Below are 111,526 nucleotides of genomic sequence, written 5' to 3' on the forward strand. Positions count from 1 at the left end.
CATCGAGATGTCGAAGCTGCCCAACGTCACCATCCAGGTCATGCCGTTCAGGTTCGGAGGCCACGCGGCCGAGGGGGGCGCCTTCACGATCCTGCGTTTTCCCGAACAGGATCTGCCGGACGTGGTTTACGTCGAGAACCTCACCGGCGCGATGTATCTGGACAAGCGCGACGACGTCGACACCTACCTCCAGGCGATGGAACGCCTGTGTGTCGACAGTGCGACCCCGGAGCGCACCGTCGAGCTTCTCGGTGATCTTCTCAGAGAGACATGATGCTCCAGACCGATTACGACAACGGGATACCGGCCGCCGAGCTCCTCGGAGCACGATGGCTGAAGTCCCGGCGAAGCAACTCCCAGGGGAACTGTGTGGAAATCGCCGAACTGCCCGGTGGGCAGGTGGCGATGCGCAACTCCCGCCATCCCGAGGGCCCGGCCCTCATCTACACCCGCCCCGAGATAGAAGCGCTCATCCTTGGAGCCAAGGACGGCGACTTCGACCATCTCATCGCCTCCCACAACTGATCCAGCAGCGGCCGGGTCGGCACCGGTGCACCCGAACGTCGACCCGACCGTCCGAACGAGACACAGGCCACCCCAGGCGCGAGGGTGGCCTTGTTCTGTGGGTCAGCCGCAGTTGCCGTAGGGGGCGGTACCGCCGTTGCCGCCGAAGCGGACGCACGCGCCGGGCGCGTTCACGTACACCGGCCCCGCGTACCAGGCGAACGAGCCGCTGTCGCTGATGGCGCCTCCGCCCTTCTTCTGGATCCAGGTGGAGACCGGCGACTTCGTGCCGACGTGCTTCGACTTGATGGTGACGGCGCAGTTGTACTTGGTCGAGTTGCTGTAGAGCAGGTAGGCGACGCCGCCGGACACGCCTATGGAGCGCAGCACGTAGTACCCGCTTCCCTTGCCGCCGCTGTTGCACGCGGACTGCGGCGTGTACTTGTTGGGCGGTTCCTTGGGAGGCGTCGAAGTGCCCCCGCCCCCGCCGGGGCCTCGCGTGGGGGTCGATCCACCGGGCTGCTGCGGCGAACCCGGCTTCGGGGACGCGCCGGGGCTCGCGGGGCTTCCGCTCTTTCCAGGCTTCGGCTGCCCGGGTCTGGTCGTCGTCGGGCTCTGGGGGCCGCCGGCCGCACCGTTCGCGGAGCCCGAGCCGCCCCCTGCGCCCTGGTTCTCGTCGGACGCCGACACAGACCGGCCCTTGTCGCCGCTCGGCCTTGTCGCGGCCCACGCGGCGCCGCCCGCGATGACCAACACGACCGCCACGGCCGCCGCCAGCGGTATGGCGAGGCGTCCGCGTCCCCTGCCGTCCGACCCGTGGTCGCTGGACGGCACCGGAGGAAGCGGTGGCGGCATCCCGGGGGCGCCGTGGACGTGGCCGCCCGGAGGCGGCGCGCCCTCGGCGAACGGACGCGGCTGCGGAGCCGTCCCATGCCCGACGCCGGAGGGGTCCGTGGCGTGCTCGGGGGGCGGCGCCGCACCGGCCATGGCGGACGGTGCGGCGTACGGGTCCGTCGAACCGCGCGGCGCCGACGCTTGCGTGGGAGCGGGGATCTCGGCGGGAAGCCCCGGGAAGGCCGGCAGAGGCGGAACGGAGGACACGGGCGAGGCCGCGCCGCTGGCCGCGCCGACCAGCCGCTCCTGGGCCTCGCGAGCGGTCGGGCGCTGCGCGGACTCCTTGGCCAGGCACGCGAGGACGAGTTCGCGCATCGGGCTCGGCAGGTCGCCCACATCAGGCTCGCCCGTCAGGATCCGCTGCATGACCGTGGCCATCTCGTCGTTGCCGAACGCGGGACGTCCCGTCGCGGCGAACGTCATGGTCGTGCCCCAGGCGAACATGTCGGCGGCCGGGCCGACCTGGTCGCCGGTGAAGTGCTCCGGGGCCATGTAAGCGGGAGTGCCGACGTTCTGCGTCTCACCGGCGGCGCCCAGCGCGCGCGCCACGCCGAAGTCGATGACGCGCGGGCCGTCCGGTCCCATCATGACGTTGCGCGGTTTGAAGTCGCGGTGCACGATCCCGGCCTGGTGGATCGCCGTGAGCGCGGTGAGGGTGCCCACCGCGAGCCGCTCCAGGGCGCCGCCCCTGCGCGGGCCTTCCGCCCGCACGAGGTGGAACAGCGACAGGCCGGGCACGTACTCGCTGACGATGTAGGGCTGGTTGCCCGCCACGTCGGCGTCCAGGACCTGCGCGGTGCAGAAGCGCGCGACGCGCTTGGCGACCTCCAGTTCGCGGACGAACCGGGCGCGGGCGGACTCGTCCCCCGCGAGCCTGCCGTGCAGCAGCTTGATCGCGACATGCTCGTCGGCGCGGACGGCTCCGGCTCCGCCTCGCGGACGCCCCAGGAAGACGGCGCCCTGCCCGCCTTCGCCGAGGCGGCCCAGGATCTCGTACCCCCCGAGCTCGTCCGGGTCCCCCGACTTCAGCGGATGGGCATCCGGCATCGTCCTGTCCGTCACGCCACTCTCTCCCCGTCGTTCCGCCTCGTCCCAGGACCGTTCCGCAAGACTATGGCCAACGAGGGTATGCGCTCGGCAAAGCGGATGATCAGGCGGTGGTGGCCGCGGCCACCTAATGGGACTATAGTCCGGTTGTATATCAGGGGAGGAGGCGACGATGGACCGTCGCCCGGCCGGTACGAGGCGCGTCGATCTGGAGTTGATGCGGACCCCGCCGCCCAAGGAGCGCGCCGACGCGGCACGCAACCGCGCGAAGGTGCTGGACGCCGCCGCCGCGCTCTTCGCCCGGCACGGGGTGGAGGCGGTCTCGATGGACGCCGTCGCCGCCGAGGCGGGCGTCGGCAAGGGCACGCTCTTCCGCCGGTTCGGCGACAAGGCGGGCCTCGCCGTGGCGCTCCTGAACGAACGCGAACGCGGGCTCCAGGACGCGATCCTGTCCGGTCCGCCTCCGCTGGGCCCGGGTGAGGACGGCGCGGTCGTGCCGCCGTCCGAGCGGCTGCACGCCTTCGCCAACGCCTACCTGAACTACGCGCTCGACCATCTGTCGCTGGTGCGCATGTCCGAGACCGCTTCGCCGGGGGCGCGGTACCGGATCGGCGCCTACGGCTTCTGGCACCGGCACCTGACGATCCTGCTCGACCAGCGCGGTGACGCCGTCCCGGACGGCGAGGCGGCCGCGCACGCGCTCCTGGCCGTCCTCGGCGCGGAGCACCTCACCGCGATGGTGGAGAGCGTGGGCCGGGAACGCACCCGCGCCACCGTCCACAAGTTCTTCGACCTCGCCCGCGCCTAGTCCGGCACGGCCCGCGCTTGGCCGGACGTGGAGCGGGCCCGGTATGGCGCAGAAAGCACGAAAGCCCCCGCGGATGCGGGGGCTTTCACATGCCTGACCGGAGGTGCGGCCGGGCTGGGAGTGTCAGGCCGGGTCGGGTGTCCGCCGACGGCGGCGGGTGTCCGCCCGGCCCGCCGCGTTGCCCGGTGGACCCTCCGGGGCATGGTTGCGTTCCAACTGCGCGGCGACCGCGAGGGCGCGGAGCGACGTGGTTCTCACCTGTTTGCGCTCACCGGTGGAACGGGTGCGGGGAATGCTGCTCGGCACGGTTCACCTCCATAGGTCACTGACATGGGTGCCACCCGGCTGGCGGGCTCTCGCACGGTAGTTGCAACCGCAAGATCCTTCCGGCTATTCCGAGTGATCGTTCCGTTTAGCGGGCGACCGGATCCGGCCCCGCACCAAGGGACTCGTGGCGGCTATCTAGGTTGTATATCTAACTAGATTGCCGTACGGTTTAGCTCGCTGGGCCAACTAGCCAGAGGGAGCGAACCATGAAGATCACGCCTGACGCCGCGGCCGGCCCCGGCCGCCCGCCGGCGCGTGGCGGGCGATGACCGCCGTGCCCGCCGACCGCCGCGCCAGCTGGCTCAAGGGCGTCCTCGACCTGCTGGTCCTCGCCAGCCTGACCGGGGGCGAGAGCTACGGCTACGAGATCGCCAAGACGCTCGCCGACGCGGGCCTCGGGCAGATCAAGGGCGGGACCCTGTATCCCGTCCTCAACCGCCTGGAAGAGGCCGGGCTGGTCTCGGCGGAGTTCCGCGCCGCCGACCGCGGCCCCGGCCGCCGCTACTACCACCTCACCGACGTGGGCCGCGTGACTCTCGCCGAGCAGAGCGGCCTGTGGCTCGACTTCGACGAGTCCGTGCGAACCATGCTCACCGAGGGAGCAGGACGATGACGAACCCCTACTTCGACGATCTGGCGGAGCGGCTGCGCGCCCGCGGCCTCCCCGAGGACGAGGTGTCCCGCACCGTCGACGACCTCGCCGCCTTCGTGGCCGAGTCCGGCACCGACCCCGTGCAGGAGTTCGGCACGCCCGAGGCGTTCGCCCCCCAGGTCGCCCCGGACGAGGCGCGGGCGGACGTCCGCACCGGCCCCGTCCCGCCGGACGAGGCCGGGACCTGGAAGTGGAGGGCCGACGCCTTCCACGAGCGCGAGGTACTCAACCGCTACGGCGAGGAGGGCTGGGAGGTGGAACGGGTCGACAACACGGGCCGCTTCGTCAGCCACCGCGACCCGGACGACCCGCAGCGCTGGGAGTACCGCCGCGAAACCGTCCTGCCGGGCCGCCGCAACGCCGTCATCGGCCGTCTCGCGCCGGACGGCTGGGAGCCCTGCGGCACCTGGGTCTGCTTCGAGTACTTCAAGCGGCCCAAGGCGGCCTCCCTCGGCCCCGAGGCGGAACTCCACGCCGTCCCCGGGACGCCGTCGGGCCGCAATTTCTGGAGCAGGCGCTTCTACACCTTCGTCGCCGGCTACGGCCTCTTCATCGCCGCCGTCTGCGGCGCCTGGATCGCCTTCGCCCCGGACGGCTCGGGCACCGGCCTCCTCATCGGCCTCCTCCTGGGCGCCCTGATCGTCATGGGCCTGATCGCGGGCCGCGTCTGGCTCGACCGCAGCCGCGCCTCCTGACGAGCCCCGCCGGGACGCACGCTCCTCGGTGGCTGAAACTTTCCTCCCTTTTCACGTCCCGCATCATCTGTCCCTTTGTTCTCGCCGGCGGGCGGGGCCGTCCGAACCGCTCAGCTGGGTAGGTATCCCAGGATCCGGTTCGCCCACGGGTTCGTCCCGCCGTGAGCGGCTCAGCGTGGAGCCCAGGAGGCCGTCGGGCGCGGCCGGACGCGCCCCGAACCACTCCTGGGAGACACACGTGATCAGTAAGCTGCTCGTCGCCAACCGTGGCGAGATCGCCGTGCGCGCCTTCCGCGCGGCGTACGAACTCGGCATCGCCAGCGTCGCCGTGTACGCGCACGAGGACCGCCTGTCCCTGCACCGGCAGAAGGCGGACGAGGCGTACGAGATCGGGGAGCACGGCCATCCCGTCCGCGCCTACCTGGACGTGGACGGGATCGTGGAGACGGCGCTGCGGGTCGGCGCCGACGCCGTCTATCCGGGCTACGGCTTCCTGTCGGAGAGCCCCGAGCTGGCGGCGGCGTGCGAGCGCGCCGGGATCAAGTTCGTCGGACCTCCGTCGCGGGTGCTGAACCTGGCGGGCAACAAGATCGAGGCGGTCGCGGCGGTCGCGGCGGCGCGGCGCGCGGGCCTGCCGGTGCTGCGCTCGACGACGCCCGAGCCGGGACGGGAGCTGGAGGCGGCCGACGAGGTCGGGTTCCCGCTGTTCGTGAAGGCCGCGGCGGGCGGCGGCGGGCGCGGGCTGCGCCGCGTCGACCACCGCGAGGAGCTGGAGGCCGCCGTGGACACGGCGCGCCGCGAGGCCGAGAGCGCGTTCGGCGACCCGACGGTGTTCCTGGAGCAGGCGGTGGACCGTCCCCGCCACATCGAGGTGCAGGTCCTCGCGGACGGCGCCGGGCACATCGTCCACCTGCGCGAGCGCGACTGCTCGGTGCAGCGCCGCCACCAGAAGGTCGTCGAGATCGCGCCCGCGCCCGGGCTGGACCCGGAGACGACCCGGCGGCTCTGCGAGGACGCGGTCAGGTTCGCCCAGGAGATCGGCTACGAGAACGCGGGAACGGTCGAGTTCCTCGTGGACGACCGCGGCGAGCACGTCTTCATCGAGATGAACCCCCGCATCCAGGTCGAGCACACCGTCACCGAGGAGGTCACGGGCGTCGACCTGGTGCAGAGCCAGCTGCGCATCGCGGGCGGCGAGACGCTCGCCGCCCTCGGCATCGCGCAGGACGAGGTCGCCGTGAGCGGGTTCGCCGTGCAGTGCCGCATCACGACCGAGGACCCGGCGAACGGCTTCCGGCCCGACACCGGGAAGATCTCGGCGTACCGGTCCCCGGGCGGCGCCGGGGTGCGGCTCGACACGGGAACGGCCTACGGCGGCGCGATCGTGTCGCCGCACTTCGACTCGCTGCTGGTGAAGCTGACGTGCCGCGGCCGGACGTTCGAGGACGCGGTGCGCAGGGCGCGCCGGGCCGTCGCCGAGTTCCGCATCAGGGGCGTCGCCTCCAACATCCCGTTCCTCCAGGCGCTGCTGGACGAGCCCGACTTCCGCGCGGGCGGCGTCACCACGTCCTACATCGCCGAACATCCCGCCCTGCTCACGGCCCGTTCCAGCGGCGACCGTGCGACGCGGCTCGTCCGGTACCTGGCGGACGTCACGGTCAACAAGCCGCACGGCGAGGCGCCCACCGACCTGGACCCGGCGACGAAGCTGCCGCCGCTCGACCTCGACGGGCCGTTCCCAGAGGGGTCGCGAGACCGGCTGCTGGCGCTCGGCGCGCGCGCGTTCGCCGAGCAACTCCGGAACCAGGACGCCCTGGCCGTCACTGACACGACGTTCCGCGACGCGCATCAGTCGCTCCTCGCTACGCGAGTACGCACCTACGACCTGCTGTCAGCCGCCCCCTACCTCGCCCGGATGACGCCGCAGCTTCTCTCTGTCGAGGCGTGGGGCGGGGCAACGTACGACGTCGCGCTCCGGTTCCTGGGCGAGTCGCCCTGGGACAGGCTGGCCGCGATCCGCGAGGCGGCGCCCAACCTGTGCATCCAGATGCTTCTGCGTGGTCGCAACACCGTGGGCTACACGCCGTACCCCGATTCGGTGGCTCGGGCCTTCGTCAAGGAGGCGGCCAGTACGGGAGTCGACATCTTCCGCGTGTTCGACGCCCTGAACGACGTGGACCGCATGCGTCCGGCCATCGACGCGGCCCTCCAGACTCACGCGCTAGTGGAGGGCACGCTCTGCTACACCGGCGACCTGTCCTCCCCGGGCGAAAGGCTCTACACGCTCGACTACTACTTGCGTCTGGCGGAGGAACTCGTCGACGCGGGAGTCCACGTCCTCTGCGTCAAGGACATGGCCGGCCTGCTCCGGGCGCCCGCGGCGCGCACCCTCGTCAGGGCCCTCCGTGAGCGGTTCGACCTGCCCGTCCACCTGCACACCCACGACACGGCCGGCGGGCAGATCGGCACCTACATCGCCGCCATCGAAGCGGGCGTCGACGCCGTCGACGGCGCCGCCGCGCCGCTCTCGGGCACCACGAGCCAGCCGCCGCTCCAGGCGATCGTGGCCGCGACCGACTTCACCGAGCACGCCACCGGGATCGACCTGGACGCGCTCACCGTCATGGAGCCGTACTGGGAGGCCGTCCGGAGGCTCTACGCACCGTTCGAGATGGGGCTCCCGTCGCCGACCGGACGCGTCTACCGGCACGAGATCCCGGGCGGGCAGCTGTCCAACCTGCGGCAGCAGGCCGTCGCCCTCGGCCTCGGCGACCGCTTCGAGGAGATCGAGCGCCTCTACGCCGCCGCGGACGCCATCCTCGGGCGGCTCGTGAAGGTCACCCCGTCCAGCAAGGTCGTGGGGGACCTGGCCCTGCACCTCGTCGCGGCGGGCGCCGACCCGGACGACTTCGCCGAGAACCCCGACCGCTATGACATCCCCGACAGCGTCATCGGGTTCCTGAGCGGCGAACTGGGCGACCCGCCCGGCGGCTGGCCCGAGCCGTTCCGCACCAAGGCCCTCGCGGGACGCCAGCACACGCCCGCCCGGGCCGAACTGGACGGCGCCGAAGAGAAGGCCCTGGCCGGTCCTGAGGTTCGCGACACGCTCGACCGCCTGCTCTTCCCGGGCCCGGCGAAGGACTACCGCGAAGCCCGCGCCGCCTACGGCGACCTCTCCGTCCTGCCGACCGGCCCGTTCCTGTACGGGCTCCGCGCGGGGCACGAGGTGGCGTTCGACCTCGAACCCGGCGTCCGCGTCCTGGCCGGTCTGGAGGCCGTCGGCGACGTCGACGAGGCGGGCGTCCGGCAGGTCATCTGCTCGGTGAACGGCCAGCTCCGCACGCTCTCCGTCCGCGACAAGTCCGTCAAGTCCGACGCGCCGCCGGTCGAGCGCGCCGACCCCGCCGAGCCCGGCCACGTCGCCGCCCCGTTCGACGGATCGGTGACGCTGCGGGCGGCCAAGGGCGACGAGGTCGCCGCGGGAGACGTGGTCGCCACCATCGAGGCCATGAAGATGGAGGCCGCGATCACGGCACCGGTCGCGGGCACCGTCGCCCGGCTGGCCGTCCCGGAGGCGACGCCCGTCCAGGCGGGCGACCTCCTCCTGGTCATCCAGGACGGCGCCTAGGGCACCTTCCGTTCCGGGGACGCCGGACGCGTCGCGTAGCCGCCCAGGGACGGTTCGAGCAGGTCGAAGGCGGTCTTCGCGGACTCCGCGAGGGCCGCCTCGATCTCTTCGTGGGTCTCGCCCCGCACGGTGCGGCACAGGGTCTCCCGGAACAGGACGCGGTGGACGCCGCCGAGCTGCGCGGCGACGAGGCGGGGGAGGACGTCGTCCGGCCCCGCGCCGGTCTCCTCGGCGAGGACGGCGGCGAGGGCGTCCTCCCGCTCCTCGTGGAACTCGCGGAGCCGCGCCACCAGCGCCGGGCTCTCGGTGATCATCCGGGCGAAGTCGGGACCGGAGAAGCCGATCACGGCGTCATGCCGCCGGAGGGCCTCCAGGAAGCCCCGGCGCAGCGCGGCCAGCGCCGACTCGCCCGGCGCCCGCTCGGCGACCGTGCGCGCCAGGAGGGCCACGAACACCTCGTGCAGGTCGAGCGCCAGGTCCTCCTTCCTGGGGAAGTAGTTGGTGACGGTCATCTTCGCCACCTGTGCCGCCGCGGCGACGTCGGCGATCGTCACCCGGTCGAAGCCGTGCCGCAGGAACAGGCGGGTCGCCTGGTGCGAAATGCTCTGGCGCGTCTGCTGCTTCTTCATCTCCCGCAGTCCCATGCCGCCATCCTTTCATAACACGACCTAAGTTCGTGCTTGACACATACTTAGGTCGGCTCCAAGTTTGGGCGGCGAGCCTGACGGGTACCGAGATCGGGTGACCGTTCCCTCCCGGCCGGACGAGCAAAGGACACAGCCCTGAACGCCAGCCACGCGCCGAGCGCAACCCCCCGCTCCACCGTGAACCTCGTCGACCCGATGAAGGACTACCTGTCCCGCATCGGGCGCACCGCGCTGCTCACCGCCGAGCAGGAGGTCGACCTGGCCAAGCGCATCGAGGCCGGCCTGTTCGCCCGAGAGCGCCTCATCACCCTGGGCGACGAACTGAGCCTCCAGGACAAGCAGGACCTGGAGTGGATCGCCGCCGACGGTGCCCGCGCCAAGGAGCACATGGTCGAGGCGAACCTGCGCCTCGTCGTGTCGCTCGCCAAGCGCTACATGGGCCACGGCCTCCAGCTCAACGACCTCGTGCAGGAGGGCAATCTCGGCCTGATCCGCGCCGTGGAGAAGTTCGAGTACCGCCGCGGCCTGAAGTTCTCCACCTACGCCGTCTGGTGGATCAAACAGGCGATCAGCCGCGCGCTGGCCGACCAGAGCCGCACCATCCGCATCCCCGTGCACGTCGTCGAGGTGCTCAACCGGATGACGCGCGTCCGGCGGCGGATGATGCAGGACCTCGGCCGCGAGCCGAACTCGCAGGAACTGGCCGTCGAGCTCGACGTCACGCCCGAGAAGGTCGAGTGGCTGCGGCGGCAGGCCCGCGAGCCGCTGTCCCTGCACACCCCGCTCGGCGAGGACGGCGACGGCGAGCTCGCCGACGTCATCGAGGACCCCGACGGCGGCGACCCCGCCGACGTCGTGGCGACGTCGATGCTGCGCGGGCGGCTCGACGCCGTCCTGGAGACGCTCACCGAGCGCGAGGCGGGCGTCATCTCGCTGCGGTTCGGACTGTCGGGCGGCGAGCCCAAGACCCTGGAGGAGGTCGGCAAGGTCTACGGGGTGACGCGCGAGCGCATCCGGCAGATCGAGTCCAAGGGCATGCACAAGCTGCGCCACCCGTCCCGCCGCGAGACCCTCGCGGACCTGCTCGGCTGACCCTGCCGGCCCGGCCGACGCCCGGCCGACGCCCGGGGAGGCCGCGGCGCTCTTCCGTATGGCCCCGCGTGCCGACCCGGGGACGTCAGGTCGTGGCGCCGGGGCCTCCGGCCAGCCGCCGGGCGAGTTCGTCGCGCTCACGGGTGAGCTCGGCCACCTCGTGCTGGAGCTCGAAGATGCGCCGGATGGCGGGCAGCGTCATGCCCTCGCCCATCATCGAGACGACCTCCTGAATGCGGCCGACCTCGTGTCGGCTGTAGCGGCGCTGACCGCCGGTCGAGCGCTGAGGGGAGACGACCCGGTGGTCGTCGATGCGGCGCAGGAACGCCTGCTGGACGTCCAGCATCTGCGCCACCTGCCCCACCGTGAACAGCGCGGCGTGCTCGTCGTCGAACGGCAGGTTCATGCGGGCCTCCTCGGCGCCGGTGCGGTCCCGGCGGACCGCCGGGCGAATGCGGGCGGCCCCGGTCGCCTCGGCTCGTCGAAGGCCGCGCCGACCGGGGCCGCCCGGACACCGCGCGTCAGCGCCTGATCGCCTTCTGGCCGCCGCCCGACTGCTGGACGGCCACCTTCCGCGGCCGCGCCCGCTCCAGCACGGGGATGCGGACGGCGAGGACGCCGTTCTCGTAGGCGGCCTCGATCGCCTCGGCGTCCAGGTGCTCCGACAGGTAGACCCGGCGGGTGAAGGAGCCCATGGTGCGCTCGCGGACGAAGACGCGCTCGTCCTCGTCGAACTCCTCCTCGCGCCGCGCGGTCACCGAGAGCACACCGCGGTCGACGGTGACCTCGATGGAGCCGGGGTCGACCCCCGGCAGGTCGAACCGAAGGACGACGTCGTCGGCGCGGCGGATGCCGTCCATCGGCATGCCGGCGCCGCCGCCCTGACCGGCGGCCTGGCGGACCGCCCGGTCGAACTGACGCTCGAACTCCTGCACGAACGGGTCGATCGACGTCAGCAACATGGACCATCACCTCCGAAGACCTCGGCGCCTGGCCGTGCGCCGGTTACCTGTTCCTCGTACAAGAGGAAACCTGTAACTCAAGTTATAAGAAACCGGAGAAGCCGGTGTCAAGCCCCGGTCGCTGTGCCCGCCCACTCGCATGTGTCGCGATCGCTCCGTTTTGGTGGCTCTGGGGCCGCTTCCACCCTCGGGATGAGAGAGTGGATGATCTAGAAACGGCTCCTTCGGGAACACGGTCGGCGCGGAGAGACGGGGATGATGGCCAGAGGGCTGGGACGGCTGACGGGGCGCGGTGTCGTCAGGGGCGCGGCCGCGGGGGCGGTGCTCGTTCTGACGTTGGCGACGGCCCAGGTCGCGGCGACGGCGGCCGGGCCGGACGTGGGCCCGTCCGCGATCGCCACGGCGCTGCCGCCGACCGTCCCGTTCGATCCCGCCAAGCTTCGGGCCACCCTGGACGCCACGCACGACGCCGGCATGTACGGGCTGTTCTCCGAGGTCCGGGACGGCCGCACGGCGTGGGACGGCGCGGCCGGGGCGGCGGACGTGCGCACGGGGCGCCCGGTCACCCCGGGCATGCGCCAGCGGGTCGGCAGCATCACCAAGTCGTTCGTCGCCACCGCGATCCTCCAGCAGGTCGAGCAGGGGCGCGTCGACCTCGACGCCCCGGTCGCCCGCTACCTGCCCGGCCTCATTCCGGGACGCTACGGCGAGCAGACGACCGTGCGGATGGTGCTCGACCACACGAGCGGCATCGGCGACTACGTCGCCGCGGCGTTCCCCTCACTGCGGGAGCTGTCGGCCGACAGCCTGGACGAGTACCGGTTCCGCGACGTCCGGCCCGCGCAGCTCGTCGCGTGGGGGGTGCGGGCGCCGCGCACCGGAGAGCCGGGCGAGCGCTGGTCGTACTCCAACACCAACTACGTCATCGCCGGGGAACTCCTGGAGAAGGTGACCGGGACCACGGCGGAGAAGTACATCACCCGGAACGTCATCCGGAAAGCCGGGCTGAAGCACACCTACTTCCCGTCCTCGCCCTGGATAGCGGGTCCGCACCCGCGGATGTACGAGTCGCTGTACCAGCATGTGACGCCGCCCCGCGACTACAGCACCTTCGACATGAGCTGGGCGTGGACGGCGGGCGCGCTGGTGTCCACCATGGACGACCTCAACCGCTTCTACCGCAGGCTCCTCACCGGCGACCTCATCGGGCCGGACGCCCTGGCGCAGATGCAGCGGACCGTCCCGGTGAAGGACGCGGACGGCAACGTCCTGATGAACTACGGCCTCGGGATCTACTCTCTCGACCTCCCGTGCGGGACGTTCTGGGGTCACGACGGCGCGGTGTTCGGCGCCGGGACCCAGTCCCTGTCGTCCGCCGGGGGCGAGCGGCAGATCTCCCTGGCCTTCAACCTGATGAAGTACCAGCAGCTCAGCGCCGGCGGCACGCCCGTCCCGCACCCGATCGACAACGCGCTGGCCGCGCACGTGGTGGAGGCCCTGTGCGGCAGCCGGCCCGCGACCGGCACGGCACGGCCCCCGGCGCAGGTGCGGTTGCTGCCGCTCCAGGCCCTCCGCGCCGCCGGATGACACGCGGCTGACCCGCGAAGGTGTCAGGCCAGGCTGGACGGGTCGGTGTTGGCGCCGCACAGGACGACCACGACACGCTCCCCGGGGGACGGGCGGTAGGCACCGCCGCGGAGCGCCGCCACGGCGGCGGCCGTGCCGTGCTCGACGACGAGGCGGTACTCCTCCCACACGAACCGGCGGGCCTCGATGATCGCCTCGTCGGTGACCAGGACGGGACGCACCCCGGTACGGGAGGCGACCGCGAACGCGATCTCGCCGGCCCGGGTCGCGCCGAGGGAGTCGGCGGCGATCCCCGACACCTCCACGTCCACGGGACGTCCGGTGTGCAGGGCGCGTTCGAGGGTCGGGATCGTCACGGGCTCGACGCCGACGACGCGCACCCGCCCTTCGAGCGCGGCGGCGACGCCCGCCATCAGCCCTCCGCCGCCGACCGCCAGCAGGACCGTGTCGGCCTCGCCGCCGGTCTGCTCCAGCAACTCCAGGCCCAGCGTGCCCTGGCCCGCGCACACCTCCGGCAGGTCGTAGGCGTGGCAGAACAGCGCGCCGGTGTCGGCGGCGCGCTTGGTCGCGGCGTCCTGCGCCTCGGCGTCCCGGGTGCCGACCTGCACGACCGCGGCGCCGAGGGCCCGCAGCCGCGCGACCTTCACCGCGGGCGCCGTCTCCGGCACGTACACCTCGGCCGGGACGCCCGCCCGCGCCGCCGCGTACGCGAAGGCCAGCCCCGCGTTCCCGCCGGACGCCGCGACGACGCCCGCCTCCGGAAGCCGCCCCTCGTCCCGTGCGGCCAGGATGTGGTTGAACGCACCGCGCGCCTTGAACGACCCCGTGTGCTGCGTCAGTTCGAGCTTCAGCCACGTCCGCCCGGCGGGCGCGAGCGGCCCCGGCTCGACCTCGACCATCGGCGTGCGGCGGACATGGCCCGCGACACGCTCCGCCGCGGCCTGGACGTCTGAGCGATCGATCACCGTTCTCCCTCCGAAGCCACCAGCACCCAACACCAGTTTGGGACATGACACCCGTTCGGGCCACCCGAACCCCCGCCCGTACCCCAACCCCCTGGTGAGGGCAGCTGACCGGCGTCCTCCGCTTCGCTCCGGACGCCGGTCAGCGGACGGTGCGGAGTTGGTCAGCGAGCACGGCGAGTCTCTTCATCGGTGCGGGAGGCACGTCCCGCCGGACTAGGGAGGTCCCCATGAAGAACGTCCTCATCTCGGGTGCGAGCATCGGCGGTCCCGCGCTGGCGTACTGGCTGCGGCGGTACGGGTTCGGTGTGACGGTCGTGGAGGTGGCGCCCGGGCCGCGGGCCGGCGGGCAGGCGATCGACGTGCGCGGGCCGGCGCTGGAGGTCGCCGAGCGGATGGGCGTCCTCGACCGGATCCGCGAGGAGCGCGTCGAGATGCGCGGCATGTCCATGGTGGACGGGGACGGCAACGAGCTGTACCGCAGCGAGGAGTACACGATCAGCGGCGGCGACCTGAGCAGCCCGGACGTGGAGATCCTGCGCGACGACCTGTCCCGGATCCTGGCGGACGCGGCCGGCGACGGCGTCGAGTACCTCTACGGCGACTCGATCGCCGGGCTGGAGCAGGGCGACGACGGCGTGCGGGTGATCTTCCACAGCGGGCTGATCCGCACGTTCGACCTGGTCGTCGGCGCGGACGGCGCGCACTCGGCCACGCGGCGGCTGGTGTTCGGGCCGGAGAAGGACTACCTGACCCACCTCGGCACCTACCTCTCGGTGTGGACGGCCCCGAACTTCCTCGGCCTGGACCGCTGGCAGGTGTTCCACCAGATGCCGGGCAGCAGCTGGGGCGGCGGCGTGATGAGCGTCCGCGGCAACGAGGAGGTCCGCGTCTACATGGGGTTCGAGTCCGAGCGGCCGATCGAGTACGACCACCGCGACACCGCCGCGCAGAAGAAGATCATGGCGGACGCGCTGGCCGGGGGCGGCTGGGTGCTGCCCGAGCTGCTGGAGACGATGTGGGCGGCGCCCGACTTCCACTTCGACTCGATGGCGCAGGTCCACATGGACTCCTGGTCGAAGGGGCGGGTCGTCCTGCTGGGGGACGCGGGGTACTGCGGATCGCCGCTTTCCGGGCAGGGCACGAGCATGGCCATCGTCGGCGCGTACGTGCTGGCCGGGGAGCTGAAGGCGGCGGCCGGCGACCACCGCGCCGCGTTCGCGAACTACGAGAAGGAGCTGCGCGGGTACGTCGCCGCCAACCAGGAGCTGGCGCTGACCAACAAGGCGCGGGTGGACGCGCAGCGCAACGCCGAGATGGGCGCCGAGACCGAGGCGATCGACTTCCAGGACTTCGGCGAGATCGTCGGCTCGTTCACGGTGCGGGACTACTGAGCGAGGCGGCGCGGTCCAGCAGGACCTTGCGTTCGGGCGCGTTGCGGGTGAGCTCCGCGGCGCGCTCGAACTGCGTCCGGGCCTCCTCCAGCCGCCCGAGGCGGGCGAGCAGGTCGCCGCGGACGCTCGGCAGCAGGTGGTAGCCGCGCAGGGCGGGCTCGTCCACCAGCGCGTCGGCGAGCTCAAGACCCTTCTCGGCGCCGTCCGCCATGCCGACCGCCACGGCCCGGTTCAGCTCCACGACGGGGGAGGGCGCGACGCGGGCGAGGACCTCGTAGAGCGACGCGATCTGCGCCCAGTCGGTGTCCTCGGCGGCGGGCGCCTGCGCGTGGCAGGCGGCGATCGCGGCCTGCAGGACGTAGGGGCCGGGCGGCTCGCCGATCTTCTTCGCGCGCAGCAGCGCCGCGAACCCGCGGTGGATGAGGAGCCTGTCCCACCGGCCGCGGTCCTGCTCCAGAAGCGGGACGGGCTCCCCGGACGGCCCGGTGCGCGCCCGGGTGCGGGACGCCTGGATCTCCATCAGCGCGGCGAGCCCGTGCACCTCGGGCTCGCCCGGGGCCAGCTCCGCGAGGATCCGGCCGAGGCGCAGCGCCTCGCGGCACAGGTCCGCCCGCACCCAGGCGTCGCCCGCGCTGGCGGCGTATCCCTCGTTGAAGATGAGGTAGACGACCTCCAGCACGGACGCCAGCCGGGCCGCGCGGCCGGGGCCCTCCGGCACCTCGAACGGGACGTTCGCCTCCGACAGCGTCCGTTTCGCCCGGACGATCCGCTGCGCCACGGTCGCCTCGGGGACGAGGAACGCGTGCGCGATCTCCTCGGTGGTGAGGCCGCCGAGCATGCGCAGCGTCAGCGCGACCCGCGCCTGCGCGGACAGCACGGGGTGGCACGCGGTGAAGACCAGCCGGAGGACGTCGTCCTCGATGCGGTCGTCGTCCGGGACGTCGAACTCCTCGGGCGGCGCCTGGGTCTCCAGGTCGCGGCCCATTTCCTCGATCTTGTCGTCGAGGCGCCGCAGCCGCCGGATCCGGTCGACGGCGCGGCGCTTGCCGACGGCCATGAGCCAGGCGCCCGGGTTGTCCGGGACGCCTGACTCCGGCCACTGTTCGAGCGCGGCGACCAGCGCGTCCTGCGCGAGTTCCTCGGCGAGCCCGATGTCGTGCACCATGCGGGCGAGACCGGCGATGATGCGCGCGGCCTCCAGCCGCCACACCGCGTCGATGCTCGCGTGCACGCCCGTGCCGCGCGCGGGCGCCCTACGCGCCCCGGGCTCGTCCGATGCCGTCACGCTGCCGATGAGAGCACCCGCACCGGCCGCCGCGCAAGCTCAGCGGACGCTCACCGGCCCGGCCGGACGCCCCCCGGCCGCGACCTCACGCGCCGGGGATGTCGTCCGGCCCGAACACCTGCTGGATGACGCCCTCGCCGTCGCCGATGATCGCCCAGAACCGCTTGGACAGCTCGATCGCCTCCTCGCGGGTGCCCACCTCGATGAGGGCGAACCCGACGACCGCCTCCTTCGCCTCGGCGAACGGGCCGTCCAGGACGGTGACCTTGCCGCCGGACGACTTGATCCGGGTGCCGCCGGGCTCCAGCCCGCCGGTCGCGAGCAGCGCCCCGCTCCGGGACATCTCCTCGATGAACTTGCCCATCTCCATCTGCAGCTTCTCGTCCGGCGGGCCGGCGGGCGCAGAACCGTCGTCCGTCGTCATCATCAGGAACCGCATGTCGTCTCCTCTGTTCACCGGCCCGGTCCTTCCCGGCCTGTCACGAACGCGTCGAAGAAGGTGTGACCGGATCGACATCCCTCGCCGAAATCTTCTGGATTTTTTTCTGCCCCGTATCGTGCCAGGTCATGGCGGTATCGGACCGGACGCTCCCGCCTATCCGCCGAGATGCCCATCGAAGAGGACATTCCGGACTAGTGGGCAAGTGAGTCTTCAACAAGTAACTTCATCCGGTGGAAAGTTTTTTCGCACGTCGAGGAGGGCGCCCCATGGGAGTTCCGGCACCGGTGACCGGCGGGCCGTCCATGCCGAGGGCGGGACGCCGGGCGCGGCACGAGCGGTGGAGCGCCGCGGGGCGCGGGGCCTCATGAGCGCCGCCGAGCCCGCGGGCGACCGCGCCCGCGTCGCCCAGGACCACCGGGCGGCGGGCCCGACGGTGCTGCGGATGCTGGTCGGCGCGCAGCTGCGCCGGTACCGGGAGGCCGCCGGCATCTCCACCGAGGCCGCCGGGTACGAGATCCGCGGCTCGCACTCCAAGATCAGCCGGATGGAGCTCGGCCGCGTCGGCTACAAGGAGCGCGACGTCGCCGACCTGCTGACCCTCTACGGCGTGACCGACCCGTCGCTGCGCGAACCGCTGCTGGAGCTGGCCGAGCACGCCAGTGCGCCCGGCTGGTGGCAGCCGTTCGGCGACGTGGTCCCGTCCTGGTTCGAGCCCTACCTGGGGCTGGAGCAGGGCGCGGTGCTCGTCCGCGTGTACGAGGTCCAGGACATCCCGGAGCTGCTCCAGACCAGGGACTACGCCCGCGCCCTCCTCGCGGCCCGCCACTCGGAGGCGGGGCCCGAGGAGATCGAGCGGCGGGTGGAGCTGCGGATGCGGCGCCGGCGCGTGTTCGAGCGCCCGGACCCGCTGCGGCTGTGGGCGGTGCTGGACGAGGCGACGCTGTGCCGGACGGTCGGCGGCCGCGCCACGATGCGCGCCCAGATCGAGCACCTGATCGAGATGGCGGAGCTGCCGAACGTCACCGTGCAGATCGTGCCCTTCAGCTCGGGCGGGCACGCGGCGGAGGGCGGCCCGATGACGCTGCTGCGGTTCGCCGAGCCCGAGCTGCCCGACGTGGTCTACCTGGAGCACCTCACCTGCGCGCTCTACCCGGACCGGGCGTCCGACATCGCCCGCTACCGCGACGCCCTGAACCGTATCGGCGTCCAGGCCGAGCCCCCGGACCGCACCCGCGCGATCCTCCAGGCCGCCCTGGCCCGGCTCGGCAGGGCGCCGCGCCGGGCCGCCGGGTGACCGCCCCTACTGCGCGGTGGGGACGTAGGTGGCGATGATGACGCCGGTCTTGAAGACCTTGGTGCCGGCCAGCTCGAACGTGGCCGAGAACTCGTCGGCGTTGAGCAGGTCGGCGGTCTCACGGGGGCCGACGAGGACCGGGTGGATCCACAGGCGCAGCTCGTCCAGCAGGCCGTGCTCGACGAGCGTCCGGGACACCGGGCCGAAGCCGTACTGCAGGATGTCCTGACCGTCCTGCTCCTTCAGCTTGGTGATCTCGGCGACGGCCTCCGCCCGCGGGATCGCCGTCGTGTCGCCCCAGCCGGGCTTGCGCAGGGAGTCGGACACGACGTAGTGGGGCAGGGTGTTCATCCGGACGCCGAAGTCGCCGGTGGCCTCCTCCATGGCCGGCCACGCCTGGGAGAAGCCGTCGAACGTCTTGCGTCCCATCAGCACGGCGTCGCAGGAGAACAGCAGCTCCCGGGCGTAGGCGGCGGCCTCGTCCTGGAAGTAGGCCGAGGTCCAGTTCTGCGGGTTCTCGATGACGCCGTCGAGCGACACGTACGTCGAGTTAATGATCTTGCGCATGGTCTCCTCCGTCAGGGTGATCGTTTCGCCTTTCCGGCGCGGTGGGACCACTGTGCGCGAGAGGGTTTACCGCATTCTTACGCTTCCTTTCCGGCGGCCGGCCCGACGCGCGGGGGCGCGAGTTCGCAATAGGGTCGAAAGATGCGTTTCGGGCTGCTCGGACCGCTCGCGGTCTGGACCGACGACGGCGGGCTCGTCCCCGTGCCGGGACTGAAGGTGCGGGCGCTCCTGGCGGACCTGCTCGTGCACGAGGGCCGTCCGGTGCCCGCCGACCGGCTGATCGACGACCTGTGGGGCGACGCGCCGCCCGGGAACCCGATGGGCGCGCTGTCGGCGAAGGTGTCGCAGCTGCGCCGCGTCCTGGAGGACGCGGAGCCGGGCGCGCGGGCGCTGGTGGAGTCGCGCCCCGCCGGATACCTGCTGGGCGCCGCCGCCGAGCGGGTGGACGCCCGGTGCTTCCAGGCGCTGGTCGAACGGGCCCGGGAGGCCGCGGAGCCGAAGGAGAGGGCGGCGCTGCTGGCGGAGGCGCTCGGGCGGTGGCGCGGCCCCGCGCTCGCCGACTTCCGGGACGAGGAGTTCACCCGGGCGGCGGTGGCGAGGCTTGAGGAACTGCGGCTGACCGCCCTGGAGGAGCAGGCCGAGGCGCGGCTGGCGCTCGGCGAGCACGGTGCCCTGGCGGGCGAACTCGGCGTCGCCGTCGAGGAGCACCCGCTGCGCGAGCGGCTGAGGGCCGCGCACATGCGGGCCCTCTACGGGGCCGGACGGCAGAACGAGGCGCTGGAGGGCTACGAGCGGTACCGGGTGCTGCTCGCCGACGAGCTGGGCCTGGACCCGGGCGCCGAGCTGGCCGCGCTCCAGCGGGCCGTCCTGCGGCAGGACCCCGGCCTCGGCGGGCCCGCCGCCCCGGAGCCGTCGCGCCCGCGGTCGAACCTGCCCGTCCCGCAGACGGGGCTGATCGGGCGGGACGGCGCCGTCCGGGAGATCCGGGCGCGGATCGGCACCGACCGGCTGGTCACGCTGACCGGCCCGGGCGGGGTGGGCAAGACCCGCCTGGCGATCGAGACGGCGGCCGGGCTCGCCGACGCGTTCGGCGACGGCGTGTGGATGGCGGAGCTGGCGGGGCTGGAGCGCTCGACCGTGCCCGACCTCGCGGAGGTCGTGACGGCGATCCTCGACATCCGGGACGCGCCGGGCGCGCCCGCCGCGGCGCTCGACCGGCTGGCGGCGGCGCTCGGCGCCCGCCGGCTGCTGCTCGTCCTGGACAACTGCGAGCACGTCGTCGAGCAGGCCGCCGAGCTGGCGGACCGGCTGCTGCGCGGGGTGCCCGGGGTGCGCGTGCTGGCGACGAGCCGGGAGCCGCTCGGCCTGCCGGGCGAGGTCGTGTGGGCCGTCCCGCCGCTGGACGTGCCGGGCCGCGACGACGACCCGGCCGCGTCGAGCGCGGTCCGGCTGTTCGCGGAGCGGGCGCGCGCGGCCTCGCGGGGCTTTCTGCTGGACGGGGACACGGCCGGGCGGGTCGGGGAGCTGTGCCGCCGGCTGGACGGCATCCCGCTCGCTCTGGAACTGGCCGCGACCAGGGTGCGGACGCTCGGGGTCGAGGGCCTCGTCGAACGGATCGACGACCGGTTCCGGCTGCTGTCGTCCGGGCACCGCGGCGGCCCGGCCCGGCAGCGCACGCTCACCGCGGTGATCGACTGGAGCTGGGACCTGCTGACCGGGCCGGAGCGCGCGGTGCTGCGCCGGCTGTCGGTGCACGCCGACGGCTGCACGGCCGACTCGGCCGAGGTCGTGTGCGCGGGCGGGGACGTCCCGGACGCGGATGTCCTCGACGTCCTGGTCCGGCTGGTCGACCGCTCGCTGGTCGTGATGACGGAGCGTCCCGGGGAGGGCCCGCGGTACCGGCTGCTGGAGTCCGTCGCCGCCTACGCGGCCGAGCGGCTGGCGGAGGCGGGGGAGACGCGGCGCGCCGAGGCAGCGCACAGCGGCCACTACCTGGCCTTGGCCGAGCGTGCGGCGGGCGGCCTCACCGGGCCCGAGCAGGCGCGCTGGCTGGCGAGGCTGGACGTCGAGTCGGCGAACCTGCGGGCCGCGCTCGACGCGGCCGGTTCGGCGGACGAGGCGTTGCGGCTGGTCAACGCGCTCGCCTGGTACTGGTTCCTGCGCGGACGGCTGACCGAGGCGCTGCGGTCGCTGGAGGCGGCCCTCGCGCGGGGCGGCTCGCCGGACGTCCGGGCCCGCGCGCTGGCGTGGCGGGCGGGGCTGGCCGTGCTCAAGGGCGCCCCCGGCGACTGGAAGGCCCGCCGCGACGAGGCCCTCGCGCTCGTGGACGCCACCGGCGACGACCGCCTGAAGGCGTGGGCGCGCTGGTTCCTGACGTTCGCCCGGGCCGAACTGGACGACACCGGCGAGGGCGCCGCGATCCTGGAGGAGGCGCTCGCGGGGTTCCGCGCGTCCGGCGACCGGTGGGGCGAGGCGGCGGCGCTCGTCCAGCGCGCCATGCACGCCCACGCGCGCGGCGAGCCCGCCGCGCTGGAGCGCGACGCCGAGCGGGCCGCCGTGCTGTTCGGCGAGGTCGGCGACCGCTGGGGACGGCTCCAGGCGGTGGAGTGGCTCGGCGGGCTGGCGGAGCTGACCGGCGACTACGACCGGGCCGAGCGGCTCCATCACGACGCGCAGCGGATGGCCGAGGAGCTCCGGATGTGGCCGGACGTCGCCATGCGGATGGCGTGGCGCGGCTGGATCGCCTACCTGCGCCGCGACCACGCGTCCGCGCGGCGGCTGTTCGGGCGGGCGCGCCGGGTCGCCGTGGAGCAGGGGTTCGCGCCCGCGGTCATGTTCGCCGACATCGGCCTCGGGCTGGCGGCGGAGCGCGAGGGACGGCTGGAGGACGCCGAGGACCGGATGCGGCCCCTGCTGGCGGCGGCCTCGCCCGAGGAGTTCCCGCCCCTGTACCTGCCGATGATCCAGAGCGGGCTGGGGCGCGTGGCGGAGGCGCGCGGCGACGCGGTGTCCGCCGTGCGGTACCAGCGGGATGCGCTGGCCGTCGCGATCAGGCTGGCGGCACCGCGCGACCTGGCGGGCGCCCTGGAGTGCCTGGCCTGCGCGCTGGCCCTCACCGGACGGCACCGGGACGCGGCGGAGGCCCTCGGGAAGGCGGCGGCGGTCCGGGAGGCCGCCGGTGTGCCGCCCGGCCCCGTCGAACAGGACGACATCGACCGGGCCGCGGCGCGGATCGGGGACGCGGCCGGGCCGGACGCGCTCGCCGCCGGCGCGGGCCGCGATCCGGTGGAGATCCTGCGGCGCGCGGAGGCCGTCCCTCCGGCAGGCGCCTCCGTCTGGGCGGACCGGTAGGGCGCCGCGGCGGTGCTCCCCTGAATAGGGAGATCTGGGGCGATTCCTCCCTATTGCAATAAGGTTGCGAAAGGTCGCGGAATCGTCACGACCCCTTGTGGCCCCCCTCACAGGCAATGATCATGACCCTCCGTGGGACGACGGGGGTTGGTGCTCAGCCGGATCATCGGCGACCGGACGCTGGTGCTGGCCGCCTGCGCGACCGCTCTGTTCGCCACGACCGTCCTCGCGGCCCTGGTCGGCTACACCGGGTCGGTGACCCGCGAGGGCCTGCGCCGCACGCTGGCCGACGCGACGTTCGAGTCGGTCGGGACGACGCTCGGCACGCACGTCCCGGCGAACGGCCTCACGGAGGTGCAGGGCCGGGTCGACGGGGTTCTCAAGCAGATCTACCGGGACGTCCCGCTGGCGGTCTCGATGAGCGTCCGCAGCGATTCCTACACGCTTCCGGGCCAGGAGAAGAGCGACCACCCCGACCTGACGGCGTTCGGGACCTACACCGGGATCGAGAAGCACGCGCGGCTCAGCGAGGGACGCTGGCCCGGCGCGGCCTCGGGCTCGGGCTCCGGAGAGGTCGAGGCGGCCCTGCCCGGCGCCGCCGCCCGCGCGATGCACGCCGGCGTGGACGACGTCCTCACGCTGCACGGCCGCGTCGACAAGAAGTCGGTTGTGAAGGTGCGCGTCGTCGGGCTGTTCGACGTCCTCGACCCGCAGGACTACTTCTGGCAGGACGACAAGCTCGTCACCACCGGCGTCGAACGGCTCGACTACACGAGCCACGGGCCGTTCGTGGTGCCGCCCCAGGTGTTCGCCGCCCGGTTCACCGGCACCGGCTCCGAGGCCCGTTTCACCGTCATGCCGGACCTGCGCGGCGTCGAGCCCGGCGAGCTCGGCCCCCTCGGCGACCGGGTGGCCGCCGGCGGCGACACCTTCGGGAAGGCCGGCGACGGGGCGCAGTTCAGCGTCGCGACCGACCTGCCCGACCTGACCGCGCAGCTGAGCACCGCGCTCCAGGTGGCGCGGTCCACGATGCTCATCCCGGTGATCCAGCTCGTGCTGCTGGCGGGCTGCGCGTGGCTGCTGGTCGCGCGGCTGCTCGCCGACCACCGGCGCGGCGAGGTCGCGCTGCTGCGCACCCGCGGCCTCGGCATGCGCCAGCTCGCCCGGCTCGGGCTCGTCGAGGGCCTGCTGATCGTGCTGCCCGCCGCGGTGCTCGGCCCGCTGCTGGCCGGCCCGCTGCTGCGCCTGGCCGGGCACGCGCCCGCGGTGCGGGACTCGGGGCTGCGGCTGGACGCCGGGCCGCTCCTGCCGTTGTGGACGGTCTCGGTGCTGACGGCGCTGGCCTGCGCCGTCGTCCTGACGGTACCGACGCTGCGGGGGGCGAACCGGACGTTCGTGGAGGCCCAGGCCGGTCTCGGGCGGCAGGGCCGCGGCGGCCTGCGCGGCTCGGGCACCGACCTCGCCCTGCTGCTCGTCGCCGGGCTCGCGATCTGGCAGCTCACCCGGTACGGGGCGGACGGCGCGGGCGGCGACGGAGCACCCGGCGGCGGGACGGACGGCATAGACCCGTTCATCGTGTCCGGCCCGGCCCTGGCCCTCCTCGCCGGCGGGGTGCTCCTGCTCCGCTTCGTGCCGGCCGTCTCCCGCGTGGCCGAGCGGGTCGCGACCCGCAGGCGCGGGCTCGTGGCCGTCCTCGGCACCCGGCAGGTCGGGCGGCGCCAGCTCCGCTACACCGGCCCGGTCCTGCTGCTGGTGATGGCGATGGCCGTCGGGGTGCTGTCGGTCACGACGATGGCGACCTGGCGGCGGTCGCAGACCGACCAGGCCGACTTCCAGAGCGGCGCCGACCTGCGGCTGTCCGCCGCGTCCCGGGAGGGCGGCCCGGGACCGCTCGGGCAGGCCGGACGCTTCGCGGCGCTGCCCGGCGTCTCGGCCGCGACCGGGGTCCTGCGCATGGACGCCGACCTCGGCACCGAACCGGCGACTCTGCTCGGCGTGGACGCCGAGGCGATCGGCCCGCTCCTGCGCGTCGGCCCCGGCCTGCGGAACGACCTGCGGCTGGACGAGCTGGCGCGGGCCCGTCCGGCCGCCCTGGCGCTGACCGTTCCCGGCGAGCCGAAACGGCTGCTGTTCGACGTGCGCCTCAGCCACTCCGGCCCGGACCCCGAGGTGCCCCCCGACTACGTGCCGCCTCTCGGCGAGGGCTACAAGTTCACGGTGACGGTCGTGGACGCGCGCGGGCTGACCCGGCAGGTGCCCCTCCCCGGCGTCGACGCGGACGGCGACGCGCACACCCTCGCCCTGGACGCCGCCCAGCTCGCCGGGACGGACGGCGTGCCGTCCTACCCCCTGTCGATCCGCGGCGTCCACTTCGGCTACGACGACAACAAGATCTCGGGCAGGCTCGAACTGGAGCTGCGGAGCATCACCGGGGAGGGCACCGGCCCGGCCGCGCGTCCCGCCGGGGCCCGCTGGGACGCCTTCGCCGGACCGCAGGACCTGGAGCACCCGCTCAAGCCGAGCGTCACCGACGGTGAGGGCGCCCTGGCGACCCTCACGATCCCGTCGTCGCCCACCCTCGACCGCAAGGGCTTCTACGGCTACGCGACCGGCACGGCCGTCCACGCGATGTTCGGCACGTCCACCCCGCGCTCGCAGGACGTCAAGAACACCGCCCTGCTGCCTCCCGTGGCGGGCGTCATCACCGAGGAGATGGCGAACCGCGCCAAGGTCGGCGTCGGCGGCACCGTCACCGTGAACACCCTCGACGGCGACCAGCCCGTCAAGGTCGCGGGCATCGCTCCCGCGCTGCCGAGCGTGCCGCCCGGCAGGCCGGGCGTCCTGGTCGACCTGCCCACCCTCACCCAGTCCCGGCTCGCCGTGGACGGCTCGGCGGGCGACCCCATCACCCCCCGGGAGTGGTGGGCGTCGGCGCGCGGCGGCCGCACCGGCCCGGCCGTCCGGGACCTGGCCCGGCATCCCGCCTGGGGCGAGGTCGCGGCCGACCGCGTCGAGACGCGCTCCCGGCTCCGCGACGCCCCGCTGGGCGCGGCGCTCCAGGGCGCCCTCGTGCTCGGCTTCGCCGCGGCGCTGGCGTTCGCCGTCATCGCGTTCGTGGTGAACGCGGCGGTGACCGCGGGCGAGCGGTACCGCGAGTTCGCGGTGCTGCGGGCGCTCGGCGTGCCGCCCCGCCAGGTCGCCGGGATGCTCGCGATCGAGCAGGCCTACCTGGTCGTGCTCGGCCTGCTCGGCGGGACGGTCCTCGGCCTTGTCGTGGCGCGGCTCGTCGTCCCGCACATCGTGCTGAGCGTGCAGGCCGCCGAGCCGTACCCGCCCGCCGACCTGGTTGTCCAATGGCCCGTGGTGCTGGCCGTCCTCGGCGGGGTGGCGGTGGTGCTCGTGCTCGTGCTCGCGCCGGTCATCCGGACTCTGCGGCGCCGGAACCTCGGCGCCGGCCTGCGCGCGGGGGAGGACCGATGAGGAGTGCCGGGATGCGGCTCGCCCGGACGCAGTGGGCGCCGCTCACCGCCCTGGCCGTGCTGATGCTGGTGTCGGCGCTGCTCGCCGTCGTCGTCCCGTCCCGGACCACCGCCGGATACGACCGCGCCGCGGCCGCGGCCGCCGGCCCCGGGGCCGTCATCCGCGTGAAGGGCACCGCGGGCGGCACCGCCGCCTTCGCCGCCGTCCCCGGTGAGGCGGCCCTGAACGGCAACGCCCTCACCTGGCGGGAGCTGATGCCCCGGTCCCTGAGCGAGGGCACCGGAGAGCCAGAGGCGTCGGTCACCTCGCCCGCCGACACCGTCGAGGGGGGCCTGCACCGTCCGAGGCTCCTGTACCTGGGCTGGGAACCGAACGCGTGGCGGCGCATCCGCCTCGTCTCCGGCGGCCTCCCCTCCAACAAGCCGGGCCAGACGAGCGGCGACATGAACGTGGTGGTGGCCAAGGCGTACGCCGACCAGTTCGGCTACAAGGTCGGCGACCGGATCGAACTCAGCGGCAGGAACGTCCGCGTCAAAGGCCTCTACCAGCCGCTGAACGCCGCCGACCCGTTCTGGGGGTCGCGCGCCCGGATCCTGCACCCGACCATCGAGTACCTCAGCCTCCCCCCGTCGACGACCCTTGAGGCCGACGCGGGCACGGCACTGATCGACCCCGCCGGGTACGCGCGCCTCACGCGCGACCCGGGCCTGAAGCTGACCTACGACTGGCGGTTCCCGGTGCGCGACGGCGCGGTCGGCGCCGACCAGGCCCGCGCCATGACCGGCGACCTCGACGCCTTCCGCTCCGCCGTCGCGGGGCGCGCCGACTTCTTCCCCTGCGAGGTCTCCACCTCCCTCGACGTCCAGCTGAAGGAGTTCGCCGGACGGCTCCACACCGCCCAGTCCGTCGTCGGCCTGGCCTTCGGCGGCCTCGTCGCCGTCGCCGCCGGGCTGCTGCTGCTCGCCGCCGGCCTGCTCGGCGAGCGGCTCCGGCCGGTCCTCGGCGTCATGCGGGCCCGCGGCGCGTCGCTGCGCCAGCTCGCGGCGCCCGCCTGCGGGCTGACCGCCCTCGCCGCCGTCCCGCCCGCCCTGCTCGGGTACGCGGCGGGACGGCTCATGGACGCCGGTCCGCCGCAGACCGCCTCGCTGTACGCGATCGGGCTGCTCGTGGCCGCCGTGCTGGGCGTCTCGGCGACCATGGTCCTGCGGGAGCGCGGCGGCGGCCTCGGCTCGGTCGCCGAACACCGCGACGACCTCGTCGCGGCGCGCCCGTCCCGGCGGCGGCTCGTCATGGACGGCCTGCTGGTGGTGCTCGCCGTGGTCGGCGTCGTGCTGCTGCGCGTGCGCGGCACCTCCGCCGGGACCGATCCGCTGGTCGCCGCCGTCCCGGCCCTGCTCGGCGCGGCGCTCGGCGTGCTCGTCCTGCGCGCCTACCCGTACCTGCTGCGGGCCGCCGGGCCGCTGCTGCGGCGGCGGACCGGGGCCGTCGCGTTCATCGGCCTCGCCCGCGCGTCCCGGCAGAACCTCGTCGGGGCGCTGCCGCTGGCCGTCCTGCTGCTGGCCGCCACCATCGCCGGCTTCACCTCCACCGTGGACACCGGGCTGCGCGCCGGGCAGGAACGCGCCTCCTGGGCCGAGACCGGCGCCGACGCGCGCATCGAGGCGGGGTCGCTGGACGAGGCGAAGCTCCGCCGCATCCGCGCGGTGCGGGGCGTCACCGGCGCCGTCCGGGTCCGGGTCATCGAGCGGGCCTCGTCCGCCACCGACCAGGCGCCGATGACCGTGGTCGGCGTGGACCTCGACGCCTACCGGAGACTCGCGCCCGAGGTGCCCGGCATACCGGACACCGACACGGGCGTGCTGGTGTCGCCCCTCGCCGCCCACACCCTCGGCTCGGGCGCCGTGACGCTCGGCCGCGCGGGCATGGACCCGGTGGCCGTCACACCGTCCACCCAGATCGTGCGCTTCCCCGGGCAGGAGAAGAACAGCGCCTTCGTGATCGTCCCCTACCGGATGGTCGCCGGCGCGACGGGCTTCCCGTCGCATGTCTTCGTCACCGGCGACGACATCGACGTCAAGGCGCTGCGCGCCGCCGCCCCGGGGGACGACGTCGTGCTGCGGCAGCAGGTGCTGCGGGACATGGCGGGACTGCCCCTGGTGCCGGTCGTCCACGACACCTTCCGGAACGGCGCCCTCGCCGGCGGCGTGTTCGGGCTGCTCGCCGTCCTGCTCATGCTCGTCGTGGGCGCCCGTGCCCGCGGCCGGACGATCGCCCACCTGCGCGCCCTCGGGCTGAGCCGCCGGCAGAGCCGCCGCCTCGCGCTCGTGGAGCTCGCGCCCGTCCTGCTGTGCGCGGTCGGCGCCGGGTGGGTGCTCGGCCTCCTGCTGCCGGAGATCACCGGGCCGGTCGTGGACCTGCGCCCCTACACCGGCGGTTTCGCCGTCACCGCGCACGTCCCGGGCCTGCCGGCGCTGCTCGGCCTGCTCGCCGCGCTCCTGCTGGCGGCCGCCGCCGCCGTCGCGGTCGACCGCGCCTTCGACACCGACCCCGGCAACGCCCTGAGAACGGGGGATTGATGACCGAAACGACCGACCTCGCCGAACTGGAGCGCCGCGCCGCCGAGCGCGGTCCCGTCTACGGCGAGGGCGCCCACATCGTCTGCGACAACCTGGTGCGCATCTACAAGACCGACGGCGTCGAGGTCGTCGCCCTCCAGGGTCTGGACCTGCTCGTCGACCCCGGCGAGCTCGTCGCCATCGTGGGCGCGTCCGGGTCGGGGAAGTCGACGCTGCTGAACATCCTGTCCGGCCTGGACGTGCCGACCGCCGGCGTCGCCCGCGTCGCCGGCTCGGACCTGCTCACCATGGCGTCCAAGGAGCGGCTGGAGTTCCGGCGCGAGAAGGTCGGGTTCATCTGGCAGCAGACGTCCCGCAACCTCCTGCCGTACCTGACCGCCGCGCAGAACGTCGAGCTGCCCATGAGGTTCGCCGGGCGGTCGCGCCGCGAGCGCGCCACCCGCGCCGCCGAGCTGCTCGGCATGCTGGACGTCGGCGACTGCGCGGACCGCCGCCCGGCGGAGCTGTCCGGCGGCCAGCAGCAGCGCATGGCGATCGCCGTGGCCGTCGCCAACGAACCCCAGGTCGTGCTGGCCGACGAACCGACCGGCGAGCTCGACACCGTCACCGCCGCCCAGGTGTTCGCCTCCCTCCGCCGCGTCAACGAGGAGCTCGGCACCACCATCGTGGTCGTCACCCACGACGCGCAGGTGTCCGAGCGCGTCGACCGGGTCATCGGCATCCGCGACGGCCGCACCAGCGTCGAGGTCCGCCGCCGCTCCGAGGACGACGGGACCCGCGTCGTCGAGGAGTACGCCCTCCTCGACCGCGTCGGCCGCGTCCAGCTGCCCAAGGGGTTCACCCAGGCCCTGGACCTGCGCGACCGCGTCCGCCTCGCCCTGGAGAGCGACCACGTCGGCGTCTGGCCCGACCGGGAGGAGACCGAATGACCGCGCCGATGGTGGCCGTGGAGGGGCTGGTCCGGACCTTCCGGACGGGCAGGATCGAGGTTCCGGCCCTGCGCGGGGCGTCCTTCGCCATCGCGCCCGGCGAGCTCGTCGCCGTCCGGGGCCGCTCGGGCTCCGGCAAGACGACGCTCCTCAACCTGATCGGCGGCCTGGACAGCCCGGACGGCGGCACGGTCCACGTCGACGGGCGCGACGTCGGCGCGCTCTCCGAGGACGACCTGCTCGCCCTGCGCCGCGACGACATCGGCTACGTGTTCCAGGCGCACGGGCTCATCCCCGTCCTGTCGGCCGCCGAGAACGTCGAGGTCCCGCTGCGCCTCGTCCGCACGCCGTCCGCCGAGCGCGACGAGCGCGTCCGCGTCCTGCTGGGCCTCGTCGGCCTGGCCGACCACGCGCTGCAACGCCCCTACGAGCTCTCCGGCGGCCAGCGCCAGCGCGTGGCGATCGCCCGCGCCCTGGCCAACCGCCCCCGCCTTCTCCTCGCCGACGAGCCCACGGGTCAGCTCGACTCCGAGACCGCCGCCGCCATCATGCCGCTGCTCCGCGCGGTCGTCTCCAGCGAGGGCGTGACCGTCCTGGTGGCGACCCACGACGAGACCCTCCTCGCGGAGGCCGATCGCGTCCTGACCCTGGAGGACGGCGCCGTCACCGAGGCGCCCGTCCCCGCCTGACCTCACCCGGCGAGGTCGTCCCTCGGGTCGTGCACACGCGGGCCCGGGCGGCCAGGACGGCGGCCGGGGGAAGCCGACGGCCGCCGTGGGGAGCCGGACGGTTGCCATGGCCCAGAAGTCCTCGTCCCGATGGTCCCGTTCCAATGATCGTGGCGGTCACCGGGGGACAGGCTTGCGAGGTGATCGGCGGGGGAATCGGTACCGGGGGATGGGAGGGCTCGATGGCGACCGTTGTGCTGGTGGGGACGCTCGACACCAAGGGCGCGGAGTACGCGTGGCTCCGCGAGCGGGTGCACGGGCTGGGCTGCGACACCGTCCTCGTGGACGTGGGGGTCGGGCCGTCCGAGGTGGGAGCCGACGTCTCCGCCGAGGAGGTCGCGGAGGCCGGGGGCACCACGCTCCAGGCCCTGCGGGACGCGGGCGACCGGGGGGCGGCCGTCACGGCGATGGGGGAGGGCGCGGCGATCGTCCTGGCCGCGCTGGACCGGGTGGACGCCGTGCTCGCGGTCGGCGGGAGCGGCGGATCGTCGATCGCGGCGCGGGCCGTCCGGGACCTGCCCATCGGGCTGCCCAAGCTGATCGTGTCGACGATGGCGTCGGGGGACGTCTCCCCCTACGTGGGCGCCAAGGACGTCACGCTCACCTACAGCGTCGTCGACATCGCGGGCGTGAACCGGCTGTCGCGCCTGATCCTCGGGAACGCCGCCGCGGCGGCGGCCGGAATGGCGAAGGCGCACGCGGTCCCGGAACCCGCCCCGGACGAGCGGCCCCTCATCGGGGCGTCCATGTTCGGGGTCACGACCCCCGCGGTGGACGCCGCCCGGGAGCGGCTGGACGAACTGGGCTACGAGGTGCTCGTCTTCCACGCGACGGGTGCCGGAGGGCGGGCGCTCGAGGGTCTCGTGGAGGGCGGCCTGCTGGCCGGGGTGCTCGACCTGACCACCACCGAGCTGGCGGACGAACTCGTGGGAGGCGTCCTGTCCGCGGGGCCCGACCGGCTCACGGCGGCCGGACGGCGCGGCGTCCCGCAGGTCGTGGCGCCCGGCGCCCTCGACATGGTCAACTTCGGGCCGCGCGGCACCGTCCCCGAGCGGTTCGCGCGGCGCCGGCTGTACGTCCACAACCCGACCGTGACGCTCATGCGGACGACGACGGAGGAGATGGGCGAACTGGGACGCGAGATGGCGTCCAAGCTGTCCGCCGCCACCGGGCCGACCGCGCTGTTCGTCCCGCTCAAAGGTGTGTCGGCGCTGGACGCCCCCGGCATGCCGTTCCACGATCCGGTGGCGGACGTGGCGTGCTTCATGGCGCTGGAGGAGGTCGCGGAGGCGGAGATGCTCGACATGCACATCAACGATCCGGAGTTCGGCCGGGCGATGGCCGACCGGCTGCACCGGCTGATCTCGGAGGGCGCCCAGTGAACCGCGAGACCGTCCTGTTCCGGCTGCGGAACGCCGTCGAGGAGGGCAGGCCCGTCATCGGCGCGGGCGCGGGCACCGGGCTGTCCGCCAAGTGCGCCGAGGAGGGCGGCGTCGACCTGATCATCATCTACAACTCGGGCCGCTACCGGATGGCCGGACGCGGGTCGCTCGCCGGCCTGCTGCCGTACGGGGACGCCAACCAGATCGTGGTGGAGATGGCGTCGGAGGTGCTGCCCGTCGTCCGGGACACGCCCGTGCTGGCCGGGGTGTGCGGCACCGACCCGTTCCGGGTGATGCCGGTCTTCCTCGACCAACTCAAGGCCATGGGCTTCGCGGGCGTGCAGAACTTTCCCACCGTCGGGCTCTACGACGGCGTCTTCCGGCAGAACCTCGAAGAGACCGGCATGGGGTACGACCTGGAGATCGAGATGGTGCGGCTCGCCCACGAGCGCGGCATGGTCACCGCTCCCTACGTCTTCGACGAGGACCAGGCGGGGGCGATGGCCGAGGCGGGCGCCGACGTTCTCGTCCCGCACGTCGGGCTCACCACCAAGGGCGGCATCGGCGCCGAGACGGCCCTGACGCTGGACGAGGCGGTCGAGCGCGTCCAGGCCATGCGGGACGCGGCGGTCGCCGCCCGTCCCGACGTCCTCGTGCTGTGCCACGGCGGCCCCATCGCCGAACCGGACGACGCGGCCTACGTCCTGTCCCGGACGGAGGGCGTCGTCGGTTTCTTCGGCGCCTCCTCCGTCGAGCGGCTCCCGACCGAGCGGGCCATCACCGCGCAGGTCGCGGCCTTCAAGAACCTGGAGATCTGATGCTGAGGAACCCCGGTGACGTGGCGACCGCGACCTTCGACTGGGGGGCGATCAAGTGGTTCGTCACGCCGTCCGCGGTGCCCGGGGCGGGCAGCACCCTGGGGGAGGTGATCGTCAACCCCGGCAAGGGCCATGCCCGCCACCACCACCCGAACGCCGAGGAGGTCATCTACGTGATCTCCGGCGAGGCCGCGCAGATGGTCGACGACGGCGAACCCTTCCTGATCCGCGAGGGCGACGCCGTCCACATCCCCAAGGGCGTCTGGCACTCCACCTACAACATGACATGGCGCCCCCTGCGCCTGATCGTCACCTACACCCCCGGCGGTGAGGAGAAGGCCCTGGAAGCCGCCCCGGATTACTGCCTGCACGAACCGGGCGCCATCCCCGAGTGGCGCCCGGTCTGACCCGAAGCCCGAGCCGGGCGCACGGCCCGCCGCTGCGAGGAGACGCCCGAACGCGGCATCCGCCGGGCCCATGACCCGCCTCCGCCGACCGAGCGCCGCGCGCCCCGGCACTCGGGCTCAGGTGCGGGACCAGGCGTCCAGGCCCTCCTCGGTGAGGAGGGTGTCGAAGGCGGCGTCGGCGGCTCCGGTCAGGGGGCCCTGCGCGCCGAGCGTCGAGGGCAGGATGGGCGGCGGCGCCGCACGGCGGTAGCGCATCAGGGCTGCGGCGTAGCCGGTTTCGAGGGCCGCGGGGGCCGTCGCGGCCAGGTCGGTGGCCAGGCCGGACAGCGTGACGACGCCGGGGTCGAGGGCGTTGGCGAGGGCGCCGATGCCGCGTCCCAGCGCGTGTGCGGCGGCCTCGACGGCCGAGCGGGCCGCCGGGTCGGACGCCGCCGCGGCGATCACGCGCCCGGCCGCCGTGCGCGGGTCGCGGGGCGCGGGGCGGCCCAGTGCGCGGGCCATGGCGCGGCCGTCGACCTCCAGGTCCCAGCAGCCATGGGCGCCGCAGGGGCAGCGGAGCGAGGGGTCGCCGAACGGCATGTGGCCGAACTCGCCGCCCGCGCCCGTGGCGCCGTCCACCGGCCGTCCGTCCACGACGAGGATGCCGCCGACCCCCACCTCGACCGTCAGGTGCAGGACGACCCGCGCCCCGGCGCCCGCCCCGCGTCTCGCCTCCGCCAGCCCGGCGAGCGAGGCGTCGTTGCCGACGAGCAGGGGGACTCCGGGCGGCCGGAGCGGGTCGAGGTCCACGTCGCGCCAGCCCATGCCCGAAGCCTGGACGACCGTGGTCGCACTGACCGTGCCCGCGACGCAAGCGGACACCGCGCGGAGCCGGTGGCCGTGGCGGGCGTGCAGGGCCGACACGTGGCGGCCGAGCGTCCCGAGGACGTCCGGGGTGCCGGGGTGGCCGCCGGCCTCCTGCGTGAGGACGCGGCCGCCCAGTTCGACGCAGGCCACCCGCCACCGCTCGTGGCTGATGTCCACGACGCACACCAGCGGGCCGTCCCGGTGGGGCACGAGCGCCGGGGAGGGGCGGCCGCGCCCGCCGGTGAGGGCGGAGGCCTCCTCGTCGACCAGCCGGGCCGCCTTCAACCGGCTCGCGATCTCGGTCGCGGACCCGCTGCTCAGGCCCAGCGCCCGCGCCGCGTCCGCGCGCTTCGCGGACGGGTGCGCGTGGACGTAGCGGAGCACGGCGAGCGCCCCCTGGCTGCGCAGGGCGCGCGCGGAGTGCGCGGTCATCGGCTCCATGGGTGACATCCTGGCGTGCCCGACTTATCCTCGCCCTACGAGTTTAATGGAGGAGGCGTGATGAAGTCTGCCGCCGCGGCCCCGGCCCGGACACCGGAGACGCTCGGGCTGTACGCCGCCTTCGGATGCCTCGGCTACCTGCTCACCGCGCTCGGCGCGATCCTGCCCCAACTGCGGGAGGAGCGCGGCCTGCCCCGCGCCGAGGCCGCCCTCTACCCGTCCGCCTTCGCCCTCGGACTGGTGATCGTCGGTCTGGTCGGGCACCGCCTGGCGGCCCGACTCGGGCGTTACGCGATCCCGGCGGCCCTGACCGCCCTCGTCGGCGGCGCCGCCCTCCTGGCCGCCTCCGGCGGACGCCTCGGAACGGCCGCCGGCGCCCTGGTCCTCGGCCTCGGCGGTGCGGGCCTCGTCCAACTCGTCCCGGCGGCCCTGCGCGCCGCGCACCACGGCGATGGAACGATCCAAATCGGTGAGGCCAACGCGGTCTCCAGCGCCGCGTCCGTCCTCTCCCCGGTCCTCATCGGCGTCGCCCTGGCCCACGGCCTCGGCTGGCGCCCCGCCTTCGCCGCCCCGCCCCTCCTGGCGGCCGCCGCGCTCCTCCTCCTCACCCGCCCACCCCGGCCCCCCGCCCCGACCACTCCGGCCGACGGGAGCGAGGGGGACGGGTCGGTTCGTTCGGAAGGGGCCGGTTCCGGCTCGCGTGATGGTGCGGCCGGGACGGGCTTGGCGGCTGGGGAAGGCGGGGTGGGGTTCTGGGGGCGGTGGGTCGATCTCGTGCTGGCGGTGGGGGTGGAGTTCTGCATGGTCTTCTGGGCGGCCGACTTCCTCGGGAGCGTCAAGGGGCTCGGCTCGGGGGGCGCGGCCACGTTGTCGGCGGGGTTCGTCCTCGGGATGGCCGTCGGGCGGGCGGTCGCCGGGCCGGCCGTGCGGCGCGGGGGGCGGCCGGACCGGCTGCTCGCCCTCGCGGCGGCCGTCGGGCTCGGCGGGTTCGCGGTGCTGTGGGCGTCGCCCGCGCCGGTCGCGGTCGCCGGGCTCGTGGTGACCGGGCTCGGGGTGGCGCTGCTGTACCCGGTGATCCTCGGGCAGGCGCTCGCCGCGCGGCCGTCCGAGCCGGTGCGGGCCGCGGCGCGCTGCGCGCTCGCGTCGGGGGTGGCGATCGGCGTCGCCCCGCTCGTGCTCGGGGCGCTCGCCGATCTCACCACCCTGCGCGCCGCCGTGTTCGTCGCGCCCGTCCTGCTGCTGGTGCTGCTGGCCCGCTGCGGACGGCGGCTCAGAACGGGATCGGCGTCGTGACCATGCCCGCGTGGGCGAGGATCGTCGCGGCGTCGTCCACTGGCGGGTGGATCTTGTCCATGAGCCAGCGCTTGACCCACTTGCCCTCCGCGCCGTGCAGCGCGACGAGCCGGTCCCAGCCGCGGGTGTAGACGGCCCCGGCCGCGCCGAGGTCGAGGTCCGTGACGTAGGGGGCCGGGGCGAAGGCGATCGGCGGGACGCCGAGAAGGTCCGCCGCGGCGTTGTGGCCGGCCGTCTTGCCCATCGGGATCGCGTGCTGGCAGCTCTGCATCGTCAGGTGCCCCTCGTCGGCGAGGGCGGCGGCGACGTCCCCGGCCGCGAAGACGGCGTCGTGGGCGCGCAGGTGCGCGTCGACCTTCAGGCGGCCCAGGGGGTCGCGCCCGCCGGGGATCTGGGACGTGAGCGTGCTCGCCTCCAGGCCCGCCGTCCACACCACGGCGTCGGCCGGGATCGTGGAACCGTCGGCCAGCATCGCGCCGCCCTGCGTGACCTCCGCGACCGTCGTGCCGAGGCGGCACTCGACGCCCAGCCTCTCCAGCGCCACCTCGATCACCGGCAGCGGTCCGGGACCGAGCTCGGGGGCGATCTCCCCGGCCTTGTCCACCAGCACGACCCGCCCGCGTCCGGCCAGCTCGGAGGCGATCTCCAGCCCGGCGAAGCCGGCGCCGACCACGACGGCCGTGTACTCGTCGCGACCGCGCAGGTGGCCGCGCAGCCGCCGGGCGCCCGCGAGGGTGTCCACGTCGAACATCCGCTCGGCGCCCGGGATCTCCGGCCGGACGAGACGGCTCCCCGCGGCGAGGACGAGCCGGTCGTACCCGACCTTCCGCCCGTCCGCGGTCACGGTCCGCCCGTCCACGTCGATGTCCTGGACGGCCGCGCGCAGGTGCTCGACGCCGACCGGCTCCAGGACCCGCTTCAGCGCGACCGTCGCCCGCTCGGGCTCCGGCTCGTACAGCCGGGGCCGCAGGACGAGGTCGTTACCTGGCGCGATCAGCGTGATCCGCAGGTCCTCCGTTCCGCGGACCCGTGCGGCCGCCGCCGCGCTCCACACTCCGGCGAAACCCCCGCCGACGATCACCACGTGCGCCATGTCCGTCTCCTCTTCTCGATACGCGCCAGGGAGACAACGCAGCGCCCGCACATGTGACCGGAGGGCCTAGAGGTGACCGAGCTTGTCCGGGTTCGCCACCCGGTGGAAGGCCGTCACGCGGCCGTCGGTGATCTCCAGCGTGTCGACCCAGACGACGCGGCCGTCGCGGTGGGTCGCCAGGGCGAGTTCGCCGCCCACCTCGATGAGGCCGATGCGGTCCGTCCGGGACCGGGCGGCGACGCCCGCCAGGAGGCGGGCGATCCGGTCCGCGCCGGTGATCGGGCGACGGGACGCGACGGCCTTGCCGCCGCCGTCCGCGACATAGACGGCGCCGGGATGCAGGAGGCGGACGAGGCGGTCGATGTCACCGCCCTCGGCGGCCGCGCGGAAGGCGGTGAGGACCCGCTCCCGTTCCGCACGGCTCGCCTTCGGCCGGGCCGCGCGGGCGTCCGCCACCCGCCCGCGGGCCCGGGACGCCAGCTTGCGCGCCGCCGCCGCCGAGTTCCCGAGCACCCCCGCGACCTGGGCGAACGGGACGTCGAACACGTCGTGCAGGACGAACGCCACCCGCTCGGGCGGCGACAGCTCCTCCATCACGAGCAGCATCGCGGTGCTGACCGAGTCGTCCACGATCACCCGGTCCGCGACGTCCGGGCCGGTCGGGAGGGGTTCGGGCAGCCACGGCCCGGTGTACTCCTCGCGGCGCACCCGCGCCGACTTCAGCACGTTGTACGCCAGCCGGGCCGCGATCGTCACGAGCCACGCGCGCGGGTCGTGGACGCCCGACCGGTCGGCCTTCGAGGCGCGGAGCCACACGTCCTGGACGACGTCCTCCGCCTCGGCCACGCTGCCGAGCAGCCGGTACGCGGCGCCGAACACCGCCGGGCGGTTGGTCTCCCAGTCCAGGTCCTCCACGGACGGGGAGCCTACTCGTCGGCGAACGAGCAGTCGGCGGGGTTGTCCGGCGGCTGGAAGTCACCGGCCGGAATCTCCAGGGGCGCGTCCTTCACCGTGTAGCCCTTCAGCCATTTCCCGAAAGGACCGGAACTGTTGGCGCTGAACGGCGCCGGTCCCTCACCCATCTGGTGGCACTGCGGGAAGACGACGCCCCAGGAGAAGCCCATCCGGTCGAACTTGTGGCCGCGCGGCGACTGGTAGAACGTCAGGTTCGCGCGCTTCTGGTTCGGCGGAATGCCGTGCTCGTCGTCCTGCCGGATTCCCGACACGACCGCGACCGGCCCCGACGCCATCACGTAGTCGACCTTGATCCAGCCCCAGTGGTGCTTCGACGGCCCGCCGGGCTCGTCCGGCGAGTAATGGTCGAACTTCACCGTTCCGCGGGCCGCGCCCATGACCATCTTGCCGCCGACGAACTTCCACGGACCGCCGTGCGCGTCCACGACGAACCGCCGGTACGGGTACTCGGGGTCGCCCGGGAACTTCACCCACGCGTCCCCGGTCACGTGGGACTCCTTCGGGAGCGGCCCCTTGTCCTGCGCCATCGCGCTGCCGGTGCCGACCGCCCCGGCCGCGCAGAGAACGGCCATTCCGGCCACCGCGGCACGCCTTTTCCGTGACATGTGGATTCCTCTTCTCCGCGGGCGTCCCTCGCCCGCCTCCACACGTTCTCAGCGCCCGCCGCGGCGTCCTTCCCCCGCACGGGCGATGCCCCTCGCCCGTGCGGCGGAAAGTCAACTCACTTTGCCGCGGACGTAGACCCACGCACCGTCGTGCCGCGCGAACCGGCTGACCTCGTGCATTTCCCCGGGCTCGGTCCCCGTCAGGTAATGGGCGCGGAACTCCACGAGGCCCCTGTCGTCGTCCGGCCCGCCGCCCTCGGTGCGGACGATCTCCAGCCGCGTCCAGCGCGTGCCGTCCTCGAACCCGATCCGCTCCGGCCGGGTCGCCGGATGCCAGGTCGCGAGCAGGTACGCCTCGTCCCCCACCGCGAACGCGCTGAACCGCGACCGCATCAACCGGACGGCCGTCGCAGCCGTTTCCTCACCCCGGTGCAACGGCCCGCAACAGTCCCGGTACCGAGAGCCGACCCCGCACGGACATCTTTTCGCCACCTTCCGATTCTGCCTTGCGGGGCGGTACCCGCGCGGCGACGATGAGCGCCATGTCCGCACAGCAGCCGCCCGAGATCGACACCTCCCGCCCGCATCCGGCCCGCATGTGGAACTACTGGATCGGCGGCAAGGACTACTACGAGATCGACCGGCAGGTCGGCGAGCAGGTCGCCGCGGCGTTCCCCAGCGTCGGCGACGTCGCCCGCCACTCCCGCGTGACACTGGGCCGCATGGTCCGCCACCTCGCCGAGAAGGAGGGCGTCCGGCAGTTCCTCGACATCGGGACCGGACTTCCCACGCACGACAACACCCACGAGGTCGCCCAGCGCGTCGCACCCGAATCGCGCGTCGTGTACGTCGACAACGACCCGCTGGTCCTCGTGCACGCGCGGGCGCTGCTGACCGGACGTGCCGAAGGCAGGACGGACTACGTCGAGTGCGACGTCCGCGACCCCGGCCGGATCCTGGCCGAGGCCGCCCGCACCCTCGACCTCGACCGGCCGGTCGGCCTCGTCATGTTCGGGATCATGGGCAACGTCGTCGACGACGGCGAGGCGTACGCCATCGTCCGGCGGCTCCTGGACGCCCTCGTGCCGGGGAGCTTCATGGCGTTCAACGACGGCACCGGCGTCGTCGACCGCGAGGGGCGCGAGGAGGCAATCCGCATCGCCGTCGAGCAGGGCTCGACACCCTATGTCGTCCGCGCGCCCGAGCAGATCGCCGACTTCTTCGCCGGCCTCGAACTGCTGGAGCCGGGCGTCGTCTCCACGTCCCAATGGCGCCCCGAGGCCACGCCCTTCGGCATGCCGGAAGCGGTGGACGCCGTCTGCGGCCTGGCCCGCAAGCCCTGATCCCGCCGACGTGTCGCATCCGGCCGCCCGCCGAGCTGGCCCGCGTGGTACGCGAGCACGCGGGCCGGCTGACGGCGTGCCTCATCCGGACCCTCGGCGACTTCGCCGCGGCCGAGGACGTCATGCAGGACGCCGTCGAGACCGCCCTGCGACGCTGGCCCGAAGAGGGTGTTCCCGACCATCCGGACGCCTGGCTCCTCACCACGACCCGGCGCCGCGGCATCGACCTGCTGCGCCGGCAGGCCAACTACCGCGACAAGCTCGCCCGGCTCCAGTGGCCGGCGCCCGGCGAACCCGACGACCGGCTCAGGCTGATCTTCATCTGCTGCCACCCCGCGCTGCCCGTGGCGGCGCAGGTCGCGCTCACCCTGCGCACGGTGTGCGGGCTGACCACCGGGCAGATCGCCGCCGCGTTCCTCGTCCCCGAGACGACCGTCGCGCAGCGCATCACCCGCGCCAAACGCAAGATCACCGACGCGCTCGCCGGCGACGCCGAGTGGCTGGCCGCGAGCCTCGCCTGGCTGATGCCGCGCGAGCCCGAGGCGCTCGGCCTGCTCGCCCTCATCCGGCTCCACCAGGCCCGCGCCGCCGCCCGCTTCGACGGCGGCGCCCACCTCGTCCCGCTGCGCGACCAGGACCGCGGCGCCTGGGACCGCGAGGCCGTCGCCGACGCCGCCGCCCTCGTCGCCCGCGCCGCTGCGCTGAAACGGCCCGGCCCATACCAGCTCCAGGCCGCGATCGTCGCCTGCCATGCCGAGGCCCCCACCTGGGACGACACCGACTGGACGCAGATCCTCGTCCTCTACGACCTGCTCCTGCGCAGGACGGACACGCCGATCGTCCGCCGTCGCCGTCCGCTACGTCCAGGGTCCGGCCGCCGCGCTGGACGCTCTCGCGCCGCTCGCCGAGGCCCTCGACGGCCACCACCTGTACCACGCCGCCCGCGCCGAACTGCTGCGCGACCTGGGCCGCCGCCGTGAGGCCCGCACCGCCGACCGCCGCGCCCTCGACCTGGCGGGCAACCCGGCCCAGCAGGCGCTCCTGGCCGAACGCCTCGCCTGGACGTGAGGCCGGGCCGGGGCCGCCCGACAAGATCGTTTTGTCAGGCTTGATCGGCTTCTCCGGCGGGCACGTTAATGATCATGTCTTGGTCGCCGCTGAGGCGATCGTCCGACCTCGACGGAGAGGGACTCGATGGCGACTCTCGGATCCGCCCACCGGCTTCCGCTGGCGATCGCGACGGCCGGCGCCGCGACGCTCGCGCTTTTCGCGCCCGCCGCGGCCGCCGACGTCCGGTACGAGCCCGGCGCCCCCGGCCTCGGCGACCCCTACTTCCCCGACCTCGGCAACGGCGGGTACGACGTCGCGCACTACTACCTCAAGACCGCCTACGACCCCGGCACCGACGAGCTCACCGGCACGACCACCATCAGGGCCACCGCCACCCAGAACCTGTCCCGGTTCAACCTCGACTTCGCCAAGATGAACGTGCGGTCGGTCCGCGTGAACGGCCGCGAAGCGTCGTTCGACCGCACCGGCGAGCGCGAGCTGGAGATCACCCCGCCCCGGGGGCTGCGCGAGCGCGGCTCGTTCACCGTGACCGTCCGCTACGACGGCGTGCCGCAGCCCCTCGGCGGCCCGATCATCTTCGACCTCCCGTACGGTTTCCTGCCGACCAGGGACGGCGCGACGGTCATGGGCGAGCCCAACGGCGCGTCGACCTGGTTCCCGGCCAACGACCATCCGCGCGACAAGGCGCCGGTGACGCTGGAGACGACCGTCCCCCACGGCCTCAAGGCGATCGGCAACGGACGCCTCGTCCGGCAGTGGACCGCCCACGGGAAGGACACCTTCGTGTGGCGGGAGGACCGGCCGATGGCGACGTACCTGGTGACCAACTCGATCGGACGGTTCAACGTCTCCACGACGACCACCCCCAAGGGCGTCCCGCAGCTCGACGCGGTCGACCCGGCCATCGCCTCCGACCCCGACGCGCTCAGCACCCCGCGCCACACCACGCGGGTGACCGACGAACTGGCCGGCTACTTCGGCGACTACCCGTTCACCAGCACCGGTTCCATCGTCGAGAACGACAACGTCCCGCCGCTCAACCTCGAGTACGCGCTGGAGACCCAGACCCGCCCCACCTACCAGAGCCCGCCCGTCGAGAGGGGCGTGGCGCACGAGATGGGCCACCAGTGGTTCGGCGACAGCGTCTCGGTTCGCGACTGGAAGGACGTCTGGCTGAACGAGGGCTTCGCGAAGTGGGTCGAGTGGTACTGGGCGGAGAGGCATGGCGGCCAGTCCGCGCAGCTGTCGTTCCAGCAGTCCTACGACGACCCGCCGCCGATCCAGCCGGACCGGCCCCCGTTCTGGGACGTCGTGATCGCCGATCCGACCCGCGACCAGCTGTTCCACCGCGCGATCTACTTCCGCGGAGCGATGACCCTGCAAGCCCTCCGCCACAGGATCGGTGACGGGCCGTTCCTGCGCCTCGTCCGCACCTGGGTTTCGGACAAGCGGTACGGCAACGGCAGCACCGGGGAGTTCGAGGCCCTGGCGGAAGGGATTTCCGGCCAGAACCTGGACGCGTTCTTCAAGGCCTGGCTCCACAGCCCCGCAAAGCCCACCACCTGGTGATCCCGTTCCGGGGCCGGTGACCGAACACCGGCCCCGGGCCGCGGGCGGCGATTTCGCCTCAGTCCAACAGCAGCCCCATGTAGTACTGGTCGATCCGATGCCCCTGGACCTCCAGGGCGGCCCGCCGTAGCCCCTCCACCTGGAAACCGCATTTCAGGTAAAGCGCTAGAGCGCGGCGATTGTGCTCCATAACGGTAAGTTCCAGACGCCGCATCCCCCGCGCCTGTGCCTCCCGCACCGCCTCCCGCATCAGCGCCTCGCCGAGGCCCCGCCCCCCGTATCCGGCGCGCACGCCGGCCACCACGTGGCCGGTGCGGCGGGCCCGGGCATAGGGAAGCACCGATACCTCGACGTAGCCGACCGCCGCGGGTCCGTCCAGCGCCACGACCAGGTAGGACAGATCACGCCCCTCGACGCACGCGGCCAGGCGCACTTTCAACGGCTCAAGGTCTGACTCCCGCTCCCCGGGCTCCAGAAGCATGAACTCCGTCTCGCCGTCCAGGACATACTGCAACTCCACCAGAGCAGACGCATCCCCCGGAAGCGCCAGCCTTATCAGCGGTTCAGTAGCCGTCACACTGCACAGTGTGCCAGATGCGAATACCTTTCATTCTCGCCCAAATGCCGCAATCTAGGTCAAACAAAAAGGCGAGCCCTGACCAGTGGCGACATCGCGTCTCGGTCTTCCGTACACGCCTGTCCCCATATACACCGAAGTGAGCCGCTTCGCCCCATACGTCCGTCCCCGTGCCGGGGCACCCTCGTGGATGCGCCATGGTCGATCGATGGGAGGCCCCGCGCTCCGGGGGGCGGGAGCGCCGCGGGCTCGGAATCCGGCGGTTATTCCGAGCCCGGTTCTGCCTGGGCGCCTCCGGCGTCGGGGAGCAGGGGCGCACGCGTCCTTTCGGGAGTCCGTGGGGTGGGACCGGCGTGATCAGGTGTTCGGGTTGTTGCCGGTGGGGATCTGGATGCTGATCGGGAGGTTGCCCCCGGACAGGAAGAGCAGGGTCCCCAGTCGGATGATCTCGTCGAAGGCCCAGTAGATCTGCAGCAGGCCGGGAGGAGCGTCCGTGATCTTGAGCAGGCCCTCCTTGATGGCGACGAAGGTCGGCCAGAAGGCCTCGAAGGCCGGATCCCACACCGGTTCGCGCGGGATCTGCAGCCAGCCGCAGATCTGGTCGCCGAGCATGTAGCGGGTGAGCGCGCCGAGGATGTGCGTGGTGAGGATGCCGCCGTCGATGGTGACGCCGAGGTGGAGCAGGATGTCGGCCAGCTTGACGCCCTCGGGGGTGGCGGCGAGGACCGGGTCGAGGACCTGGGCGGCCTGGGCGTTGGCCTCGTCCCACGAGTTGGGGATGTACTCGTCCAGGATCCCCAGCATGTGCGCGGTCAGCTGCCAGGAGTGCAGGAACGCCGCCGACTCGTCGGCGGGGATCGGTACCTTCCACCTGGTGAGCTGCTTCATGACCGTGGTGGGCAGGCTGTGCCAGGTGACCATCATGTCCGCCTGGCTGATCGGGATCTGCTCGTCGGCGACCTTGTCCCAGCTCGGGGACTGGGGCAGCAGGTGGCGCACGCCCGCGTGGGCCAGCCGCGTCTTGACGCAGGTGACGATCATCTCGCCGTCGGGCTGGAACGCGTTCCTGGTCCCGATGTCGTAGCCGAGCTTGGCGGTCTTGGTGATGCGGTCCCTCATGTCCGCGCCGCCCTTGGAGTAGTAGACCGCGCGCGCCTCGTGGGGGATGACGGTGCTCATCATCCCGCTGGCGAAGCCGTAGCTGACACCAAGGTAGGTGCCCCGCTTCTGGTTGAACTTGTACGCGGTGGCGAGTTTCGTCTGATCGGCCCAGGAGGGCAGCCGGCGGGCCTTCTCGATGAACTGCTTCAGGTCGGCCGGCAGCCCCGCCGGCAGTGCCTGGCCGTTCTTGGTCCAGCCCTTGAGCAGCTTGTTGACATTGGGGACGTCGCCCCGGTCGATCAGCGAGGCGACCAGCGGGTCGGCCTCCTCGTCCCAGACCCACCGCGGGTCGACGCCCTTCCCGGCGCCCACGACCGATCCCTTGGGCGACCACGTCCACAGCGGCCTGGCCTGCGCGGGCGTCGCGACGCTCAGCGCGCCGAGCGCCCCGAGCACCCCGCCCGTCATCAGCACGTTGCGCCTGCTGGGTTGTTCCATGCCTTTCCCTCCTCGGGCCGACAGCGACGCCTGATACGATGAAACACATCATGCTTCTGTGTATCAGGGTCTGGCATCATGAGAGCACACTGTGGCGTCCGTCACAAGACCCTTCGTGACGTACATGGACGATTCGGGCAGAATCGGTGTCTCGGGAGGGATCGTGGAACCTGTGCTGTCGTTCCTCATGACGTCGTCGGACTCGGGGTCGTTGCTGGAGAGCGTGTACGTCGAGGCCGTCGAACAGGTCGACGACGTCGACGAGACCCGTTCGCGCGTCCTCGACGCGGCCTACGCGCAGTTCTGCCGGATGGGCATCCAGCGCTCCACGATGGACGACGTGGCCCGCCGGGCCGGCGTCTCGCGGATCACCGTCTACCGGCGATTCGCCACGAAGGACACCCTGGTGGAGCAGGTGGTGCGGCGGGAGTTCCGCCGCTACTTCGACCAGTTCCTCATCGACATCCAGCAGGCCGAGACGGCCGCCGACCGGGTGGTCCTCGGCTTCGTGAGCTCCCTGCGCGCCATCCGGCGCAACCCCCTGATCGGCGGCCTGATCGCCACGGAACCGGACCTGCTCCTGCCCTCCCTGACCGGCGACGGGGGCCGGACCCTGGCCACCGTGCGGCGCTTCGTCGCCGACCAGCTCCGCCGCGAGCAGCGCGCCGGCAACGTGTCGGGCGACCTGGACACCGACTTCGTGGCCGAGATGATGGTCCGCATATCCGGCTCGCTCCTGGCGGTCCCCAGCCACATCATCGACCTGGACGACGACACCCAACTAGCCGCCCTGGCCCACCGCTTCCTGGTCCCCATGCTGGAACCCCAACCCCCCCGCCTAACCCGCTAGCAGGGCGGAGGAGGCCGGACAACGCCACCTCCAGCACCGGAGTGCCCCTACCCCCGCATCCCCGCTCCTGGACCTGAGGCCGCGCCCCCACGTCACAAATCCTCGCGGACGCCCCAGCCCCATTGCGGGATACCAATGGCCTTGCTCGACAACGGAATGCGCGGCACGGCCCGTGCGGCGCTGAAGCAGAACACTCGTGACTGGATCGCGGAAACCTGGGTGCCGTGCATCCGGGGCTTCGTGAACTGGCGGGCACGTACTGCTGGCGGACGATCCGATCGCGCATGATCGTCGAACTCGCCGATGCCATCGACGCTGTCGGACTGTCCGCCGAAACCGTGCGGACCGTCTGGACAGAGTTCGACGAAGTGCGGGATGACACGGCCAGGAAGGCGTTCATCGAGAGGGTGGCCGATCTGCCACGCGAAAGCTGAGGTACGCGTGCGGCCGGCTCACGGCTACGAGTGACCCGGGCCGGCCCGGCTTCGAGGCGGCCGGCCTGGGCAATAGCGGAGGCCGGCCGGCGTGCTCACGCGTCGGGCCGACCTTTCCTGATGGGCTATGCAAGGTGACTCACGTCTCCCTGTCGGCTCGGGTTGCCTTTCGGGTCGGGCGCCGTACGGTCTTGGTCAGGTCCTGTTCGGCAGGGCCTCTGCCTCGTGCAGTCCGTAACCAAAGCCCGAAAGGCTGTGATCTTCGTGATCTCGACCAACCGCCGCCCCGTGACCCGCCGTCCCGAGGTCCGTGTCACCGAGTTCGACCTCATCAAGTTCGACTTCACCGAGGTGGAGTCGATCGTGGTGGAGGTCACCGTGGTGCCGATCACCCTGCTGGACCTCGCGACGATGCGCGTCATCGTGGTGGCGTCCATCGAGGTGCGCGTCACCGTGGTGAAGACCGTCGTGATGCGGATCACCGTGGTGCGAGTCACCATGGTGCGGATCATCGTCGGGGGGTACGCTCTGGCGGACTACATCGTGATGGAGTACATCTCGGAGGAGTCCGCCGTGCTGATCTCCGCGATGGAGTGGTGGGTGTGATGACCGCGCTGTAGGCCCTCGGCCTGCGCGTCTCCACCATCAGGGTGAACAAGAAGAAGGCGCCGGCATGGCGACCGACTTCTTCGGCCCCGGCGTGAGCCGGAGGCCGACCGCAACACTCATCGGCTCGGCCGACTGCCGGTCAGAGCCGATTTCCAGCTGAGCGCGCCGTCCTGCATTGGTGCGCTTTTGACCAAGTGGCCCTTTCTCTCTGAGGAAGGGCCACTTTCATTTCGAAAAGACCTCACGACGCCGGATCGCTGAGGCCCCGGGAGGGCGACTGAGCGGCGTTCCCTGGGTGGGGACGTACCAGAAGGCGGGTGAACCGCACCGAGCCACGCGGCCCCAGAGTCCCGGACCGGCGTCCGCGCCGGCCAGAGACCTTGGTTGGTGGGTCAGAAGGGCGCCTCCGGCAGGATTCGAACCTGCGGCACCCGCTTTAGGAGAGCGGTGCTCTATCCCCTGAGCTACGGAGGCGTGTCGTCGCTCGCGGTAGAGCGTAGCGGACGGCACCTACAGGGTAGGGGAAGGGGTGCGGTGGGCGCTCCCTGTTATGCGCGCCGGGCTCTAGGCCGGGCGGGGGCGGTGTGGGTACGCTTCCGTCCCGTGACGGGACGGCATCGTGGGCAGCCGAAGGACCGGGACGCCGAGGACGCGGTGGGCGAGGACTCGCCGCGCGGCAGACGGATCACGGTCCTCGCAGCGGCGTTCGCGGTGCCCGTGCTGGTGGCGTCGGTGATCGCGTTCGGGCTGCGGGACGAGCCCGGCCGGGAGAGGCCGGAGTCGGCGGGCGGGTCCGCGCGGAGCGTGGCGCCGGCGGCGCCCGAGGGCGAGCCGACGTTCGGGGCGTACGTGCCGCCGGAGGCGGAGCCGCAGGTGGCGACCAAGCCGCCGAAGCGGGTGCCGCGGCCGGTGGTGAAGCCGCGGAAGGGGACGCCCACGCCGGCGCCTTCCCCGTCCGTGCGGGTGCGGCGGCCATGCCCCGCCGGCTGGGAGGACGTCTGGTGGATGCGCCGGTGGTGCGAACATCACCGAAGTCGCTGAACCGGTTACGGACAGGTCATCGTAGAACCTGTAGTAGCGTTCTGCCGCTGTTCCGCTTTTGGGCATCAGGAGGAAAACCACCGTGCCGAACCCCCGGTCGGCGGCGCTGACCGCGGTCTTCCTGGTGATGACGACGCTCTCACCGCACGGCGCCGCGAACGCGGCCGCGGGGGCCGACTCGCTCGAGTCGCTGCGCCGCGAGGCATCGAAGGCGCGCACCGAGTTGGAGAAGGCCACGAAGAAGATGGAGACCCGGAAGAAGGACCTGGCCGGGTCGCAGGTGAAGCTGCGCGCCACGCTGAAGGACCTCGCCGGGGCCGAGGCGGAGTTGAACCGGATACGCGAGCCGCTGGCCAGGCTGGCGAACACCTCCTACCAGCAGAGCGGCGCTGCCGGTTCCATGGCGATCTTCGGGGGCGGCGACCCGAGCACGGCGCTGCGGTCGACGGCGGACGTGACGCTCATGGCGAGGTCGCAGCAGGCGCTTGTGGACCGTGCCGACGAGTTGCAGGACCGGCGGCAGAAGCTCGCCTCCACGGCGCAGGAGCTGCAGTCGCGCAACGCGGTCGAGCAGACCCGCCTCCAGCAGGAGGTGGACGGGTTGAAGAACCGGTCGGCGCAGCTGACCAAGCAGCTCAACTCGATGCTCGACAAGCTGGCGGTGACGCGGCAGAAGCGGCTCGAACTCGGGTGCGACAAGGCCCTGGCGAAGGATGCGAAGAAGTTCCCGAACGGGCTCATCCCGTCGAAGTACCTGTGCCCCCTGCCGCAGAAGGGCGGGCACATGCTGCGGGCGGACGCGGCGCTCGCCTTCTACAAGCTGAACGAGGCGTACAAGCGCAGTTTCGGTCGCGACATGTGCGTGACGGACGCCTATCGGAACCTGTCCGAGCAGCATCGTGTCTACGCGCAGCGGCCCGGCTTCGCGGCCGTCCCCGGGACGAGCAACCACGGCAAGGGGCAGGCACTCGACCTGTGCGGTGGTGTGCAGAGCTCGGGGTCCGTCCAGTTCAACTGGATGGAGGCCCACGCCGGGAAGTACGGATGGATCCACCCGGCCTGGGCCTACAGCAACCCGTTCGAGCCCTGGCACTGGGAGTTCGGGACGGAGAACGGCTGAGCCGGGCCGCCCGCCGTCAGCGGGAGTGCGGCACCTCGTTGGCGGGGACGATCTCCGCGGTGCAGTAGCGGCAGCGGCGGGCCTTCACCGGAATGTCGCTGAGGCACTGCGGGCACTCGCGCTCGGTGGCCTCCTTGCCGCGGTCCATCCGCTCGATCAGCTTGGTCGTCGGAAGCACGACCAGGAAGTAGACGATCACGGCCGTGATGAAGAACGCGATCGCCGAGGTCACGAAGATCCCGTACGGGAACGTGGTGCCGTCGATGGTGACGGCCAGGCGCGTGTAGTCGGGCTTGCCGCCGATGAGCGCGATCAACGGGGTGATGAAGGAACTCGCGAAGTCCTTCACGAGCCCGGCGAACGCCGCTCCGACGACGAACGCCACCGCGAGTTCGACCAGGTTCCCGCGGAGGAGGAACTTCTTGAATCCGCTCATGCCGGCTCCAGGGGTGTCGGGGGTCGCGCCCCTGGCTGTCGGGGCGCGTGAAACGGCTACGGATCGTAATGAAGTCATCCATGATTAGCCAAGTCGGCCCACTTCAGACCCGACCTGCCCGGGGTCAGGGGGCGGTGATCGTCAGGGCCAGGGGGGCGCCGGCGCCGGCCAGGGCCACCGCTTGGGGGCGGTCGGTCGCCAGGACGACCAGGGCGCCCTCTTGGGTGCCGTTCTCGTCCGGGAGCGGGGTCGCTATGACGGGGACTTCGGAAACCACCACGCGGGCGGCGTCCCCGCGGGCGCGGGGGCCGTTCGCGGGGGCGGCCTCGGACGGGACGGTCAGGACGTCCACGCGGTCGCCGGGGTGGACGAGGCGGGCGGCGCCCGCGTCGGCCAGGCGGACCGGCGTGGCGACCGTGCCGGCGCCGTAGCCGCGCAGGAGCCCGGCGCCGACGACACGGGCGTCGGTGAGGGGTTCGCCGCGGCGCATCGGTCCGGCGAGGACGCGGCCCGCTCCGCCCGTGCGGAGCGTGCCCACCGGGACGGCGGACGGCGGCAGGTCGAGGTGGCGCAGGTCGGACGGGCCGAGGGGCGTTCCGGCGGGCAGGTCGCGGGCGGCGGCGAGGACGCGGACGGACGGCGGCGGGCCGGGACGCAGTGCCAGGAGCGCCAGGCCCGCGGCGGCCGCGGCGAACAGCGCCGCCAGCGGCCGCCGCAGGCGGGATAAGCGGGCGCTCACGGCAGTTCCAGGGGGAGCTTGATGCCGTCGAGGACGGTGGGGCAGGCGCAGGTGCGCTCGGTGGGCAGTGCCTTGACGACGTCGGCGACGACGCCGCGGAGCCGGTCGATGTTCTCGCCGAAGACGCGCAGGACCTCCTCCATCGTGACGCCCTCGCCCTCCTCGATCCCCGCGTCGAGGTCGGTGACGAGGCAGAGCGAGGTGTAGCAGAGCGCCAGCTCGCGGGCGAGGACGGCCTCGGGGTGGCCGGTCATCCCGATCAGCGTCCACCCCTGCGAGGCGAACCACCGGGACTCGGCCCGGGTCGAGAAGCGGGGGCCCTCGATGACGACGAGCGTGCCGCGGTCGACCGGGTCCCACCCGGAGGTCCGCGCGGACTCGACGGCGGCGCGGCGGCCCGTCGGGCAGTACGGGTCGGAGAAGGAGACGTGGACGGCGGCGCCATGGTCGTAGTAGGTCTGGTCGCGCCCCGACGTCCGGTCGGCGAGCTGGTCGGGGACGGCCAGCGTGCCGGGCCCGAGGTCGGGGGTGAGGGAGCCGACCGCGCATGGCGCCAGCACCTGGCGGACGCCGAGGGACCGCAGCGCCCACAGGTTGGCCCGGTAGGGGATCTTGTGCGGGGGGAAGCGGTGGTCGCGGCCGTGCCGGGGGACGAAGGCGACGCGGCGGCCCGCCAGCTCGCCGATCGCGATGGGGTCGCTGGGCGGGCCGTAGGGGGTGTCGACCCGCACCTCCTCGATGTCGTCGAGGAACGAGTAGAAGCCGGAGCCGCCGATGACCCCGATCTCGGCGACGGGCTGGGACGCGGAAGCCTGAGTGGACATGCCGCCGACCCTAGCCACCTGGGCGCCGTGCCCGGCAGACCGTCCGCAGATTGTGGATAACTCCGCCGCCGCACGAAGAAGGGCCCGGCCGGAGCCGGGCCCTTCCGCGTTCTCGGGACGTCAGCCGACCGGGTCCAGGACCTTGGGCGGCGAGACGGGCGCCTCCTTGGCGAGCCGTCCCGGCGTCCAGATCCGCCGCCCGATGTCGTAGGACAGGGCGGGCAGCAGCAGCGACCGGACGATGAGGGTGTCGAGCAGGACGCCGAACGCGACCGCGAAGCCCATCTCGACCATGAACACCAGCGGCAGCGTGACCATGGACGCGAACGTGGCCGCGAGGACGAGCCCGGCCGAGGTGATCACACCGCCGGTGACGGTGAGCCCTCGCTGGATGCCGCGCCGCGTGCCGAGGGCCTGCGACTCCTCCCGGACGCGGTGCATCAGGAAGATGTTGTAGTCGACCCCCAGGGCGACCAGGAAGATGAAGGCCAGCAACGGGAAGCCGGAGTCGGTGCCCTCGAACCCGAAGACGTGTTCGAAGATGACCGCGCAGGCGCCGAGCGAAGCGAGGAACGACAGCACCACGGTGCCCATCATCAGCAGCGGCGCGACGACGGCGCGCAGCAGCGCGATGAGGATGAGGAGCACCACGGCCAGCACGATCGGGATGATGACCTTGTTGTCGCGGGAGGAGGCGCGCTTGATGTCCAGGTACGTCGCGGTCGTGCCGCCGACCTTGGCGTCCGCCGACGGGACGGCGTGCACCGCGGTCCGCAGCCGGTCGATGGTCGCGCGCGCGGCCTGGCTGTCGGCGGCGTCCTTCAGCGTCGCCTCGTACTTGACCAGACCGCCCGCCGCGGCGGGGGCGCTGACTTCGGCGACGCCCGGCGTTCCGCGCACGGCCTGGGCGATCTGGTCGGACGCCGGGGCCTTGCCGATGACGAGGGCCGGGGAGCCCGAGCCGGCGGCGTAGTGCCGTGCGATGACCTCCGAGCCCTTCACCGAGTCGGGCTTGCCGGTGAACTGGCCGGCGTCCGACAGGCCGTCCGCCTTGAGCGAGCCCAGCCCGAGCGTGAGGACGATCAGGCCGAGCATGGTCGCGGCCCAGAGCGCGCGCGGGCGCTTGCCGACCATTCCTGCGACGCGGCTCCAGACGCCGTGCTCGGCCTCGTACGCCTCGGGCTTGAGGTACTTGGCGTCGTAGCGGGGGATCAGCGGCCAGAACAGCCAGCGGCCGCAGATGACCAGGAGGGCGGGCAGGAGAGTCGTCATGGCGGCGAGGGCGGTGAGGACGCCCGCGGCGGCCACGGGGCCCATGCCGGCGGTGGAGTTCATGTCGGCGAGCAGCAGGCACAGCAGGCCGACGGCCACGGTGGCGGCGGAGGCGATGACGGCGGGCGCGGCGCGGTGCAGCGCGTAGGCCATGGCCTCGTGCCGGTCCTCGTGCCGGTGCAGTTCCTCCCTGTAGCGGGCGACGAGCAGCAAGGCGTAGTCGGTGGCGACACCGAAGACGAGGACGGTCAGGATGCCGGCGCTCTGGCCGTTGACGGTGAGGTCCGCGTACTTGGCGAGCAGGTACACGGTCGACTGGGCGAGCCCCAGGGCGAAGACGGCGCTCAGCACGGGGACGAACCACAGGACCGGGCTGCGGTAGATGAACAGCAGCAGGACGATGACGACGAGACCGGCGGCCATGAGCAGGAAGCCGTCCAGGCTCTGGAACACCTCGAACTGGTCGGCGCCGCCGCCGGCGGGACCGGTGACGTGCGAGGCCAGTCCGGGGGGTCCGCGCTCGGCGAGGTCGCGCGCCTGGTCGACGGCGGCGGTGAGGTCCTCGTCCGTCAGGGGCACGAGGGTCTGCAGGGCCTTGCCGTCCTTGGACGGGAACGGCCCCTGAGCCTTCTGCGCTCCGGGCAGATTCTGGAACGCGGCCATGTCGGACTCGGCCTTGGCCTTGTCCGCCGCGGTGATCCCGCCGGAACGCTCGTAGACGACGACGGCGAGCATCGTCTCGTCCTTGCGGAACCTCTCCTCCAGTTCCACGACCCGGGTGGACTCCGCCCCGGCGGGCAGCCAGGACGCCGCGTCGTTCTTCTCGACGTCGCCGAGCTTGCCGGCGAGGGGGCCGAGGGCGGCCAGGAGGACGACCCACAGGGCCAGGACGGCCCATTTGGTGCGCCGTCCGGCGATCAGTCCGGCCAGGCGGTGTGTCCGCGGCCTCGGGGGAGCCGGGCTAGGTGCGCTCATAGGTCCTCTCCTGTGTGCACCGGGCGATATCGAGATATGTCGTGTTCGGCCCAAGAGTCTCTCGTTGGGCGAGAGGTGTCAAGTAATATCGCGAAATCAGGGAAACGTGGGGGTATGCGAGCTTCTCGGTATGAGAGTCTCTCGAAAACAGAGCTAAGTCAAGCCGTGCGACAGGAGAGGCCCGGCCGGGGCGGGGGGTTGCTCCCTGTCTCTTCCATGGTCGCGGAAGGTCAGCGGCCGCGCCTCCGGCGTTAGGACGGACCTGCGCTACGTCTGCCGAGGCAAACGAAAGCCGCCGCCTACCCCTGAAGATGTAGGCGACGGCTTCCGGATACGACGAAAGCCGGGGGATCCGGCTGGATCCCCCGGGTGCGGGCGGAGATGCCTAGAAGGTCAGGCGACCTTTTCGGAGGACGACGACTTGCCGGTCGACGAGGACGACGAGTCGGAGGTCGACGAGGACGAGTCCGACTTGGCGGAGTCGCCCGAGGAACCGCCCGAGTCGCCGGAGGAGCCGTTGGACGACCCGTTCGACGAGCCGTTGGACGAGGCCCCCGCGGTGGAGGCCGACTTGCCGGAGCCGCGGCTGTCGGTGCGGTAGAAGCCCGAGCCCTTGAAGATGATCCCCGCGGCGGAGAAGACCTTGCGGAGCTTGCCGCTGCACGCCGGGCACTCGGTCAGCGCGTCGTCGCTGAACTTCTGCACGACCTCTAGAGGCTCGCCGCAGTCGGTGCAAACGTACTGATACGTCGGCACGGTTCCTCCTCGCTGACTCAGCCCGGCGCGAGCCGGACTGGCACTCACTCTAGACGACTGCTAATGGTACCCATGCGTGGAACAGGATTCGCCCCCGGGATGTTCCCAGGCGGCGCGCCGCCCAGGACCCGGCCCCGCGGGACCCGAGTCGCCGAGGGACTCCGGGTCACTGCCCCTTCTCGCCGAACCAGCCCGCCAGCCTGCCCTTGCGGCTGACCGCGCGCAGCCTGCGCTCGGTGGCCTCGCGCACCTCGGCGGTGGTCACGATCAGCAGGGTGTCGCCCGCCTGCAGGGGCGTGGTGGGCTCGGGCACGAAGCTCGCCCCGTCCCGCACGACGAGGGTGATGGACGCGCCGGGCGGCAGCCGAAGTTCGAAGATCTCCACGCCGCTGATCAGCGAGTCGGCGGGGACCCGCACCTCCAGCAGGTCGGCGTGCAGCTCCTCCAGCGGCGCCGCCTCGACGTCCAGTTCGCGGGTCTGCTCGTCGCTGGTCAGCCGGCACAGCCGCGAGGCCAGCGGCAGCGTCGGCCCCTGGAGCAGGGTGAACATGACGACGATGTTGAAGACGATCGCGAAGAGCCGGTCGGCGTGCTCCACGTCCGCGACCATCGGGATGGTGGCCAGGACGATCGGGACGGCGCCCCGCAGCCCCGCCCAGGACGCGAAGACCTTCTCGCCCCACGACAGCCGGAACCCGATCGTGGACAGCACCACCGACAGGGGGCGGGCCACCAGCAGCAGGACGAAGCCGACGATGAGCGCCGGCAGGATCTGGCCGGGGAGGTCTCCGGGGTCGGCCAGCAGGCCCAGCATCACGAACAGCCCGATCTGCGCGAGCCATCCGACGCCCTCGGCGAAGCCTCGGGTGGCGGGGCGGTGCGGCAGCCGCGCGTTCCCGAGGACGAGGGCGCTGACGTAGACGGCGAGGAACCCGCTCGCGTGCATCAGGGAGGCGGCCCCGTAGGAGCCGATGGCCAGCGACAGGACGGCGATGGGGTAGAGGCCGGACGCCGGGAGCGCGACGCGGCGCAGCGCCTGCGCGCCCAGCCACCCGATGGCGACGCCGACGATGCCGCCCGCGACCAGCTCGTAGACCATGACGCCGAGCAGTTCGGCCATGTTGGGGACGGCGGTGTGGGCGCTGAGCGTGATCACGATGATCACGACGGGGGCGTCGTTGAAGCCGGACTCGGCCTCCAGCAGGCCGGTCAGCCGGGAGGGCAGGGGCAGCCGCCGCAGCACCGAGAACACCGCGGCCGCGTCGGTGGGGGCGAGCACGGCGGCGAGCAGGAACGCGGGACGCCACTCCAGGCCGACGAGCCACATGGCGGACAGCGCGACGACGACGATGCTGATCAGGGTGCCGAGGGTGGAGACGCTGAGCGCGGCCGGCACCGAGGGCCGCACGCGCCGCCAGTTGGTGGTGATGCCGCCCTCGGCGAGGATGAGCACGAGGGCCGCGAGGCCGAGCGTCTCGGCCAGTTCCGCGTTGTCGAACCGGATGTGGAGGGGGCCGGACTCGCCGATGAGAAGGCCGAGGCCCATGTACGCCAGCAGCGTGGGGAGGCCCGCCTGGTGCGACAGCCGGACCGCGATGATGGCGCTGAGTACGAGCGTGGCCCCGAGGAGTAGCCAGATGTCGAGGTGCACATCCCACCCTTCGGGGTCGTCAAAGTTGATCGTTTAGGAATCCTACAGATTCACGGGCGAATCGCATATTTACGATTGAGGGACGGCGTGTCCGTCATGGCCGCTATCGCCGTGTGACCAGTGGATTGAGCCCGTTCACCACGTTCTGTACGTCTCGTCCCTGAACGGCCGCGGTGACGTTGTCGCGCACCATCCCGAGCAGGTTCAGCTGCGACTGGACGGACGCCCCCGCCGTGTGCGGCGACAGCAGGACGTCCTCGCGGGAACGCAGCGGATGCCCCTCCGGAAGCGGCTCCTGCTCGAACACGTCCAGGGCCGCCCCGGCCAGCCGTCCCGAATCCAGTGCGGCGAGGACGGCGTCGTCAGGCGCGATGCCCCCGCGCGCCATGTTCACCAGCAGCGCCTTGTCCGGCAGCAGGGCGAGCCGCTCCGGACCTATCAACCCCCTTGTCTCCTCGGTCAGCGGCAGGGCGAGGACGAGGACGTCGGACGTCGCCACGAGCTCGTCCAGCTCCCGGTACGTCGCCGGCGCCTCGGGACGCCTCCGCCTCGTCCAGTACGAGACCGCGCAGCCCAGAGCCGCGAAGAGCCGCGCGGCCTCGGCGCCGATCGCCCCGAACCCGACGATGCCGACCCGCTGCGTGTGGATCTCGCGCGGGCCGAGCGCCGCCATCTCCATCTGCGGCCATCCGCCCGCGCGGACGGCCCGGTCGCCCCGCGCGAGGTTGCGGCACAGCGCGAACGCCGCGCCGACCGCCCACTCGGCGACCCCGCGCGCGTTGAATCCCGCCGCGTTCGCCACGGGCACGCCCGCGGACGCCCACGCGGCGACGTCGATGCTGTCGATCCCCACCGCGGGCATCTGGACGAACGACACCCGCGGCGCCGCCGCCACGGCTTCGGCGTCCAGCGCCAGCCGGCCGGTGAAGTCGCCGATCACCAGGTCGGCGCCGGCGAGCGCGGCGAGCAGGCCCGCCCGGTCCCTGGTCTGCGGGAACGCCACCTCGGCGGCGTCTCCCAGCGGCGCGAACAACCCATGGACGATCTCGTCCGCGATCGGGGGCAGGGAAAGGATCCGCCACGGCGCCGTCATCTCGTACCTCCCGTCAGGCCGTACTCGACCGCGTCCCCCAATCCGCGATCTTGGCCCCCTCACTCTACGAGCAGGCCGGGATCCGCGAGCAGGTCAGCCCAGGCGGACCAGCCCCTGCGACGGCGTCACCACCGCCCGGACGCGCTGGTCGTGCGGCTCGGCGGGCACGCTCTCCACCAGTTCCCCGTCGAACAGCAGCGCCGCGGTCAGGATCGCCGGGCCCACGCGCGCCAGCGCCCGGTCGTAGGAGCCGCCGCCGCGGCCGAGGCGCACCCCCGTCCGGTCGACCGCCACCGCGGGCACCAGCACGACGTCCGCGCTGGCCACCGCCCCGGGGCCGCGCGGCGGCTCGGACGACTCCAGGCACCCGCGGGCCCCGGGGACGAGCGAGTCGGGCCCCTCGTAGGACGCCCAGTCGAGGTCGCCGTCCGGGAGCAGGCGGGGGACCAGCACGTACGTCCCGCGCTTCCACAGCGCGAACAGCAGGCTCCGCGTGTCCGGCTCGTCGCCTATGGAGACGTACGCCGCGATGGTCCCGGCCATCTCCACCTCCGGGACGGGCAGCAGCGCGTCCCGGATCGGGCGCGCCGCGCCGGAGCGCGTCTCGGGCGGCATCGCCGCACGTCGTGCGAGCAGTTCGGCCCGGAGGCCGGTCTTCGTAGCGATGGGGTGCACGCTGTGGTCCTCGTGGATGGCTAGGGTCGTGTATATGGCCGACATTGCACCAGTGCTCAAAGCGGTCGTCCCGGCGGCCGGCCTCGGTACCCGATTCTTGCCCGCGACCAAGGCGACTCCCAAGGAAATGCTGCCGATCGTCGACAAACCGGCGATCCAGTACGTCGTGGAGGAGGCGGTCGACGCCGGGCTGACCGACGTCCTGATGGTCACCGGGCGCAGCAAGCGGTCCATCGAGGACCACTTCGACCGAGCGTACGAGCTGGAGGAGGCGCTGCGCGCCAAGGGCGACGACGAACGCCTGGAGGCCGTGCACGAGTCCAGCGATCTGGCGATCATGCACTACGTCCGGCAGGGCGAACCGCGCGGCCTCGGGCACGCGGTGCACTGCGCCCGCCAGCACGTCGGCCGCGAGCCGTTCGCGGTGCTGCTCGGCGACGACATGATCGACGCCCGCGACAAGCTGCTGCAGCGCATGATCGAGGTGCGCGGCCAGCACGGCGGCAGCGTCATCGCGCTGATGGAGGTCGAGCCCGACCAGGTGTCGGCGTACGGGTGCGCGGCCATCGAGGCGACGGACGAGGAGGACGTCGTCCGCATCTCCGACCTCGTGGAGAAGCCCGCCGCCGAGGAGGCCCCCAGCAACTGGATCATCATCGGCCGCTACGTCTGCGACCCCGCGGTGTTCGACGTCCTGGAGAAGACCCCGCCCGGCCGCGGCGGCGAGATCCAGCTGACCGACGCGCTGCGCACCCTCGCCGACATGCCCGCCGACCAGGGCGGCGGCGTCTACGGGGTCAAGTTCCGGGGCCGCCGCTACGACACCGGCAACAAGCTGGAGTACCTGCGGACGGTCGTCCAGTTCGCGGCGGAACGGCCCGACCTGGCGCCGGAGTTCCTGCCGTGGCTGCGGGAATTCGTCCGGACGCAGGACGGCGTGGGCGACACAACGGATTCGTGACGAGGCGTCAGACTGGGGCCGTGGCTATGAGAACGGTCGACGAGCATCTGACGGAGATCCTCGGCAGCGTGGCGCCGCTGCCGCCGCTCGAGCTGGCGCTGCTGGAGGCGCACGGCTCGGTGCTCGCCGAGTCCGTGTCCGCGCCGATGCCGCTGCCGCCGTTCGACAACTCCGCGATGGACGGCTACGCCGTCGTCGCGGCCGACATCGCGGCGGCCACCGAGGCCGGTCCCGTCTCGCTGCCCGTCGTCGGCGACATCGTCGCGGGCGACTCCGGCGTGTCGGCGATCCGGCCGGGCCTGACCGCCCGGATCATGACGGGCGCGCCGCTGCCGGCCGGCGCCGACGCGGTGATCCCCGTCGAGTGGACGGACGGCGGCAACGCCACCGTCCGGATCTCGCGCGCCGCCCCGCCGGGCAACTACATCCGGCGGGCGGGGGAGGACGTCCTCGCCGGGCAGGTCGTCGCCGAGGCCGGCGCCCGGATCACCGCCGCGCAGATCGGCATGCTCGCGGCGGTCGGGCGGTCCCGGGTGACCGTCCGGCCGAAACCGCGCATCGTGGTCGTCTCCACGGGCGACGAACTGCGCGAGCCGGGCACCTCCCTGGCACCCGGCCAGATCTGGGAGTCCAACAGCTTCATGCTCACCGCCGCCGTGGTCGAGGCAGGGGGAACGGGCTTCCGGCAGGCCACGGTGCAGGACGAACCCGCCAAGGTCTTGGAGATGCTCCACGACCAGCTCGTCCGGGCCGACGCCATCGTCACGACCGGGGGCGTCTCCATGGGCACCAGGGACGTCGTCAAGGAAGTGCTCACCGGCACCGGGACCGTGGCCTTCCACAAGGTGCGGATGCGGCCCGGCAAGCCGCAGGGGTTCGGCCTCCTGGAAGGCGTTCCCGTCTTCACGCTCCCGGGCAACCCCGTCAGCGCGTACGTGTCGTTCCAGGTGTTCGTCCGTCCCGCCCTGCGTGTCATGCAAGGGTTGCCGCCCGAACCGCTCCCCACGGTGAGCGCCGTTGTCGCCGAGGACATCAAGTCGCCCGCGGGGCTCCGCCACTTCCTGCGGGGGAGACTCTCGTTCACGCGGGGCTTCTACACCGTCACGGCGGCCGGCGTGCAGGGCTCGCACCAGCTCGGGTCCCTGTCGTCCGCGAACGCGCTCATCGAGATTCCGGAGGACGTCGAAGCCATGCCAGCCGGTTCGCACGTCGAGGTCATGAGGTTGCCGTCATGAGTGCCATGGGGTCCGAGTTCACCCATCTGGACGACAAGGGATCGGCCCGCATGGTCGACGTGTCGTCGAAGGACGTCTCGTCCCGGACGGCGACGGCGACGGGGTTCGTCCGCCTGTCGCCCGAATGCGTCGACCTCCTGCGCGCGGGCGACATCCCCAAGGGCGACGCGCTGTCCGTCGCCCGCATCGCCGGGATCATGGGGGCCAAGCGCGTGCCCGACCTCGTCCCGCTGTGCCACCCGATCGCGCTGCACGGCGTCACCGTCGACCTCGCCATCGACGACGACGGCGTCGCGATCACGGCCGTCACCCGCACCGCCGACCGCACCGGCGTGGAGATGGAGGCGCTCACCTCCGTCACGGTCGCCGCGCTCGCGCTGGTCGACATGGTGAAGGCCGTCGACCCCGCCGCCGTGATCACCGACGTCCGGGTCGAGGAGAAGACCGGCGGCAAGACCGGGGTGTGGCGCCGGTGATCAGGGCGATGGCGGTCACCGTCTCCAACCGCGCCGCGGCCGGCGTCTACGAGGACAGGTCCGGCCCGGTGCTGGTCGAGATGCTGGAGGACATCGGCTGCCAGGTGGACGGCCCCGTCGTCGTCCCGGACGGCGAACCGGTCACCGGCGTCCTGCGCGACGCGGTCGCCGCGGGCTACGACGTCGTCGTCACGTCCGGCGGGACCGGCCTCACCCCGACCGACCAGACCCCCGAGATGACCCGGCCGGTCCTCGAACGGGAGGTCCCGGGCATCGCCGAGGCCATCCGCCTGGAGGGCCGCGAGAAGGTGCCCGCCGCGATCCTGTCGCGCGGCCTCGCCGGCATCGCGGGCCGCACCCTCATCGTCAACCTGCCCGGCTCGACCGGCGGCGTCCGCGACGGCATGACCGTCCTGGCCCGCGTCCTGCCCCACGCGGTGGACCAGATCAACGGCGGCGACCACCCGCGGGGCTAGGCGCGGATGACGTGGACGCCGGCCTCGGTGAACGCGGCGAGTTCGGACTCGGGGGCCGTCGCGTCCGTCACCAGGACGTCGATCTCGTCGGTGCCGCAGATGCGGGCGAACGCGCGGTGCCCGATCTTGGAGCCGTCCGCCACCACGACCACCCGGTCGGCGCGCTCGGCCATCAGCCGGTTCACGACCGCCTCGCCCTCGTTGTGGCAGGTCGCGCCGTGCCGCGCGGTCAGCCCGTTCACCCCGATGACCGCCACGTCCAGCGTCACGTGGTCGAAGATGCCGGTGGCGAGCGGCCCCGTCAGCTCGTAGGACTGCGGGCGCGGCACCCCGCCCGTCAGGACGATCTTCACGTGCGGCCGGACGGCCAGCTCGTTGCCGATGTTCAGCGCGTTCGTCACGATCGTGATCGCCGGGGTCGGCCCCTCGGCGTGCAGGTCGGCGCGCGTGGCGAGGGCCCGGGCGACCTCCGAGGTCGTCGTCCCGCCGTTCAGCCCGATGATCGACCCCGGTTCGGCCAGCTCCGCGGTCGCCGCCGCGATCCGCTGCTTCTCCGACGCGTGCCGCGCCGCCTTGTACCGCAGCGGCAGGTCGTAGCTGACGCTCTGCGCGACGGCGCCGCCGCGCGTGCGGGTCAGCATCTGCTGCTGCGCGAGCTGGTCGAAGTCGCGGCGGATCGTCGCGGCCGACACCCCCACGCGCAGGGACGCCTCCTCGACGCTCAGCCGCCCGGCGTCCGCGAGCAGTTCGAGCAGCGCGTTCCAGCGCTCGTGCCGGGTCACACCGGCCCCCTTTCCTGCGGGTGGACGGGAGTCCGGGGACGTGGTCATCCGCGGAGTCTAGCCGTGCGCGCCCCTGGTCTTACCTGAGCGTTATGGCCATGGAACAATCAGGATCGATCATAGGCATGCATTGAGGGGATTCCATGGCGAAGCCGGACGATGAGGGCGCCGTTTCCTTGACCAACGCGCGGATCGTCCTCCCGGACGGCGTCCGCGACGGCGCCCTCCACATCGCCGGCGGCACGATCGCGGCCGCCCCGGGCCCCGGCTCCGGCGAAGTGATCGACCTCGCCGGACGGCACGTCGTGCCCGGCTTCGTGGACATGCACGTCCACGGCGGTGCGGGCGCCTCCTACCAGCTCGGACGCCCGGACGAGGCCCACCGGGCCGCCTCCTTCCACCTCGCGCACGGCACCACCACCACGATGGCGAGCCTCGTCACCGGCGACCCGGAGGAACTGGCCGGTGCCGTCGAGGGCCTGGCCGACCTCGCCGCCGACGGCGTGATCGCGGGCGTCCACCTGGAGGGCCCCTACCTGGCCCCCTCGCGCTGCGGCGCGCACGACCCGGCGCTCCTGCGCGACCCGGACCCCGCCGAGTTCCGCCGCATCGTCCGCCTCGGCCGCGGGCACGTCCGCATGATCACCCTCGCGCCCGAGCTGCCGGGCGCCCTCGACCTCGTCCGGGAGGCGGTGGACGCGGGCGTGATCGCGGCCGTCGGCCACACCGACGGCACCGGCCGGTCGGCCCGGGCGGCGTTCGACGCGGGCGCGCGTGTGGCGACGCACCTGTTCAACGCGATGCGCCCGCTGCACCACCGCGAGGGCGGGCCGGTCGCCGCCGCCCTGAACGACCCCCGGGTCACCGTGGAGCTGATCAACGACGGCGTCCACGTGGACCCCGCCGTGGCCCGCCTCGTGTTCGCCGCCACGCCCCGCGTCGCGCTCATCACCGACGCGATGGCCGCCGCCGGGATGGGCGACGGCGACTACCGCCTCGGCGTGATGGACGTCGAGGTCCGCGACGGCCGCGCCGCCCTCGCGGGCGGGACGTCCATCGCGGGCAGCACGATCACCATGGCGGACGCCTTCCGCCGCGCCGTCGCCGACCTCGGCCTGCCGGTCGAGCGCGCCGCCGAGGCCGCGTCCCTCACCCCGGCGCGCGCTCTCGGCATCGACGCGCGCGTCGGGTCACTGGAGCCCGGCAAGGACGCCGACCTGGTCGTCCTGGACGACGACCTGCGCGTCGACTGGGTGATGAAACGGGGCCGACGCCTGTGACGGCGGTGGTCGAACGTCCCGCGTGCCCGATTTCTCGGGGACAATATGGCGTTCAGACATCCGACCAGGGAATCATGGAACCGTGGAACGTTTGCGGGGATGGCCGGTCACCTTGACCGAGGGCCCTGTAGGGCTGCGCCCGCTGCGGCACCGCGACGCCGCCGTCTGGCGCGATCTGCGGGTCCGCAACGCCGACTGGCTCCGCCCCTGGGAGCCCACCAACCCCGAGACGCCGTTGTTCCGCAGCGGCCTCGGACCGTACGTCAGCATGGTCCACACCATGCGCCGCGAGGCCCGCCACGGCCTCGCCCTTCCGTGGGTCGTCACCCACGAGGGCGATTTCGCCGGGCAGCTCACCATCGGCGCGGTCGTCTGGGGTTCGGCTCGGTCCGCGCAGATCGGCTACTGGGTCGACAGGCGCGTCGCCGGCCGCGGCGTCATTCCCACTGCCGTCGCCCTCGCCGTCGACCACTGTTTCTTCACCGTCGGCCTGCACCGCCTCGAAGCCAATATCCGTCCGGAGAACACCGCGAGCCGCCGCGTCGTCGAAAAACTCGGATTCCGCGAAGAGGGAATTCGGCGCCGCCATCTGCACATCGACGGCGCCTGGCGCGACCACATCTGCTACGCCCTCACCGTCGAGGACGTGCCCGGTGGCCTGCGCGCCCGCTGGCTGGCAGACCGGAAACAGGCATTTCCCCGGCGCACCTGAGCGGCCCATGACTTTCCCGCCGTAAGAATCCTGCGATCGAGAAGTCCCGGCAAACGGAGAGTAACGGCGAGATCGATCTCGCGACACACCGCCCCTTATGCTCGTCAACCTCTGACAGCCCCTCGTACCGTGCGGGGCGTGGCCCTGCTCCCATTGCACGTTCGCGCGCCGAAAGTCGGCCCGCCTGGCGAGTGTGCCCTGGAACGGTGGGGCCGATGAGCAGCGCCGTCCTTTACCTCGCGATCGTCGCCGTCTGGGCCGTCGTCCTGGTACCCATGTGGCTGCGCCGCGACACCGAGACCACGGGAATCTCCCGCCTCCTCCACAAGCGCCCCGACGAGCCCGCCGCCGAGGACGACGAGGAGGAGACGCTCCGCGAGGAGGAGATCCCCGCGCCGCGGCGCCCGGTGAGCCGCGCCACCGTCATCGCCCGGCGCCGCCGCCGGACCACCGGCCTCGCCGCGCTCCTCCTCACCTCCGCGGCCGTCGCCGCCTCCGGCCTCACGCCCTGGTGGGTCACCGCGCCCCCCGTCCTGCTCCTGTCCGGCCACCTGGCGCTCCTGCGCGTCGCCGTGGGCATGGACACCGCCCGCCGCCGCGCCATGGCCCAGGCCCGCGCCGCGGCCCGCGCCCGCGCCCTGGAGGCCCGCCGCGCCGCCGAGACCGCCGAACCCGCCGAGGTCATCGAGCTCGTCACCCCCGACGAGGTCTTCGACCAGTACGCCGACGACCGCCGCGCCGTCGGCGAATAACCGGTGCGCGAGCACTCCCCGATGTTTGCTAACCTTACGGAGTCCTCGGGGCTGTGGCGCAGTCCGGTAGCGCACCTCGTTCGCATCGAGGGGGTCAGGGGTTCAAATCCCCTCAGCTCCACCGAGAACACGCAGGTCACAGGCTGGTTCAGGAGAGATCCTAGACCGGCCTTTGATCATTTGCCACCACGTCGCCACCAGACGGCGCGCTCCGGCCACCGACCCAGCCGCCGCTACGGGACGTCGCGCCGTGCACGTCTCTCGACTCTGGTAGCCCAAGCCTCACGGGCGAAAGGTGCTCCGCCAGGTAGCGCCCCTGTCCCCGGCAGTAGCCGAGGGGCTGGCATGGGGGAGGGGGCTACGCCCCCAACTGCCAGTTGGGGCCGAAGCCAGACTGGGGGATCAGTTGGTCGGACGCGTGGTCGATGAACTGGTCGAGCGCGGCCTGACAGTGTTCCCCCTGGGCATCCCGTTCCCCACGGGACTCCGCCTTTCGGATCCCTTCAGCGGAACTTCGAACCTGCTGCGCAGCAGCGATCAAGAAGTTGTCGTTGGAGAGCAGCCGGATCTGGGTGATGGCCCGGTCGACGACGGCCTGCAACCGGTCAGCCTCGGCGCGCGCGTCCAGGAAGTCCTGCCCCTCCTGGCCCTCATGCTTGCGATACCAGTGAGTCAAGGCGGAACGGTGGTAGTCGGTGGCGGCGGCGACGAATTCTGTGTAAGCCGACAGGCGTTCCTGACGTAGGCGCTGAAACATCTCCCTTGTTTCGGCTCGGCGGCTTTGCCTGACCTGGAACAGGTGGGTCAGGGCGGAGCCGAGGAGGGTTCCGGCAACCGCGAGTGCGCTGGCGAAGAAGGCGTTCACCCCGTCAGTGGACCAGAGCACGCAAGGCGTGGGAAGTATCGGAAGGCGGATGAGCCGTTCCTCTCATCCACGTCGGCGATGGACCGTCGAGCAAGACCGAGCAGCACCGCAGGCGCACGCCGGGCACCGTCCGGACCTTGGTCGCCGAAGGGTTGCCATTCCTGAAAAGCAGAAGCTCGGCCGCCTCAGGGGAAGGTGTGGTCAGCGGCTCGGGGGAGCAGGTTGCCGGTGCGGATGGCGTTGAGGCGGTGGCGGATGAAGCGGTCCTGGTGCCGGCCCCATGTGTCGATCTTTGTGGGGTGGGTGCTCTGATCTGGGTGCTTGCGGTAGAGCCAGGTCACGGAGGGTTCTTGGTAGCCGTCGAAGACTTCGCTGAGTGCTATGAAGAGGGCCACGTCTTGCGCACGAGGAAGGGCGCCCCAACCGCCGAAGGCGCGAATCAGATTCGCGGGGGCTATGAGGCCGGCGCAGGCCGCTTGGCATAGTCCCGTCTCTTCGTACAAACGGCCGATCGTTCCCGCGGGCACCATGCCGCAGGGGTAGGCCAGGGGGTAGCGCACGCGGCGTCCGTCAATCAGGTCGTCCGCCTGGCCGATCGTCCAGCCGATGCCGGGATGTTCCTCGAAGGCGGGGATGAGCGTTGCGAGGCCGTCGGGAAGAAGGACGTCGTCATAGTCGAGCACCGCGACCAGTTCGCCGCGTGCCCGGCTCAGTGCGAAGTTCCGAGTTGTTCCGGTGCCGAGTTGGGCGCCGTTCGCCTCATAAAGCGCACCCGGACATAGATCGCGGGCCGCCGGCGTGTCCCCGTCCTCTTGGACGAGCCATTCAAGGTCCCAGCCGGGTGGGAGGCGTTGAGCCGCGACGCTCGCAGCGGCCTGCCGCAGGTAGTCGGGTATCGGCTCCCGTACGGCGGTGATGATCGAGATCAGCGGCATGGCACTCCTCCTCGTGAGCGGCGGCGCCGGGCGCACGGCCTTGATCATCACATGGCCCGAGGCGGGGGCGGGGAGACGGCAGCCTTTACAGTGCTCAGATGGACGTGAGCGCGATGCTTGAGCAGTACGCCTATCCGGAGACGACACCGTGGCTGCGGGCGAACATGATCGCGTCGCTCGACGGCGGGATCCAGTACCAGGGGAGCACCAGCGCACTCGGGTATGCGGGGGACTGGGCTCTCATGCAGCGGCTCAGGACGTTGGCCGACGTTGTGATCATGGGGGCCACGACCGTCCGGGAGTACGGGACGTACCCGACGGAGGCGTCGAAGCTGGCGATCGTGTCGCGGAGCCTGCGGCTCGACTTCGACGGACCGCTGTTCACCGAGGCGCCCTCCCCGCCGGTCGTCATCACGTGCGGCGCGGCACCGGCCGAGCGTCTGCGCGAGGCCGAGAAGCGCGCTGAGGTCATCGTGTGCGGCGGTGACTCCACGGATATGGGGATGGCGTTGCAGCGGCTGGCCGACAAGGGTTACCAGCGGCAGCTCTGCGAGGGAGGCCCGGTCGTGCTCGCTCAGATCGCCGCGGCGGGTTGGCTGCACGAGCTGTGTCTGACGGTGAGTCCGGTCATCACCGCCGGCGACGCCGCCCGCGTTCTGGATGGTCCGGTCATCGACATGCAGCGCATGGAGCTGTGCCACGCGATCCAGGACGAGAACTATCTGTTCCTGCGGTACCGCATGGCCCAGGGCTAGACGAGGTTGTGACGGACGTAGGCGGGGGGACGCCAGCCGAGGATGCTCTCGACCATGTTCACCGCTTGCTTTGCCTCGGTGACGTCGTGAACCCGCACGATGCGTGCGCCGCTCAGGATCGAGACGACGAGGGTGGCGATGGTGCCCTCGATGCGGTCCTGCTGGTCTCGTTTCAGGGTCTCGCCGATGAAGTCCTTGTTGGAGACCGCGACGAGCATCGGGTAGCCGATTTGTGCGATCTCCGGGAGACGGCGAGTCAGTTCGAGTGAGTGATAGGTGTTCTTGTTCAGGTCGTGGCCGGGGTCGATGACGATCCGGTCCGCCGGCACACCGTGCTTCTCGGCCAGGGCGACCCGCTGACGCAGGAACTCGGCGACTTCGGTGACCACGTCGTCGTACTGCGGACGAGGGTAGGGAGTCCGGGGGTCGGCGAGGCTGTGGGTGATGATGAGGGTCGCGCCGGCCTCTGCGACCACATCGGCGAGGGCGGGGTCGTGCAGTCCGCTCGTGTTGTTCAGGACGTCGGCGCCGGCGGCGAAGGCGGCGCGAGCGACCTCGGGGCGGTACGTCTCGACGGAGATCACCGCGTCCGTGCGGGAGCGGGCGCCCTCGACGACGGGCACCACGCGGTCGATCTCTTCTTCGACGCTCACCGGGGGCCCCGGAGCGAAGGGGACACCGCCGATGTCCAGCCAGTCGGCTCCATGGACGAGCGCGTTCTCTACTGCGATCAAAGCCTTGTCCAGGGCGAATGTGCGGCCCTGGTCGTGGAATGAATCGGGGGTGCGGTTGATTATCGCCATCACGGCGACCTGCCGCGAGAAATCGAACGTGCGTTGCCCGATCGTCCGTTCGGGGTAAATAAGCTCAGGGTAGTAGATAGCGTTTATTTCGCTCACATTAGCCGCCTAAGTCGAACTTGGCGTCAGCATAGCAAGGCGGCGGGCGGCTACCTCTCCGCTCGTACCTGCCGCCGTCCCACCGTGGTGACGAGCCGCAGGAGAGCGAAGAAGATCAAAGCCCCGCCGACCACCAGGAGCATGGAGAGCGCCCGCTCCTGGAGGCTGTGCGATTTGATCACCACCGCCCCGGATCCGGCGATGAAACCGACGAGGGCGACGAAGAGACCGAGTATCTCCACCATCTTGAGCAGGCCGGACGAGACCATCTCCTGCGCTGCGTCGATGCGCTGGGCGAGCCTTAGCGACGCCTCGTCGAGCCGTTGTTCGAGCTCGGCCGAGGCCGCCGCGAGCCTCTCGTCCACCTGGGCGGCGATGGAGTCGGCGACGGCCTGGGCATTGCGTTCGATCTGGTTCTGCAAATCCTGGGCCAGAATGATCGAACGCCGCTCCTGCGTGAACTGCTCGTGCACCAGAACGTCGCCGGGGGCGAGGGCGTCTATCGCCCGGTCCATCTCGTGGAGCCCTTCACCGTAACGGGCCAGCTTCCGATAAGCCGTCGCGCGCCGGTAATAGACGATCGCGTTTTCCTGGCCGCGCGCCATCATCTCGTCGGACAGATCCAGCATCATCTGCGGCTGTTCCGGCAAGTGGTCGGCGAAATTGATTCCCGTCAGGAGCACCTGGTTGCTCCTGTTGTCCGCGTCGGGAGCGTCGACCGCCCGCCGGAACATGCTGAGCCCGTTCGTGGCACGCGTGCCGAGCGCGGCGAAGGCCGCGAAGCTCAGCACGAGGGCGTCATCTTCGAACTCCGCCAGCCAGTCGACACAAAGGCGGTGGAGCTGTGCGAACTTGAAGTCGAAGCGCAGGCGCTGGCCATGGACGTAGGCCAGGCACAGCCGCGCGGTACGCGTGTTGCTCGCTGCCAGGATCCGCGCCCGGTCGGCCCCGTCCAGGTAGCCCTGACCGTTCTTCCGAGCCAGCCAGGCGAGGTCTGTCGCCGCCGTCCGGATCTGCCGCACGGGGAGCCCGAACTCTTCGACCCGTGAGACGAACCCGTCCACCCACGCCGACGGGGGGCCGGCGGTGGCCTCCGCGAAGTGGTCGACAAGGATGGACGCCTTCTCCCGGTCGGGCGCCGCCTCCATGCGCTCCGCGAGCTGGTCGCTCTCCGGGCTCTGCCGTTGAGGCGGGACGCCGTTATCCATGAGACCCCTTGCCGTCCGAAGCGACCTGAACCGGCCCAGCAGTCTAGGCCGCAGGTCGGCGCGGAGGCGCCCAGGAGCGCATCATCGGAGGTCAGAGGGGAAGGTAAGCCCGCATGATCGCTGGCAGTCCCGAGCCCGACGAGGCCACCGTGAGCGCCGTGGGCAAGCTGAGCGAAGCCCTGGAGACCATCGAGCGGGCCAGAGGCCATCTCTACTCATGGCATCAGCTCACCGGCAAGGCGGACTTCGAGTTGGGCGATGCGGCCGCGCTGCTCGCCCAGGCCGGTCACCAGGACCTTGCCGACGAGTTGTCGCGCGAACTCGTGGGCCGCAACGTCCTCCCGGACCGTTGGACCTTCCAGGCGATCGAGGAGTACGAAGACACCTACTACGAGCCGCTCCGGCGTTATGAGGCGCGCGTACGAGAGTTGCTGACTGCTGGTAGACGGCACCTCCACGAGGCTCGGCTCAAGGAGGAGCGGCGCACCCACGGACACCCGCACCACACGGCCGCGCCAAGTACGCGCGGCCGTCGCCCGTAGAAGGCGACCGGGAGTGCGATCTCGCATCACCCAGATTCGCAGGGTGAGGAGGGACGCCGTGGAACGCAGTGCCCCACCCGGAAGACGGAACGTCGGCAGCAGTTGGCTCACGGACTCGTTCCGACAGGGTGGGAGTTCCCGGGGCAGGTGCGCCCCCGGGAACTCCCGATCAATCGGTTGGATCTATCCCTTGCACTTGGGATAGACGCTGCCGGCGCTGCAGTTGCGACCCGCGTCCTGGGACAGATCGATCGTGCTGCCGTCCTGGAGGAAGATCTTCCAGTGATCGGTCTGCCAGAGGCGGGAGGTCACCTGCCCCTTCCCGCTGGTTCCAGCGGGCGGAGCGGCGGGACCGTTCGAGCCGCCCGAGGTGGACCCGGACCCGGGGAGTCCGGTGCTCCCCGTGCCGCCGACTATGAGAAGGAGGATCGCTCCCGCGATCCACCCGGTTGTCTTGTTCTGCATTGTTTCTGGCTGGCTGCCGGCCCCGCCCCCGCGGGGCTCACCAGGCACCAGCCCTCCTCTCGGGGACGACCGTCCCCTGAGATTTAGGACCGGCAAGATGAGGCATTGTGGTCCGGTGCCTCGGCTCGGCCGTGTCACCGGCCTGCCGCCTCGACGTCGACGGTGTCGGGCTTCTGCGGGCGGGGCTCATCTGCTTCGGTGCGCCATGTGCTGGAGTTCGGCGGCAAGACGGTCGTCTCACATTGTGGGACGGAGGTCGGGCTTGCTGAGCGGGAGGCGGTGGGGGTGGCTAATCTATCGACTTGGTAGGATTTTCACTTCTGTACCACCCATCCCTTCCGTTTCATGAGGTCTCCCATGCCGCAAAGTCGTCCGTTCGTCAGCCTGGCGACCGACTTCGGTGCGGCGTACACGGCGATCTGCGCGGGGGTGGTGTACGGGATCGCTCCGGACGCGAACGTGCTGGTGCTCAGCGATGAGATCACGCCGTTCGACGTGCGGGAGGGGGCGATGCTGCTGCGGCAGGCGCTGCCGTACCTGCCGGTGGGCGTGCACGTCGGGATCGTGGATCCGGGGGTGGGCACGTCGCGCCGGCCCCTGGCGATCGTGACGGGCCGCGGTGACGTGCTGGTCGGGCCCGACAACGGGCTGCTGGTGCCGGCGGCGCAGGCGCTGGGCGGGATCGCCGGGGCGTATGCGCTGGAGAACCCGGCCTACCGGCTTCCGGGGGTCTCGACGTCGTTCCACGGGCGTGACGTGTTCGCTCCCGCGGCCGCGCACGTCGCGGCGGGGGTGGACGCGGCGGATCTCGGTGCGTCCGTCGAGCCGCTGCCGCTGGACGTCCCGCCCCCGGTGATCCGGCCCGGCGAGCTGACCGTTCCCGTGCTGTACACCGACCGGTTCGGAAGCCAGGTGCTGGGCGCGGAGCGCGGCGACCTGGCGGCGGCGTTCGGCACGCTGGAGCCGGGCACCCCTCTCGACGTGGAGTGGAACGTTGCAGACGCACCGTCCCGGACGATCCGCGTCCCGTTCCAGCTCACCTTCGGCAGCGTCGCGGTCGGGGAGCCGCTGCTGTGGACCGACTCGTCCGGATGGCTCGCCCTGGGCGTCAACCAGGGACGCGCCATCGAAGTCCTCGGCTTGGCCGGCGCGCGGACCCTCACTCTGCGCGCGGTGCCGCATCCATGATCCGCAACCCTCACCGCCGGAGGCATCTCCTGTGACCCGCCGTCCCCTCGTGGCAACGCTCGCCGGCGCCGCCGCGCTCGCCCTCGCCGTCAGCGCCTGCGCTCCGCAGGACGAAGAATCCAACGCCTCGGCGAGCAAGAGTCCCGCCTCCTGCGCCAAGGACAAACTGCCGCTGAAGTCCGCCGGCAAGCTCACCGTCGCGACCGACAAGCCGGCGTTCGAACCGTGGTTCAAGGACGACGACCCGTCCAACGGGCAGGGCTTCGAGGGCGCCGTCGCCTACGCGGTCGCCGGCCGCCTCGGGTTCAGCAAGGACCAGGTGGTGTGGAAGACCCAGTCCTTCGAGTCCTCGTACGCGCCGGGTCCCAAGACCTTCGACTTCGACATCAACCAGATCTCGGTCACGCCCGCACGCGAGAAGGCGGTGGCGTTCAGCGACGGCTACTACGACGTGCAGCAGGGCGTCGTGACGCTCAAGGGCGGCAAGTTCGAGAACGCGAAGACCGTCGCGGAGCTGAGCAAGGCGCGCATCGCCGTGCAGGTGGGGACGACGTCGCTGCGGGCGGTGAGCGACCAGATCAAGCCCGGGAACGAGCCGAAGATCTTCAACACGCAGATCGATGCGGTGAACGCGCTGAAGAACAAGCAGGTGGACGTGCTGGTGGTCGACCTGCCGACCGCCTTCTACGTGACCGCCGCGCAGATCGACGACTCCAAGATCGTCGGTCAGCTGCCGCAGTCGCAGGGCGGCTCCGCCGAGCACTTCGGGTTGCTCATGGAGCGGGGCAGCGGGCTCGCCGGCTGCCTCAACCAGGCGATCGGGCAGCTGAAGTCCTCCGGTGAGCTGGCGAAGATCCAGCAGCAATGGCTGACCGCGTCGGCCGGCGCGCCCGTCCTGAAGTGACCGCGCAGGCGGGCGGCCAGACCGCCTGGGTCAAGAGTGAGCGGCAGCGCGAACGGGAGCGCCGGCGCCGCCGCGCCGACGTCCGCTCCGGGTCGGTGGCCGCGGCCTCGACGGCGCTGTGCGTCGCGGTCCTGGTGGTCGTGGTCGTGGGGTCGCCGGGCTGGCCGCGCGTGCACGAGACGTTCTTCAACTGGGGCGAGCTCACCGGCGCGTTCCCGGACGTGCTGCGCGGCTTCTGGTTGAACGCGCGGATCTTCCTGATCGCCGAGGTGGCGATCCTGGTGCTGGGGCTGCTGGTGGCGCTCGCGCGGGGGCTGCGGACCCCGCTGCTGTTCCCGCTGCGGGCGCTGGCCGTCGCCTACACCGACGTGTTCCGCGGCATTCCGACGATCCTGCTGGTGTACCTGGTCGGGTTCGGGCTCCCGGCGCTGCGGTTGCAGGGCGTCCCCGAGAGCCCGGCGGTGCTGGGAGGGTTCGCGCTCGTCCTCTCCTACGGGGCCTATGTCGCGGAGGTGTTCCGGGCGGGGATCGACTCCATCCACCCCAGCCAGCGCGCCGCGGCCCGCTCGCTCGGCCTCAGCAAGGCCCAGAGCCTGCGGTACGTGGTGCTGCCGCAGGCGGTGCGCCGGGTCGTCCCGCCGCTGCTCAACGACTTCGCCTCGCTGCAGAAGGACACCGCGCTGGTCGCGGTGCTCGGCCCGCTGGAGGCGCTGCGTCAGGCGCAGATCCACTCGGCCGAGACCTTCAACTACACCCCCTACCTGGCCACGGCGGTGCTGTTCGTCGCGCTGACGGTGCCGATGGCCCGGTTCACCGACCATCTCGCGGCGCGCGCCGAACGCCGCCGCGCTCCCGGAGGCGGCCGATGAGCACACCGCTGGTGCGCATCCAGGGCGTGTGGAAGACCTACCACGCCCACCCCGTGCTGCGCGGCGTCGACCTGGACGTCGCGCCGCACGAGGTGGTCTGCCTCATCGGCGCCTCCGGATCGGGCAAGTCGACGCTGCTGCGCTGCGTGAACGTCCTGGAGACCGTCGACGACGGCGCGATCTTCCTGGAGGACGACGACATCACCGACCCCGGCGCGGACCCCGACGAGGTCCGCAAGCGGATCGGGATGGTGTTCCAGTCGTACAACCTGTTCCCGCACATGTCGGTGCTGGACAACATCACCCTCGCGCCCGTCCGCGTCCACAAGCGACCGAAGGCGGAGGCCACCGATCAGGCGCACGAGCTGCTCAAACGGTTCGGCCTGGCGAACAAGGCCGGCGAGTACCCCGACCGGCTGTCGGGCGGCCAGCAGCAGCGGGTCGCGATCATCCGGGCCATGGCCACCCGTCCGAGCCTGCTCCTGCTGGACGAGGTGACCTCCGCGCTCGACCCCGAACTCGTCACCGAGGTCATGGGCATCATCCGGGAGCTCAAGGACTCCGGAATGACGATGATCCTGGCCACGCACGAGATGGGCTTCGCCCGCGACATCGCCGACACCGTCTGCTTCCTCCATGACGGCGTCCTGCTGGAGCGCGGCCCGGCCGAGCAGATCTTCGAAGAGCCCACCGAGCCGCGCACCCGCGAGTTCCTGAGCCGCGTCCTGGAGTCCCGCCGCCTCTGAACCCCGGCGCCCGGGACGGGCGCGGCGGATCCGGGTGGCCGGCTGCCGAACTCTTTCACCGCTGTACCAGGCGGCATCCTCGCGTGAACGAGGGTGCCGCCTGTTCACGTTCATGACCCCGGTCGGCCCTGCGCCGACCGTGTGATCTGCGTCGTTTCTTCGTCCTCCGCGCTGCGCCCGCTGCTTTCCTCCGCACGGTCATCACTGTTCCGGCTCATGTGCCGGGACATGTTCGGGTTCCGCGGAACCCCGGCGTGTCCTGGCGCGGTCTGCCAGAACACGCCGTGGTCCGCGGACCACAGCCACCTCCGTCCTCAGGGCGGGGGGTGTCTCAAAGGAGAAATCGTGTACGGCGTCGTCGTACTCTTCGAATTGCTGATCCAGCAGATCGGCTGGGCTTTCAACACCGTGGCCGATCCGCTCGCCAGCGGACTGGTCACGGGCGCGGTCGGGGCCCTCGTGCTCGCGGGTTGCGTGATGGTGAAGACCCGAAGCCTGCTTCCGGTCCGATCGCTCACGGCCTACGACCGTGTGATCGTCCTGCGCCTCGCGGCCGGCATCCTGGTGCTCAACGCGGCATATCCGTACGGTGCCCAGACCCTGGGCATGGGGACGATCATCACCATGTCCGCCCTGGGACCGTTGTGCTGCAAGGGCAGCAACCTGTGGACGGTCCTGCGGCATCGCAGCGAGATGCCGAAGCGTGTTCTTCGGAACGCGGCCCTGAACATCGCGCTTCGCGTCGTCGCGTTCGCGGGAGTCATGGCCGTCAACAACCCCCTTGGCGAGTTCAGGCACTTCGACAAGGAAACCGTTTTCGGAATCGCGTGCGGCGTGCTCGGGGCGTGGTCGTTCTGGAACTATCTCAGCTGCGTCTACAACGACCGCTACTCGCTGAACGAGAGGCTCAGGATCCTGGCGGTCGCGGACCTGTTCGCGGTTCCCTTCACCGCTCTCGCGGTGTGGGGAATGAGCTTCGTCCTCGGCGGAGGGTTCTCCGAGCTGTCGGGGAAGGTGCTCATGCTGGGCTCCATCGCCGGCATCCTGTCCTTCGCGGTGCCGACGCTCATCGGCGCCTGGGTGGCCGACAAGATCTCAGAAGACGCGTCGGGCGTGTTCTATCTGTTCGACAGTCTGATGGGCACTCTCGTCGGCTTCTTCGGGGCCCTCGCCGGCGTGCTGAGCGCGGTGCAGGCTCCCGACAGCTGGGGCTGGGGCGGAATGGCCCTGGTCCTCCTCGCGGCGATCGTCGCCGCGAAGAACCCGATCATCGAAGTGTTCGAACGGGACGACTCGTTCAGCTTCAAGGAGGGGGACCGGTTCTTCTCCAAGGAGAGGGAAAGGCCCGCCTGAGGGCACACCGGCCAGGCGGGCCGCGGCACATGTGCCGCGGCCCGGAACCTGGAACAATCACCACCAGTGGGGAGGGGCCGCCGCCCCTCCCCACACTCGTTCGCGCACGGGCTCTAGGCTCACCAGGGTGAAGCTGGGCGAAGCGGTACGCATGTGGGACCCGGAGCCGGGATGGCTGAACACCGCGAGCTACGGCATACCGCCGGAACCGGCGTTCGAGGCGCTGCAGGGCGCGCTGGGGGAGTGGCGTCGCGGGGCCAACGGCTGGGACAAGTGGGACCGGTCCACCGGCCGCGCGCGCGGCGCCTTCGCGCGCCTGGTCGGCGTCGCGGCCGACGACGTGGCCGTGGGCGCCTCCGCCTCGCAGGTGCTGGCCCCGGTCGCCGCCTCGCTGCCGCCCGGCTCGCGCGTCGTAGTCCCCGACATCGAGCAGACGTCGAACCTGTTCCCCTGGCTCGTGCAGGATCTCGACGTGCGCACGGTGCCGCCGTCCGACCTGCCCGGCGCGATCGACGAGCGCACGGACGCGGTCGCCTTCAGCCTGGTCCAGTCCGCGACGGGCGAGGTCGCCGCCGTCGACGAGGTCGTCGCGGCGGCGCGGGCGCACGGCGCTCTCGTCGTCGGCGACGCCACCCAGGCGGTCGGCTGGCTCCCGGTCGACGCGACGCCTTTCGACGTCCTCGCCGTCTCGGCCTACAAGTGGCTGATGTGCCCGCGCGGTACCGCCTTCTGCTACATGAGCCCGGACGTGCGCGACCGCGTACGGCCGCTCGCCGCCAACTGGTACGCCGGTGACGGCGACGCCTCGTACGGCCCGCCGCTGCGGCTGGCGAAGGACGCCCGCCGGTTCGACATCGCCGCTCCCTGGTTCTCCTACGTCGCGGCCGCCCCCACGCTGGAACTGCTCCTGGAGGTCGGCATCGGCCCGATCCACGAGCACGACGTACGGATGGCGAACCGGTTCCGGACCGGCCTCGGCATGCCGCCCGGCGACAGCGCGATCGTCAGCGTCACCCGGCCCGGCGCGGCCGAGGGGCTCGCGGCGGCCGGCATCCGGGCATCTGTCCGCAAGGGCATGGCGCGCCTGGCCTTCCACCTCTACACGACCGAGGCCGACGTCGACGCCGCCATCGCGGCCCTGGTCTGAGCTCGGCGTGCAGACGCCGGTTGGCCGGACTTCACCGAAACCGGTGACGCGACGCTTCACGCGCTTGGGCCACGGCCCCTCATGAGCGCAGTCTCATCGATGGGGTGGGACATGCTGGTCGCGCCGGGACGCTCGGCTTCCGCCCGCTCCGGGAGGGGGACGCAGCCGGCGTGCTTCGAGTGCCAGAAAGGCGCTGAGCACGACGACGACGCCGGACTCCAGGCCGAGCGCGAGCATGACGGTGGTCCGGTAGCCGTATTCGTGGAACCCGAACAGCGTGCCCTGCTCACTGATCAGAAGACCGATGAGGGTTCCCAGCGAGAAGACGATCGCTCCGAGCGCCACGAGCGCGTGGGGTGCGCGACCGACGACCGGCACGGAGGAGAGGCCGGGCAGGGATCTCAGCGGACCGGCCAGGGCGAGCGCCAGCACCACCGCGCCGGCGAAGTTGAGCACGAACAGCACGCCGATGACCGGGATGACGCGGTAGTGGTCCGCGAAGTACTCGTAGAGATGGACCGCGCCGATGCCGAACAGCAGCAGCACGCCCAGATAGCGCAGCACATTGCTCATGGCGATCCCGCGCTCGTTCCGCTCTGGACCTGTTGGCCCTGGGGCGAGACGGCGTACCACTCGGCGCCGAACTGGGTGAGGGCCTGGCCGTGGGTGTCGCCGCGTCCGGTGTCGGCCTGGTAGTAGTACAGCGGGTGGCCCCCGTAGACGATCTGCGGGGGCCCGTCGGAGCGGCTGATCGAGGCGATCTGGGACTGCTGGGCGCTTCCGGCCGTGGTCGGGGCGCCCTGGGTGGTCGCCGGTGGCCAGATGCTCGCGCATGCCCCCGAGCAGGTCGACTGGTTCGGTGGGTCGGCGACGAAAAGGTACAGCGTTCGTCCCGTCCCGTTCACCAGGATCTGCCCGAGGTGCGGCACCTGGGCCGAACTGATCTGCGTCCGGCCGGGATTCTGCGAGTTGGTCGCGGTCGTGCAACCGGCGAGCGCCGTCGCCGCGAGCGAAGCGGCGAGAAGCCTCCCGCCGAACCGCGCCGTCCGGGGACGGCGCATCTCAGTAGCCACCACCGCCACCCGACGGCTGCTTCGTCACCGGAGCACCGGACGGGGACAGCACGTACCACTTGGCGCCGAACTGGTTGAGGCCCTGTCCCTTGGCGCTGCCGCTGCTGGTGCCGTCGGGCGCGTAATAGTAGAGAGGATGCCCGCTGTAGGTGACCTCGGTCGTGCCGTCGCTCCGCTTGGTGGTGCCCAGCTTCGCCGCGTCCGTACCTGAACCGGCCTGAGGCTTTCCGTTGGTCGTGACCGGTGGCCACACCGCCGCGCACGACCCGGAGCAGGACGACGTGGTCCCCGTGTCCTTCTGGAACAGGTACACCGTCCGGGCCTGGCCGTCGACCACGATCTGTCCCAGTTGCCCCACGTTCGCCGTCTTGGTCGTCGCACCGGGCGCGCCGCCGCCGGTGGCGGTGGCGGTGGCCGAGGGCGATGGCGGGGGCGCGGGCGACGTCTTCTGGTTGGACGAGTTGCTCGACCCGCCGCCGCATCCGGCGACCGCGACCACGGCAGCCGCGGAGACCACCAGCGGCCACGCCGGCGCCGGGACCCGCGACCGACGGCGCCGCGGGACGCCGACCGGGTCGGATGAACGGACCGTGCTGACCGGATGTACACGAAACATGCGTGCCCTCCTCCCGGAGTGCGATACCGGACGGCCGGTACCTCTCTCGGCGCCGCATACCCGCGCGGCTGGAAAGCGAACTGTCCCTTCCCAGCCATGAACCGGTCTTTTCCGATCCTGCATGCCTGTTGACGCGCCCATTGCGGCAGGGAGCCGCCGGCCGCTGTGCGCCCTGTCCGTCGGTGTCCCGTTCAGACGCTGAGGAGGGCCTTGACGGCGCGGCGCTCGTCCATCGCCCTGTAGGCCTCGGCGGCCTGGTCCAGGGGGAGGCTGAGGTCGAAGACCCTGCCCGGGTCGATCTTCCGCTGCCAGATCAGGTCGATCAGCTCGGGCAGGAAGCGGCGCACCGGGGCGGGCCCGCCGTGCAGGTGGACCTGGGAGAAGAAGAGGTCCTCTCCGCTGAGGGCGACGTCGTGGCTGACGCCCACGAAGCCGACGTGGCCGCCCGCGCGGGCGGAGCCGATGGCCTGCTGCATCGACTCCTGGGTGCCGACCGCTTCGACGACCGAGTGCGCGCCCAGCCCGCCGGTCAGCTCCTTGATCCTCGCCACGCCCTCGTCGCCGCGCTCGGTGACGATGTCGGTGGCGCCGAAGTCGGCGGCCAGCTTCTGGCGCGCCTCGTGGCGGCTCATGGCGATGATCCGCTCGGCGCCCAGCCGCCCGGCGGCCAGCACCGCCAGCAGTCCGACCGCGCCGTCGCCCACGACGGCGACCGTCCTGCCGGGGCCGGCCTCGGCGGCCACCGCGCCGAACCAGCCGGTGCCGAGGACGTCCGAAGCCGCCAGCAGGCTGGGGACCAGGTCGAGGTCGGGGAGACCGGGGGTGGCGACCAGGGTGCCGTCGGCCCACGGGATCCGGGCGCGCTCGGACTGGGTGCCGATCTGGGACATGAACACGCGGTGGACGCAGGACGAGGGATAGCCCGAGCGGCAGATCTCGCAGGTGCCGTCGGAGGCCACGAACGAGCCCACGACGAACTGGCCCGGCTTGACGGTCCTGACCTGGTCGCCGACCTCCTCGACCACGCCGACGTACTCGTGCCCCATCGGGACGGGCCCGTCCACGGATTCCACGCCGCGGTAGGGCCACAGGTCCGAGCCGCACACGCAGGTCGCCGTCAGCCGGATGACCGCGTCGGTCGGCTCGATGATCTCCGGGTCGTCGATCTCCTCCACCCGGACTTCTCCCGGAGCGTGCAGGACGGCAGCGCGCATGGTGCTCCTTCGTTCGGTGCGATATTCGGTCTGGGAACCCGGCGAAGCCGTCGGCCGGCGCGGCGGACGGGCACGGGTGAAGGGTGTGCTGAGAGGGCGTCCCTACCCGAGGAAAGGCCCTCTAGACAGGAGAAGGCGGACGACCGCGGCGGCCGACATCATGATCGCCATGATCAGGAAGGCGTTGCCGTAGGCATGCGCCAGGGACGGCGGGCCGGCGGCGTGGCCTGCGGTGGCGGCGGCGTGGGCGGTCGCGTCGTCGCGGGTCAGTCCGGGACGCCGGCGGCGAGCATCGGGGTGAGGGTGAGGTCGGGGTATTCGCGTTCGATGGCGCGTACTCGCCATTTGTCGATGAAGACCGCGATGTACGACCCGTCGAGGGTGCGGGTCAGCACCTCGATGCCGCGGCGCCCGTTGAGCGTCTCGGCGGACTCCTTGTCGGTGATGCGGGCGGTGGTGTAGTCGAGGCGTGACAGCTCGACCGGCGCGCCGAACTCGTCGGCCATCCGTGCGGTGAACACGTCGAACTGGAGCGGGCCGACCGCGGCCAGGACGGGAGCCTGGTCGCCGCGCAGGTCGCTGCGCAGCACCTGCACGACGCCCTCGCTGTCGAGCTGGTCGATGCCGCGGCGGAACTGCTTGGCCCGGCTGTTGTCCTTGACCCTCGCCACCATGAAGTGCTCCGGGGCGAACGCCGGGATCGGCGGGAACGTCACGGGCGTCCTGGTGTACAGGGTGTCGCCGACGGTCAGGCCGGAGGCGTTGGGCAGCCCGATCACGTCCCCGGGGTAGGCGGCGTCCAGGGTGGAGCGGTCGCGGCCGAAGACCGTCTGGGCGTACTTGGTCGCCAGCGGACGCCCGGTCGGGGCGTGGGTGAGGGTCGCGCCGCGCTCGAACCGGCCCGAGCAGACGCGGATGAAGGCCAGCCGGTCGCGGTGGGCCCGGTCCATGCCCGCCTGCACCTTGAACACCTGCCCGGAGAACGGCGCCGTCACCGGGCGCGCGTGGCCCTGGGCGTCGGTGCGCGCGGACGGCGCGGGCGCCAGGCGGCGCACGGTGTCCAGCAGCGCGCTCACGCCGAAGTTGGGCAGCGCGGCGCCGAACAGGACGGGGGTGGAGGCGCCGGCGGCGAAGGCCTCCATGTCGAGGACGGCGCCGATCTCCTCCAGCAGCGCCAGCTCCTCGCTCGCGGTCACCCACGCCTGGCCCTCCTCGGCGGCGGCCCGGTCGGCGGGGACGTGTTCGGCGGCCGCCCGGGTGGCGCCGCCGGGGGTGCGGCGGAACCGGGTGTAGGAGCCGTCGGCGCGGTCGATCAGGCCGCGGAAGTCCCCGGCGATCCCGACCGGCCAGTTCAGCGGCGCCGGGTGCAGGCCGATGCGCTGCTCGACCTCGTCCAGCAGTTCCAGCGGCTCGCGGCCCGGCCGGTCCCACTTGTTGACGAACGTGATGACGGGGATGCCGCGGTGGCGGCACACGTCGAACAGCTTGAGCGTCTGCGCCTCCAGGCCCTTGGCCGAGTCCAGCAGCATGATCGCCCCGTCGACGGCGGCCAGCACCCGGTAGGTGTCCTCGGAGAAGTCCGCGTGGCCCGGGGTGTCGAGCAGGTTCAGGAGGGCGTCGCCGAACTCGAACCGCAGCACCGAGGAGGTGATGGAGATGCCGCGGGAGCGCTCCATGTCCATCCAGTCCGAGCGCACGCCCCGCCGCCCGGCCTTGCCGTGCACCGCGCCCGCCTGCTCGATCGCCTGGGCGTGCAGGGCCAGGGCCTCGGTCAGCGTGGACTTGCCCGCGTCCGGGTGGCTGATCACCGCGAACGTCCGGCGCCGCGCCGCCTCCGCCGCAACGTCCTCCGCCGTGCCGATTCCGGCGCTCACCGCGCTCCCCTCTCCGACGACCTTCCCCGCATACTCTAGGGTCGATTTCACCCTCGAAGTGATGCTCGACCTGCCGACCGTCCTGGACCGGCTCTTCGCTCCGGCACACCTGACGGGCCCGCGCCCGCGCCCCTACCCGGAGGGGAGGTGGGGGGCGGTCGTGGCGTGGAGGGCGAGGGAGAGCTCGACGGCGCTGTCGACGACGGCGTCGAGGTCGTCGCCCAGGCGGCCGTCGGCCCACTGCTGGGCCAGCTCGGTCATCGCGCCGGTGAACATCGTGGCGGCGACGACGACGGGAAGCGGCGGGCTCTCGGCGCGGCTCATCGCGAGGACGCCCTCCAGCAGGGCGGTCTGCGCGGCGCGGCGGCGCTCGGCCAGCACCTCGTTGCCGCGCGCCTCGGCGAACAGGACGCGGCCCCGGCGGGGGTCTTCGCTGATGAAGCTCAGCACGCCGCGGATGCCGGCACGGGTGCGGACGTCGGGGTGGGGGCCGGCCTCGTCCAGGGCGCGGGCCAGGACCTCGCCGAGGGCGGCGGCCTCCCGGTCGTAGACGGCGGCGAGCAGGGCGCCGGTGTCGGCGAAGTTCTCGTAGAAGTAGCGCGTGTGCAGCTCGGCCTCACGGCAGACGGCGCGGACGGTGAGGGCGGCCTCGCCCTCTTCGCCGAACAGCCGGAACGCGGCCCGGACGAGCATGGCGCGCCGCTCGTCGCGGCGCCGGCTCGCGGGGACGCCGGCCCACCGCGTGACCGCGGCCGTGCGCGTGCTCGCCATGCCCGTCACCCTACCCCCGCCGGGCCGCCGGGCCCTCCAAGTCTGGACACGGGTGTACCCAGACACTTACTCTGGATACACTTGTCACCAGAATGGGCCCGGGAGTGCGGCATGTCATCGAGGACCAACATCATCGCGGCGCGGTTCGAGCGGGCCTTCGACGCCGAGATCCGCTCCCGGTTCTTCCGGGGGCTGGAGTTCGCCGGTCCGGAGGGGGACCCCGGCTGGTTCGGGCCCGGCAGCGCGGTCTGGTACGTCCACTCGCATCTGCCGACCCTGCTGCTCGGGCTGGTCGGGGCCGCCTACATCGAGGGCCTGGACCCGAGCATCAGCTGGATGGCCTACGACCACTCCCGCATCCCCGAGCGCGTCGACGGCGTCCCGACCGGCGGCATCGACCCCGAGGGCGCGGCCGTGCGGCTCGGGCACTCCCTCTCGTTCTTCGTCGGGACGGCCTACGGCTCCACCGCGACCGCCGAGCGCCTCGCCCGGACCGTCCGCGCGATGCACCACACGGTGAAGGGCACCCGCCCGGACGGCCTGGCCTACGACGCCGACGACCCCGACTGGCTGCGCTGGAACTACGCGACGGTGGTGTGGGGGCTGGCGACCGCGCACGAGCGCTACCACCGCCGCCCGCTCAAGGGCGACGACCTGGAGCGCTACTACCGCGAGTTCGTCCGCGTCGGCGAGGCCCTCGGCGGGACGGACCTGCCCGCCACCAAGGCTGAGGTCGCCGAGTGCCTGGAGTCGTACCTGCCGCGCCTCGCGATCACCCCGATCAAGGCGTTCGGGACCGGGCCCAACCTGCGCGACAGCAAGACCAAGCCGTGGGAGCCCGGCAGCCCGTTCATGGACTGGGCGGCCCGCGACATGCTGCCGGAGTGGGCGCGGAAGCTCGCCCTCTACCAGCCGCCCAACCCGGTCACGCTGCGGCTGCGCCGGACGACGCTGTGGGTCGTCCTCAACGCCCTGCACGACGCCACCGGCCCGCTGCCGGAGTTCCGGCAGGCGCGGGCCAGGGTCGCGGCGGGGGTGTCGGCGCCGGTCGCCTCCACCGCGCCGGACGCGCCCGACCCGGTGCTGTCGCGCGCGGAGGTCGAGGCCACCGCCTGACCCGCCGAATGGTGCTCGGCGAATAATCGCCTTCGGTTTCGGTTGATCTCGCCCAATGTCGCGGTTCAATTTCGTGATGGCCTCAATGGGCCAGGAGAAAGGCCGATCCGAGACCTAGGGTGGAAGGCGCTGTGTCCACCGGGGAGGAGGGGCAGGTCTTGGACGACTCGCGAGCGCCGCATCCACCCCCGGTCCCAGAGATCGACACCACGGTGTCGCATTCGGCGCGGATCTGGGATTACTGGCTGGGCGGCAAAGAGAACTACGCGGTCGATCGCGAGCTCGGCGACCAGATAGCGGCGGTGCTGCCCGACATCGTGGAGCAGGCCCGCGCCGACCGGCTCTTCCTCGGCAGGGCGGTGCGCTTTCTGGCCGGCGAGGCGGGCGTCCGGCAGTTCCTCGACATCGGGACGGGGCTGCCCACCGCCGACAACACCCACGAGGTCGCCCAGCGCGTGGCGCCGGACGCGAGGGTCGTCTACGTCGACAACGACCCGCTGGTGCTGGCGCACGCGAGGGCCCTGCTGACCAGTACTCCCGAGGGCGCCACCGACTACCTGGACGCCGACCTGCGTCAGGCGGAGGCCGTCCTGCGCGGCGCCCGGGCGACGCTCGACCTCACCGAGCCGGTCGCGATCACGATGCTCGGCGTGCTGTGGCACATCACCGACGATGCCGAGGCGCTCGACATCGTCCGCAGGCTGATGGCGGGAACGGCGCCCGGCAGTTACCTCGCCATCGCACATCCGACGATCGAGATCACCGGTGAGAGGATGGCGGCGGCGATCCGGGAGTGGAACAGGTTCGGCAAGCCGCCCGGCATTCACCGCACGCCCCGGCAGATCGAGAATCTGTTCCAGGGGCTGGAGCTCGTCGAACCCGGCGTCGTTTCCTGCACCCGATGGCGTCCGGAGGCGACGCCGTTCGGGGAGCCCGAGGAAATGGACCAGTTCTGCGGCGTCGCGCGCAAGCCCGCCGGGTCATGAGCATCGTCCCGGCGGGACGGATCGGCGCCGCGCTGGCGGCCGGGCTGGGCGCCGACGCGTCGGCGGGGCCGACGATGCCGAGGCTGGTGCTGGCGGCCCACCTGCGGAGGCTGCGCGCACGGCGCGGGCTGAGCGCGCGGGCCGCGTCGCGGGCCCTCGGCTCCGACGCCAGGCTGGCCGCCCTGGAGTCCGGCGTCACGCGCTGCGGGATCGACGACGTGCTGGCGCTGTGCGAGCTGTACGGGGTGCGGGAGCACGCGACCCGGGTCGCGCTGCTGGAGCTGGCGCGGCAGTCCCACCGTCCCGGCTGGTGGCAGCCGTACCGCAGGTTCATCCCCGACTGGTTCCTGCCCTACGTCGGGGCGGAGCAGATCGCCGCCGTCATCCGCTGCTACGCCGTCCGGTACGTCCCCGACCTGCTCCAGACCGCCGAGTACGCCCGGGCCCAGCTCGCGTCGGCCTGGGGCGCGGGCCCCGCCGAGGAGGTCGACGCGCGCGTGCGGCTGCGGCTGCGGCGGCAGGACGTCCTGCACCGGGCGTCGCCCGCCAGCGTGTGGACCGTCCTCGACGAGACGGCGCTGCGCCGCCCGGTCGGCGGGCGGGCGACGATGTTCCGGCAGATCGAGCATCTGCTGGAGCTGTGCGAGCTTCCGAACGTCACGCTCCAGATCCTGCCGCTCGCGAGTGCCGGTCATGTCGCACTGGGCGGCGCCATGACGCTGCTTCGGCTTCCCCATGATGATCTGGCGGACGTCGTCTATCTCGAACAGCTGGACAACGCCATCTATCCGGACCGGTCCTGCGAACGGGATCACCATCGGCACGCCATGAACGTGCTGGCCACGCGGGCGCCGTCGCCGGCCCGCACGCCGCTGATCCTGAAAGAAATGATCTCCGCATTGTGACGGGGCCGTGTCTTATGACGCAGACTCCCGCCGTCGCGCTGTGACATCGTGTCCCGCGATCGATGGCGAGCACCACGCGCGCCGTCCCGTCCCGGCGGTCCACTCCTGTCACCCCGGCCGGGGCCCTCCGGGCGGGCGGCGGAGAGAACGAGGACGCGATGCCCGACGAGCAGCCCGAAGCCTCCGCTCTCCGGGTGTTCAGGCACCGGATCAAGGAGCTCTACGCCCGGGCCGGATCGCCCAAGCCGACGGTCGTGAACCAGATCGTCGAAGACCTGGAGGAGTTCTATCCGCTCATGGGCGGGCGCAGCACGCTGCCGACGAGCGTCGCGCGTTCCACGCTGAACCAGGTCGTCAACGGCGTCCGGCTCCCGTCCGCGGGGATGCTGGCGGTGATCGTCCTCGCCCTGCAGCGGTGCGGCCGGGAGAACGGCGGCCTGACCGAGGACCCGGGCGCGGCCGGCCTGGAGGAATGGCACCGCCTGCTCAGGGAGGCGAAGGCGGAGGAGGGCGCGCGCGACCGCGCGGCGTCCGGTGAGGGCCCTGACGCGCGGCGCGTCCGCACGGCCGATCCGGTGCGGCTCGAACCGGGCGAGCGCGCGGTGCTCGACGCGCACGGCCCGTACGCCTCGGCCCTGGCGGCGCGGGCGGAGCGAGGGGACCGGGACGCCGTGTACGAGATCGCGGTGCTCCTCGCCTGCGGAACGGGCCACGGCCACAAGTCGGCGGCCTACCTGGTGAACGCCACCGCGGCGGGCCAGAGCGCCGCCTCGGACCTGCTGCCCGCGGACGACGGCGAGGTCGACCGGCGGCTCGCGCGGGCGCACGCGCGGGCCCTGGCGTACGCGGCCGGGCGGTACGGCGACGAGGAGGCGGCGCGCGCGTTCCGCTCCTGCGGGGCCTTACCGGGCGCCGCCCCGCCGCGCCCGGCGAGCGCACCGGACAACTAACCGGAATGCCGGACGAATAGGCTAAACGGGATGCGATCCCGCGCATTCGCCTGCGTTCCGCGCTGTTCCCTGACGTATCGCAAGCGTCACTGCCGGTCTTTTTTGGATGAAGTGCCACGGAACTGACTAAGCGCGCGAAAGAGTCAGGTGATCGCTGACAGAAGCGATCGATCTTCGTGGAGGAGAAGTACGGCAATGGCGCCCCACTTCCAGAGCGACGATCCCATCGTCGAAGCGCTCTTTCTCGGCACGTCCCGGCGGCGCGGAGCGGGGCGGTGCATCGCACGCCGGCTGTACCGCCGCCTCGCCTCCCGGCGCGGCAGCGGCGCGCGGCCCCGCTGCCGGGTCGTCCTCGCCCTGGACATCGCCCGCTTCACCAGCCGGGACGAGGCCACGCAGATCCACCTGCGCGCGGTCATGTACCGGATCGTCGACGAGGCGCTCGCGGCGGCGCGCATCGGACGGCGCGGCAGCCGGCTGGAGGACCGGGGCGACGGGCTCCTGATGGTGCTGCGCGCACAGGCCAGCCTCGACACCGTCCTCCCGGCCCTTTTCGGGAACATCCGGGAAGGCGTCCAGGACCACAACGCGACCGCCGCCCCCTCGGCGCGGCTGCGGCTGCGGGCCGCCCTGCACGCGGGATTCCTGCACCATGACAGGTACGGAGTGGCCGGCGACACGGTCAACCTGCTGTTCCGGATGCTGGACGCGCCCGCCATGAAGCGGCGCCTCGACGACGAGGACGCCGACTTCGCGCTCGCGGTCTCTCCCAACGTCTACGAGGCGGCCACCGGGTACCGGCTGATCGACGGCAAGGACTTCGAACTGATCGACGTCGACGTCAAGCAGACGCGCGCGAGCGCGTGGCTGTATCTCGCGCCGCCGCCCGGGCCCGCGCGGCACGGCTCGCACCCGACCCGGGTCGCCGGCTGATCGGGCCTCACCCCTCGCCTCGGACGGTAACCGAATGCCATTCTGGTGTTCTGGCCGGGACGGAAGCTTGGAGGGGCCATGGCGATCGCCATCAGCGACGAACACCGCGAGTTGGCACGGACGGCGCGCTCGTTCCTGCGCGACCAGGAGGCGCGGGCGGGCAACCGCGCGCTGCTGGACGCCGAGAAGGAGCCCCTGCCCGCCTTCTGGGCGGAGTTCGCCGCGCTCGGACTGCTCGGACTGCACCTTCCCGAGGAGCACGGCGGCGGGGGCGCGGGCCTGCCGGAGCTGGTCGTGGTCGCCGAGGAGCTCGGCCGCGCCGCCGCGCCCGGCCCGATGCTGCCGACGATGATCGCGTCCGCGGTGCTCGCCGCGTCGGGGGACGGGGAGCAGCGGGGCCGGCTCCTGCCCGGCCTCGCGTCGGGCGCGACCCCGGCGGCCCTCGGGCTGGACGGCGCGCTCACCGTGGCCGGCGGCGCCGCCACCGGCGACGCGGGCGTCGTGCTGGGCGGCGGCCTCGCGGAACTGCTCGTCCTGCCCGCCGGTGACGACATGGTCGTCGTGCGGGCCGGCGCGCCGGGCGTCGCGGTCGAGGTGCCCGGCAACCTGGACCCGTCCCGCCGCTCCGCGCGCGTGAGGCTGGACGGCGCCGCCGTGGAGGTCCTCGCCGGGGCCCGCGCGCACGCGACCGCCGTCGCCCGGACGCTGATGTCCGCCGAGGCGGTCGGCGGCGCGCTGGAGTGCGTCGAGACCGCCACCGCGTACGCCAAGGTGCGGCAGCAGTTCGGGCGGCCGATCGCGACGTTCCAGGCGGTCAAGCACCACTGCGCGAACATGCTCGTCGCCGCGGAGCTGGCCACGGCCGCGGTGTGGGACGCGGCGCGGGCCGCGTCCGGCCCGTCCGACCAGTTCGAGCTGGCCGCGGCCGTGGCGGCGGCGCTCGCCCTGCCCGCCTTCACCTCCAACGCGGGCCTGAACATCCAGGTGCACGGCGGCATCGGCTTCACCTGGGAGCACGACGCGCACCTGCTGCTGCGCCGGGCCGCGACGCTGGAGGCCGTCGCCGGCCCGCACGCCGCGGAGCGGGACGTGACCCGGCTGCGGGCGGCCGGGGTCGTCCGGGAGGCGAGCCTCGACCTGCCGCCCGAGGCCGAGGCGCGGCGCGCGGAGATCCGCGGGCTGGCCCGGGAGATCGCCGCGCTGCCCCGGGCCGAGCAGCGCGAGAGGCTCATCGAGACCGGTTACGTCCAGCCGCACTGGCCGCGCCCCTGGGGCGTGGAGGCGAGCGCCGGGCTGCAACTGGTCATCGAGGACGAGTTCCGCGCCGCGGGCGTGAAGCGCCCCCAGCTCGGCATCACGAGCTGGGTGATCCTCACGCTCGTCCAGCACGGCACCCAGGACCAGATCGACCGGTGGGTGCGCCCGGCGCTCACCGGCGAGGAGGTCTGGTGCCAGCTGTTCAGCGAGCCCGACGCCGGGTCGGACGCGGCGGCCGTCAGGACCCGTGCCGTCAAGGTGGACGGCGGCTGGCTCGTCAACGGCCAGAAGGTGTGGACGAGCGGCGCCCAGTACTGCCGCTGGGGTTTCGCCACCGTCCGCACCGACCCCGACGCGCCGAAGCACTCCGGCGTCACGATGGTCGTCGTCGACATGCACCACCCCGGTGTGGAGGTCCGGCCGCTGCGCCAGACGACCGGCACCTCCGACTTCAACGAGGTGTTCTTCTCCGACGTCCTCGTCCCCGACGCGGACGTGGTCGGGACGCCCAACCAGGGGTGGACGGTCGCCCGCGCAACCCTCGGCAACGAGCGGGTCAGCATCGGCGGCGGCGTCGGGGGCCCGCCCGGACCCGACGTGTTCCGGCTCTACGCCGAGCGCGGCGACCGCGTCCCGGCGGCGGCCGAGCGCGTCGGCGCCCACGCCGCCGAGGAGCAGGCCCTGCGCCTGCTCAACCTGCGGTCCGCCGAGCGCGCGGTCGCGGGCGGCGAGCCGGGCCCCGAGGGCAACATCACCAAGCTCGTCCTCGCCGAGCACGGCCACGCCACCGCCGCACTCCTCGCCGAGTTCGCCGGGCCCGAGACCGCGTTCACCGAGGGCCTCGGGCAGGCCGCGGGCCTGATGCGCCTAGGGTCCCGCGGCATGTCGATCGCGGGCGGCACCTCCGAGATCACCCGCAACCAGATCGCCGAGCGCATCCTCGGCCTGCCCCGCGACCCGCTGATCCGGTAGGGGCGGCCGGCCCCGGCGCGGCCGCGCCGGGGCCGGGGCCTTCCGGGACCGGCGGCTCAGGACCGGCGGCGGTTCTCCGCGTCCAGGGACGGGTTGCCGGTCATGTGCCTGATGCCGGCCATGTCGGTGCCGGGCGGGACGACCTCGTCGATGGCGTCGAGGGTGGCGGCGTCGAGCCGGACGTCGGCGGCGCCGAGCAGGTCCTCCAGTTGCGCCATCGTCTTCGGTCCGATGATCGTCGAGGTGATGGCCGGGTGCTCGGCGACGAACCCGAGGGCCAGGTGGGTCAGCGAGAGGCCCGCCTGCTCGGCGATCTTGGTGAGGCGCTCCACGGCGTCGTAGCGGGCCGAGACGCTGGGGTCGGTGTCGACCGTGCGACCCCGCCATGCCGGGTTGTCCGAGGGCGCGAAGCGGGCGCCCTCGGGGGCCTGCTCACCGCGCCGGTACTTGCCGGTGAGCCAGCCGCCGGCGAGCGGGCTCCACGGGATGACGCCCATGCCGTGCCGCCGCGCCGCGGGCAGCATCGACTCCTCGATCGACCGCGCGAAGATCGAGTACTGCGGCTGCTCGCAGACGAACCGGACGCCGCCCCGGCGCTCGGCGGCCCACTGGGCCTCGACGATCCAGTCGGCGGGGAAGGACGACGACCCGACGTAGAGCACCTTGCCCTGGCGGACGAGGTCGGTCAGCGCGTCCAGGGTCTCCTCGAGGTCGGTCTCCCAGTCGCGGCGGTGCATCTGGTACAGGTCGATGCGGTCGGTGCCGAGGCGGCGCAGGCTGTCCTCCACGGCGCGGACGATGTAGCGCCGGGAGCCGCCCCGGGCGTTGCGCTCCTCGCCGAGCGGGAAGAAGAACTTGGACGCGAGGACGACGTCGTCCCGGCGGCCCTTGAGGGCCTTCCCGACGATCTCCTCGCTCTCCCCGGCCGAGTACATGTCGGCGGTGTCGATGAAGTTGATCCCGGCGTCCAGGGCCCGGTGGACGATGCGCTCGGACTCGCCGTGGTCGGGGTTGCCGACGGCGCCGAACATCATCGCGCCGAGGGTCTGGGTGCTGACCTCGACGCCGGTGCGGCCGAGCTTGCGGTACTGCATGCGTGCTCCTCGTCAGTGGCTCGCGCAGAACGCTAGGTGCTGGAGCGCGCTCCAGGTCAAGGCCCGGCCGTCGCCTCGTCGAGCCAGTCGTACCAGGCGTCCAGGCCGTCGCCGCGGGTCGCCGAGACGGGCAGGACGCACAGCCCGGGGCACAGCCGGCGGGCCGCGTCCCGGCAGGCGTCCATGTCGAAGTCGACGTACGGCAGCAGGTCGGTCTTGTTGAGCAGCAGGACGTCCGCGCCGCGGAACATGTGCGGGTACTTCAGCGGTTTGTCGTCGCCCTCGGTGACGGACATGAGCACGACGCGGGCACGCTCGCCGAGGTCGAACAGCGCCGGGCAGACGAGGTTGCCGACGTTCTCGACGAACACCGTGGAGCCGTCCGGCGGCGCCAGCGCGGCCAGCGCGCCGGCCACCATCGCGGCGTCGAGATGGCAGCCGGCGCCCGTGTTGACCTGGACGGTCCGGGCCCCGGCGGCGGCCAGGCGCCGCGCGTCCAGCAGCGTCTCCTGGTCGCCCTCGATCACCGAGATCGGGCGGTCCGGGCTCAGGTCGGCGACGGTGCGCGCCAGCAGCGTCGTCTTCCCCGAACCGGGGGAGCTCATCACGTTGAGCGCGGCGATGCCGCGTTCGGCCAGCCACGCCCGGTTCCGGCCGGCGAGGTCGTCGTTGCGGGCCAGGACCCTCTGGCCCAGCGTCACGACGTGCCCGTCCTCGTGCCCATGCCCGTGTCCGTGGACGGGATCGTGGACGTGGACGTGGCCGGGGGCGTCCCCCGGGGCCGTCAGGGTCGTCAGGCGCGCGGCGTCCTCGCCGTCGCAGCCGCAGGTCTCACACATCGTCGGCGACCTCCACCGCTTTGATCGTCAGGTCGGCGCCGCCGCTGATCACCACGTCGGCGCTGCCGCACGGGCACATCGCGAGCGGGTCGCGCGCCGGGAACGAGACACCGCAGTCGGCGCAGTCGCCGACGCCCTCCGGCTCGGTGATGTCGAGCCGCGCGCCCTCGACGCACGTCCCCTCGCCGGCCAGTTCGAAGCAGAAACGCACCGCGTCCGGCATGACTCCGGAAAGTCTCCCAATTTCCAGGTGCACCACCACCACCCGCGAATCGGGCAATTGGGTAGAAATTGCCGCGATGACGCTCTCCGTCACGGCCAATTCGTGCACGCGCCCTCCCGGCCCGCTTCCATTGTCCCAGCGCCGTTCTGCTGCCCCGATCTCCCCAGGTCAAACGGTGTGTTTACCGAATCGGGGAAATGCCTTGGGGGGCTTTTCGGGCGGTGTTTCGCGCCGTTCCCCCAGGGCAACCGCATGGGTGATGACCGCAGTCGGTCGAGGGGGGAAGCGATGACGAGCGTCGCTCCGGCGCAACCGCTGACGGACGAGATCCACATTCTGTGGACGTCCGAGGGAATGAGCTGCGACGGGGACACCATCTCGGTGACCGCGGCGTCGCTGCCGAGCATCGAGGACGTCGTCCTCGGCGCGATACCGGGCCTGCCGAAGGTCCATCTGCACAACAAGGTGCTCGCCTACGAGAACGGCGACGAGTTCATGGAGGCGTTCCGGCAGGCCGCGCGCGGCGAGCTGGCGCCCTTCATCCTCGTCGTCGAGGGTTCGATCCCCAACGAGAACATCAACGGGGACGGCTACTGGACGTCGATGGGGAACGACCCCGAGACCGGCGAGCCGATCCCGGTGAACACGTGGATCGACCGGCTCGCGCCGAAGGCGTGGGCGGTCGTGGCGATCGGGACGTGCGCGACCTACGGCGGCATCCACGCCATGGCGGGCAACCCGACGGGCTGCATGGGCCTCGCCGACTACCTCGGCTGGGACTTCCGCTCCGCGGGCGGGCTGCCGATCGTGAACGTGCCGGGCTGCCCCGTGCAACCGGACAACTTCATGGAGACGCTGCTCTGGGTGCTGCACCAGGCGGTCGGGCAGGCGCCGGTCATCCCGCTGGACGACCGGCTGCGCCCGACGTGGCTGTTCGGCAAGACCGTCCACGAGGGCTGTGACCGCGCCGCCTACTACGAGCAGGCCGACTTCGCGCGCGACTACAACTCGCCGAAGTGCCAGGTGAAGATCGGGTGCTGGGGCCCGGTCGTGAACTGCAACGTCACCAAGCGCGGCTGGATGGACGGCGTCGGCGGCTGCCCCAACGTGGGCGGCATCTGCATCGGCTGCACCATGCCCGGCTTCCCGGACAAGTTCATGCCGTTCATGGACGAGCCGCCCGGGGCGAGCCTCTCCACGACGCTGCTGCGGTCCTACGGGCCGTTCATCCGGAAGATGCGGTCGATCACCAACAAGGGCGCGAACCGGGAGCCGAAGTGGCGCCACAACCGGGAGAGGCTGACCAGCGGCTACCAGCCCCGCTGGCCGCACCAGTGAGCGAGGCCCGCGCCGGTGGTCGGCCCCACCGGCGCGGTACGGCCTGACCAGAAAAGACACGGACGCAGGACGGCCGCGCCGATGGACGGCGGCCAGGGCGATGGAACAGGGGCTAGTCATGGAGCGGGGCGAGTCATGAAGCAGGGGACGCAGGCGCGAGGCGAACGGGCCGCCACGCAGTCGGGGCTCGTCGAGGTGGCGTTCGACCCGATCACCCGGATCGTCGGCAACCTCGGCATCTACACCAAGATCGACTTCGCGAACGGGCAGGTGGCCGAGTGCCGGAGCACCTCGTCCATCTTCCGCGGCTACAGCGTGTTCATGAAGGGCAAGGACCCGCGCGACGCGCACTTCATTACCAGCCGGATCTGCGGCATCTGCGGCGACAACCACGCGACCTGTTCGATCTACGCCCAGAACATGGCCTACGGGATCAAACCGCCGCCGCTCGCCGAGTGGATCATCAACCTCGGCGAGGCCGCCGAGTACATGTTCGACCACACGCTGTTCCAGGACAACCTGGTCTTCGTCGACTTCTGCGAGCGGATGGTCGCCGAGACGAACCCGGGCCTGCTCGCCACGGCCAAGAACACCGACGCGCCGCGCGGCGACGTCCACGGGTTCCGCAAGATCGCCGACATCATGACGGCGTTCAACCCCTTCGAGGGCTCGGTCTACAAGGAGGCCCTCCAGCTCAGCCGCATCACCCGCGAGATGATCTGCCTGATGGAGGGGCGCCACGTCCACCCGTCCACGCTGTACCCGGGCGGCGTGGGGACGGTCGCGACGCCGCAGGTGTTCACCGACTACCTCGTCCGGCTGACCCGCTGCCTCGACTTCGTCAAGCGCGCCGTCGCGATGAACGACGACATCTTCGACTTCTTCCTGGAGTCGCTGCCCGGCTACGACCAGGTGGGCCGGCGGCGGACGCTGCTCGGCTGCTGGGGCGCCTTCCAGAACCCCGACGTGTGCGACTACGACTACCGGCACATGTCCGAGTGGGGCCGGGCCGCCTACGTGACCCCGGGCATCGTCGTGGACGGGCAGCTCCTCACGACGGACCTGGTCGACATCAACCTCGGCATGAGGATCCTGCTCGGCAGCTCCTACTACGACGACTGGGTGAACGAGGAGACCTTCGTCAAGGAGGACCCGCTCGGCAACCCGATCGACCAGCGGCACCCGTGGAACCAGACGACGCTGCCGAGCCCGCAGAAGCGCGACCTCGACGGCGGCAAGTACAGCTGGGTGATGAGCCCCCGCTGGCGCCACCCCGGGACCGGCGACCACCTCGCGCTCGACACCGGCGGCGGGCCGCTCGCCCGGCTGTGGGCGACCGCGCTGGCCGGCGAGGTCGACACCCCGTACGTCCGCTCCACCGGGCACAGCGTCCAGATCGACCTGCCGAAGACCCCCGGTATGCCGGAGGTCAACCTGGAGTGGAAGCCGCCGCAGTACGCCAACACGATCGAGCGCGACCGCGCCCGCGCGTACTTCATCGCCTACGCGGCGGGGATGGCGCTGCACTTCGCCGAGAAGGCCCTCGACGAGGTCCGCTCCGGTCGGACGAAGGTGTTCACCGACTTCGACGTCCCGGACGAGGCGATCGGCTGCGGGTTCCACGAGGCGGTCCGCGGCGTGCTGTCGCACCACCTCGTCATCCGCGACGGCAAGATCGCCAACTACCACCCGTACCCGCCGACGCCGTGGAACGCCAGCCCGCGCGACTCCTACGGCACGCCGGGCCCCTACGAGGACGCCGTCCAGGGGCAGCCGATCTTCGAGGAGAACGGCCCGGACGACTTCAAGGGCATCGACATCATGCGGACCGTCCGCAGCTTCGACCCGTGCCTGCCGTGCGGCGTGCACATGTACGTCGGCAACGGCCGGACGATCGAGAAGCGGCACTCCCCGATGTTCGGCGCCCAGGAAGGCCAGTGATGGGCTGGGACGACGAGCGCGTCCGCGAGCACGTCCAGCGCCTCGAAGGGCTGCTCGACGGGCTCGACCCCGGGGCGCACCAGGCCGTCCAGGCGCTGGTGGAGCTCTACGGGGAGGCGCTCGGCCGGATCGTGCGGCTCTGCGCGGACGCCTCGGAGCTGGCCGGCGACGAGCTGCTCTGCCACCTGCTGGCCATGCACGGCCTGCACCCCGAGGCGCCGGAGGCGCGGGTCCGGCGGGCCCTCGCCGCGCTGGAGGCGTTCCTGGCCAAGCACCGCACGTCCGTGGAGCTGACCGGGGTCGACGGGGAGTCGGTGCGGCTGAAGGTCGCGACCGAGGGGCGCGCCGCCGCGCCCCGCCCGGTGCTGGACGCCGTGGAGCGGGCGGCCCTCGCCGCGGCGCCGGAACTGGAGCGGGTCGAGATCGAGGCGCCCGCGCCGGAGAAGGTGCTGATCACTCTGGACCAGGTGCGGAGCCGCGTATGACGCCGGGGCTCTCCACACCGAGGCTGGCCGCGCTGGCCTCGGCTCCGCCGCGCCCGGCGCCGCCGCCGGGCGAGGCCGTGGAGCGGTGCGAGCTGTGCGCCGAACCCGTGCACGACGCGCACCGGCACCTGCTCGACCTGGAGAAGGGCGAGCTGCTGTGCGCGTGCGGGGCGTGCACCCTCCTGTTCGACGGCCGGCCGGCGGGCGGGCGGCACTACCGGCTCGTCCCGGACCGGCGGCGCGAGCTGACCGGCTTCCACCTGGACGGCCCGCTGTGGGCCGGTCTCGGCATCCCGGTCGACCTGGCCTTCTTCACCGTCTCCGGGACGGGCGAGGTCACCGCCCGCTATCCGAGCCCGGCAGGGGCGCTGCACGCGGCCGTCCACGCCGCGAGCTGGCGGCGCCTGGCCGAGGCGAACCCCGTCCTGGCGGAACTGCGCCCGGACGTGGAGGCGCTCGTCGTGCACCGGGCGCGGGACGCGGCCGAGCACTGGATCCTCCCGATCGACGACTGCTACCGGCTCACCGCCCTGCTGCGCGAGCACTGGACGGGCTTCACCGGCGGCGACGCGGTCTGGCATCACATCGGCGCGTTCTTCACCGAGTTGACGGCGGCCCGGGCGGCCGCCGGGGAGAAGAGGGGAACACGATGATCAGAGTGGGGAAGCCCGACGTCACTCCCGACAGGCCCTCGCACACGAGGGGCGTCCGCGAGGGCAACCGGACGGGCAACTACGACAAGCAGGTCGGGCACCTGCCCGACGGCACGTCCACCGCGGCCCGCTCGACGGGGATCAACCCGGAGACCCACGGCCCGATCCTCGATTCGATGCCCAATCTCTCACCAGCATGAGCGCAGCGAACCGGGGGGTGTGGGGGGTCGTCCCCCCACGGGTGACGGGCATGAGCGCAGCGAACCGGGGGGTGTGGGGGGTCGTCCCCCCACGGGGATTGAGCATGAGCGCGGCGAACCGGGGGGGCGCGGGGGGTCGTCCCCCCTCGAAGGGGCAGGGCATGAACGAGACACCGGAGCTCGGGCTCGACCTGGTCGGCATCGAGCCGGAGAAGTTCGCGGCGACGCCGACGCTTAGCCTGCGGATCGGGCTGCGGCGGCTGGACGGCGGGCCCGTCCAGTGCGTGCTGCTCACCACGGTGGTGACGATCGCGGCGGCGCGCCGCGGCTACGACGACGCCGAGCGCGACCGGCTCGCCGGGGTGTTCGGCCCGCCGGAGATGTGGGACCGGTCGCTGCGCGGGCTGACCTGGGCGCGCGTCGGCACCACCGTGCCGACGTTCCAGGGCGGGACGGAGGCGACGCTGTCCCTGCCGTGCGGGCACGACATGCAGGTCGCGGCCGACCGGTACCTGCACGCGCTCGGCGGCGGCGACGTCCCGCTCGACCTGGCCTTCAACGGCACGGTCTTCTACCCCGGCGAGGACGGCGCGCTGCGCACCGGGCAGATCCCGTGGCACCACGAGGCCACCGGCGACCTGCCCCTCCAGGTGTGGCGGGACCTGATGGGCCGCTACTACGGCACCGCCCGCTGGTTGCGGCTGGACGACGACTGCTTCGGCCGCCTCTCGGCCTACCGGGCCCGCCGCGCGCACTCCTCGTTCGACGACACGGTCGACGAACTGCTGCGCCAGGCCGAGAAGCGACGTGGGGAGGAAGAGTGGACCGCCTGAGGGCGATCGCGGACACCGTCCTCTACGAGGGGTACCTGCTCTGGCCGTACCGCCGGTCCGCCTTGAAGAACCGGCAGCGCTGGACGATCGGGAGCGTCTATCCGCGCGGCTACGCCGAGCGGAACAGCGACCACTGGACGGTCCACGCCGAGTTCCTCCTCGAAGCCGTCCCCGGCGCCGACGTCGAGGTCACGCTGCGGTTCCTGCACGCGGTGCACCGCCAGGTGATGCACGGCGACGGTCCCGTGGACGAGATCCGCGTCGGCGACGAGATCTGCACCAGCTGGCAGGAGGCACGCGAACGCGAGCTCACCAGCGGCCCGATCGCGGTCGAGCGTCTCGTGCGCGCTCCCGTCAGCGTCCCCGTCGAGGTGGCCGCGGGTGCCGAAGAGGAGGCCGTGGAAGGCAAGGCGTCGTGCAGCGGCGGCGGCGTGCGGTTCGTCCGGTCGTGGGAGCGGGTGGACGGGCGGGTCGAGGTCTCGGCCGTGCCCGCCGGGGACGGCGTGGTGCGGCTGCGCGTCGAGGTCGTCAACACCGGCGCCGCCGGGGAGCGCGAGGACGCCGTCCGCGCCGGGATGCTGTGCGCGCATGTCGTGGCGCGCACGGACGGCGGCGCGTTCGTGTCGCTCACGGATCCGCCGGAGCGGCTCGCGGGGGCGGCGGCCGCGTGCGGCAGGGACGGGCTCTGGCCGGTCCTCGCGGGGGAGCCGGGCAGCCGCGACACCGTCCTCGCGGCGCCGATCGTCCTCTACGACTGGCCGCAGGTGGCGCCGGAGAGCCCGGGCGACCTGTTCGACGGGACGGAGATCGACCAGCTGCTGATCCTCAGCGTGCTCAGCCTCACCGAGGACGAGCGGCGCGAGATGGCGGCGACCGACCCGAAGGCGCGGCAGATCCTGGAGCGGTGCGGCGCCCTGTCGTCCGGTGAGCTGCTCGCGCTGCACGGCACATTGAGGGATCCGCGGAGGGACGTGTGGTGAGCGGGGAAGACGTGAGCGGGGAGGACGTGGGGGCGGGCGTGCGGGAGACGGCTCCGGGGAGCCGGGTCCGGCTGCGTCCGCGCGGGGGCGCGGACATCTTCGACCTGGCGCTCGTCGGGCGCACCGCCGTCGTCGAGCGCGTCGAGGAGGACATGGAGGGCGGGGTGCACCTGGTCGTCGCCTTGGACGACGACCCGGGCCGCGACCTCGGTCCCTACAACCAGCTCGGGCACCGCTTCTTCGTCCGGCCGGACGAGGTCGAGCCGCTGCCGGGGGAGGCGCCGTCCCGCAAGGTGCTCGTCGCGGGGATCGGGAACGTCTTCCACGGCGACGACGGGTTCGGGGTCGAGGTCGTCCGGCGGCTGCGGACCCGTCCGCAGCCGCCCGGCGTGGACGTCGTCGACTTCGGCATCCGCGGCATCGACCTCATGTACGCGCTCGGCGACGGCTACGAGGCCGCGGTCCTGGTCGACGCGGCCGAGCGCGGCCACGCGCCCGGCACCGTGTCGCTGGTCGAGCCCGGCCCGGACGACTTCGGCGGCGTCGCCGTCGACGCGCACGGCCTCGACCCCGCGCAGGTGCTGCGGCTGGCCCGGGACAACGGCCCGGTCCCGCCGCGCATCCTGCTCGTCGCGTGCGAGCCGTCGGCGCGGACCACGGACGCCACCTGGGAGATGAGGCTCAGCGCGCCGGTCGGCGCGGCGGTCGAGGAGGCCGCCGGGATGGTCGAGCGGCTGCTGGCGGAGGAATTCACGCAGGAACTCGCGCAGGAGGGAGCGGGGGGATGAGGAAAGGGATCTGCAGGGGCCGGGGCGTCGTCCGGCTGATGCTCGGACTGGTCGCGGTCGGCGCGATCGTGGTGCTCGTCAAGGAGGTGCCGGCGCTGCGCCGGTACGTCAAAGCCGAGTCGATGTGATCGGGGACGCGGAGCGGACGCTCGTGACGACGATCGAGCGGCGGCTCGTCGGCCATCTGAAGGACGCGCACGCGCTCCAGGAGCACACCGAGGCCGCGCTGAGCGAGATGCTGACCGCGGCGGCCGACGAGCCGGAGCTGTGCCGGCCGCTCGGGCACTACGCCGAGCGGTCGCGGGCGTACACGAGGGCGATCGAGGCGCGGCTGCACGCGCACGGGTCGTCCCCGAGCATCGCGCGCGACGCCGGGACGCTGCTCGCGTCCGTGCTGGAGGGCGGCATCGGCCACGGCCACCGCGACCCCGTCAGGCACATGCGGGACGCCTACGTCGCCGTCCACCTGCAGATCGGGGCGGGCGAGACGCTGCGGCGGGTCGCCGACCGCGCCGGGGACGGGGAGACGGCGGCGGTCGCGGCGGCGATGTGCGAGGACGCCCACGCGATGTCGCACGAGCTGTCGGACCGCTGGGACCTCGCCGTGGACATGTCGCTGCGCGCCGGGCACGCCCCGTCCGCGGGGGACGGCCGGTGACCGCCGTGAAGGAGGTGTTCCGCCGCCGCGCGGAGCCGGGCGCCGCGCTCGCCGAGGAGGCCGGCGCCATCGCCGCGGCCTGCCACGCGATGGCGGCCCGCTTCCACCGCGGGGGACGCCTGCTCACCTTCGGGACCGGCGCCGCCGCGACCGACGCGCAGCACGTCGCGGTCGAGTTCGTGCACCCGGTGATCGTCGGCAAGCGGGCGCTGCCCGCGCTGTCGCTCACCGGCGACGTCGCGACGATCACCGGCGTCTGCGCCGGCGCGGGGTTCGACGACGTGTTCGCCCACCAGGTCCGCTGCTTCGGCGGCCCGGACGACATCGCGTTCGGGATCTCGCCGGACGGCCGCTGCGGCAGCGTCCTGCGCGCCATGGAGTGCGCCCGGGACCGCGGCATGCTGACGGTCGCGCTGGCGGGCGGCGACGGGGGAGCGCTCGCCGGGGCGGTCGACCACCTGGTCACGGTGCCGTCCGGCGACCCGCGGGTCGTGAAGGAGGTGCACGTCACCGCGTACCACGTGCTGTGGGAGCTGGTGCACGTGTTCCTGGAGCAGCCGGGCGTGCTCGGCCAGGAGGTGACCGCGTGACCGGGTGCACGGGCGACCATTGCGTGACCTGCGCGGACGAGGCCGTCCCGGTCGTCGTCGCGCGGCTCCTCGGCGACGGCCTCGCGGACGTCGACGTCGGCGGCGGACGGCTCGAACAGGTCAGCGTGGCGCTGGTGGACGCCGATGTCGGCGACACCGTGCTCGTCCACGCCAAGGAGGCGATCGGGGTCGTGACGACGTGACCGAGATGCTCTATCCCTTCCTGTACGCGGGCGGCTCGGGGCTGGACACCCTGCTGGAGGACGTGCGCCGCTCGACGCGCGAGAAGGTCGAGGAGATCGTCCGGCTGCGCGAGGCCGTCCTGGAGCTGTACGGCGAGGACCTCGCGGCCTGCGCCGCGCGGATGGCGGACGCGTTCCGCTCCGGCGGCCGGCTCTTCACGTTCGGCAACGGCGGCAGCTCGACGGACGCGCAGGACGTCGCGGCGCTGTTCCTCAACCCGGGCGGGTCCGCGCGGCCGCTGCCCGCGCTGGCGCTCACGACCGACGTCGCCGTGGTCACCGCGCTGTCCAACGACGTCGGGTTCGAGGTGGTGTTCGCGCGGCAGCTCGCCGCGTTCGGGCGTCCGGGCGACATCGCGCTGGCGCTGTCCACCAGCGGGAACTCCGACAACCTCATCGCCGCGCTGCGGGAGGCGGCGCGGCGCGGGATGACGGTGGTCGGGCTCGCCGGATACACCGGCGGGCAGATGGCGGAGACTTCCGGCCTGCACCACCTGTTCACGGTCCCGTCGTCGTCGGTGCACCGCATCCAGGAGGCGCAGACGACGATCTACCACGCGCTCTGGGAACTGACGCAGCGCGAACTGGCGGGGGAGGGCTTCTGATGTGCCTGGCGATACCGGGCGAGATCGTGGAGATCATGCCGGACCGCCCGATGGCGAAGGTGGACGTGACCGGCGTCCGGCGGGCGGTGAACATCGCCCTGCTCGACGGGGAGCGGCTCGCCGCCGGCGACTGGGTCCTCATCCATGTCGGGTTCGCCATGTCCAAGATCGACGAGGACGAGGCGAGGGCGACGCTGGCGCTGCTGGAGGGCCTCGGCGAGGCCTATGACGACGAGATCGACGCGCTGCGGGAATCGAGGATCGACTGATGCGCTTCGTCGACGAGTACCGGGACGCGGAGCGGGCGCGGGCGCTCGCCGCCTCGATCGCCTCGCTGTGCGAGCCCGGGCGGCACTACAAGTTCATGGAGGTGTGCGGCGGCCACACGCACACCATCTACAAGCACGGCCTGGAGGACTACCTGCCGGAGAGCATCTCGCTGGTGCACGGGCCGGGCTGCCCGGTGTGCGTGATCCCGATGGGGCGGGTGGACGACGCGATCCACATCGCGTCGCAGCCCGACGTCATCATGGCGTCGTTCGGGGACATGATGCGGGTACCGGGCGGCCGGGGGTCGTTCCTGGACGCCAAGGCCGCCGGCGCGGACATCCGGATGGTGTACTCGCCGCTGGACGCGCTGAAGATCGCCGAGCGGAACCCGTCGCGGCGCGTGGTGTTCATGGGGATCGGGTTCGAGACGACCGCGCCGTCCACCGCCATGACGGTGCTGCGGGCGGCCGCGGCCGGAATCCGGAACTTCTCGGTGTTCTGCAACCACGTGACGATCCTTCCGGCGATCAAGGCCATTCTCGACTCGCCGGACCTGCGCCTGGACGGCTTCCTCGGCCCGGGCCACGTGTCGACCGTGATCGGCTGCCGGCCCTACTCGTTCATCACCGACGACTACGGGAAACCGCTGGTCGTCGCCGGGTTCGAGCCGCTGGACATCCTGCAGTCGGTGCACATGCTGCTGGCCCAGCTCGCCGCGGGCCGCTCGGAGGTGGAGAACCAGTACGGCCGGGTCGTCCCGTGGGACGGCAATCCCCGGGCACTGGAGGCGATCTCCGAGGTCATGGAGCCGCGGCCGTACTTCGAGTGGCGCGGCCTCGGCTTCATCTCCCACTCCGCGCTCCGGATGAAGGAGGAGTTCGCCGCCTTCGACGCCGAGCGCATCTTCGACATCCCGGGCGGACGCGTCGCCGATCCGAAGGCGTGCCAGTGCGGCGAGGTGCTCAAGGGCGTCCTGAAACCGTGGGAGTGCAAGGTCTTCGGGACGGCCTGCACCCCGGAGACGCCGATCGGGACGTGCATGGTCTCGTCCGAGGGCGCGTGCGCCGCGTACTACAACTTCGGCCGCTTCACCCGCGAGCGGATCAGCGAGGTCGGCCGGAGCGGCGGGGCGGGCCGGGCGGAAGACGCCGGACAGGTGAGGGAGACGGCGCGATGACCGTCCGCGAGGAACAGGTCCTGGAACGCATCGAGCGCGCGCGGGCCCGCAAGGCCCGGCTCCGCGAGGACACGATCACGCTCGCGCACGGCTCCGGCGGCAAGGCCACCCACACCCTGGTCGAGGCGGTGTTCCGGGAGGCGTTCACCAATCCGCTCCTGGACCGGCTGGACGACTCGGCGTGTTTCGCGGTGAACGGCGCCCACCTCGCCTTCACCACCGACTGCCATGTGGTGTCGCCCCTGTTCTTCCCCGGCGGCGACATCGGCGACCTGGCCGTCAACGGGACGGTCAACGACCTCGCCGTCTGCGGCGCGAGGCCGCTGCACCTGTCGGCGGGGTTCATCCTCGAAGAGGGGTTCCCCGTCGCCGACCTGCGGCGCATCGTCGAGTCGATGCGGCGCGCGGCGGACGCGGCGGGCGTCGACATCGTCACCGGCGACACCAAGGTCGTCGAGCGCGGGAAGGCCGACGGCTGCTTCGTCACCACGGCGGGCGTGGGGGTCGTGCGGTCCCGGCCGGCGGGGGAGATCCGTCCCGGCGACACCGTGCTGGTGACGGGGCCGATCGGCGAGCACGGCGTCACGATCATGCTGGCGCGCGGCGAGCTCGACCTGGAGGCCGACGTCGTCTCGGACACCGCGCCGCTGACCTGCCTGCTGGCCGACCTGGCCGACGCGTGCCCGGGCGGCCTGCGCCGGATGCGGGACGCGACGCGGGGCGGCGTGGCGACCGTCCTCAACGAGCTGGCGTCGGACGCCGGGACGGCCGTGGTGGTGGAGGAGGACGCGATCCCGGTGCGCCCCGCCGTCCGGGGCGCCTGCGAGCTGCTCGGGATCGACCCGATGTACGTCGCGTGCGAGGGCCGCGCCGTGGTCGTGGTCGCCCCGGAGTGCGAGCGGGCCGCGCTGGCGGCGCTGCGGGCCCACCCGCTGGGCGAGGAGGCCGCCGTCATCGGCCGCGTGACCGACGACCCGTCCGGCCTCGTCCTGCTGAAGACGGCCTTCGGCGGCACCCGCATCGTCGACCTCCTGGTCGGCGACCCGCTACCGCGCATCTGCTGACGCCGGGCGGCCCCGCCGGACGCCGGCGAGCGTGACGAGCAGCGACGCCGCCGTCAGCGCCGCGCCGAACCAGAGGACGCTCCTGACGCCCAGATGGTCGGCGAACAGCCCGCCGAACAGCGCGCCGACCGCGATGGAGGTGTTGTAGGCCAGGGTGTTGAGCGACATCGCGGCCTCGAACGTGTCGGGCGCGGCGGCGAGCGTCATGTTGACCTGGCACAGCTGCCAGGCGCCGAAGGACACGCCCCACACGACGAGCAGGACGACCGGCGCGGCCGTCCAGTGCCCGACCGTCAGAAGCAGCAGCAACGAGGCGACGAGGCCCGAGCAGGCGGTGACGAAGGTCGCCCTCAGGTGCCTGGACGCGGTGTGCCCGGCGATGAAGTTCCCCAGGGCGCCCCCGATGCCGTAGGCCATCAGGAGCCCGGTGATGGAGGCGGGCGAGGCGTCCGAGTCGCCTTCCAGGAACGGCCGCACGAACGTGTAGGCCCCGAAGTGGCCGAGCACGAACAGCACGACGGTGAACATGACCGAGCGCAGCCGCACGTTCCTGAGCGGAAGGGCGAACACCTCGCGGACGGGGACCGCGTTCCGCGACGGCAGAGACGGGATGACGGCGGCGACCGCGAGGAACACCAGCGCGCTGAGGCCGCTCCAGATGAGGAACGTGGTCCGCCAGCCGGTGAGGTCCTCAAGGAACGTGCCGAGCGGCATGCCCACCACGGCGGCGATCGAGATGCCGGACATCACGACCGCGGCCGCCCTGCTCGCCTGGCGCTCCGGAACGAGGCGCATCGCCATGCTCACGCCGATGGCCCAGAAGACCCCGCTCGCGAAACCCATGGTGAGCCGTGTCGCGAGGACGAGCGGGTAGTTCGGGGAGACGGCGGTGACCAGGTTCCCCGCGGCCAGGACCGCCAGGAGCGCCGAGAGCAGGACGCGGCGGTTGACGCGCCTGCTCCACGCCACGATGAAGGGCACGCCCAGCCCGGCCGAGACGCCGTACACCGTGACCATCAGCCCGGCGACTCCGACCGATATGCCGAGGCTCGTGCTCACCGGGGTGAGGATGCCGACGGGCATCAGCTCGGTGGTGAGGAAGGCGAACAGGCTGGCCGTGATCGCCGCGACCCCCAGCCATCCTCGAAGGGCCGAGTGCGGGCGCTCCTCCCGAACGGCCGCATCGCCTCTGATCGTCTCGTCGGTCGTCGTGTTCGTGTCCACCCCCGGAGTCTCGCCCCGGCGCGATCGATGAGTCCAACACATGTTTGTCATCTCATTGATCGCGATCCAAGATGGATCGATGGAGCTCCAGCAGATGCGCTACGTGGTCGCGGTGGCGGAGACGGCGAACTTCACCCGGGCGGCCGAGCGCTGCCGGGTCGTCCAGTCGGCGCTGAGCCACCAGATCGCCCGGCTGGAACGCGAACTGGGCACCCGGCTCTTCGACCGGACCAGCCGCCGGGTCCGGCTGACCCCGGCCGGTGAGGCGTTCCTGCCCGCCGCCCGGCAGGCCCTCGACGCCGCGGACCGCGCCCGCGCCGAGGTCGCGGCGGTCTCCGGCGAGATCCGCGGCCGGCTCGCCATCGGTGCCATCCCCACGGTGACGGCGGTGGACCTGCCGAGCGCACTGAAGGATTTCCACGTCCGCCATCCGCAGGTGCGGGTCACGCTGCGCATCGGAGGGAGCGCGGACCTGGCCGAGCGGGTGCGGCAGGGCACGCTGGACCTCGCGTTCCTCGGGCTGCCGCGCAGCGCCCGGCCGAAAGGCGTGCACGGCCGCGTGCTGGCGCACGGCGAGCTGGTGGCGGTGGTCGCCCCCGGGCACCCGCTGGCCGACGCGGTGGACGTCGGCCTGCGCCGCCTCGCGGACGAGGTGTTCGTCGACTTCTCCGCCGGGACGGCCGGGCGCGCCCAGTCCGACGAGGCGTTCGCCGCCGCCGGGGTCGGCCGTGACGTCGCCTTCGAGGTGACGACCCCGGACCTCCTGGTCCGGCTGGTCCGGCTGGGCCTGGGCGTCGGCATGCTCCCCGCCGCCTTCGTCACCGGGCTCGCCGACCTGCGCGTCGTCGAGCTCCGTGATCCGCCGACCCGGGTCGAGCATCTGATCTGGAGCCGCCTCGGGCCTTCTCCGGCCGCCACCGCCTTTCTGGCGGCCCTGGACGTCCCGGCGGTGCCCGCACCGCCTCGCGGCGCGGCACGGGAAACGCCGTCGGCGGAAAAGGGCGGAGCGCCGGCGGATGCGGGGGCGTGAGCCACTCGGGAAGCGCCCTCTCCGGCCGGCAACGCATATCCCGGCGCTCTTTGGGCGGAGGAGAAACGCACATCGCGCATTACTCGGGAAGGGCGACGCCGACCGGCGGCGGCGGCCACAACGACATCTACCTGACGACGAGATACCTCCCTTCGGTCCATTGAAAGCACTCGAACGTTCAATCACTCCGGGTGCGTCCTGCGTGCGGGTAAACGAGCAGGCCGAGTCGCCCTCCGAGGGCGACACGCCTTCGGCGCCGGGGCGCAGGAGGCCGGCCCGGATGGGCGGGTGGGGCCCATGGGGAGCATGGGACTGCTGTGACCTGCGGTTTTCAGGTTCTGTTGAGATTCGTTTGAGCTTCGTCCGAGGGGGCGCGGGTACGTTCGCGGGCCATGGAGGGGGAGTCGTGCAGGCCCATCTTCGTGCTCGGGTGCCCGCGCTCGGGGACGACGCTGCTGCAGCAGATGCTGCACTCGCACCGGCAGATCGCGTTCCCCTCCGAGACGCGGTTCGTGCACGTTTCCTACGATCTCCGGCACCGGTTCGGGGACCTGGAGCGGCCGGAGAACCGGCGCGCGCTGGCCGAATGGATCACCAGCGGCGAGGGCACCAAGTTCGGGGTGCTGCGGCTGGACGCCGCGGCCGTGGTCGAGGAGATCGTGCAGGGGCCGCCGACGCTCGGGTCGGCGATCGCGGCGGTGTTCCGCGCCTACGCGCGCCGGCACGGGAAGCCGCGCTGGGGGGACAAGCGGCCGAGCTACTTCCGCCGGGTGCCGATGCTCCGGCGGATGTTCCCCGACGCCCAGTTCGTCCATCTCGTCAGGGACGGCCGGGACGCGGTGAGCTCCCTGACGCGGATGCCGTGGTTCGACGGCGACATCCACGCCGCCGCGCTGACCTGGCGTGAGGCGGTCGACATGGGCACGCGCCTCCAGACCCGCCTCGGCCCGGAAACGTTCTACGAGTTCCGCTACGAGGACCTGGTCGCCGAGCCCGAGGACGCCCTGACGAGGCTGTGCGCGTTCCTCTGCGAGGAGTACGACCCCGGCATGACGACGGCGTACCGGCACGCACGGCGGACCGTGCCGTCCACGCGGAGGTGGCACCTGGGCACGCACGAGGCCGTCAACGGCCGCCATGTCGGCGCCTGGCGCGACCGGCTGGAGGGCTGGGAGGCGGACCTCGTCCAGCACGTGCTCGCCTCCCGGCTGCGCCACCACGGTTACGCGATCACGGAGGGGGCGCGTCCCGCGGCGGCGCCGCTCGTAGGATTCCACCGCCTCGCGGTGCACCGCTGGCGGGCGCGGCACGCGCAGGCCCTCCGTGAACGGCTCGCGGAGGGACGCGAGCCCAACCCCGTCGTCTCGTGGCTGAACGGTCCGGTAAGCGTGTCCTGACAGACTGAGGGCATGGACTGAGGGGACAGGTGATCCTTGCCTTCAGGTAAGGCTGTCTCGGCCGGGCGGCACGAGACTCGGCTGAAGGGTTGTCCGAAACTCTCCTGGAACGTGCCCGGTTCTCGGCCGGCCTCGGGACGCCTCCGGGCCGACCTGACTGTGGAACGGCGCAGGTAGCGTGCCGCCGAGAGCCCTGCGGGGGAGGACGTGGCGGTGGGGCGCGCGGGGACGGCGTGCCCGCGGCGCGTGCACTGGGCCCTTATCGGAAGTGGTTACCGGCAAGTAACTTATCGCCGTTTTTACCGTACCACTGACTGGGTTTACAGGACGGAGACACCTCCGTGTCCGATCGTTCACATCCGGATCGAGACACGCCAACCATTTGGCTGTATCTTGCGTGTTGCTCGTCTTCCGTTACCAATCACGATTGTTTCGATGATCCTCTGACATAAGGAGGAGTGGCGGTGGCCCGATCGGAAATTATTTCCCACGACGAGCTACAATCGTGGCTTCTTGACAAGATCGCCTTCTACCTCGACAGGCCTGTGGAAAACATCGATCCCGGAGTCGAACTCGCCCGTTACGGGGTGGACTCGGTGTACGCGATCAGCATCATCAGCGACATCGAGGACCATCTGCAGGTGGAGGTCGACGTGGCCGAGGCGCGGCGCCGGGAGACGGTGGCCGACCTCACCGACTACCTGCTCGACCTCGTCGCGTGATGGCCGGCCGGCCCGAGGCCGGCGCCGCCGGGCCCGCCATGGTGGTGCTCGGCGACAGCGTGGCCGAGGGCCAGGACGATCCGGACCCGGCCGGCGGGTGGCTCGGCTGGGCCGGACGGCTGGCCCGTCACCTGGGGATTTCCCCTGAGGAGATGCTCAACGCCTCCGATCCGGGCGCGACGGTCGAGGACGTGGTGCGCGACCAGCTGCCCGCCGTGCGCGAGATGGCGCCGCGGCTGGTCGTGCTCGGCTGCGGGATGAACGACGCGTTGCGCGGCTTCGAGCGGGAGGCCGCGGCCGGCCGGCTGGCGGAGCTGTTCGGCTGGGCCCGCGGGCGCGGCGCGGTCGTCCTCGCCATCCCGGTGCCGCGGCCGCCGCTGCTGGACATCACGCCGATCTCGCAGTTCCGCAAGAAACGCACGGTGCAGCGCATTCATGACTTCAATGCCGAGCTCGACCGGGTCTCCCGCGAGTTCGGAATGGCCTTTCCCGAGCGGGAGACAGTGGCGAGAGTCGCCGATCCCGCGATGTGGAGCGCCGACGGAATCCACCTGAATCCGGATGGGCACGCCTATGTCGCAGAGGTGATGGCGCGGATTGCGGCAAGCCTGCTCGGCGAGCGGGTGAAATGAAATCCGTGGGCCGATCCAGCAGTCTGGGAGACTGATGAAAAGAGAATATTCCGTCGCCCGCGCACTCCGTTCGCCGATGCCGCTGTTCCTCGCTCCCGTACTGGTCGTGCAGGCATGGCGGACGGTGCGGCGGACACCGCGGCTGGACCCGGCGACCGGGGACGAGCAGGGCTTCGTCGCCGGCGCCGACCCCGGGCGGGGCCCGGCCTTCCGGGTCGTGGTGATCGGCGAGTCCACCGCCGTGGGCGTCGGCGCGTCCCGGCACGCCGAGGCGCTGCCCGGCTTCCTGGCGGAGGAACTGGGCGAGCGGCTGCGGCGCAGCGTGGCCTGGTCGGTCTCCGGCCGCAACGGCGCGACGGCCCGGCGCATCATCGCCGGGCTCGTCCCGCCCGCGAACGGCTCCGCGCCGAACCTGGTGGTCGTCACCGCGGGCATCAACGACCTGCTCAGGCGGCGACCCCTGCGCCGGTGGGCGGCGGACGTGACCGAGCTCGTCGCCCTCCTGCGCGGCCGGTTCCCGGAGGCGACGGTGCTCGTCGCCGGGATGCCGCCGGTGCACCGCTTCCCCGCCCTGCCGCGGCCGCTGCGCTCGGTCCTCGGCGCGCGGGCGCGCGCCATGGACCGGATCACCCGGGACGCCGCCGCGGCGGGCGGCGCCGTCCACGCTCCCATGGACGAGGCGATGGCCCGCGACCCCCACCTCTTCGCGTCCGACGGCTTCCACCCGTCGGCCGCGGGGTACCGGGTCTGGGCCCGCGACCTCGCCCGCGCCGCCGTCCCCGCCACCGCTCCCGTGACCGGATCCGTCGGCGCTCCCGCCGCCGGATCCGGCGACCCGCCACAGGACACGCCCCCCGCCGGCGCCGTCCCGCCGAGGACGGCCGACTGACCCAACGGCAAGCGAAGGGAGCAGCTCGGATGACGGTTCCCGGAACGTTCCGAACGGCGGTGGAGGCCAAGGACCTCGCCGCCATCACCGATGCGCTGGACCCCGGCATCGAGTTCCGCAGTCCGGTGATGGTGAAGCCCTACCTGGGGCGCGACGCCGTCGCGGCCCTGCTCGGCGTCCTGCTGGAGGTCTTCGAGGACTTCCACTACACCGACGAGTTGGTGGGCGTCGCCCCGGGAGGGGGCAACGGCGCAGAACCGCCGGCGCAGGCGCTGATCTTCAGCGCCCGGGTGCTGGGCAAGGACGTCCAGGGGCTGGACCTGCTCAGGTTCGGCGAGACCGGGCTCGTCACCGGTCTGACCGTCATGGTCCGCCCGCTGCCCGCGGCGATGACGCTCGCCCGGGTGGTCGGCAGACGCATGGAGGATCCGACGAACGCCGACGACGCGGGGGGCCCGTCCGGCGACACCGCGCAGCCATAGGGAGCCGACCCGCACAGGAGTCGCGGCCCGCGAACCGGAAGGCGCGACCCACACAAGGGAGTCGAAGGAAATGGATAGCAAGGTCCCCGCACACCCCGTGCATCCCGCCCGCCCCGCTCACTCCGCCTCCGGGGCTCACGCTGAGAGTTCCGTCCATCCCGGGCATTCCGTCCACCCGGGCCATTCTGAGAACCCCGCAGCCGAGAACCCCGCATCCGAGGGCCCCGCGCCCGCTTCCGCGGGTTCCGCGCCCGGGCGGCACCCGCGCGCGAAGCTGGCCCCGGCCCACCGGATCGCCGCCGACCTGGACGGCTATCTCGGCGACCCGATGGACGACGAGGCCGGGCCCTTCTCCTACAAGGCCATCGTGGAGGCGGAGGAGCGCGACGAGATCCCCCCGGGCGCGGTGGACGCCGTCCGGGCGTGGGGTTTCCCCAAGTACCTGGTGCCGAGCGGGCTGGGCGGGCGCCTGACGACGCTGGAGGAGCTGTTCTTCGTCACCCGCGGCATCTCGCGCCGCAGCGTCACCGTCGCGGTCATGTACGGGTCCGGGTTGCTGGCGGTCAACCCGGTGTGGCTGTGGGGCGACGCGTGGCAGCGCAGGACCGTGGCGGACGGGGTGCTGCGCGGCGACCTGGCCTGCTTCGGCGTCTCGGAGGCCGACCACGGCAGCGACGTGATGGCGTCGGAGTCGGAGGCCGACATCCAGGGGGACGAGCTGGTCCTGACCGGGGTGAAGTGGCCGGTCGGCAACGCCACCCGCGGACGGTTCGTCACCACCTATGCCAGGACCGGCCCGCGCGACTTCTCCCTCATCCTGGTCGACAAGCGGGAACTGGACCCGGCGGCCTGGTCGACGCTGCCGCCCGTCCGGACGGTCGGGCTGCGCGGCCACGACCTGTCCGGCGTCGCGTTCTCCGGGGCGCGGCTGCCCGCCGAGCGGGTGATCGGGCGGCGCGGCTCCGGGCTCGTCCAGACGCTGAAGACCCTGCAGATCACCCGGACCGCGATCGCGGCGCTGTCGGTCGGGACCATGGACGCGGTGGTGCGCATCGGGATGGAGTACGCCCGCCAGCGCACCCTGTACGGCTCGGACATCTACCGGATCCCGGTGATCCGCGACCATCTGGTCAAGGCGCACCTGGACCTGCTGATCGCCGAGTGCGTGGCCATTCCGGTGGCGCGCTGCCTGACGGTCGCGCCCGGACGGCTCAGCCTGTGGTCCTCGATCGTGAAGTACTTCGTGCCCGTCCTCGGCGAGGAGGTCGTGGCCAGCATCGGGACCGTGCTCGCCGCGCGCGGCTACCTGCGCGAGGGCGTGGCGCACGGGGTGTTCCAGAAGCTGCAGCGCGATCACGCGATCGCGAGCATCTTCGAGGGCACCACGCACGTGAACCTCGCCAACGTCGCGGGCCAGCTGCCCTTCCTGATCGACCCGCAGGCGGAGACGGGCCGCGAGGACGAACTGCTCGCCGACCTGTTCCGCTGGACGCGGACGCCGCCCGCCTGGGAGCCCGACGGCCGCCGGCTCCAGCTCACCAACGAGGGGCGCGACGAGATCGGCCAGCGGTTCGAGGAGATCTCCGAGGAGGTGCTGGCGGCGGCGAACGCGCACGCCGCGCCCGGCGTCGCGGCCGAGCTGAAGGACCTGCTGTCCGCCATCGGCACCCTGCGCGCCAGGATCGAGGAGGGCATCCGCGCGAACGAGGGCGACACCTCCTCCGTCGCGGCGCTGACGCGGGCCAAACGGTACTGCGAGCTGCACGCGATGACGTCGTGCATGCTCACCTGGCTGCACAACCGGGAGGTGTTCGGCGGGGCGTTCGAGGAGGGCCAGTGGCTCGTCCTGTGCCTGCAGCGGCTGCTCCAGCGGGCGCAGCCCGACACCGTCCTGTCCGAGGACTTCCTCCCGCCGGTGGAGGACGCGATGTTCCGCGCCACGGGCGAGCGGCGCTGGTTCTCCCTGCTCTCCCTGTCCCCGCTCCCTCCCTCCCTGCTCATCTCCGCCGAGGACGAGTGACACCCATGGCCGGGCCACCGGAGACGACGAGAGATTTCGTGTCGCTCGTCCGGAAGAACATGCGGACGCACGGCGACACCCGCTCCTTCACCTTCATCAGCGAGGAACCGGGACGCCGGTACAAGGAGAACGTGCTCGGCTTCGCCGACCTGGACCGCAAGGCCCGCGCGCTCGCCTGCCGCCTGGAGTCGCGCGGCTTACGGGACCGGGCCGTCCTGCTGCTCTACCCGGAGGGGCTGGAGTTCCTGGCGGCGTTCCTCGGCTGCCTGTACGCGCGCGTCATCGCCGTCCCGGCCCCGCTCCCGGACCTGGACGCGGGCCGCTTCGGCCGCACCCGCCGGATCATCGAGGACGCCGACGTCGCGCTGATCCTCACCGACACCGCCCACCGCGACACCCTCGACGCGTGGCTGTCGGCCGCCGGGCTGAAGGGGCGCGTGCACTGCCTGGACACCCAGGCGGGCAAGGACACCGACGCCGGCGACTGGTCCCCGCCGCGGTCCGGCCCGGACACCGTCGCCTTCCTCCAGTACACCTCCGGGTCGACCAGCGAGCCGAAGGGCGTCATGGTCACCCACGGCAACCTGCTGGCGAACGGCGAGGAGATCAGGCGCCGCATCGAGGGGTCGCCCGCCACGGTCGGCGTCGGCTGGGTGCCGCACTACCACGACATGGGCCTGGTGGGTCAGTTCCTCCAGCCGCTCTACCTCGGCTGCCGGTACGTGTTCACCTCGCCGATCACGTTCATCAAGCGCCCCGTGCTGTGGCTGGAGCTGATCACCCGGTACCGGGGGACGATCACCGTGGCGCCCAACTTCGGGTACGAGCTGGTGCTGCGCCGCGTCACCGACCGGCAGATGGAGGGCCTCGACCTGTCGTCGCTGACCGTCGTGAAGAACGGCGCCGAGCCCGTCCGGGCCGCGACGCTGGAGGCGATGGCCGAGCGGTTCGCCCCGGTCGGGTTCCGTCCCTCGATGTGGATGCCGTGCTACGGGATGGCCGAGACGACCCTGCTCATCACCGGCGCGCCCCTCGGCGGCGGCCCGGTCGTCCGCGACTTCGACGCCGGGGCCCTCGCGCGGAACGAGGCCGTCCCCGCTAACGAGGTCGTCCCCGCGAACGGGGCCGTTCCCGCGAGCGAGGCCGTTCCCGCGAGCGAGGCCATTCCCGCGAACGAGGCCGTTCCCGCGAACGGGACCGCCCCCGCGAACGGGACCGCCCCGCCGGGCGGGACCCCCGCCCACGGCGGCGTCAGGCGGCTCGTCAGCAGCGGCCGTCCCGTCACCCTGGACGTCCGCGTCGTCGACCCCGAGACCCGCGCCGAGCGGCCGGAGCGGCGCGTGGGGGAGATCTGGGTGCGCGGCGGCAGCGTCGCCCGCGGCTACTGGGAGAGCCCCGCGGAGACCGAGGCGACGTTCCGCGCCCGCACGTCCACCGGCGAGGGCACGTTCCTGCGGACGGGCGATCTCGGCTTCGTCGCCGACGGCGAGCTCTACGTCACCGGGCGGATCAAGGACCTGATCATCGTCAACGGCCGCAACATCCACGCGCACGACATCGAGGAGGTGGCGCGGGCGGCCCATCCGGC

General features: G+C 72.4%; 110 protein-coding genes, 2 tRNA genes and 1 pseudogene (2 of these 113 cut by a window edge). 73 read left to right on the forward strand and 40 right to left on the reverse strand.

What is annotated here, in order from left to right; genetic code table 11:
- Positions 1–274 carry the final stretch of a Scr1 family TA system antitoxin-like transcriptional regulator gene (locus tag AB0H37_RS20960; protein ID WP_179832528.1) on the forward strand. The gene continues 593 nt to the left of window position 1, outside the view, so the window shows 274 of its 867 coding nt (coding positions 594–867); its start codon lies beyond the left edge, outside the window; the stop codon is at positions 272–274.
- Complete coding sequence (locus AB0H37_RS20965) at positions 274–525, forward strand: DUF397 domain-containing protein (protein WP_179832529.1); 252 nt, start codon at positions 274–276, stop codon at positions 523–525. Before AB0H37_RS20960 ends, AB0H37_RS20965 begins: the two co-directional genes overlap by 1 nt.
- A gap of 102 nt (positions 526–627) precedes the next feature.
- Here AB0H37_RS20965 and AB0H37_RS20970 read toward each other — a convergent pair whose 3' ends face one another.
- Positions 628–2,460, reverse strand: coding sequence for a serine/threonine-protein kinase (locus tag AB0H37_RS20970; protein ID WP_329095232.1), 1,833 nt, complete (start codon positions 2,458–2,460; stop codon positions 628–630).
- A gap of 157 nt (positions 2,461–2,617) precedes the next feature.
- Between AB0H37_RS20970 and AB0H37_RS20975 the strand changes: the two genes are divergently transcribed.
- The 4 genes from AB0H37_RS20975 to AB0H37_RS20990 all read left to right on the forward strand — a co-directional run bounded on the left by AB0H37_RS20975 (position 2,618) and on the right by AB0H37_RS20990 (position 8,555).
- Positions 2,618–3,253: a helix-turn-helix domain-containing protein gene (locus AB0H37_RS20975; protein WP_360614510.1), complete on the forward strand. Its 636-nt coding sequence runs from the start codon at positions 2,618–2,620 to the stop codon at positions 3,251–3,253.
- A gap of 592 nt (positions 3,254–3,845) precedes the next feature.
- Positions 3,846–4,193, forward strand: coding sequence for a PadR family transcriptional regulator (locus tag AB0H37_RS20980; RefSeq protein ID WP_179832532.1), 348 nt, complete (start codon positions 3,846–3,848; stop codon positions 4,191–4,193).
- The gene (locus AB0H37_RS20985; protein ID WP_329095229.1) at positions 4,190–4,927 is read left to right on the forward strand and encodes a hypothetical protein; all 738 of its coding nucleotides are present in this window, start codon (positions 4,190–4,192) and stop codon (positions 4,925–4,927) included. The genes AB0H37_RS20980 and AB0H37_RS20985 overlap by 4 nt, the downstream gene beginning before the upstream one ends.
- Positions 4,928–5,165: 238 nt before the next feature.
- Entirely contained in the window at positions 5,166–8,555 is a 3,390-nt protein-coding gene (locus AB0H37_RS20990) for a pyruvate carboxylase (protein WP_360614513.1), read from the forward strand.
- On the opposite strand, the gene AB0H37_RS20995 is transcribed toward AB0H37_RS20990, so the two are convergent.
- On the reverse strand, positions 8,552–9,199 hold the full coding sequence (locus AB0H37_RS20995; protein ID WP_329095226.1) for a TetR family transcriptional regulator: 648 nt from the start codon (positions 9,197–9,199) through the stop codon (positions 8,552–8,554). The two genes, AB0H37_RS20990 and AB0H37_RS20995, sit on opposite strands and share 4 nt — an antisense overlap.
- Positions 9,200–9,391: 192 nt before the next feature.
- On the opposite strand from AB0H37_RS20995, the pseudogene AB0H37_RS21000 reads away from it, so the two are divergent.
- Positions 9,392–10,294: pseudogene (locus tag AB0H37_RS21000) on the forward strand (RNA polymerase sigma factor); the annotation flags it as partial.
- Positions 10,295–10,379: 85 nt separating this feature from the next.
- Here the strand turns inward: AB0H37_RS21000 and AB0H37_RS21005 are convergent.
- Both AB0H37_RS21005 and AB0H37_RS21010 read right to left on the reverse strand, forming a co-directional pair.
- A complete protein-coding gene (locus tag AB0H37_RS21005; protein ID WP_329095224.1) occupies positions 10,380–10,700 on the reverse strand; it encodes a MerR family transcriptional regulator in 321 nt (106 codons plus the stop codon).
- Positions 10,701–10,815: 115 nt separating this feature from the next.
- Positions 10,816–11,256 (reverse strand): Hsp20/alpha crystallin family protein, encoded by a 441-nt coding sequence (locus AB0H37_RS21010; RefSeq protein ID WP_179832537.1) that lies wholly within the window; start codon positions 11,254–11,256, stop codon positions 10,816–10,818.
- 255 nt (positions 11,257–11,511) lie between these two features.
- Between AB0H37_RS21010 and AB0H37_RS21015 the strand changes: the two genes are divergently transcribed.
- Positions 11,512–12,843 carry a serine hydrolase domain-containing protein gene (locus AB0H37_RS21015; protein ID WP_360614515.1) on the forward strand — a complete coding sequence of 444 codons (1,332 nt, stop codon included), beginning with the start codon at positions 11,512–11,514 and terminating at the stop codon, positions 12,841–12,843.
- 23 nt (positions 12,844–12,866) lie between these two features.
- Here the strand turns inward: AB0H37_RS21015 and AB0H37_RS21020 are convergent, their stop codons facing one another.
- Positions 12,867–13,808, reverse strand: a complete 942-nt coding sequence (locus tag AB0H37_RS21020) for a threonine/serine dehydratase (protein WP_360614517.1) — start codon at positions 13,806–13,808, stop codon at positions 12,867–12,869.
- A 227-nt stretch (positions 13,809–14,035) separates the two neighbouring features.
- Here AB0H37_RS21020 and AB0H37_RS21025 point away from each other — a divergent pair, with 227 nt between their 5' ends.
- Positions 14,036–15,199, forward strand: a complete 1,164-nt coding sequence (locus AB0H37_RS21025; RefSeq protein WP_360614519.1) for an FAD-dependent monooxygenase — start codon at positions 14,036–14,038, stop codon at positions 15,197–15,199.
- Here AB0H37_RS21025 and AB0H37_RS21030 read toward each other — a convergent pair.
- Positions 15,180–16,430 (reverse strand): RNA polymerase sigma factor, encoded by a 1,251-nt coding sequence (locus AB0H37_RS21030; protein ID WP_329098398.1) that lies wholly within the window; start codon positions 16,428–16,430, stop codon positions 15,180–15,182. The two genes, AB0H37_RS21025 and AB0H37_RS21030, sit on opposite strands and share 20 nt — an antisense overlap.
- A gap of 139 nt (positions 16,431–16,569) precedes the next feature.
- Positions 16,570–16,941: a YciI family protein gene (locus AB0H37_RS21035; protein ID WP_329095214.1), complete on the reverse strand. Its 372-nt coding sequence runs from the start codon at positions 16,939–16,941 to the stop codon at positions 16,570–16,572.
- Positions 16,942–17,290: 349 nt separating this feature from the next.
- Between AB0H37_RS21035 and AB0H37_RS21040 the strand changes: the two genes are divergently transcribed.
- A complete protein-coding gene (locus tag AB0H37_RS21040) occupies positions 17,291–18,220 on the forward strand; it encodes a helix-turn-helix transcriptional regulator (protein ID WP_360614521.1) in 930 nt (309 codons plus the stop codon).
- 6 nt (positions 18,221–18,226) lie between these two features.
- Here the strand turns inward: AB0H37_RS21040 and AB0H37_RS21045 are convergent, their stop codons facing one another.
- On the reverse strand, positions 18,227–18,787 hold the full coding sequence (locus tag AB0H37_RS21045; RefSeq protein WP_329095209.1) for a dihydrofolate reductase family protein: 561 nt from the start codon (positions 18,785–18,787) through the stop codon (positions 18,227–18,229).
- Between the two features lie 141 nt (positions 18,788–18,928).
- Here AB0H37_RS21045 and AB0H37_RS21050 point away from each other — a divergent pair, with 141 nt between their 5' ends.
- The 8 genes from AB0H37_RS21050 (at position 18,929) to AB0H37_RS21085 (ending at position 32,458) form a co-directional block, all read left to right on the forward strand.
- A complete protein-coding gene (locus AB0H37_RS21050; RefSeq protein ID WP_360614523.1) occupies positions 18,929–22,138 on the forward strand; it encodes a BTAD domain-containing putative transcriptional regulator in 3,210 nt (1,069 codons plus the stop codon).
- A 132-nt stretch (positions 22,139–22,270) separates the two neighbouring features.
- The gene (locus AB0H37_RS21055; protein ID WP_360614524.1) at positions 22,271–25,618 is read left to right on the forward strand and encodes an FtsX-like permease family protein; all 3,348 of its coding nucleotides are present in this window, start codon (positions 22,271–22,273) and stop codon (positions 25,616–25,618) included.
- Positions 25,615–28,194, forward strand: a complete 2,580-nt coding sequence (gene cas5 / locus AB0H37_RS21060) for a CRISPR-associated protein Cas5 (protein ID WP_360614526.1) — start codon at positions 25,615–25,617, stop codon at positions 28,192–28,194. Before AB0H37_RS21055 ends, cas5 begins: the two co-directional genes overlap by 4 nt.
- Positions 28,194–29,123 carry an ABC transporter ATP-binding protein gene (locus AB0H37_RS21065; RefSeq protein ID WP_360614527.1) on the forward strand — a complete coding sequence of 310 codons (930 nt, stop codon included), beginning with the start codon at positions 28,194–28,196 and terminating at the stop codon, positions 29,121–29,123. The genes cas5 and AB0H37_RS21065 overlap by 1 nt, the downstream gene beginning before the upstream one ends.
- A complete protein-coding gene (locus AB0H37_RS21070; protein ID WP_360614529.1) occupies positions 29,120–29,812 on the forward strand; it encodes an ABC transporter ATP-binding protein in 693 nt (230 codons plus the stop codon). Before AB0H37_RS21065 ends, AB0H37_RS21070 begins: the two co-directional genes overlap by 4 nt.
- Before the next feature lie 221 nt (positions 29,813–30,033).
- On the forward strand, positions 30,034–31,233 hold the full coding sequence (locus AB0H37_RS21075; protein WP_329095197.1) for a Tm-1-like ATP-binding domain-containing protein: 1,200 nt from the start codon (positions 30,034–30,036) through the stop codon (positions 31,231–31,233).
- Positions 31,230–32,051: a phosphoenolpyruvate hydrolase family protein gene (locus AB0H37_RS21080; protein WP_329095195.1), complete on the forward strand. Its 822-nt coding sequence runs from the start codon at positions 31,230–31,232 to the stop codon at positions 32,049–32,051. The genes AB0H37_RS21075 and AB0H37_RS21080 overlap by 4 nt, the downstream gene beginning before the upstream one ends.
- Positions 32,051–32,458, forward strand: coding sequence for a cupin domain-containing protein (locus tag AB0H37_RS21085; protein WP_329095193.1), 408 nt, complete (start codon positions 32,051–32,053; stop codon positions 32,456–32,458). Before AB0H37_RS21080 ends, AB0H37_RS21085 begins: the two co-directional genes overlap by 1 nt.
- 117 nt (positions 32,459–32,575) lie before the next feature.
- Here AB0H37_RS21085 and AB0H37_RS21090 read toward each other — a convergent pair whose 3' ends face one another.
- Positions 32,576–33,745, reverse strand: coding sequence for an ROK family transcriptional regulator (locus AB0H37_RS21090; protein ID WP_360614532.1), 1,170 nt, complete (start codon positions 33,743–33,745; stop codon positions 32,576–32,578).
- 60 nt (positions 33,746–33,805) lie between these two features.
- On the opposite strand from AB0H37_RS21090, the gene AB0H37_RS21095 reads away from it, so the two are divergent.
- Complete coding sequence (locus tag AB0H37_RS21095; RefSeq protein WP_360614534.1) at positions 33,806–35,038, forward strand: MFS transporter; 1,233 nt, start codon at positions 33,806–33,808, stop codon at positions 35,036–35,038.
- Here AB0H37_RS21095 and AB0H37_RS21100 read toward each other — a convergent pair.
- The 4 genes from AB0H37_RS21100 to AB0H37_RS21115 form a co-directional block, all read right to left on the reverse strand.
- Complete coding sequence (locus AB0H37_RS21100; protein ID WP_360614536.1) at positions 35,016–36,131, reverse strand: FAD-dependent oxidoreductase; 1,116 nt, start codon at positions 36,129–36,131, stop codon at positions 35,016–35,018. The two genes, AB0H37_RS21095 and AB0H37_RS21100, sit on opposite strands and share 23 nt — an antisense overlap.
- A 66-nt stretch (positions 36,132–36,197) precedes the next feature.
- Positions 36,198–37,046 (reverse strand): RNA polymerase sigma factor SigJ, encoded by an 849-nt coding sequence (gene sigJ / locus AB0H37_RS21105; protein ID WP_360614538.1) that lies wholly within the window; start codon positions 37,044–37,046, stop codon positions 36,198–36,200.
- 11 nt (positions 37,047–37,057) lie between these two features.
- Complete coding sequence (locus tag AB0H37_RS21110; RefSeq protein ID WP_360614539.1) at positions 37,058–37,711, reverse strand: hypothetical protein; 654 nt, start codon at positions 37,709–37,711, stop codon at positions 37,058–37,060.
- Positions 37,712–37,822: 111 nt separating this feature from the next.
- Entirely contained in the window at positions 37,823–38,263 is a 441-nt protein-coding gene (locus tag AB0H37_RS21115) for a YchJ family metal-binding protein (protein ID WP_360614541.1), read from the reverse strand.
- On the opposite strand from AB0H37_RS21115, the gene AB0H37_RS21120 reads away from it, so the two are divergent.
- The 3 genes from AB0H37_RS21120 (at position 38,254) to AB0H37_RS21130 (ending at position 41,694) form a co-directional block, all read left to right on the forward strand.
- Positions 38,254–39,054 carry an SAM-dependent methyltransferase gene (locus AB0H37_RS21120; RefSeq protein WP_360614543.1) on the forward strand — a complete coding sequence of 267 codons (801 nt, stop codon included), beginning with the start codon at positions 38,254–38,256 and terminating at the stop codon, positions 39,052–39,054. The two genes, AB0H37_RS21115 and AB0H37_RS21120, sit on opposite strands and share 10 nt — an antisense overlap.
- A 44-nt stretch (positions 39,055–39,098) precedes the next feature.
- Positions 39,099–40,034, forward strand: coding sequence for a DUF6596 domain-containing protein (locus AB0H37_RS21125; protein ID WP_360614545.1), 936 nt, complete (start codon positions 39,099–39,101; stop codon positions 40,032–40,034).
- 214 nt (positions 40,035–40,248) lie between these two features.
- Complete coding sequence (locus AB0H37_RS21130) at positions 40,249–41,694, forward strand: M1 family metallopeptidase (protein WP_360614547.1); 1,446 nt, start codon at positions 40,249–40,251, stop codon at positions 41,692–41,694.
- A gap of 58 nt (positions 41,695–41,752) precedes the next feature.
- Here the strand turns inward: AB0H37_RS21130 and AB0H37_RS21135 are convergent, their stop codons facing one another.
- Both AB0H37_RS21135 and AB0H37_RS21140 read right to left on the reverse strand, forming a co-directional pair.
- Positions 41,753–42,271 (reverse strand): GNAT family N-acetyltransferase, encoded by a 519-nt coding sequence (locus AB0H37_RS21135; RefSeq protein ID WP_329095173.1) that lies wholly within the window; start codon positions 42,269–42,271, stop codon positions 41,753–41,755.
- 357 nt (positions 42,272–42,628) lie between these two features.
- A complete protein-coding gene (locus AB0H37_RS21140; protein WP_329095171.1) occupies positions 42,629–43,870 on the reverse strand; it encodes an oxygenase MpaB family protein in 1,242 nt (413 codons plus the stop codon).
- Positions 43,871–44,033: 163 nt separating this feature from the next.
- On the opposite strand from AB0H37_RS21140, the gene AB0H37_RS21145 reads away from it, so the two are divergent.
- Positions 44,034–44,720 (forward strand): TetR/AcrR family transcriptional regulator, encoded by a 687-nt coding sequence (locus AB0H37_RS21145; protein WP_360614550.1) that lies wholly within the window; start codon positions 44,034–44,036, stop codon positions 44,718–44,720.
- Between the two features lie 92 nt (positions 44,721–44,812).
- On the opposite strand, the gene AB0H37_RS21150 is transcribed toward AB0H37_RS21145, so the two are convergent.
- On the reverse strand, positions 44,813–44,950 hold the full coding sequence (locus AB0H37_RS21150; protein WP_360614551.1) for a hypothetical protein: 138 nt from the start codon (positions 44,948–44,950) through the stop codon (positions 44,813–44,815).
- A gap of 54 nt (positions 44,951–45,004) precedes the next feature.
- Between AB0H37_RS21150 and AB0H37_RS21155 the strand changes: the two genes are divergently transcribed.
- Together AB0H37_RS21155 and AB0H37_RS21160 are read left to right on the forward strand one after the other, a co-directional pair.
- Complete coding sequence (locus AB0H37_RS21155) at positions 45,005–45,154, forward strand: hypothetical protein (RefSeq protein WP_360614553.1); 150 nt, start codon at positions 45,005–45,007, stop codon at positions 45,152–45,154.
- A gap of 264 nt (positions 45,155–45,418) precedes the next feature.
- Positions 45,419–45,760, forward strand: coding sequence for a hypothetical protein (locus AB0H37_RS21160; protein WP_360614555.1), 342 nt, complete (start codon positions 45,419–45,421; stop codon positions 45,758–45,760).
- Positions 45,761–46,164: 404 nt separating this feature from the next.
- On the opposite strand, the gene AB0H37_RS21165 is transcribed toward AB0H37_RS21160, so the two are convergent.
- Positions 46,165–46,237: transfer RNA gene (locus AB0H37_RS21165), tRNA-Arg, on the reverse strand.
- Positions 46,238–46,366: 129 nt separating this feature from the next.
- Between AB0H37_RS21165 and AB0H37_RS21170 the strand changes: the two genes are divergently transcribed.
- Both AB0H37_RS21170 and AB0H37_RS21175 read left to right on the forward strand, forming a co-directional pair.
- On the forward strand, positions 46,367–46,804 hold the full coding sequence (locus AB0H37_RS21170) for a hypothetical protein (protein WP_360614557.1): 438 nt from the start codon (positions 46,367–46,369) through the stop codon (positions 46,802–46,804).
- An 82-nt stretch (positions 46,805–46,886) separates the two neighbouring features.
- A complete protein-coding gene (locus AB0H37_RS21175) occupies positions 46,887–47,924 on the forward strand; it encodes a D-alanyl-D-alanine carboxypeptidase family protein (protein WP_360614559.1) in 1,038 nt (345 codons plus the stop codon).
- 16 nt (positions 47,925–47,940) lie between these two features.
- On the opposite strand, the gene AB0H37_RS21180 is transcribed toward AB0H37_RS21175, so the two are convergent.
- The 8 genes from AB0H37_RS21180 to AB0H37_RS21215 all read right to left on the reverse strand — a co-directional run bounded on the left by AB0H37_RS21180 (position 47,941) and on the right by AB0H37_RS21215 (position 56,345).
- The gene (locus AB0H37_RS21180; protein WP_329095160.1) at positions 47,941–48,360 is read right to left on the reverse strand and encodes an MscL family protein; all 420 of its coding nucleotides are present in this window, start codon (positions 48,358–48,360) and stop codon (positions 47,941–47,943) included.
- 124 nt (positions 48,361–48,484) lie between these two features.
- On the reverse strand, positions 48,485–49,099 hold the full coding sequence (locus AB0H37_RS21185) for an RcpC/CpaB family pilus assembly protein (RefSeq protein WP_360614561.1): 615 nt from the start codon (positions 49,097–49,099) through the stop codon (positions 48,485–48,487).
- On the reverse strand, positions 49,096–49,923 hold the full coding sequence (locus AB0H37_RS21190) for an S-methyl-5'-thioadenosine phosphorylase (RefSeq protein ID WP_360614563.1): 828 nt from the start codon (positions 49,921–49,923) through the stop codon (positions 49,096–49,098). Before AB0H37_RS21190 ends, AB0H37_RS21185 begins: the two co-directional genes overlap by 4 nt.
- Positions 49,924–50,043: 120 nt before the next feature.
- Positions 50,044–52,170: an MMPL family transporter gene (locus AB0H37_RS21195; protein ID WP_329095156.1), complete on the reverse strand. Its 2,127-nt coding sequence runs from the start codon at positions 52,168–52,170 to the stop codon at positions 50,044–50,046.
- 393 nt (positions 52,171–52,563) lie between these two features.
- Complete coding sequence (locus AB0H37_RS21200) at positions 52,564–52,926, reverse strand: FmdB family zinc ribbon protein (protein WP_179832567.1); 363 nt, start codon at positions 52,924–52,926, stop codon at positions 52,564–52,566.
- Between the two features lie 166 nt (positions 52,927–53,092).
- A complete protein-coding gene (locus tag AB0H37_RS21205; RefSeq protein WP_329095153.1) occupies positions 53,093–54,577 on the reverse strand; it encodes a potassium/proton antiporter in 1,485 nt (494 codons plus the stop codon).
- A gap of 103 nt (positions 54,578–54,680) precedes the next feature.
- Positions 54,681–55,670 (reverse strand): NAD(P)-dependent oxidoreductase, encoded by a 990-nt coding sequence (locus tag AB0H37_RS21210; RefSeq protein WP_360614566.1) that lies wholly within the window; start codon positions 55,668–55,670, stop codon positions 54,681–54,683.
- A gap of 93 nt (positions 55,671–55,763) precedes the next feature.
- Complete coding sequence (locus AB0H37_RS21215) at positions 55,764–56,345, reverse strand: 5-formyltetrahydrofolate cyclo-ligase (protein WP_268247810.1); 582 nt, start codon at positions 56,343–56,345, stop codon at positions 55,764–55,766.
- Positions 56,346–56,379: 34 nt separating this feature from the next.
- Here AB0H37_RS21215 and galU point away from each other — a divergent pair, with 34 nt between their 5' ends.
- From galU to AB0H37_RS21235, 4 genes are read left to right on the forward strand one after another with little or no spacing between them, the layout of a single operon-like run.
- Positions 56,380–57,306 carry a UTP--glucose-1-phosphate uridylyltransferase GalU gene (galU, locus tag AB0H37_RS21220; protein WP_179832571.1) on the forward strand — a complete coding sequence of 309 codons (927 nt, stop codon included), beginning with the start codon at positions 56,380–56,382 and terminating at the stop codon, positions 57,304–57,306.
- A 26-nt stretch (positions 57,307–57,332) separates the two neighbouring features.
- Positions 57,333–58,541 carry a gephyrin-like molybdotransferase Glp gene (gene glp, locus AB0H37_RS21225; RefSeq protein WP_179838388.1) on the forward strand — a complete coding sequence of 403 codons (1,209 nt, stop codon included), beginning with the start codon at positions 57,333–57,335 and terminating at the stop codon, positions 58,539–58,541.
- 5 nt (positions 58,542–58,546) lie between these two features.
- Positions 58,547–59,017 carry a cyclic pyranopterin monophosphate synthase MoaC gene (moaC, locus tag AB0H37_RS21230; RefSeq protein WP_329098396.1) on the forward strand — a complete coding sequence of 157 codons (471 nt, stop codon included), beginning with the start codon at positions 58,547–58,549 and terminating at the stop codon, positions 59,015–59,017.
- Positions 59,018–59,025: 8 nt separating this feature from the next.
- On the forward strand, positions 59,026–59,493 hold the full coding sequence (locus AB0H37_RS21235; protein ID WP_179832573.1) for a MogA/MoaB family molybdenum cofactor biosynthesis protein: 468 nt from the start codon (positions 59,026–59,028) through the stop codon (positions 59,491–59,493).
- Here AB0H37_RS21235 and AB0H37_RS21240 read toward each other — a convergent pair.
- The gene (locus AB0H37_RS21240) at positions 59,490–60,323 is read right to left on the reverse strand and encodes a DeoR/GlpR family DNA-binding transcription regulator (RefSeq protein WP_360614569.1); all 834 of its coding nucleotides are present in this window, start codon (positions 60,321–60,323) and stop codon (positions 59,490–59,492) included. The two genes, AB0H37_RS21235 and AB0H37_RS21240, sit on opposite strands and share 4 nt — an antisense overlap.
- A 95-nt stretch (positions 60,324–60,418) precedes the next feature.
- On the opposite strand from AB0H37_RS21240, the gene nagA reads away from it, so the two are divergent.
- From nagA to AB0H37_RS21260, 4 genes are all read left to right on the forward strand, one after another.
- A complete protein-coding gene (gene nagA, locus AB0H37_RS21245; protein ID WP_360614571.1) occupies positions 60,419–61,555 on the forward strand; it encodes an N-acetylglucosamine-6-phosphate deacetylase in 1,137 nt (378 codons plus the stop codon).
- Positions 61,556–61,637: 82 nt separating this feature from the next.
- Positions 61,638–62,267 carry a GNAT family protein gene (locus AB0H37_RS21250; protein WP_179832575.1) on the forward strand — a complete coding sequence of 210 codons (630 nt, stop codon included), beginning with the start codon at positions 61,638–61,640 and terminating at the stop codon, positions 62,265–62,267.
- 215 nt (positions 62,268–62,482) lie between these two features.
- Positions 62,483–63,019 carry a hypothetical protein gene (locus tag AB0H37_RS21255; protein WP_360614573.1) on the forward strand — a complete coding sequence of 179 codons (537 nt, stop codon included), beginning with the start codon at positions 62,483–62,485 and terminating at the stop codon, positions 63,017–63,019.
- A 47-nt stretch (positions 63,020–63,066) separates the two neighbouring features.
- A tRNA-Ala gene (locus tag AB0H37_RS21260) sits at positions 63,067–63,140 on the forward strand.
- Positions 63,141–63,377: 237 nt separating this feature from the next.
- Here AB0H37_RS21260 and AB0H37_RS21265 read toward each other — a convergent pair.
- Positions 63,378–63,884, reverse strand: coding sequence for a hypothetical protein (locus tag AB0H37_RS21265; RefSeq protein ID WP_360614575.1), 507 nt, complete (start codon positions 63,882–63,884; stop codon positions 63,378–63,380).
- A 185-nt stretch (positions 63,885–64,069) separates the two neighbouring features.
- Entirely contained in the window at positions 64,070–64,819 is a 750-nt protein-coding gene (locus AB0H37_RS21270) for a glycosyltransferase (RefSeq protein ID WP_360614577.1), read from the reverse strand.
- 98 nt (positions 64,820–64,917) lie between these two features.
- On the opposite strand from AB0H37_RS21270, the gene AB0H37_RS21275 reads away from it, so the two are divergent.
- Positions 64,918–65,574, forward strand: coding sequence for a dihydrofolate reductase family protein (locus AB0H37_RS21275; protein ID WP_360614579.1), 657 nt, complete (start codon positions 64,918–64,920; stop codon positions 65,572–65,574).
- On the opposite strand, the gene folP is transcribed toward AB0H37_RS21275, so the two are convergent.
- Both folP and AB0H37_RS21285 read right to left on the reverse strand, forming a co-directional pair.
- Entirely contained in the window at positions 65,571–66,377 is an 807-nt protein-coding gene (gene folP / locus AB0H37_RS21280; RefSeq protein WP_360614581.1) for a dihydropteroate synthase, read from the reverse strand. The genes AB0H37_RS21275 and folP overlap by 4 nt on opposite strands.
- 146 nt (positions 66,378–66,523) lie before the next feature.
- Positions 66,524–67,681: a hypothetical protein gene (locus AB0H37_RS21285; RefSeq protein WP_329095122.1), complete on the reverse strand. Its 1,158-nt coding sequence runs from the start codon at positions 67,679–67,681 to the stop codon at positions 66,524–66,526.
- Between the two features lie 113 nt (positions 67,682–67,794).
- Between AB0H37_RS21285 and AB0H37_RS21290 the strand changes: the two genes are divergently transcribed.
- The 7 genes from AB0H37_RS21290 to AB0H37_RS21320 all read left to right on the forward strand — a co-directional run bounded on the left by AB0H37_RS21290 (position 67,795) and on the right by AB0H37_RS21320 (position 74,895).
- Entirely contained in the window at positions 67,795–68,223 is a 429-nt protein-coding gene (locus AB0H37_RS21290; protein ID WP_329095120.1) for a hypothetical protein, read from the forward strand.
- 822 nt (positions 68,224–69,045) lie between these two features.
- A complete protein-coding gene (locus tag AB0H37_RS21295) occupies positions 69,046–69,876 on the forward strand; it encodes an SAM-dependent chlorinase/fluorinase (protein ID WP_329095117.1) in 831 nt (276 codons plus the stop codon).
- A gap of 49 nt (positions 69,877–69,925) precedes the next feature.
- Positions 69,926–70,780: an ABC transporter substrate-binding protein gene (locus tag AB0H37_RS21300; RefSeq protein ID WP_329095116.1), complete on the forward strand. Its 855-nt coding sequence runs from the start codon at positions 69,926–69,928 to the stop codon at positions 70,778–70,780.
- Complete coding sequence (locus AB0H37_RS21305; protein WP_360614584.1) at positions 70,741–71,649, forward strand: amino acid ABC transporter permease; 909 nt, start codon at positions 70,741–70,743, stop codon at positions 71,647–71,649. The genes AB0H37_RS21300 and AB0H37_RS21305 overlap by 40 nt, the downstream gene beginning before the upstream one ends.
- Entirely contained in the window at positions 71,646–72,395 is a 750-nt protein-coding gene (locus tag AB0H37_RS21310; protein ID WP_360614586.1) for an amino acid ABC transporter ATP-binding protein, read from the forward strand. The genes AB0H37_RS21305 and AB0H37_RS21310 overlap by 4 nt, the downstream gene beginning before the upstream one ends.
- A gap of 345 nt (positions 72,396–72,740) precedes the next feature.
- Positions 72,741–73,748, forward strand: coding sequence for a hypothetical protein (locus tag AB0H37_RS21315; RefSeq protein ID WP_360614588.1), 1,008 nt, complete (start codon positions 72,741–72,743; stop codon positions 73,746–73,748).
- 127 nt (positions 73,749–73,875) lie between these two features.
- The gene (locus AB0H37_RS21320) at positions 73,876–74,895 is read left to right on the forward strand and encodes an aminotransferase class V-fold PLP-dependent enzyme (protein WP_360614589.1); all 1,020 of its coding nucleotides are present in this window, start codon (positions 73,876–73,878) and stop codon (positions 74,893–74,895) included.
- Between the two features lie 93 nt (positions 74,896–74,988).
- On the opposite strand, the gene AB0H37_RS21325 is transcribed toward AB0H37_RS21320, so the two are convergent.
- The 6 genes from AB0H37_RS21325 to AB0H37_RS21350 form a co-directional block, all read right to left on the reverse strand.
- Positions 74,989–75,468, reverse strand: coding sequence for a hypothetical protein (locus AB0H37_RS21325; protein ID WP_360614591.1), 480 nt, complete (start codon positions 75,466–75,468; stop codon positions 74,989–74,991).
- A complete protein-coding gene (locus AB0H37_RS21330; RefSeq protein ID WP_360614593.1) occupies positions 75,465–75,968 on the reverse strand; it encodes a hypothetical protein in 504 nt (167 codons plus the stop codon). The genes AB0H37_RS21325 and AB0H37_RS21330 overlap by 4 nt, the downstream gene beginning before the upstream one ends.
- A complete protein-coding gene (locus tag AB0H37_RS21335) occupies positions 75,958–76,584 on the reverse strand; it encodes a hypothetical protein (protein WP_329095104.1) in 627 nt (208 codons plus the stop codon). Before AB0H37_RS21335 ends, AB0H37_RS21330 begins: the two co-directional genes overlap by 11 nt.
- Positions 76,585–76,775: 191 nt before the next feature.
- Positions 76,776–77,798, reverse strand: coding sequence for a zinc-dependent alcohol dehydrogenase family protein (locus tag AB0H37_RS21340; protein WP_329095102.1), 1,023 nt, complete (start codon positions 77,796–77,798; stop codon positions 76,776–76,778).
- A gap of 266 nt (positions 77,799–78,064) precedes the next feature.
- The gene (locus tag AB0H37_RS21345) at positions 78,065–79,672 is read right to left on the reverse strand and encodes a peptide chain release factor 3 (protein WP_329095100.1); all 1,608 of its coding nucleotides are present in this window, start codon (positions 79,670–79,672) and stop codon (positions 78,065–78,067) included.
- Positions 79,673–79,804: 132 nt separating this feature from the next.
- The gene (locus AB0H37_RS21350; protein ID WP_179832594.1) at positions 79,805–80,443 is read right to left on the reverse strand and encodes a TetR/AcrR family transcriptional regulator; all 639 of its coding nucleotides are present in this window, start codon (positions 80,441–80,443) and stop codon (positions 79,805–79,807) included.
- A 111-nt stretch (positions 80,444–80,554) separates the two neighbouring features.
- On the opposite strand from AB0H37_RS21350, the gene AB0H37_RS21355 reads away from it, so the two are divergent.
- From AB0H37_RS21355 to AB0H37_RS21380, 6 genes are all read left to right on the forward strand, one after another.
- Positions 80,555–81,559 (forward strand): oxygenase MpaB family protein, encoded by a 1,005-nt coding sequence (locus AB0H37_RS21355; RefSeq protein WP_360614596.1) that lies wholly within the window; start codon positions 80,555–80,557, stop codon positions 81,557–81,559.
- Between the two features lie 158 nt (positions 81,560–81,717).
- Positions 81,718–82,545 (forward strand): SAM-dependent methyltransferase, encoded by an 828-nt coding sequence (locus AB0H37_RS21360; protein ID WP_360614598.1) that lies wholly within the window; start codon positions 81,718–81,720, stop codon positions 82,543–82,545.
- Positions 82,542–83,450: a DUF5753 domain-containing protein gene (locus tag AB0H37_RS21365; protein WP_360614600.1), complete on the forward strand. Its 909-nt coding sequence runs from the start codon at positions 82,542–82,544 to the stop codon at positions 83,448–83,450. Before AB0H37_RS21360 ends, AB0H37_RS21365 begins: the two co-directional genes overlap by 4 nt.
- 62 nt (positions 83,451–83,512) lie before the next feature.
- Positions 83,513–84,400 (forward strand): hypothetical protein, encoded by an 888-nt coding sequence (locus AB0H37_RS21370; RefSeq protein ID WP_329095090.1) that lies wholly within the window; start codon positions 83,513–83,515, stop codon positions 84,398–84,400.
- Between the two features lie 195 nt (positions 84,401–84,595).
- Positions 84,596–85,333 (forward strand): hypothetical protein, encoded by a 738-nt coding sequence (locus AB0H37_RS21375; protein WP_360614602.1) that lies wholly within the window; start codon positions 84,596–84,598, stop codon positions 85,331–85,333.
- Positions 85,334–85,411: 78 nt separating this feature from the next.
- Positions 85,412–87,562: an acyl-CoA dehydrogenase gene (locus AB0H37_RS21380; protein WP_360614604.1), complete on the forward strand. Its 2,151-nt coding sequence runs from the start codon at positions 85,412–85,414 to the stop codon at positions 87,560–87,562.
- Between the two features lie 56 nt (positions 87,563–87,618).
- Here the strand turns inward: AB0H37_RS21380 and AB0H37_RS21385 are convergent, their stop codons facing one another.
- Genes AB0H37_RS21385 through AB0H37_RS21395 form a run of 3 tightly spaced genes read right to left on the reverse strand, consistent with a single transcriptional unit; the run spans position 87,619 to position 89,811 of the window.
- Positions 87,619–88,656, reverse strand: a complete 1,038-nt coding sequence (locus AB0H37_RS21385; protein ID WP_179832601.1) for an aldo/keto reductase — start codon at positions 88,654–88,656, stop codon at positions 87,619–87,621.
- Positions 88,657–88,712: 56 nt separating this feature from the next.
- Complete coding sequence (gene hypB / locus AB0H37_RS21390) at positions 88,713–89,495, reverse strand: hydrogenase nickel incorporation protein HypB (RefSeq protein ID WP_329095084.1); 783 nt, start codon at positions 89,493–89,495, stop codon at positions 88,713–88,715.
- Complete coding sequence (locus tag AB0H37_RS21395; RefSeq protein WP_360614607.1) at positions 89,488–89,811, reverse strand: hydrogenase maturation nickel metallochaperone HypA; 324 nt, start codon at positions 89,809–89,811, stop codon at positions 89,488–89,490. The genes hypB and AB0H37_RS21395 overlap by 8 nt, the downstream gene beginning before the upstream one ends.
- 195 nt (positions 89,812–90,006) lie before the next feature.
- Between AB0H37_RS21395 and AB0H37_RS21400 the strand changes: the two genes are divergently transcribed.
- The 16 genes from AB0H37_RS21400 (at position 90,007) to hypE (ending at position 101,542) form a co-directional block, all read left to right on the forward strand.
- Positions 90,007–91,056 carry a hydrogenase expression protein HypE gene (locus AB0H37_RS21400; RefSeq protein ID WP_179832604.1) on the forward strand — a complete coding sequence of 350 codons (1,050 nt, stop codon included), beginning with the start codon at positions 90,007–90,009 and terminating at the stop codon, positions 91,054–91,056.
- Positions 91,057–91,191: 135 nt separating this feature from the next.
- The gene (locus AB0H37_RS21405; RefSeq protein WP_360614609.1) at positions 91,192–92,997 is read left to right on the forward strand and encodes a nickel-dependent hydrogenase large subunit; all 1,806 of its coding nucleotides are present in this window, start codon (positions 91,192–91,194) and stop codon (positions 92,995–92,997) included.
- Positions 92,997–93,482 carry a hypothetical protein gene (locus tag AB0H37_RS21410; RefSeq protein WP_329095081.1) on the forward strand — a complete coding sequence of 162 codons (486 nt, stop codon included), beginning with the start codon at positions 92,997–92,999 and terminating at the stop codon, positions 93,480–93,482. The genes AB0H37_RS21405 and AB0H37_RS21410 overlap by 1 nt, the downstream gene beginning before the upstream one ends.
- Positions 93,479–94,135 carry a DUF5947 family protein gene (locus AB0H37_RS21415; protein ID WP_329095079.1) on the forward strand — a complete coding sequence of 219 codons (657 nt, stop codon included), beginning with the start codon at positions 93,479–93,481 and terminating at the stop codon, positions 94,133–94,135. The genes AB0H37_RS21410 and AB0H37_RS21415 overlap by 4 nt, the downstream gene beginning before the upstream one ends.
- Entirely contained in the window at positions 94,132–94,335 is a 204-nt protein-coding gene (locus AB0H37_RS21420) for a hypothetical protein (protein WP_329095077.1), read from the forward strand. The genes AB0H37_RS21415 and AB0H37_RS21420 overlap by 4 nt, the downstream gene beginning before the upstream one ends.
- Positions 94,336–94,496: 161 nt before the next feature.
- Positions 94,497–95,168, forward strand: a complete 672-nt coding sequence (locus AB0H37_RS21425; RefSeq protein WP_360614612.1) for a DUF6084 family protein — start codon at positions 94,497–94,499, stop codon at positions 95,166–95,168.
- The gene (locus AB0H37_RS21430; RefSeq protein WP_360614614.1) at positions 95,156–96,148 is read left to right on the forward strand and encodes a hypothetical protein; all 993 of its coding nucleotides are present in this window, start codon (positions 95,156–95,158) and stop codon (positions 96,146–96,148) included. Before AB0H37_RS21425 ends, AB0H37_RS21430 begins: the two co-directional genes overlap by 13 nt.
- Positions 96,145–96,936, forward strand: coding sequence for a hydrogenase maturation protease (locus tag AB0H37_RS21435; RefSeq protein ID WP_329095072.1), 792 nt, complete (start codon positions 96,145–96,147; stop codon positions 96,934–96,936). The genes AB0H37_RS21430 and AB0H37_RS21435 overlap by 4 nt, the downstream gene beginning before the upstream one ends.
- On the forward strand, positions 96,933–97,064 hold the full coding sequence (locus AB0H37_RS21440) for a hypothetical protein (RefSeq protein ID WP_360614616.1): 132 nt from the start codon (positions 96,933–96,935) through the stop codon (positions 97,062–97,064). Before AB0H37_RS21435 ends, AB0H37_RS21440 begins: the two co-directional genes overlap by 4 nt.
- Entirely contained in the window at positions 97,061–97,594 is a 534-nt protein-coding gene (locus AB0H37_RS21445; protein WP_179832611.1) for a DUF892 family protein, read from the forward strand. Before AB0H37_RS21440 ends, AB0H37_RS21445 begins: the two co-directional genes overlap by 4 nt.
- Positions 97,591–98,184, forward strand: a complete 594-nt coding sequence (locus tag AB0H37_RS21450) for an SIS domain-containing protein (RefSeq protein WP_329095067.1) — start codon at positions 97,591–97,593, stop codon at positions 98,182–98,184. Before AB0H37_RS21445 ends, AB0H37_RS21450 begins: the two co-directional genes overlap by 4 nt.
- Complete coding sequence (locus AB0H37_RS21455) at positions 98,181–98,387, forward strand: HypC/HybG/HupF family hydrogenase formation chaperone (protein WP_179832612.1); 207 nt, start codon at positions 98,181–98,183, stop codon at positions 98,385–98,387. The genes AB0H37_RS21450 and AB0H37_RS21455 overlap by 4 nt, the downstream gene beginning before the upstream one ends.
- 5 nt (positions 98,388–98,392) lie before the next feature.
- Complete coding sequence (locus AB0H37_RS21460; protein WP_329098394.1) at positions 98,393–99,031, forward strand: SIS domain-containing protein; 639 nt, start codon at positions 98,393–98,395, stop codon at positions 99,029–99,031.
- The gene (locus AB0H37_RS21465; RefSeq protein ID WP_179832613.1) at positions 99,031–99,300 is read left to right on the forward strand and encodes a HypC/HybG/HupF family hydrogenase formation chaperone; all 270 of its coding nucleotides are present in this window, start codon (positions 99,031–99,033) and stop codon (positions 99,298–99,300) included. Before AB0H37_RS21460 ends, AB0H37_RS21465 begins: the two co-directional genes overlap by 1 nt.
- Positions 99,300–100,478 (forward strand): hydrogenase formation protein HypD, encoded by a 1,179-nt coding sequence (gene hypD, locus AB0H37_RS21470; protein ID WP_360614618.1) that lies wholly within the window; start codon positions 99,300–99,302, stop codon positions 100,476–100,478. The genes AB0H37_RS21465 and hypD overlap by 1 nt, the downstream gene beginning before the upstream one ends.
- Positions 100,475–101,542, forward strand: coding sequence for a hydrogenase expression/formation protein HypE (hypE, locus tag AB0H37_RS21475; protein WP_179832615.1), 1,068 nt, complete (start codon positions 100,475–100,477; stop codon positions 101,540–101,542). Before hypD ends, hypE begins: the two co-directional genes overlap by 4 nt.
- On the opposite strand, the gene AB0H37_RS21480 is transcribed toward hypE, so the two are convergent.
- Positions 101,525–102,766: an MFS transporter gene (locus tag AB0H37_RS21480; protein ID WP_360614621.1), complete on the reverse strand. Its 1,242-nt coding sequence runs from the start codon at positions 102,764–102,766 to the stop codon at positions 101,525–101,527. The genes hypE and AB0H37_RS21480 overlap by 18 nt on opposite strands.
- A 79-nt stretch (positions 102,767–102,845) precedes the next feature.
- On the opposite strand from AB0H37_RS21480, the gene AB0H37_RS21485 reads away from it, so the two are divergent.
- The 8 genes from AB0H37_RS21485 to AB0H37_RS21520 all read left to right on the forward strand — a co-directional run.
- Complete coding sequence (locus AB0H37_RS21485; RefSeq protein ID WP_179832617.1) at positions 102,846–103,796, forward strand: LysR family transcriptional regulator; 951 nt, start codon at positions 102,846–102,848, stop codon at positions 103,794–103,796.
- A 392-nt stretch (positions 103,797–104,188) separates the two neighbouring features.
- On the forward strand, positions 104,189–105,193 hold the full coding sequence (locus AB0H37_RS21490) for a sulfotransferase (RefSeq protein WP_360614623.1): 1,005 nt from the start codon (positions 104,189–104,191) through the stop codon (positions 105,191–105,193).
- A 458-nt stretch (positions 105,194–105,651) separates the two neighbouring features.
- On the forward strand, positions 105,652–105,915 hold the full coding sequence (locus AB0H37_RS21495) for an acyl carrier protein (RefSeq protein WP_089311288.1): 264 nt from the start codon (positions 105,652–105,654) through the stop codon (positions 105,913–105,915).
- Complete coding sequence (locus tag AB0H37_RS21500; protein WP_179832619.1) at positions 105,915–106,547, forward strand: SGNH/GDSL hydrolase family protein; 633 nt, start codon at positions 105,915–105,917, stop codon at positions 106,545–106,547. The genes AB0H37_RS21495 and AB0H37_RS21500 overlap by 1 nt, the downstream gene beginning before the upstream one ends.
- A gap of 34 nt (positions 106,548–106,581) precedes the next feature.
- Positions 106,582–107,436: an SGNH/GDSL hydrolase family protein gene (locus AB0H37_RS21505; RefSeq protein ID WP_329095055.1), complete on the forward strand. Its 855-nt coding sequence runs from the start codon at positions 106,582–106,584 to the stop codon at positions 107,434–107,436.
- A gap of 29 nt (positions 107,437–107,465) precedes the next feature.
- Positions 107,466–107,918, forward strand: a complete 453-nt coding sequence (locus tag AB0H37_RS21510) for a nuclear transport factor 2 family protein (RefSeq protein ID WP_360614625.1) — start codon at positions 107,466–107,468, stop codon at positions 107,916–107,918.
- Between the two features lie 70 nt (positions 107,919–107,988).
- Positions 107,989–109,938 carry an acyl-CoA dehydrogenase gene (locus AB0H37_RS21515; RefSeq protein ID WP_360614627.1) on the forward strand — a complete coding sequence of 650 codons (1,950 nt, stop codon included), beginning with the start codon at positions 107,989–107,991 and terminating at the stop codon, positions 109,936–109,938.
- A 38-nt stretch (positions 109,939–109,976) separates the two neighbouring features.
- A protein-coding gene (locus AB0H37_RS21520; protein WP_360614629.1) for an AMP-binding protein crosses the window boundary here: on the forward strand, positions 109,977–111,526 show its 5' portion. 385 nt of this gene lie beyond the right edge of the window; 1,550 of the gene's 1,935 nt are visible here — the first part of the coding sequence; it begins with the start codon at positions 109,977–109,979; its stop codon lies beyond the right edge, outside the window.

This window comes from Actinomadura sp. NPDC023710 (genome assembly GCF_040639875.1).
Taxonomy (GTDB): domain Bacteria; phylum Actinomycetota; class Actinomycetes; order Streptosporangiales; family Streptosporangiaceae; genus Spirillospora; species Spirillospora citrea.

Bases quoted from the DNA above. Each gene is read 5' to 3' on its own strand.
- AB0H37_RS20965 (WP_179832529.1), top strand. From the start codon at position 274: ATGCTCCAGACCGATTACGACAACGGGATACCGGCCGCCGAGCTCCTC.
- AB0H37_RS20975 (WP_360614510.1), top strand. From the start codon at position 2,618: ATGGACCGTCGCCCGGCCGGTACGAGGCGCGTCGATCTGGAGTTGATG.
- AB0H37_RS20980 (WP_179832532.1), top strand. From the start codon at position 3,846: ATGACCGCCGTGCCCGCCGACCGCCGCGCCAGCTGGCTCAAGGGCGTC.
- AB0H37_RS20985 (WP_329095229.1), top strand. From the start codon at position 4,190: ATGACGAACCCCTACTTCGACGATCTGGCGGAGCGGCTGCGCGCCCGC.
- AB0H37_RS20995 (WP_329095226.1), bottom strand. From the start codon at position 9,199: ATGGGACTGCGGGAGATGAAGAAGCAGCAGACGCGCCAGAGCATTTCG.
- AB0H37_RS21005 (WP_329095224.1), bottom strand. From the start codon at position 10,700: ATGAACCTGCCGTTCGACGACGAGCACGCCGCGCTGTTCACGGTGGGG.
- AB0H37_RS21010 (WP_179832537.1), bottom strand. From the start codon at position 11,256: ATGTTGCTGACGTCGATCGACCCGTTCGTGCAGGAGTTCGAGCGTCAG.
- AB0H37_RS21015 (WP_360614515.1), top strand. From the start codon at position 11,512: ATGATGGCCAGAGGGCTGGGACGGCTGACGGGGCGCGGTGTCGTCAGG.
- AB0H37_RS21025 (WP_360614519.1), top strand. From the start codon at position 14,036: ATGAAGAACGTCCTCATCTCGGGTGCGAGCATCGGCGGTCCCGCGCTG.
- AB0H37_RS21040 (WP_360614521.1), top strand. From the start codon at position 17,291: ATGAGCGCCGCCGAGCCCGCGGGCGACCGCGCCCGCGTCGCCCAGGAC.
- AB0H37_RS21045 (WP_329095209.1), bottom strand. From the start codon at position 18,787: ATGCGCAAGATCATTAACTCGACGTACGTGTCGCTCGACGGCGTCATC.
- AB0H37_RS21050 (WP_360614523.1), top strand. From the start codon at position 18,929: ATGCGTTTCGGGCTGCTCGGACCGCTCGCGGTCTGGACCGACGACGGC.
- cas5 (WP_360614526.1), top strand. From the start codon at position 25,615: ATGAGGAGTGCCGGGATGCGGCTCGCCCGGACGCAGTGGGCGCCGCTC.
- AB0H37_RS21065 (WP_360614527.1), top strand. From the start codon at position 28,194: ATGACCGAAACGACCGACCTCGCCGAACTGGAGCGCCGCGCCGCCGAG.
- AB0H37_RS21070 (WP_360614529.1), top strand. From the start codon at position 29,120: ATGACCGCGCCGATGGTGGCCGTGGAGGGGCTGGTCCGGACCTTCCGG.
- AB0H37_RS21075 (WP_329095197.1), top strand. From the start codon at position 30,034: ATGGCGACCGTTGTGCTGGTGGGGACGCTCGACACCAAGGGCGCGGAG.
- AB0H37_RS21085 (WP_329095193.1), top strand. From the start codon at position 32,051: ATGCTGAGGAACCCCGGTGACGTGGCGACCGCGACCTTCGACTGGGGG.
- AB0H37_RS21090 (WP_360614532.1), bottom strand. From the start codon at position 33,745: ATGGAGCCGATGACCGCGCACTCCGCGCGCGCCCTGCGCAGCCAGGGG.
- AB0H37_RS21095 (WP_360614534.1), top strand. From the start codon at position 33,806: ATGAAGTCTGCCGCCGCGGCCCCGGCCCGGACACCGGAGACGCTCGGG.
- AB0H37_RS21100 (WP_360614536.1), bottom strand. From the start codon at position 36,131: ATGGCGCACGTGGTGATCGTCGGCGGGGGTTTCGCCGGAGTGTGGAGC.
- AB0H37_RS21110 (WP_360614539.1), bottom strand. From the start codon at position 37,711: ATGTCACGGAAAAGGCGTGCCGCGGTGGCCGGAATGGCCGTTCTCTGC.
- AB0H37_RS21120 (WP_360614543.1), top strand. From the start codon at position 38,254: ATGTCCGCACAGCAGCCGCCCGAGATCGACACCTCCCGCCCGCATCCG.
- AB0H37_RS21130 (WP_360614547.1), top strand. From the start codon at position 40,249: ATGGCGACTCTCGGATCCGCCCACCGGCTTCCGCTGGCGATCGCGACG.
- AB0H37_RS21140 (WP_329095171.1), bottom strand. From the start codon at position 43,870: ATGGAACAACCCAGCAGGCGCAACGTGCTGATGACGGGCGGGGTGCTC.
- AB0H37_RS21150 (WP_360614551.1), bottom strand. From the start codon at position 44,950: ATGCACGGCACCCAGGTTTCCGCGATCCAGTCACGAGTGTTCTGCTTC.
- AB0H37_RS21155 (WP_360614553.1), top strand. From the start codon at position 45,005: ATGATCGTCGAACTCGCCGATGCCATCGACGCTGTCGGACTGTCCGCC.
- AB0H37_RS21180 (WP_329095160.1), bottom strand. From the start codon at position 48,360: ATGAGCGGATTCAAGAAGTTCCTCCTCCGCGGGAACCTGGTCGAACTC.
- AB0H37_RS21190 (WP_360614563.1), bottom strand. From the start codon at position 49,923: ATGTCCACTCAGGCTTCCGCGTCCCAGCCCGTCGCCGAGATCGGGGTC.
- AB0H37_RS21195 (WP_329095156.1), bottom strand. From the start codon at position 52,170: ATGAGCGCACCTAGCCCGGCTCCCCCGAGGCCGCGGACACACCGCCTG.
- AB0H37_RS21210 (WP_360614566.1), bottom strand. From the start codon at position 55,670: ATGACGGCGCCGTGGCGGATCCTTTCCCTGCCCCCGATCGCGGACGAG.
- galU (WP_179832571.1), top strand. From the start codon at position 56,380: ATGGCCGACATTGCACCAGTGCTCAAAGCGGTCGTCCCGGCGGCCGGC.
- glp (WP_179838388.1), top strand. From the start codon at position 57,333: ATGAGAACGGTCGACGAGCATCTGACGGAGATCCTCGGCAGCGTGGCG.
- moaC (WP_329098396.1), top strand. From the start codon at position 58,547: ATGGGGTCCGAGTTCACCCATCTGGACGACAAGGGATCGGCCCGCATG.
- AB0H37_RS21235 (WP_179832573.1), top strand. From the start codon at position 59,026: ATGGCGGTCACCGTCTCCAACCGCGCCGCGGCCGGCGTCTACGAGGAC.
- AB0H37_RS21240 (WP_360614569.1), bottom strand. From the start codon at position 60,323: ATGACCACGTCCCCGGACTCCCGTCCACCCGCAGGAAAGGGGGCCGGT.
- nagA (WP_360614571.1), top strand. From the start codon at position 60,419: ATGGCGAAGCCGGACGATGAGGGCGCCGTTTCCTTGACCAACGCGCGG.
- AB0H37_RS21255 (WP_360614573.1), top strand. From the start codon at position 62,483: ATGAGCAGCGCCGTCCTTTACCTCGCGATCGTCGCCGTCTGGGCCGTC.
- AB0H37_RS21270 (WP_360614577.1), bottom strand. From the start codon at position 64,819: ATGCCGCTGATCTCGATCATCACCGCCGTACGGGAGCCGATACCCGAC.
- AB0H37_RS21275 (WP_360614579.1), top strand. From the start codon at position 64,918: ATGGACGTGAGCGCGATGCTTGAGCAGTACGCCTATCCGGAGACGACA.
- folP (WP_360614581.1), bottom strand. From the start codon at position 66,377: ATGGCGATAATCAACCGCACCCCCGATTCATTCCACGACCAGGGCCGC.
- AB0H37_RS21285 (WP_329095122.1), bottom strand. From the start codon at position 67,681: ATGGATAACGGCGTCCCGCCTCAACGGCAGAGCCCGGAGAGCGACCAG.
- AB0H37_RS21290 (WP_329095120.1), top strand. From the start codon at position 67,795: ATGATCGCTGGCAGTCCCGAGCCCGACGAGGCCACCGTGAGCGCCGTG.
- AB0H37_RS21295 (WP_329095117.1), top strand. From the start codon at position 69,046: ATGCCGCAAAGTCGTCCGTTCGTCAGCCTGGCGACCGACTTCGGTGCG.
- AB0H37_RS21305 (WP_360614584.1), top strand. From the start codon at position 70,741: ATGGCTGACCGCGTCGGCCGGCGCGCCCGTCCTGAAGTGACCGCGCAG.
- AB0H37_RS21310 (WP_360614586.1), top strand. From the start codon at position 71,646: ATGAGCACACCGCTGGTGCGCATCCAGGGCGTGTGGAAGACCTACCAC.
- AB0H37_RS21325 (WP_360614591.1), bottom strand. From the start codon at position 75,468: ATGAGCAATGTGCTGCGCTATCTGGGCGTGCTGCTGCTGTTCGGCATC.
- AB0H37_RS21335 (WP_329095104.1), bottom strand. From the start codon at position 76,584: ATGTTTCGTGTACATCCGGTCAGCACGGTCCGTTCATCCGACCCGGTC.
- AB0H37_RS21340 (WP_329095102.1), bottom strand. From the start codon at position 77,798: ATGCGCGCTGCCGTCCTGCACGCTCCGGGAGAAGTCCGGGTGGAGGAG.
- AB0H37_RS21350 (WP_179832594.1), bottom strand. From the start codon at position 80,443: ATGGCGAGCACGCGCACGGCCGCGGTCACGCGGTGGGCCGGCGTCCCC.
- AB0H37_RS21355 (WP_360614596.1), top strand. From the start codon at position 80,555: ATGTCATCGAGGACCAACATCATCGCGGCGCGGTTCGAGCGGGCCTTC.
- AB0H37_RS21365 (WP_360614600.1), top strand. From the start codon at position 82,542: ATGAGCATCGTCCCGGCGGGACGGATCGGCGCCGCGCTGGCGGCCGGG.
- AB0H37_RS21370 (WP_329095090.1), top strand. From the start codon at position 83,513: ATGGCGAGCACCACGCGCGCCGTCCCGTCCCGGCGGTCCACTCCTGTC.
- AB0H37_RS21375 (WP_360614602.1), top strand. From the start codon at position 84,596: ATGGCGCCCCACTTCCAGAGCGACGATCCCATCGTCGAAGCGCTCTTT.
- AB0H37_RS21380 (WP_360614604.1), top strand. From the start codon at position 85,412: ATGGCGATCGCCATCAGCGACGAACACCGCGAGTTGGCACGGACGGCG.
- AB0H37_RS21385 (WP_179832601.1), bottom strand. From the start codon at position 88,656: ATGCAGTACCGCAAGCTCGGCCGCACCGGCGTCGAGGTCAGCACCCAG.
- hypB (WP_329095084.1), bottom strand. From the start codon at position 89,495: ATGTGTGAGACCTGCGGCTGCGACGGCGAGGACGCCGCGCGCCTGACG.
- AB0H37_RS21400 (WP_179832604.1), top strand. From the start codon at position 90,007: ATGACGAGCGTCGCTCCGGCGCAACCGCTGACGGACGAGATCCACATT.
- AB0H37_RS21405 (WP_360614609.1), top strand. From the start codon at position 91,192: ATGAAGCAGGGGACGCAGGCGCGAGGCGAACGGGCCGCCACGCAGTCG.
- AB0H37_RS21410 (WP_329095081.1), top strand. From the start codon at position 92,997: ATGGGCTGGGACGACGAGCGCGTCCGCGAGCACGTCCAGCGCCTCGAA.
- AB0H37_RS21415 (WP_329095079.1), top strand. From the start codon at position 93,479: ATGACGCCGGGGCTCTCCACACCGAGGCTGGCCGCGCTGGCCTCGGCT.
- AB0H37_RS21420 (WP_329095077.1), top strand. From the start codon at position 94,132: ATGATCAGAGTGGGGAAGCCCGACGTCACTCCCGACAGGCCCTCGCAC.
- AB0H37_RS21425 (WP_360614612.1), top strand. From the start codon at position 94,497: ATGAACGAGACACCGGAGCTCGGGCTCGACCTGGTCGGCATCGAGCCG.
- AB0H37_RS21440 (WP_360614616.1), top strand. From the start codon at position 96,933: ATGAGGAAAGGGATCTGCAGGGGCCGGGGCGTCGTCCGGCTGATGCTC.
- AB0H37_RS21460 (WP_329098394.1), top strand. From the start codon at position 98,393: ATGCTCTATCCCTTCCTGTACGCGGGCGGCTCGGGGCTGGACACCCTG.
- AB0H37_RS21465 (WP_179832613.1), top strand. From the start codon at position 99,031: ATGTGCCTGGCGATACCGGGCGAGATCGTGGAGATCATGCCGGACCGC.
- hypD (WP_360614618.1), top strand. From the start codon at position 99,300: ATGCGCTTCGTCGACGAGTACCGGGACGCGGAGCGGGCGCGGGCGCTC.
- hypE (WP_179832615.1), top strand. From the start codon at position 100,475: ATGACCGTCCGCGAGGAACAGGTCCTGGAACGCATCGAGCGCGCGCGG.
- AB0H37_RS21485 (WP_179832617.1), top strand. From the start codon at position 102,846: ATGGAGCTCCAGCAGATGCGCTACGTGGTCGCGGTGGCGGAGACGGCG.
- AB0H37_RS21490 (WP_360614623.1), top strand. From the start codon at position 104,189: ATGGAGGGGGAGTCGTGCAGGCCCATCTTCGTGCTCGGGTGCCCGCGC.
- AB0H37_RS21500 (WP_179832619.1), top strand. From the start codon at position 105,915: ATGGCCGGCCGGCCCGAGGCCGGCGCCGCCGGGCCCGCCATGGTGGTG.
- AB0H37_RS21505 (WP_329095055.1), top strand. From the start codon at position 106,582: ATGAAAAGAGAATATTCCGTCGCCCGCGCACTCCGTTCGCCGATGCCG.
- AB0H37_RS21510 (WP_360614625.1), top strand. From the start codon at position 107,466: ATGACGGTTCCCGGAACGTTCCGAACGGCGGTGGAGGCCAAGGACCTC.
- AB0H37_RS21515 (WP_360614627.1), top strand. From the start codon at position 107,989: ATGGATAGCAAGGTCCCCGCACACCCCGTGCATCCCGCCCGCCCCGCT.